The organism is Paraburkholderia sp. SIMBA_054 (assembly GCF_046534875.1).
GTDB lineage: Bacteria > Pseudomonadota > Gammaproteobacteria > Burkholderiales > Burkholderiaceae > Paraburkholderia > Paraburkholderia hospita.
Genome location: NZ_JAWRXV010000044.1, coordinates 1 through 87,103, shown reverse-complemented (window position 1 = coordinate 87,103; position 87,103 = coordinate 1). Strand labels below are relative to the sequence as shown.

69 protein-coding genes and 9 pseudogenes are annotated in these 87,103 nt (G+C 59.6%); 46 read left to right on the top strand and 32 right to left on the bottom strand.

Annotation, left to right across the window (positions count from 1 at the left end; all coding sequences use genetic code 11):
* The coding region (locus SB822_RS38390) for an IS4 family transposase (RefSeq protein WP_410857066.1) at window positions 1-624 on the top strand (624 nt) is incomplete at its 5' end.
* Between the two features lie 22 nt (window positions 625-646).
* Here SB822_RS38390 and SB822_RS38385 read toward each other — a convergent pair.
* The 3 genes and pseudogenes from SB822_RS38385 to SB822_RS38375 form a co-directional block, all read right to left on the bottom strand.
* Window positions 647-1,403 (bottom strand): annotated as a pseudogene (locus SB822_RS38385) (IS30 family transposase); the annotation flags it as partial.
* Entirely contained in the window at window positions 1,366-2,205 is an 840-nt protein-coding gene (locus tag SB822_RS38380; protein ID WP_410857065.1) for a YihY/virulence factor BrkB family protein, read from the bottom strand. The pseudogene SB822_RS38385 and the gene SB822_RS38380, both read right to left, overlap by 38 nt.
* Before the next feature lie 251 nt (window positions 2,206-2,456).
* A complete protein-coding gene (locus tag SB822_RS38375; protein WP_410857064.1) occupies window positions 2,457-2,615 on the bottom strand; it encodes a hypothetical protein in 159 nt (52 codons plus the stop codon).
* A 477-nt stretch (window positions 2,616-3,092) separates the two neighbouring features.
* Between SB822_RS38375 and SB822_RS38370 the strand changes: the two genes are divergently transcribed.
* The 6 genes from SB822_RS38370 (at window position 3,093) to SB822_RS38345 (ending at window position 10,055) form a co-directional block, all read left to right on the top strand.
* Complete coding sequence (locus SB822_RS38370; protein ID WP_410857063.1) at window positions 3,093-3,365, top strand: hypothetical protein; 273 nt, start codon at window positions 3,093-3,095, stop codon at window positions 3,363-3,365.
* Between the two features lie 550 nt (window positions 3,366-3,915).
* A complete protein-coding gene (gene coxB, locus SB822_RS38365) occupies window positions 3,916-4,917 on the top strand; it encodes a cytochrome c oxidase subunit II (RefSeq protein ID WP_410857062.1) in 1,002 nt (333 codons plus the stop codon).
* Window positions 4,914-7,511, top strand: a complete 2,598-nt coding sequence (gene ctaD, locus SB822_RS38360; protein WP_410857061.1) for a cytochrome c oxidase subunit I — start codon at window positions 4,914-4,916, stop codon at window positions 7,509-7,511. The genes coxB and ctaD overlap by 4 nt, the downstream gene beginning before the upstream one ends.
* Complete coding sequence (locus SB822_RS38355) at window positions 7,508-7,753, top strand: hypothetical protein (RefSeq protein WP_410857060.1); 246 nt, start codon at window positions 7,508-7,510, stop codon at window positions 7,751-7,753. Before ctaD ends, SB822_RS38355 begins: the two co-directional genes overlap by 4 nt.
* An 11-nt stretch (window positions 7,754-7,764) precedes the next feature.
* A complete protein-coding gene (locus tag SB822_RS38350) occupies window positions 7,765-8,718 on the top strand; it encodes a cytochrome c oxidase assembly protein (protein ID WP_410857059.1) in 954 nt (317 codons plus the stop codon).
* On the top strand, window positions 8,715-10,055 hold the full coding sequence (locus SB822_RS38345) for a c-type cytochrome (protein ID WP_410857058.1): 1,341 nt from the start codon (window positions 8,715-8,717) through the stop codon (window positions 10,053-10,055). Before SB822_RS38350 ends, SB822_RS38345 begins: the two co-directional genes overlap by 4 nt.
* A 284-nt stretch (window positions 10,056-10,339) precedes the next feature.
* On the opposite strand, the gene SB822_RS38340 is transcribed toward SB822_RS38345, so the two are convergent.
* From SB822_RS38340 to SB822_RS38320, 5 genes and pseudogenes are all read right to left on the bottom strand, one after another.
* On the bottom strand, window positions 10,340-11,215 hold the full coding sequence (locus tag SB822_RS38340; protein ID WP_410857057.1) for a DUF72 domain-containing protein: 876 nt from the start codon (window positions 11,213-11,215) through the stop codon (window positions 10,340-10,342).
* 137 nt (window positions 11,216-11,352) lie between these two features.
* Complete coding sequence (locus tag SB822_RS38335; RefSeq protein WP_410857071.1) at window positions 11,353-11,928, bottom strand: hemerythrin domain-containing protein; 576 nt, start codon at window positions 11,926-11,928, stop codon at window positions 11,353-11,355.
* 115 nt (window positions 11,929-12,043) lie between these two features.
* Window positions 12,044-14,323, bottom strand: a complete 2,280-nt coding sequence (locus tag SB822_RS38330) for an FdhF/YdeP family oxidoreductase (RefSeq protein WP_410857056.1) — start codon at window positions 14,321-14,323, stop codon at window positions 12,044-12,046.
* A gap of 1,024 nt (window positions 14,324-15,347) precedes the next feature.
* Window positions 15,348-15,988 (bottom strand): annotated as a pseudogene (locus SB822_RS38325) (sigma 54-interacting transcriptional regulator); the annotation flags it as partial.
* Window positions 15,989-16,306: 318 nt separating this feature from the next.
* A pseudogene (locus tag SB822_RS38320) lies at window positions 16,307-16,426 on the bottom strand (Hsp20/alpha crystallin family protein); the annotation flags it as partial.
* Between the two features lie 413 nt (window positions 16,427-16,839).
* On the opposite strand from SB822_RS38320, the gene SB822_RS38315 reads away from it, so the two are divergent.
* The 4 genes from SB822_RS38315 (at window position 16,840) to SB822_RS38300 (ending at window position 23,296) form a co-directional block, all read left to right on the top strand.
* Complete coding sequence (locus SB822_RS38315; protein ID WP_410857055.1) at window positions 16,840-18,516, top strand: hypothetical protein; 1,677 nt, start codon at window positions 16,840-16,842, stop codon at window positions 18,514-18,516.
* 284 nt (window positions 18,517-18,800) lie between these two features.
* The gene (locus SB822_RS38310) at window positions 18,801-19,835 is read left to right on the top strand and encodes a response regulator receiver protein (protein ID WP_410857054.1); all 1,035 of its coding nucleotides are present in this window, start codon (window positions 18,801-18,803) and stop codon (window positions 19,833-19,835) included.
* Window positions 19,836-19,946: 111 nt separating this feature from the next.
* Window positions 19,947-21,005, top strand: a complete 1,059-nt coding sequence (locus SB822_RS38305) for a helix-turn-helix domain-containing protein (RefSeq protein ID WP_410857053.1) — start codon at window positions 19,947-19,949, stop codon at window positions 21,003-21,005.
* 740 nt (window positions 21,006-21,745) lie between these two features.
* The gene (locus SB822_RS38300; RefSeq protein WP_410857052.1) at window positions 21,746-23,296 is read left to right on the top strand and encodes a hypothetical protein; all 1,551 of its coding nucleotides are present in this window, start codon (window positions 21,746-21,748) and stop codon (window positions 23,294-23,296) included.
* A 50-nt stretch (window positions 23,297-23,346) separates the two neighbouring features.
* Here the strand turns inward: SB822_RS38300 and SB822_RS38295 are convergent, their stop codons facing one another.
* Both SB822_RS38295 and SB822_RS38290 read right to left on the bottom strand, forming a co-directional pair.
* The gene (locus tag SB822_RS38295) at window positions 23,347-24,207 is read right to left on the bottom strand and encodes an ATP-grasp fold amidoligase family protein (protein WP_410857070.1); all 861 of its coding nucleotides are present in this window, start codon (window positions 24,205-24,207) and stop codon (window positions 23,347-23,349) included.
* 180 nt (window positions 24,208-24,387) lie between these two features.
* Window positions 24,388-25,323: a helix-turn-helix domain-containing protein gene (locus SB822_RS38290; protein WP_410857069.1), complete on the bottom strand. Its 936-nt coding sequence runs from the start codon at window positions 25,321-25,323 to the stop codon at window positions 24,388-24,390.
* A gap of 1,094 nt (window positions 25,324-26,417) precedes the next feature.
* On the opposite strand from SB822_RS38290, the gene SB822_RS38285 reads away from it, so the two are divergent.
* The 6 genes from SB822_RS38285 to SB822_RS38260 all read left to right on the top strand — a co-directional run bounded on the left by SB822_RS38285 (window position 26,418) and on the right by SB822_RS38260 (window position 35,122).
* Window positions 26,418-28,751, top strand: coding sequence for a polysaccharide biosynthesis tyrosine autokinase (locus tag SB822_RS38285; RefSeq protein WP_410857051.1), 2,334 nt, complete (start codon window positions 26,418-26,420; stop codon window positions 28,749-28,751).
* Window positions 28,752-28,809: 58 nt separating this feature from the next.
* Entirely contained in the window at window positions 28,810-29,925 is a 1,116-nt protein-coding gene (locus tag SB822_RS38280) for a glycosyltransferase family 4 protein (RefSeq protein ID WP_410857050.1), read from the top strand.
* A 7-nt stretch (window positions 29,926-29,932) separates the two neighbouring features.
* The gene (locus SB822_RS38275) at window positions 29,933-31,387 is read left to right on the top strand and encodes a hypothetical protein (RefSeq protein WP_410857049.1); all 1,455 of its coding nucleotides are present in this window, start codon (window positions 29,933-29,935) and stop codon (window positions 31,385-31,387) included.
* A 100-nt stretch (window positions 31,388-31,487) separates the two neighbouring features.
* A complete protein-coding gene (locus tag SB822_RS38270; RefSeq protein WP_410857048.1) occupies window positions 31,488-32,498 on the top strand; it encodes a glycosyltransferase family 2 protein in 1,011 nt (336 codons plus the stop codon).
* A 33-nt stretch (window positions 32,499-32,531) separates the two neighbouring features.
* Window positions 32,532-33,848 (top strand): lipopolysaccharide biosynthesis protein, encoded by a 1,317-nt coding sequence (locus SB822_RS38265; protein ID WP_410857047.1) that lies wholly within the window; start codon window positions 32,532-32,534, stop codon window positions 33,846-33,848.
* A gap of 80 nt (window positions 33,849-33,928) precedes the next feature.
* A complete protein-coding gene (locus SB822_RS38260; protein ID WP_410857046.1) occupies window positions 33,929-35,122 on the top strand; it encodes a glycosyltransferase family 4 protein in 1,194 nt (397 codons plus the stop codon).
* 17 nt (window positions 35,123-35,139) lie between these two features.
* Here the strand turns inward: SB822_RS38260 and SB822_RS38255 are convergent, their stop codons facing one another.
* The gene (locus SB822_RS38255; RefSeq protein ID WP_410857045.1) at window positions 35,140-35,766 is read right to left on the bottom strand and encodes a phosphatase PAP2 family protein; all 627 of its coding nucleotides are present in this window, start codon (window positions 35,764-35,766) and stop codon (window positions 35,140-35,142) included.
* A gap of 29 nt (window positions 35,767-35,795) precedes the next feature.
* A complete protein-coding gene (locus tag SB822_RS38250; RefSeq protein WP_410857044.1) occupies window positions 35,796-37,100 on the bottom strand; it encodes an O-antigen ligase family protein in 1,305 nt (434 codons plus the stop codon).
* 705 nt (window positions 37,101-37,805) lie between these two features.
* Here SB822_RS38250 and SB822_RS38245 point away from each other — a divergent pair.
* The 4 genes from SB822_RS38245 to SB822_RS38230 all read left to right on the top strand — a co-directional run bounded on the left by SB822_RS38245 (window position 37,806) and on the right by SB822_RS38230 (window position 42,509).
* Entirely contained in the window at window positions 37,806-39,305 is a 1,500-nt protein-coding gene (locus SB822_RS38245; protein WP_410857068.1) for a mannose-1-phosphate guanylyltransferase/mannose-6-phosphate isomerase, read from the top strand.
* 41 nt (window positions 39,306-39,346) lie between these two features.
* A complete protein-coding gene (locus SB822_RS38240; RefSeq protein WP_410857043.1) occupies window positions 39,347-40,723 on the top strand; it encodes an undecaprenyl-phosphate glucose phosphotransferase in 1,377 nt (458 codons plus the stop codon).
* A 198-nt stretch (window positions 40,724-40,921) separates the two neighbouring features.
* On the top strand, window positions 40,922-41,245 hold the full coding sequence (locus SB822_RS38235; RefSeq protein WP_410857042.1) for a hypothetical protein: 324 nt from the start codon (window positions 40,922-40,924) through the stop codon (window positions 41,243-41,245).
* Window positions 41,246-41,342: 97 nt separating this feature from the next.
* Entirely contained in the window at window positions 41,343-42,509 is a 1,167-nt protein-coding gene (locus SB822_RS38230) for a hypothetical protein (RefSeq protein WP_410857041.1), read from the top strand.
* 513 nt (window positions 42,510-43,022) lie between these two features.
* On the opposite strand, the gene ltrA is transcribed toward SB822_RS38230, so the two are convergent.
* On the bottom strand, window positions 43,023-44,414 hold the full coding sequence (gene ltrA, locus SB822_RS38225) for a group II intron reverse transcriptase/maturase (RefSeq protein ID WP_410857040.1): 1,392 nt from the start codon (window positions 44,412-44,414) through the stop codon (window positions 43,023-43,025).
* 591 nt (window positions 44,415-45,005) lie between these two features.
* A complete protein-coding gene (locus SB822_RS38220; RefSeq protein WP_410857039.1) occupies window positions 45,006-45,698 on the bottom strand; it encodes a phosphatase PAP2 family protein in 693 nt (230 codons plus the stop codon).
* Between the two features lie 583 nt (window positions 45,699-46,281).
* Here SB822_RS38220 and SB822_RS38215 point away from each other — a divergent pair.
* A pseudogene (locus SB822_RS38215) lies at window positions 46,282-46,509 on the top strand (IS110 family transposase); the annotation flags it as partial.
* A gap of 277 nt (window positions 46,510-46,786) precedes the next feature.
* On the top strand, window positions 46,787-46,978 hold the full coding sequence (locus SB822_RS38210) for a hypothetical protein (RefSeq protein ID WP_143055741.1): 192 nt from the start codon (window positions 46,787-46,789) through the stop codon (window positions 46,976-46,978).
* Between the two features lie 6 nt (window positions 46,979-46,984).
* Here SB822_RS38210 and SB822_RS38205 read toward each other — a convergent pair whose 3' ends face one another.
* A complete protein-coding gene (locus SB822_RS38205) occupies window positions 46,985-47,734 on the bottom strand; it encodes an SDR family NAD(P)-dependent oxidoreductase (RefSeq protein ID WP_410857038.1) in 750 nt (249 codons plus the stop codon).
* 55 nt (window positions 47,735-47,789) lie between these two features.
* Between SB822_RS38205 and SB822_RS38200 the strand changes: the two genes are divergently transcribed.
* Together SB822_RS38200 and SB822_RS38195 are read left to right on the top strand one after the other, a co-directional pair.
* Window positions 47,790-47,918 (top strand): winged helix-turn-helix transcriptional regulator, encoded by a 129-nt coding sequence (locus tag SB822_RS38200; protein ID WP_090836305.1) that lies wholly within the window; start codon window positions 47,790-47,792, stop codon window positions 47,916-47,918.
* A complete protein-coding gene (locus tag SB822_RS38195; protein ID WP_090836286.1) occupies window positions 47,893-48,075 on the top strand; it encodes a winged helix-turn-helix transcriptional regulator in 183 nt (60 codons plus the stop codon). The genes SB822_RS38200 and SB822_RS38195 overlap by 26 nt, the downstream gene beginning before the upstream one ends.
* A 130-nt stretch (window positions 48,076-48,205) precedes the next feature.
* On the opposite strand, the gene SB822_RS38190 is transcribed toward SB822_RS38195, so the two are convergent.
* Complete coding sequence (locus SB822_RS38190) at window positions 48,206-49,123, bottom strand: alpha/beta fold hydrolase (RefSeq protein ID WP_410857037.1); 918 nt, start codon at window positions 49,121-49,123, stop codon at window positions 48,206-48,208.
* 134 nt (window positions 49,124-49,257) lie between these two features.
* Window positions 49,258-49,905, bottom strand: coding sequence for an isochorismatase family protein (locus SB822_RS38185; protein ID WP_090836284.1), 648 nt, complete (start codon window positions 49,903-49,905; stop codon window positions 49,258-49,260).
* A 353-nt stretch (window positions 49,906-50,258) separates the two neighbouring features.
* Between SB822_RS38185 and SB822_RS38180 the strand changes: the two are divergent.
* Window positions 50,259-50,696 (top strand): annotated as a pseudogene (locus tag SB822_RS38180) (flagellar motor protein MotB); the annotation flags it as partial.
* 166 nt (window positions 50,697-50,862) lie between these two features.
* Here SB822_RS38180 and SB822_RS38175 read toward each other — a convergent pair.
* From SB822_RS38175 to SB822_RS38155, 5 genes and pseudogenes are all read right to left on the bottom strand, one after another.
* Window positions 50,863-51,063, bottom strand: a complete 201-nt coding sequence (locus tag SB822_RS38175) for a DUF2934 domain-containing protein (protein WP_090836283.1) — start codon at window positions 51,061-51,063, stop codon at window positions 50,863-50,865.
* A gap of 181 nt (window positions 51,064-51,244) precedes the next feature.
* Entirely contained in the window at window positions 51,245-51,517 is a 273-nt protein-coding gene (locus SB822_RS38170; RefSeq protein ID WP_410857067.1) for a cold-shock protein, read from the bottom strand.
* A 288-nt stretch (window positions 51,518-51,805) separates the two neighbouring features.
* On the bottom strand, window positions 51,806-52,141 hold the full coding sequence (locus SB822_RS38165) for a hypothetical protein (RefSeq protein WP_090836282.1): 336 nt from the start codon (window positions 52,139-52,141) through the stop codon (window positions 51,806-51,808).
* Window positions 52,142-52,723: 582 nt separating this feature from the next.
* A pseudogene (locus SB822_RS38160) lies at window positions 52,724-52,983 on the bottom strand (EamA family transporter); the annotation flags it as partial.
* Window positions 52,946-53,173, bottom strand: a complete 228-nt coding sequence (locus SB822_RS38155) for a VIT1/CCC1 transporter family protein (protein WP_410857036.1) — start codon at window positions 53,171-53,173, stop codon at window positions 52,946-52,948. The gene SB822_RS38155 and the pseudogene SB822_RS38160, both read right to left, overlap by 38 nt.
* A 26-nt stretch (window positions 53,174-53,199) precedes the next feature.
* On the opposite strand from SB822_RS38155, the pseudogene SB822_RS38150 reads away from it, so the two are divergent.
* Together SB822_RS38150 and SB822_RS38145 are read left to right on the top strand one after the other, a co-directional pair.
* Window positions 53,200-53,604: pseudogene (locus SB822_RS38150) on the top strand (VIT1/CCC1 transporter family protein); the annotation flags it as partial.
* Between the two features lie 911 nt (window positions 53,605-54,515).
* Window positions 54,516-54,908 carry a GNAT family N-acetyltransferase gene (locus SB822_RS38145; protein WP_410857035.1) on the top strand — a complete coding sequence of 131 codons (393 nt, stop codon included), beginning with the start codon at window positions 54,516-54,518 and terminating at the stop codon, window positions 54,906-54,908.
* 183 nt (window positions 54,909-55,091) lie between these two features.
* Here SB822_RS38145 and SB822_RS38140 read toward each other — a convergent pair.
* The 3 genes and pseudogenes from SB822_RS38140 to SB822_RS38130 all read right to left on the bottom strand — a co-directional run.
* A pseudogene (locus tag SB822_RS38140) lies at window positions 55,092-55,280 on the bottom strand (divalent metal cation transporter); the annotation flags it as partial.
* A gap of 428 nt (window positions 55,281-55,708) precedes the next feature.
* Window positions 55,709-57,124 carry a response regulator receiver protein gene (locus SB822_RS38135; RefSeq protein ID WP_410857034.1) on the bottom strand — a complete coding sequence of 472 codons (1,416 nt, stop codon included), beginning with the start codon at window positions 57,122-57,124 and terminating at the stop codon, window positions 55,709-55,711.
* A gap of 482 nt (window positions 57,125-57,606) precedes the next feature.
* Complete coding sequence (locus SB822_RS38130) at window positions 57,607-58,101, bottom strand: hypothetical protein (RefSeq protein WP_410857033.1); 495 nt, start codon at window positions 58,099-58,101, stop codon at window positions 57,607-57,609.
* Between the two features lie 459 nt (window positions 58,102-58,560).
* On the opposite strand from SB822_RS38130, the gene SB822_RS38125 reads away from it, so the two are divergent.
* Together SB822_RS38125 and SB822_RS38120 are read left to right on the top strand one after the other, a co-directional pair.
* The gene (locus SB822_RS38125; protein ID WP_410857032.1) at window positions 58,561-59,205 is read left to right on the top strand and encodes an IS5 family transposase; all 645 of its coding nucleotides are present in this window, start codon (window positions 58,561-58,563) and stop codon (window positions 59,203-59,205) included.
* 920 nt (window positions 59,206-60,125) lie between these two features.
* Complete coding sequence (locus SB822_RS38120; RefSeq protein ID WP_410857031.1) at window positions 60,126-61,847, top strand: PQQ-binding-like beta-propeller repeat protein; 1,722 nt, start codon at window positions 60,126-60,128, stop codon at window positions 61,845-61,847.
* Between the two features lie 210 nt (window positions 61,848-62,057).
* Here SB822_RS38120 and SB822_RS38115 read toward each other — a convergent pair whose 3' ends face one another.
* Window positions 62,058-62,312 carry a hypothetical protein gene (locus SB822_RS38115; RefSeq protein WP_410857030.1) on the bottom strand — a complete coding sequence of 85 codons (255 nt, stop codon included), beginning with the start codon at window positions 62,310-62,312 and terminating at the stop codon, window positions 62,058-62,060.
* 1,218 nt (window positions 62,313-63,530) lie between these two features.
* On the opposite strand from SB822_RS38115, the gene SB822_RS38110 reads away from it, so the two are divergent.
* Window positions 63,531-63,800 (top strand): type II toxin-antitoxin system ParD family antitoxin, encoded by a 270-nt coding sequence (locus SB822_RS38110; protein ID WP_007741379.1) that lies wholly within the window; start codon window positions 63,531-63,533, stop codon window positions 63,798-63,800.
* Complete coding sequence (locus SB822_RS38105) at window positions 63,797-64,108, top strand: type II toxin-antitoxin system RelE/ParE family toxin (protein ID WP_090836273.1); 312 nt, start codon at window positions 63,797-63,799, stop codon at window positions 64,106-64,108. The genes SB822_RS38110 and SB822_RS38105 overlap by 4 nt, the downstream gene beginning before the upstream one ends.
* Window positions 64,109-64,256: 148 nt before the next feature.
* On the opposite strand, the gene SB822_RS38100 is transcribed toward SB822_RS38105, so the two are convergent.
* Window positions 64,257-64,532: a hypothetical protein gene (locus SB822_RS38100; protein WP_143055740.1), complete on the bottom strand. Its 276-nt coding sequence runs from the start codon at window positions 64,530-64,532 to the stop codon at window positions 64,257-64,259.
* Window positions 64,533-64,909: 377 nt separating this feature from the next.
* A pseudogene (locus tag SB822_RS38095) lies at window positions 64,910-65,515 on the bottom strand (DUF2242 domain-containing protein); the annotation flags it as partial.
* 230 nt (window positions 65,516-65,745) lie between these two features.
* Here SB822_RS38095 and SB822_RS38090 point away from each other — a divergent pair.
* The 3 genes from SB822_RS38090 (at window position 65,746) to SB822_RS38080 (ending at window position 67,084) form a co-directional block, all read left to right on the top strand.
* Entirely contained in the window at window positions 65,746-66,363 is a 618-nt protein-coding gene (locus SB822_RS38090) for an intradiol ring-cleavage dioxygenase (RefSeq protein WP_410857029.1), read from the top strand.
* Window positions 66,364-66,602: 239 nt separating this feature from the next.
* The gene (locus SB822_RS38085) at window positions 66,603-66,941 is read left to right on the top strand and encodes a hypothetical protein (RefSeq protein ID WP_410857028.1); all 339 of its coding nucleotides are present in this window, start codon (window positions 66,603-66,605) and stop codon (window positions 66,939-66,941) included.
* Window positions 66,938-67,084 carry a hypothetical protein gene (locus tag SB822_RS38080; protein ID WP_176133841.1) on the top strand — a complete coding sequence of 49 codons (147 nt, stop codon included), beginning with the start codon at window positions 66,938-66,940 and terminating at the stop codon, window positions 67,082-67,084. The genes SB822_RS38085 and SB822_RS38080 overlap by 4 nt, the downstream gene beginning before the upstream one ends.
* Before the next feature lie 612 nt (window positions 67,085-67,696).
* Here the strand turns inward: SB822_RS38080 and SB822_RS38075 are convergent.
* From SB822_RS38075 to SB822_RS38065, 3 genes are all read right to left on the bottom strand, one after another.
* A complete protein-coding gene (locus SB822_RS38075; protein WP_090836268.1) occupies window positions 67,697-68,077 on the bottom strand; it encodes a type II toxin-antitoxin system VapC family toxin in 381 nt (126 codons plus the stop codon).
* The gene (locus SB822_RS38070) at window positions 68,074-68,280 is read right to left on the bottom strand and encodes a type II toxin-antitoxin system VapB family antitoxin (RefSeq protein WP_090836267.1); all 207 of its coding nucleotides are present in this window, start codon (window positions 68,278-68,280) and stop codon (window positions 68,074-68,076) included. Before SB822_RS38070 ends, SB822_RS38075 begins: the two co-directional genes overlap by 4 nt.
* Window positions 68,281-68,749: 469 nt before the next feature.
* Complete coding sequence (locus SB822_RS38065) at window positions 68,750-69,280, bottom strand: hypothetical protein (RefSeq protein WP_410857027.1); 531 nt, start codon at window positions 69,278-69,280, stop codon at window positions 68,750-68,752.
* Between the two features lie 124 nt (window positions 69,281-69,404).
* Between SB822_RS38065 and SB822_RS38060 the strand changes: the two genes are divergently transcribed.
* The 10 genes from SB822_RS38060 to SB822_RS38015 all read left to right on the top strand — a co-directional run bounded on the left by SB822_RS38060 (window position 69,405) and on the right by SB822_RS38015 (window position 83,897).
* The gene (locus SB822_RS38060) at window positions 69,405-72,410 is read left to right on the top strand and encodes a Tn3 family transposase (protein WP_410857026.1); all 3,006 of its coding nucleotides are present in this window, start codon (window positions 69,405-69,407) and stop codon (window positions 72,408-72,410) included.
* The gene (tnpC, locus tag SB822_RS38055) at window positions 72,397-72,744 is read left to right on the top strand and encodes a Tn3 family transposase post-transcriptional regulator TnpC (protein ID WP_039899892.1); all 348 of its coding nucleotides are present in this window, start codon (window positions 72,397-72,399) and stop codon (window positions 72,742-72,744) included. The genes SB822_RS38060 and tnpC overlap by 14 nt, the downstream gene beginning before the upstream one ends.
* A complete protein-coding gene (locus SB822_RS38050) occupies window positions 72,741-73,946 on the top strand; it encodes a hypothetical protein (RefSeq protein ID WP_410857025.1) in 1,206 nt (401 codons plus the stop codon). Before tnpC ends, SB822_RS38050 begins: the two co-directional genes overlap by 4 nt.
* A gap of 106 nt (window positions 73,947-74,052) precedes the next feature.
* On the top strand, window positions 74,053-75,744 hold the full coding sequence (locus SB822_RS38045) for a phage integrase family protein (protein WP_410857024.1): 1,692 nt from the start codon (window positions 74,053-74,055) through the stop codon (window positions 75,742-75,744).
* 1,088 nt (window positions 75,745-76,832) lie between these two features.
* Window positions 76,833-77,933 carry an AAA family ATPase gene (locus SB822_RS38040; protein WP_410857023.1) on the top strand — a complete coding sequence of 367 codons (1,101 nt, stop codon included), beginning with the start codon at window positions 76,833-76,835 and terminating at the stop codon, window positions 77,931-77,933.
* Window positions 77,926-80,133, top strand: coding sequence for a S8 family peptidase (locus tag SB822_RS38035; protein ID WP_410857022.1), 2,208 nt, complete (start codon window positions 77,926-77,928; stop codon window positions 80,131-80,133). Before SB822_RS38040 ends, SB822_RS38035 begins: the two co-directional genes overlap by 8 nt.
* 437 nt (window positions 80,134-80,570) lie before the next feature.
* Window positions 80,571-82,196, top strand: a complete 1,626-nt coding sequence (locus tag SB822_RS38030) for a Mu transposase C-terminal domain-containing protein (protein ID WP_410857021.1) — start codon at window positions 80,571-80,573, stop codon at window positions 82,194-82,196.
* An 8-nt stretch (window positions 82,197-82,204) separates the two neighbouring features.
* Window positions 82,205-83,074, top strand: a complete 870-nt coding sequence (locus tag SB822_RS38025) for a TniB family NTP-binding protein (RefSeq protein ID WP_410857020.1) — start codon at window positions 82,205-82,207, stop codon at window positions 83,072-83,074.
* Complete coding sequence (locus tag SB822_RS38020) at window positions 83,052-83,579, top strand: TniQ family protein (RefSeq protein WP_410857019.1); 528 nt, start codon at window positions 83,052-83,054, stop codon at window positions 83,577-83,579. Before SB822_RS38025 ends, SB822_RS38020 begins: the two co-directional genes overlap by 23 nt.
* A 129-nt stretch (window positions 83,580-83,708) precedes the next feature.
* Window positions 83,709-83,897 (top strand): hypothetical protein, encoded by a 189-nt coding sequence (locus SB822_RS38015; RefSeq protein ID WP_410857018.1) that lies wholly within the window; start codon window positions 83,709-83,711, stop codon window positions 83,895-83,897.
* 503 nt (window positions 83,898-84,400) lie between these two features.
* On the opposite strand, the gene SB822_RS38010 is transcribed toward SB822_RS38015, so the two are convergent.
* Complete coding sequence (locus tag SB822_RS38010) at window positions 84,401-85,780, bottom strand: IS4 family transposase (protein ID WP_410857017.1); 1,380 nt, start codon at window positions 85,778-85,780, stop codon at window positions 84,401-84,403.
* A gap of 132 nt (window positions 85,781-85,912) precedes the next feature.
* Here SB822_RS38010 and SB822_RS38005 point away from each other — a divergent pair, with 132 nt between their 5' ends.
* The gene (locus SB822_RS38005; protein WP_410857016.1) at window positions 85,913-87,058 is read left to right on the top strand and encodes an alpha-amylase family glycosyl hydrolase; all 1,146 of its coding nucleotides are present in this window, start codon (window positions 85,913-85,915) and stop codon (window positions 87,056-87,058) included.
* Window positions 87,059-87,103: the final 45 nt, after the last annotated feature.

The following is an 87,103-nucleotide window of genomic DNA, read 5'->3' as shown; positions in this document are numbered from 1 at the left end:
GCGGCCCGTCAGGCTCAGCCGGCGCGCACGGTCCGCCAGCAGGTGTGGGCGCAGCGTGTCGCGTTGCCCGATGCGGCAGGCGACGTGGTGAGCGTCACGTGTATCGTCGCCCGGGAACTCGACCCGCCGGCTGGCGTCAAGCCGCTCGAATGGCGGCTGCTGAGTAACCGCCATGCGAACGACCTTGATGCGGCGGCGCAGCTGATTGACTGGTACCGGGCGCGCTGGGAGGTGGAACTGTTCTTTCACGTACTCAAGAACGGCTGTCGGGTCGAGGCGTTGCAGCTCACATCGAAGGCGCGGCTTGAGCGCGCCCTGGCGCTGTACATGGTGGTCGCGTGGCGTATCGCCCGGCTGATGCGACTGGGTCGAACCTGCCCGGACCTTGACGCGCAACTACTGTTCGAGCGCGATGAATGGCGCGCGGCATACATTCTGAACAAAAAGAAACCACCCAGGACGCCACCGCGACTGAATGAGGCCGTGCGTCTGGTCGCCATGCTGGGTGGCTTCCTGGCGCGCAAAGGCGATGGCGAACCCGGAGTCAAGACCATCTGGCAAGGTCTGCAGCGAGTGATGGATTTCGCCGCCGGACTCAGGTACGCACGAGAACTTGACGAATGAGTTGTGTGTAATCAAATGCCTGATGCCGGGTCATTTCCTTACCCTGGTCGTAGGTAAAGCTCTTGCGCAGTGGTGCGGCGATCGAATTCAGTTTGGCAGTGAAGCCCGCCAGTGCCGAGGCGGCGGTGGCGTCTTCCATCTTCGCCAGCAGCACCAGGCGACTGGTGCGCTCAACCAGCACGCCGACGGAAGACTGGTTGCCGGCGCCCTTTATGAAGTCGCCTTCCCAGTGACCTGGCATCACCCGGTCGTCGACCTCAGGCGGGCGCACATGGATGCTCACCATGTCGGGGATCTGGCCGCGCCGGTCAGTGCCCCGCTTGCGTGACATACGCGTGCTGTGGCCGTGGCGCAGACAGGCGATAAGCTGGCGGCGCAGCTCACCGCGTGGCTGCGCATAGATGGCAGTGTAGATGGTCTCGTGCGAGACGTGCTGGGTCGGATCGTTGGGCCACATTCGTTTGAAGGGTACCTGAGATCTGCTGGGGCGACCACTTCCATTCCAGCAGGGTGAGTACGACGCGCCACGACACGCTTTGAGGGTGCAGCTTGGGACATGGGCGCGCAGCCTCGCGTCGGCTCGTGCTGAGCGACTGCGCCGGCGCAGACGCATAGCCCACGGCAGAACACGTGTTTCTGGTCAGCTCGCGGCTCACGGTTGATGCCGGGCGCCCGAGTATTCGGGCCATGGCCCGAACACTCGAACCCTGCTGCTTCATGCTTGCAATGGTTATGCGTTCTTCAGGCTGAAGCTGTTGATACGTTCTTCTTTTTTGCATGTGCGCACCTTACACGAGGAAGGTGTTGCACTTCAGATTTGATAGCGCCAAGATAAAGGCCAAAGAGATGACGGCCTAAGGTGAAAAGTACTGATGCAATCAGCCCGCCGATTAGCGCCAGCCGGAACGTGACATGCACGTCGGGCAGCCATTTGATTAAAGCGCCGAGCCCGACCGTCAATATCGCCAGTCCGAAGAGCGACTGAGCCGCTTCGGCAAATATGGTAAGACCGGTGCTGCCGAACAGTGCATGACCGACCGTCTGGATCGCAGCGTCGAGCACGAGGGAGACGACCAGCAGAAACGCAAGGCCCATCACGAGACTTAAGGAAACAAGGCGCGCGCGCAGCAGTAGCGCGACACCGGCGATCCCTCTGGGCGACCGGGCGTGGAATACGACGTCCAGCGCGGTGTTGAGCGACGAGAACGTCGCAGAGGCGCCGACCGCGAGTAGTCCGATCGACAGGACTGCCGCAAGGCCACCATTGGCGGAAAAGTGCGCATTCTGGACGATAGACTGGATTGCGCTCGCCGCGTCGCCGCCCAGTATGCCCTTGACCTGCGCAAAGAGCCGCCCTTGAGCGGCATCACGCCCGAAGAACCAGCCGACAACGGCAAGCACGATAACGAGCGTCGGCGCGAGGGAAAATGCTGAATAGAAGGCGATGCTCGCACCCATCATTGAGCAGCGGTCGCTGGAAAAGCGTCCCACAATCTGTTTGGCAAATGCACCGAGGTGGCGTATCCAGACAGGCGATTGTCTTGACTCGCGGGTGGGGCCTTTCGAAGCGGTAGATCGCATTGTGTCGCTCCCTGACTCCTGATCGGCGGCAACGACCAATCAGCAACGGCCGTGCCGCCAACGCAAATCTTGCGTGCCCCCGGACCTGACCTGGCGCGGGTTCTCCTTTCACTTTATTGCCTGTTATGTCCACCTCCATTTCGGCCGTTCGACGAGAGTACGTTGGGGCAAATCTGTTGACGCCACCGGCTAGCTCCGCGCTTCCGTTTCCTTTAGATCGGCATGCCGGTGCGAATGCGTCGCCGCGTATTTCAGTTCATAGCGTGCCGCTTGCCCGTTCGGATAGCCGGGAATTGCTCTGCCTCGACGCACGTCATCTCAAAAGTGCCTTTACCGTCGTCGTGGACCACCGAATAGATGCCGGACATCTTGTCAATCTCGCCGGGCCTGAACGCCTTATCAGCTGCCATGCTTGCTCCTTCATTTTCTCGGTTGGCCAATCTGAGGCAGCAATGGCGATTCCCTGCCGACGGGTCAACGGGCAATGCGATCCCTTGCAGTTGCGGAACGTGTGTTGCTCCCCCGAAGGAAAACGCCGAAGGGCAATCCAAAGGCAGGACGCGGAGGGCAGCGCAAGATCGGGCTGGCGGATTTTACAAATGCGTGGGCGCTGCTCCCATCGGGTGTTTGCTCCGGGCTGCGAGGCAGCGTCATACTTTTTTCGGGAGGAACGATGGACGCCAACGGGCTGTCATCTGTTCGCAGGACGCTGCGTTCGGGACTGTTCTCCGGCGCTGTCACAGCCAGCTTCGCGGGCTGGCGAGCCTCGGTAGAATGCGCCACCGCAGTCGCGCCCCTCAATGCCGTTACACACTGCCTGTGGCCTCGGCTGGCTCTGGTAGAAACCCGATTCAGTGTCCGCTGCACGTTGACCGGAGCGGCCATCCATGCCGCGTCTGCGGTGTTCTGGGCGACGCTTTTCGAGGGGCTATGTCATCGCCTGTCGTCGAGACAGGCTTTATTCCGATCCTGTCGCCATCGCGACAGCCGCTGCGGCGACTGCTGCAACCGCCTATGTTGTCGACTACCACGTGCCCGAACGCTTCGAACCCGGCTTTGACGCACATATCTCCAGACGGTCTCTCACCCGCGTCTACGTGGCGCTCGCGGCTGGACTGGCCGTGGGTGCGCTGCTGGGTCAGCCGCGCGAACGCGGCTAGCAGCGCTCACCGCCGCAGCCAGAACACGCGCCGGTGATGCCCGTCCCCGTCATGACGCGCCGGCCGGTCGCTGCGCTGCATGCGTACGCCGCGGCGTTCCATGAAGCGATCGAGGAGGAGTCCCGGTGCGGGCGAGGGCCACCGTAGCCGCCGACGCTTGCCCCCGCCTGAATGAGATCATCCCTGACGGACTTAAGCGCGACCACGTCGGGGCCGATCAACATGACCCGGGCGCCGCGCTTCGCGGCCTCGCGTGCCGTTGTCAGACCGATGACACTCGCTGCTGAGACTGAAAGAACATGTCATCGTCATTACCAGCGCAACGCGTTCCTATGACTATCTTTCTAATGCCGACGTCCGCCGAGCACTCGCGGTCCCTTCGCGCTGGAGCCACGCCCTTGGCACGTAGAGCGGGCCCGGAAAGGCCAGATGGCACACCGTATGCTGGGCAACGGCGTTCCTCCATTCGCTTGTATCCACGCACATGCCCGACGAAATCCATGTCCGCCCAACTGCCTCGCGCGCGATCGCGGCTCGGCATGCAAGCACTATGGCGCTCGTCGGGCTTGCCACATGGAACGCTGCTGCCGAGCCACAGCAGAGCGCGCTCGCGCCCGCTGGCGTTCAGGCTCAGCATATCCAGAGCTTGTGGAATCTGACCTTAGTAGTGTGTGGCGTCGTCTTCGCGGCAGTACTGCTCGCGACGCTCATCGCGCTGATGCGCGAGCAGCGCGGCGATGCCTTGACATCCCCTATACCCGATTCCGAAGCGAGCACTTCCCGGCGCGCACGCAACGCAGTCGTCGCGGCGACGGCTGCATCGGTCGTGCTGCTCGTCGGCCTGGTGACCGCCGACGTGATGACGGATCGCGCGCTCTCAAAGCTGCCTGTCGAGAACGCGGTGCGTATCGAAGTGACGGGACAGCAATGGTGGTGGCAAGCAGTCTATTCGCCGGATGCGGACCAACGCGGTTTCGCGACGGCCAACGAGTTGCACGTGCCCGTCGGTCGGCCGGTCATCGTTGCGCTGAAGGCGGATGATGTGATCCACACGTTCTGGGTGCCGAGTCTGCATGGCAAGAAGGACATGCTGCCGGGTATCGCGACGACGATCGAGTTTCGCGTCGACAAGCCCGGGATATATCGTGGCCAGTGCGCAGAATTTTGCGGCGCGGAGCATGCGCTAATGGCAATGCTCGTCGTGGCGGAGTCACAAGACCAATACATGGCATGGCGCGGCCAGCAGCTTGCATCCGCTTCGGATCCATCCGACGCGCTGGCGCAACGCGGACGGCAAATCTTCGAGCAGTCGAGTTGCGCAGGCTGTCATACGGTGCGTGGCTCTTCCGCGCAAGGCACGCTCGGCCCGGACCTCACGCATCTGATGAGCCGTCAGACAATCGCAGCAGGCACGCTCGCCAACACGCCCGCGGATCTGCTCCAGTGGATTCGCGATCCGCAAGCAGCCAAACCAGGCACCACGATGCCGGCAGTGCCGCTAGCCGCCGACGATCTGCGCGCCGTCGTTGCATGGCTGGGGACATTGCAATGAGTACGGCCGAACCGCGAATCGTGACGGATGTAAACCTCGATCTGAAAGACGGGCCGGACGCGCCGCAGCATATAAAAGACGCGCTCGCGCAAACATGGCGCGACCCGGGCGGCTTTATCGGCATGCTGTCGGCCGTCAATCACAAGACCATCGCGCGCCGCTTCATCGTTACAACCTTCGTCTTCTTTCTGTTGGCAGGCTTGCTCGCGCTCGCCATGCGTACCCAGCTCGCGCGGCCCGACAGTCGGCTGTTCGGACCGGACTTTTATGACCAGCTCTTCACGGTGCACGGTTCGACGATGATGTTCCTGTTCGCCGTGCCCGTGATGCAGGCGGTTGCAGCGTGGCTCGTTCCACTGATGGTCGGCGCGCGCAGCATCGCGTTTCCGCGCGTCAATGCGTACGCCTATTGGGTGTTTCTGTTCGGCGGCCTGACGTTGTACGTCGCGCTCGTCCTTGGCGCCGGGCCGCGCGCGGGCTGGTTCAGCTATGTGCCGCTCGCTGGCCCCGACTATTCGACGGGCAAAAGCACGGACATCTGGGCCCAGATGATCACGTTCACGGAGCTCTCCGGGCTGCTCGAAGCGGTGGTGCTGATTGCGACGATCCTCAAGATGCGCGCACCCGGCATGTCGCTCAACCGCATGCCGCTGTTCGTATGGGCGACGCTCGTGACGCAGTTTATGGTGCTGTTCGCGATGCCCGCCGTGATGTTGGCAAGTACTGCGCTGATCCTCGACCGCCTGGTCGGCACGCAGTTCTACAACCCGGCGCTCGGCGGCGACGTGTTGCTATGGCAGCATCTGTTCTGGTTCTTCGGGCACCCGGAGGTATACCTGATCTTCATCCCGGCGCTCGGCTTCATGTCGGCGATTGTCGCGACGTTCTCGCGCCGTCCGGTGTTCGGCTATCCGGCGATGGTGCTTTCGTTGATCGCTACGGCGTTCCTTGCGTTCGGCCTCTGGGTTCATCACATGTTCGCAACGTCAGTGCCCGCGCTCGGCAAGAGCTTCTTCACGGCGGCGAGCGTGATGATCGCGATTCCGTCCGGCGTGCAGATCTACTGCTGGCTCGCAACGCTGCTGACGGGCCGGCTGAACATGAAAGCGCCGCTTTTCTTCGTGCTGGCGTTTTTCTTCAATCTCGTGCTGGGCGGATTGACGGGCGTCATGCTCGGATCGGTGTCGCTCGACCTGCAGGTGCACGACACGTACTTCGTCGTCGCGCACCTGCATTACGTGTTGATCGGCGGCGCTGTGTTTCCGCTGTTTGGCGCGATCTATTACTGGTTCCCGAAAGTGATGGGCCGGATGCTCGACGAAAAGCTTGGGCGATGGCACTTCTGGCTTTTCTTCGTCGGCTTCAACGTGACGTTCTTTCCGATGCATCTGCTCGGTCTGCATGGGATGCCGCGCCGCGTGTGGACGTATCCGCACGGCATGGGCTGGGACACGATGAACCTCGGCGCGACAATCGGCGCGTTCACGATGGCTGCGGGCATGCTGGTGTTCATCTACAACGTTGTGCACAGCAGCAGGCATGGATCACGGGCGGGCGCCGATCCGTGGGGCGGCGGCTCGCTCGAGTGGAGCGTGCCGAGCCCGCCGCCGCCCCACAACTTCGACGCGCTGCCCGTCGTCCATGCGCAGGAGCCGCTTTGGGAGGCGCCTCGTGAGCCTCGCTGGGTGTCGGGACTGACTGCGACCGCGCGCGAAGTGCTGACGACGACCGCGCTCGAGGCGCAGCCCGACACGCGCCCGCTGTTCCCAACGCCATCCATCTGGCCGTTCATTAGCGCGGTCGCGACGACGGTGTTCTTCATCGGCTCGATCTATACGCCGTCGGCAGTGTGGTGGGGCACTGTGCCCGTCACGATCGCGATGATCATCTGGTTCTGGCCGACGCGGCGCAACAATGCGATTGCGCGCGCACTGGAACGCTGGCCCGACGATGTGCCGCACGACGACGCAAAGAAAATGGCGATGCCGCCCGCGCAACCGTCGACGCTCGACGTGCGTGGCCTGCCGAGCTTCGGCTTCGGGTCACGCAGCCTGATGTGGTGGGCGACCATGGGGCTGATGCTGATCGAAGGCACGGCGTTCGGGCTCGCCATCGCGATGTACTTCTATCTGAGAGCCGTCAACGCGGTATGGCCGTTGCACGCCCCGCAGCCGTCGCTGCTGTGGGGCTCGCTGAATACCGCCGTGCTGATCGCGAGCATGGTGCCCAACGAACTCGCACGGCGAGCTGCGAACAACGGCAACCGGGAAGGCGCGCGCCTCTGGCTCGCAATCTGCCTCGCCTTCGCGCTGATGTTTCTGGTGTTGCGAGGCTTCGAGTTCGCCGCGCTCAACGTGATGTGGTACGCGAACGCGTACGGTTCGATTGTGTGGCTGCTACTTGGCCTTCATACGACCCACCTGATCACCGATACCGTCGATACGGCCGTCCTTGCCGCGCTGCTGTACATCGGGCCATACGAGGGCAAGCGGCTGGTCGACACGAGCGAGAACGCCGTCTACTGGTATTTCGTCGTGCTGAGCTGGCTGCCGATTTATCTGGTGATCTATTTCGCGCCACGGATGTCGCCATGATCCGTACTTCTTTTGCCTCGTGGCTCGGTCTGGTCGTCGCGCCGTTTGTCGTGCTCGGTGCGCAGAGCCTCAACTACGCGTTGGTGCAGGTGGCATGCGCACAGCGCAGCACGCTGGCGCGCGATGCCGCCAGTCAGCGCGCTGCTTTTTTTTCGCTGATGGCGATGCTGGTCGCCGCGCTGTCGGCGCTCATCCAATTGATGATGTGGTTCCCGCAATGGTTGCTCTCGCCATGTCGTTGAACGGATCACGCATGCGAATCGGGCTCGTCGTCGCGCCGACCTGCGTTGCATCGCTCACACCAGCGTTCGCAACTGCGCACGTGCTCGCCGCCGATGGCCCGGCCGTTCCCTCGTTCGGCTGGACGGCAGAGCCCTGGGTGCTTGCACCGATGATGGCAAGCCTCGTCGCGTACGGGATCGGCTATGTGCGTCTGCGCAAGCGCGGCTCGCCGCACGCGTGCAGCGCCCGCATCCGTGCGATGCATATCGTAGCATTTGCCGGCGGCTGGCTCGGACTCGCGCTCGCACTTTTCTCGCCGCTCGATCCGCTGGGCTCGGCACTCTTCTCCGCACATATGGTGCAGCACGAATCGATGATGCTGATTGCTGCACCATTGCTCGTAATGGGCCGGCCGCTCGGCGTATGGATATGGGCGCTGCCGAAGCGTGCGCGATTGCGGCTTGGACGGCTCGTCAGAACACGGGCGTTTTCCCGTTGCTGGCGCGCGCTGACCTTGCCGCTCGTTGCCTGGCTGCTGCACGCGGCGGCGCTATGGGCGTGGCATGCGCCCGCGTTGTTCCAGGCGGCGCTGCTGCATCAATGGGTCCATTCGCTGCAGCACGCGAGTTTTCTGCTGACGGCCTTGCTCTTCTGGTGGACTGTCGTCGGCGACGGCGCGCGGCGTCAGACGGACGGCCACGCGATGCTGTCGCTGTTCACGACGATGGTCCACACGGGCGCACTCGGCGCGCTGATCACACTCGCGCCGGGCCTGTGGTATCCACTGTACGTCGAGCCATGCAGCGCGCTGGGCGTCGATCCGCTGCATGATCAGCAGTTGGGTGGGCTCATCATGTGGGTGCCGGCGGCGACCGCGTATCTGGCAGGCGGACTGGCGATTGCCGCCCGCTGGCTGACGCGTCGTAATGCGCCCGTGCTCGCAACGCGGCATGCGGTGATTGTGCCGCGGGATGGAACGCGATGAAGCTTCGCCGCACGCCGTCGATCCGTTGGCTCATAGCGTGCGCATTGTTGGGCGGCTGCGCGCTCGCGCTTCTGTTCATCCCGTCGACGCGCGATGAAGCCGCCGTTGCCAGTCTTGCGCAAGCGCCGCTGCCGGATAACGCAACGCTCGCGCGCGGTGAATACGTCGCGAAGGCGGGCGATTGCGCAGGCTGTCACACGGCAGTGAAGGGCGGCACACCCTACGCGGGTGGGCTAGGGCTTGCATCACCGTTCGGCACGATCATGTCGAGCAACATCACGCCCGACCGGCAATTCGGCATCGGGCAGTACAGCTACGAGGATTTCGCGCGCGCGTTGCGCGAGGGCGTTGCGCGAGGCGGCAAGCGGTTGTATCCGGCGATGCCGTATGCGTCGTTTGCAAAAGTATCGGACGACGACATGCGGGCGCTCTACGACTACGTCATGCATCGGGTTGCCCCCGTCGCAAAACCGACGCCGCCTTCTGACGTGAGGTTTCCGTTCAATCAGCGCTGGGCGCTGCGCTACTGGCAGCTAGCGTTCGCGCCACGCGGCGTGTACCGTCCGCGTGCGGAACATGACGCGCAATGGAATCGCGGTGCGTATCTGGTGCAGTCGCTCGGCCATTGCGGCGCCTGCCACACGCCGCGCGGTGCGGCATTTCAGGAGCGCGGCTACGACGAATCCTCGAAGAGCTATCTCACGGGCGGCGTCAACGATCACTGGTTCGCGCCGAACCTAACAGGGGATAAGGGATCGGGTCTCGGCCGGATGAGCGCCGACGACATCGCGTCGTTCCTGAAGACGGGGCACGCCGGCGGCGTGATCGCCTATGGCAGCATGGTCGAGCAGATCGAAGACAGCTCTCAATACCTCACCGACGAGGATGCGCAGGCAATCGCGCGCTATCTGAAGTCGCTGCCCGCGCAAAAGCCGTCCGGGACTTACACGCCGAACGCCGATCCGGCACGTGCGTCCGTCAATGGCAACCGGGTGTCCGATGAACTGTCGCTCGGCTTTAACGTGTATCGCAGTTTTTGTGCGAGATGCCATCGCGATGACGGTATGGGCGTTCCCCACGCCTTTCCTTCGCTGGCGGGCAATCCTTCCGTATTGACGGAAGATACGACCTCGCTGATCAGGCTGGTTGTCGAAGGCGGTAATAGTCCGGCGACGCTCACGGGGCCACCGCGGCAGTCAATGCCCGGCTTCGTTGGGACGCTGGCCGATGTGCAGATTGCTCAGGTGCTTACCTATATCCGCAGCGCGTGGGGCAACAATGCGCAGCCGGTTAGCGCTAACGATGTGAGCTCGCTGCGCAGCAAGCTACATAAATGATCGCCAACTGCCTTGTACGCCCGCAAAGGGCACATCCCTGACGGGCAGTGCATGCTCGCCGCCTGAGCGGGTTGCCGGAAGTCCGGTTGTGTTTGCTGCAGGGCTCCCTTTACCGACGCGTCCCTGGCTACATGGATAGGAAAGTAGGCATAGCGCCCCTTGCGCAGGCCGCGAATGAAGCTCACACGAGCCGGCGCAGACGCATTGTTTTCGCGCGATAGGTCGCTCTTGTTGCCCCAGAGTGCGAACGATGCCGGTATCGCAAATGAACCTGGTTGGTCGTCCTAGCCCGCCACGGCAAGCCGCGCCTTCAGGCGTGCGGCATCGGACGGTGCTTCGACCTTGATGTCGTTATCGAAGTACGCCAAGACGTCTCGCGAACGGCGACGCTTCGGACCTTGTGGGCTGAAGTGCACGGCATCGTCGGGTTCACCGCCCTTCGACCATGCGTCTATGCGGGATGCGAGTCTGTCCAATGCACTATCCGGGTACGCACCACTGTAAAGTGTTTTCGTCCCATGCAGACGGAGGTAAACAAGATCGCTGGTGACATCTTCCCCGTATGGCCAGTCAGCCGTGGAATCGGAAATCACGAGTGCAGCATGGTGTTTTCGCAGTAACGCAATAAACTCAGCCACGCCGAAGCTGGGATGGCGTATCTCGATGGCGTGACGAATGCGTCGATTTGACTTCGCGTCGAACCAGGGCGCGCGCACGCGTGCGTCATGCGACTGAGCAAGACGCGCGGCAGCCTCGAAGTCGACAGGTAACAATTCGAGGAAGGCGCAGAACGTTGTGGGAACAAAAACGAAGCTTGGTGGAAACTGCCATAGAAACGCTGCCAGTTTTTCATTCAGCGACAGCACGCCCGACGCGAAAAAATTGGCGAGGGCGGAGCGCGTGCCTTCGCCGCGAAATCGCAGCATATGTGTCGGGTACCGCGGTCCTTTCACACTGAATGCGAAGCCCGGTGGCGTATCCGAATACCATTTTCGATAGCTCTCCGGCGACTGAAGTGAGTAATGCGAGCCATTGATTTCGATGGTATCCACAGCGCGCGACGCAAATTCAAGTTCCCGCGTCTGTGGTAGGTTCTCGGGATAGAAGACACCGCGCCAGGCGCTATAGCGCCACCCGGAAATACCAATCTTCACACTCATCAGGCGTACCCTTCCCGGCCGCCGGGAACAGCCGAGCGTTCCGGAGAGACCATGCAGTAAGGCTTTTCGTCTTCTCGATGCCCATCGGGAGAACTCGCTGTTGTCAGGCTTCTGTCCAGTATGGGGGGCGTCGCAGGTCAGGTCATATTGCGCGCCGGACGTCGACTGCCGCCAAAGAGCCGCACCACGCCAAAGGCGAGGAGGGTCACGAGCACCCCGGTAGCGACAGGAAAGGTACCAGCCGTATTCACCGCGACCTCGACGGAATGTTCGCCGAGCAGTTGCAGGCGCCGGCGCGTCATCTCTGCGCCCAGTGTGCGCAACTCCGGTCCGAGCGCGCGTTCCGCGAGAGGCAGGAGTCTTGTTTCCTCATCAGCAACATGGTGCAGGGTATCGCGCATCAATTCCATGAACAGCGAGTCGTACGCGGCATTATCGGGACCCATGCCGCGCAGCTTTCCGATCACCGCGCGTAGTTCGTCGTGCTCTGACGGGCTTTTCTTCAGGGTTTCGTCAGTCGGTGCGATGCGAGCAAGCGCAGGATAGAAGATTTCTTCTTCGAGCTGCGCGTGTATTTCAAGTGCTCTGCAGACGGAGGTGACGATCGCGCGCTTACGCCACCATGCAGTTTCGCTGCCGTAACGATGAAATGCAGCGACGACGTGGGTGTGATCGAGACGGATCATCGTCGTAATGGCTGGCACGTAGGGCATGATGGGGACCTCTCGTGGTTCGGAGCCGCAATGGACCGGGTGCATAGCGCGCAGCATGCCTCGTTCCCGCAAGGACGTTGGCGATGCGTCGGGCACGCTCACTCGCTCGCGTCAATCAGACGATCCGCACCGGGATTGACTTCGCACCTGGCACCTTGCTTTCCTTCGCGTAATGCCATAACGGCAGCAATACATTGCATTCCGGATAGTAACCGCCGATGCAACCTTCCGGTATCTCGTACGCCTTGATCTCGAGCCCTTCGAGACGCCGGTCGATCCCGTCGTCTGCGATCGTCTGTAGCGTTACCTTCTGTCCTTCATGCAGCTGGCGCTTCTCGATGTCCGCTTTGTTCATCAGGATGACCATGCGCGTATCCTTCACTCCCCGAAAGCGGTCATGGAGGTTATAGATGGTCGTGTTGAACTGGCCATCGCTGCGCAAGGTCATCAGACGAAGCGCTTCGGGCACTTTCTCCGGCATGTCGGGGTCTTCGCCCAACGATTGGGGCGTGAGGAACTCCGCCTTTCCCGATCTTGTCTTCCACTCGCGATGGCGGGCCGGAAGCGGACGGTGAAAGCCGCCCGGTTCCCACATCCGCTCATTGAAGTCGTGAAAGATATCCGGGTACGTTGTCGTAATCTCGCTGCGCACCAGCGAGTAGTCGTCGCGCCATGCGTCCCAGTCGACGGTAGAGCGCGCGCCTAGCGTCGCCTTGGCGATGCCAGCGACGATATATGGCTCCGGGCGTGCCTTTTCGCTCGCGGGTTCCGTGACGCCTCTTGAGCCATGCATGCACCCCGTGCTGTCTTCCATCGAAACGGCCTGATCGCCGAGCGGCGTGCGATGAATTTCGATGCGGCTCAGGCACGGGAGAACGTACGACACTTCGCCGTGAACGAGATGACTGCGATTGAGCTTGGTTGCCACGTTCACAGTCAAACGCAAGCGCGCCCATGCCGGTTCTGTTTGCAGCCGGTCCGGTACCGAGCGTACCAGATTGCCGCCCAGATTGATGACGGCTTTCACGTCGCCTTTTACCATTGCTTCAAATGCTTCGACGGTATTCAGGCCTTTCTTCCGCGGTGGATCGAATGAGAACTGCTTCGCGAGCTGATCAAGCGGCGCGAGTTCCGGCTTCTCGGTGATGCCCACGGTACGTTGACCCTGGACGTTGGAGTGACCGCGCACAGGCGATGGGCCGGCGCCGGGCTTGCCGATGTTTCCGCGCAGTAGCAGCAGGTTGGTGAGTACACGTACGTTCTGCACGCCGAGGCGATGCTGCGTCAACCCCATTCCGTAGTGCGCCATCACCGCGTTGGCCCGTATATATTCGCCGGCCGCCTCGAGCAGCGCAGCGCGCGTCAGCCCACTAACGCGCTCGATCTCGCTCCATTCCGTTCCTCTCGCGTAGTCGGCGAACGCGTCGAAGCCGGTCGTATGTTCGTCGATAAATGCCACATCGATGACACGAGGTGCCCCCTCGGCCTTTGCCTGGTCATCGGCTTCAATGACCGCCTTGCAGATGCCGAGGATCGCGGCGGTGTCACCGCCCGTCTTGACCTGATGGTATTGCGTGCTGATCTGCGTCGCGGCCGGCGTCAACATCTGCACGGGCGACTGCGGATTGGCGAAGGAAACGAGACCAGGCTCACGTAGCGGGTTGAAGGTGATGATGGGGACGCCGCGCTTGCGTGCGTCCTGCAACTGGTGCAGCATCCGGGGACTATTCGTGCCGACATTCTGTCCGAAGAAAAACATCAGGTCGGTCTTCTCGAAGTCGTCGAGCGTGATGGTGCCCACCCCTACGCCGATTGCCTCGGTCAAGCCAACGCTGGTGCTTTCATGGCACATGTTTGAGCTGTCGGGCAGGTTATTGCAACCATACATCCGCGCGAAAAGTTGATACATGTAGGAGGTCTCGAGCGACGCCCGCCCCGACGCGTAAAAGACGACGCTCTCCGGATCTAGCGCGCCCAGTTCCTGCCCGATCTCACGAAACGCCTCCTCCCACCCAACCTCGACATATCTGTCGGTAGCGGGGTTATATTTCATGGGCGCAGTAAGCCTTCCTGCTTCCTCGAGATCGTGGTCATGCCAGTTCAGGAGCGATGTCACTGTGTTGAGTTCGAAGAACTCAGGCGTCATGCGCTTCGCCGTCGTGTCCCATGCGGTCGCCTTCGCACCGCTTTCACAGAATTCGAACGTGTGGGGATCAGCCGGCTTCGCCCATGAACAACTCACGCACATGAATCCGTCCGGTTTGTTCTGTTTCAGCAAAATCGCGCTGTCTTTCAACGAGACCTTTTCCTGCGCCAATATCGTCGTCACAGACTTCAACGATCCCCAACCACCGGACGCGAACGGATAGGAGGGGCTCTTGTTGACCTTGCTCATGACGAAAAACTCCAGATAAATAGCATAACGTGACATATACGGCAGCAACTCCCGTACCTTGCGGAGCCGGCTGGAGGCAGTCGTCTACTACGATCACGATCGGTAATACACGCTGGACAATTGGCCGTGTTCGAAAGTCAGCTTTATCCGCAACCCGGAAGCAGTATGAGTGAACTTGCCATCGTGTTCCCCAGGTCTGCGACGGCTGAGGCTGCCGGGAGCTAGAGCCGGTGGTTCCGCGACTAATGACGCTAATGTCCCGCCGAAGGTTGGTGATCGGTTTTCCTGCGCTGTCCGCGGTCCTGCTTCGCCCTGTTTTGGCATGCCGTATGCAATGGCTTGGTGATAGGCGGTCCGCCAAGTTGCGGCGGTAACCGCAGCTGTCATCGGCGACACAACGTATGCAGCTCTCGGGGGCAGCCTCGTGCGTCAGATGAAAGCTTCCTCGTCGAAACGCCGGAATGGCGCCCTTACATCAAGCACTAGAATGCAAACGTATCGATAGGCACTTCAACGCCTGTGAACACTGGGAGCTTGGAGCATGCAACATGGCACCCCGCGCGTTACGCGCAAAAGCGATCACCCGCAGGCGCCAGGCCGCCGATGCCCGGTCCGCGAACGATCGCTACGATGACAGGACGGCCACGCCGACCGTGGACTCGATAACTCCGAGTACCTGTATCCATGAGAGTTGTTCCTTCCAGAAAACTCGGACTAGCAAGGCAGTCACGCCTCCTGAAAGTGAACTCAATACGGTGACAATCGCGGTGTTGCGGCCTCCCGTGCCTGCCGCAAGGCAGGCGAGGGCAGCGATGCTCGCGATCCCCTGCTCTATGAAGCGCGGCGACCTTAGCAGCACCCGGCTTACGCTTCGCCCGTGTAACAAAGCAACTAGCGCGACAAGAACGCTGTACACATAGTTGATCAACAGCGCTCCCGTGGCGCCGACTTGCGGCACGGAGAATCGCCCCGGCATCCAGAAGTCCGCGCCGTAGCAGACTGCTGCGCCCGCGGCGAACTGCACCCCGATTGCCACCAGGGTTGCGAGTATTAGTTGTCGGTCAGCCTCATCGAGTGACATGCCGAACGGGATCGTGATGGTCGTCTTGGTCGCCGGCGTCGACAGCGAAATTTGCGGCGGCACAACGGCGGTAGTGTCCGACTCCGGTCTCGACATGATGTGCGCGCGTTGCACATAATTCCTGAGCTCCCGCACGTTCCCCGGCCAGGAGTACGACTGCATCATCTCGTTGACGGCGGGCGGGAAGTGCTTTCTTGTGTCAAAGCGTGCGTTCAGTTCGGCAAGAAAGGACTGCGCGAGAAGTGCGACATCGTCGCCGCGCTCGGCCAGCGTCGGCAGGTTGATCGGAAAGACGTTCAGGCGATGATACAGATCAAGGCGAAGTTTGCCTTCCTGCACGGCCCCCTCAGGATCACAGTTGGTGGCGGCGATTAGGCGGATGTCAGTGATCATTTCCTTCGTCGTGCCAACGCGCATAAAGATACCCGTTTCAAGTACGCGTAGCAGCTTTACCTGCAACTCGACTGGCATCTCGTGATCTCGTCGAGAAAGAGTGTGCCGCCGTTGGCACGTTCGAAATAGCCTTTGTGTTCACGGTCAGCGCCCGTGAACGCGCCGCGCTCATGCCCGAACATCTCTGATTCGCAATTACGGCGCTATCTCGCCGAACCTGATCTTGACAGCGATGAAATCGCGTTTGTCGGTCGGAGAAGTATTTACTTCCAGGTTCATCTCTGCACACTCAGCGCAAACGTCCAAGACTTCCACGAGCGAAGTGCAAAGTCGGCGGGTATTAAAGCATGTCCTCCGGCAAAAATCGTTCCTTGTGGACGCCAGCGCCGTGCCGTTGGTCGCCTTGTTCCGCTTGTACATGCCTTCGAAAGTTCGTCAACGACGCAGTCGACCGCGGAACGGCGGATATCTGTTTCCGCAGTCAGACCGTATGCATCGGGCAGTTGGCGTTAGCCTGTACGGACCTCAATGCGTCGTGGCTTCGCCTCGTCTCGACGCGGTATCGTCAGCTTCAGGACGCCATCCTTCAGGGACGCCTCAATTCGCGAGGTATCGAAGAATGAATTCAGTAAAAGGATTATCGGGGAATTAACAAGGAATTTATTCTTTTCCTGCAGTGGATTGAGTTTGCGTGTATTCGCGTAACTCTATGCGAGTTGTAAGGCGTGTCGCGCCATAATCGGTAAAAACGCCGTGAAATCCTGAAGGGTAAATCTTTTCCCGGCACTCCCCTCTATTGAAATAAACCTGTTATTTCGCGAATAAACTGCGCCCGCAAGCCTTTGCTGCCGACAACCATTCACTAGCTGCGCGATGCGGACTTAAGGCGGGAATATTTACCGTCGCCCGGTAGCGATCATCGTCAATTGATAAGGATCGCGAATCGAATGCGAAAGGGCTCAACCTCTTTTGCCAGCCCGCTCGCCGCCATTCCCTATCGAAGTGTTTTTTCGGGCACGGCCCGGCTGTGGATTGAATGGTCATGGTTAAACGTCGTCAATTTCTCGGTTTGGTGACCGCGGTCAGCGGAAGCTACGTGCTGACCGCCTGCGGCGGCGGGGGAGGGGGTGCAGGCGGCGATCAGGGCCACGGATCCAGTGCCGGTGCGACGACCAGCGGCGCGACATCCGGCTCGACCACGATGACAGCCGTGAACGGCGCAAGCTCAGCGACTTCGAATGGCGCGGCATCGGGATCGTCGAGTCAGACGCAGACGGATACGGACTCATCGAACAGCGGCACGCTGGCGTCGGCGAACGGCACGTCCATTCCACCCGCTGCTTCCTTCACCGACAATCAGGCCGCACTCTGGACACTCGTCAACGGCTCGGTCTATCGCAACGGTGTGATGGCCGGCAATACCTATAACGTGACGCTGCTGCTGTGGTATGGCAACGGCGTGTATCACCAGGGCACGGGCGGACAGTTCTATGGATGGAACGGCACGACCTGGCTTGCCTGCAACGACCCGCGCCTTGGCGGCACATCTGCCGACGGCACGACGATTCCGCAAGCGTCATACATCATCGACAAGGTCGGCGCCTTGTGGACGGTTTCGAATGGCAGGGTCCTTCGCAACAACGCATACGTTGGTCTGACCTCCGACGTAGCGCTGCTGCTGTGGTACGGCGGGAAGATCTGGTACCGGTCGACGGGCGGCCAGTTCTACGTGTGCACGGACCTCGATCATTGGTTGCCGTGCAACGATCCTCGCATCGTTGTCGCCGCGCCGCGCGGCTCTTTCCACGGCATCAACGGCCACTACGACTATCGCTACACGGCTGCCCAGATCGTGCAGATCATGATGAACATGGGCTGCTCGACATATCGCGTCGGATGTACGGATGATCCCGTGCAACTCACCGCCGTCACCCTGCTCGCGCAGGCGTTTCAGGCAGCGGGGCTGACGCTGTTCGTGCTCGTCAATATCGGCGTGCGAGATCTGAACGGCGTGCTGTTTGCAAGCGAAACCGTTGCCTACAATCGCGGGCGCTCATGTGGCGCGACGGTCGCGGCGGCGCTCGCGCCGTACGGCGTCGTGATGTATGAGTGCGGAAACGAACTGACACGCGATAACGCAATCATTGTCGACTCGACCAACGCCGGCACCAAGGCGGCGGACTTCAGCAACGCGAACTGGCCCATCATGCGTGGCGCGATGCGCGGGATGATCGATGGCGTGAAGTCGGCTCAGCCGGCTGCGAAATGCGGGATCAACTTCTGTGTGGCCGATATCGGTGCCGCCGACGCACTGTGGGACGGCAAACAACCCGACGGCACGAACGGCTATCCCACCGTGCGATGGGACCTGACGACGTGGCATAACTACGAGGTGTACGGCGACATCTTCAACATCGGCACTGACGGCGCAGGTCCCGGGTTCGATCTCCCGACCTACTGCAATGCGCGCTATGGCGTGCCGTTTCTGCTCACCGAGTGGAACACCGGTCCGGAGAAGAGCCAGGCGTATCGCGCGAATTACATCAGCGCGCGGTATGCAAGCTATTACCAGGCGAGAAAGACAAAGCACATTCAGTCCGCCATGTACTACGTGCTCGATAGCGGTGATGCCACGTATGGCGTGATGATCGACGGCGTCACGCTGAATCTTCCCTACAACGCCTTTGTGAGCTTTGTCGCGAGTCATCCGGACAATTGAGAAAGAGTTGCGGGCAAATGCAACGCCTTCTCATCAAACGAGAAACTTGCCGACGCGACAATTTCAGTTTCGCGAATTTGCACGCTCTACAAGACAAATTTTCAAAACGCTGCTCGCGTAACTTCACAACCTCCGATTCCATGCCATTTACACGAGTGGCATGGATGCTGCTATTTCAATGCGTCATGCATCGATGCGCGTTGCGGAGAGTTGTCGTAAGCAACGCTTCAATCGATGGGTCAAGGACGACACGCCGCACTATAAACATTAGCCGGGAGGCGACGATGTTCGACGCAGCACTACTGCGCAATGACGTCGCACTAACCTTCAGACAGATGAAACCTTCGGCATTGGGCTGTGCCCGCACGAGCATCGGTGTCGTGCCCTGCGCGCTCGTTTACGTGGAGGCCGACAGCACAGGAAGCCCGAATTGCAAAAGCGCCGATCCGTTCTGCTACGTCGAGCAGGCCATCACGCTCAACCGCAGCATGAAAGCAGTCGGCTTGCCGAGATTGACGGTGGCGACGAACGATGCTGACGACGTGTCGCGCTACCTCGAGAAGGTCGACGTCGATGCACGTCCGAATGTGTTGCAACTGGCGCCGTCGAAATTGACGCTTCCGCGGAATACCCGCTTTTATGCTGCGCATTTCAAGCTCGACATGATGGCGCAGTTGGGTGCGATGCTGCACGAAGACGAACTGCTGATGGTGCTCGACACCGACATGCTCGCACTTCGAACCGTGAATGAAGAACTGCTGCAGCGCTGTCGGACGACAGGTGTGGGCGCATTTGACATTTCCGACCAGGAGTTCTCGGCATACGGCGATGGTCGTGTCATCGACGATCTTGAAACGGTGGCGGGTGGGCGCCTTCAAAATCCGCGGTGGTTCGGCGGTGAGGTACTGCTCGCGTCCGCTGGGTTCGTCAAGGAACTGGTGCCGCGCGCGCACGCATGCTTCGAGCGATATCGGCGCGTTATAAACGAGTTGAATCACAATGGGGACGAGGCATTCATTTCCGCTGCGCTCAATCTGCTTTCCGACGAGGGCCATCAGATCATCGATCTCGGCGCGAACCGCGTGGTCGGACGTCACTGGTCAGGCAACACGCACCGTGACCTTCGCTGGTTCAAAGGATGTTCGTTGTTGCATCTGCCCGGATGCAAGAGATTGCTGGAACGTCAGGCGCGTCGTCCCGTCTTCAGCGCAGCGCATGTGTGGCGGAGTCTTGTTGTCAGGCACGAACTCAATCGGACAGTGTGGCCGCTCAGGCGCTGGATGCGCTCGCGGGTGCGGCCGCGGCTCGGGCACAGGTAGAAGGCAGTTGCACGTCGATTTTTCGTTCGCGTTCAAGCGAACGCCATAACAATCGTCTTAGAAGTCATCGCATGCGCAGGCATGCCAATCATAAAGCACGCGGGAGCGACCATGTTCATAGGAAACAACTTGCAATGGATACCACACCAGCAGACTAGCGCAGCTTCAACCACGCAACGTATCGCTTTCGTACTCACTGAATCGTGCGACCTGCTCGGGATCGGCGCCATCGCCGAGGCGCTCGAATGCGCGTGTTCGCTTGCGGCGGGCGAGACTGCGAAAACGTACGAAATGCGATTTGTGTCCGAAGGCGGTGGACATGTCAAATGCGATCGCTCGCTGTTCGTTTCGACAGACGAATTACCGAAGCCGAACGACGAACGATTTGCCCATGTGTTCGTCGCCGGCGGGACGCTCTCGAGAGCGGCCTGCGACACACCTGTTCTGAACGGTTGGCTGCAACGGATGCGGGCCAGCGGTGCGCGCGTCAAGCTCTTCACGACGGGCTTCGAAACATCGAATGGGACCCACGACAATGGCCCGATCAGCGGATACGAACAGGCGCGCCGCCGAAGGGCGCAACTGGGGAGTGCCGTCAAAGCGGCATTCGAAGTGATCCGCGCGGATTTCGACGAATCGATCGCACACGAAGCGCTGCGCCGCACATCGTTCGTCGATTCGAGCGAATGGCTGTCGCCGTCCGTCGACGCGGCCAATACTGCGGGAGATCGAATCCGCGCAGCGGCACGGTGGCTGCAGGACAACTGTCATCGCGCCGTCAGCGTGAACGACGCTGCCGAAGCCTGCGCGATGAGCCAACGTACACTGCTGCGCAACTTTCAGACATACATTGGCGCATCGCCATCCGAGTATTTGCAGCGAGTCAGGCTCGAGCGTGCGTGTCAGTTGCTCGCGGAGACTTCGTTGCCCGCGGACAAAGTAGCGCGGCGCGTTGGGCTGACCAACGGCGACAGCCTTGGCAAGCTGTTTCGCCGGTGTATGGGCAAGTCTCCAATCGAGTACCGTGCGTGGACGCGTGGCAATGCCGATTCAAATGGATCAATGGCGAGACGACGGGCAGCGCCCATCAACAGTTGGCGCTCGCAACGTGTGACGAATGACGCGCTGGGCGCGTGGATAGTGCCAGTTGATTCAAACGGCGGCGCGTAACTTTGGGTTTTGCGCTGCCGCATTTTCTCCGCGTTCCTTCGGACGGCTTTACCGGCGTCATTTCACCCTGAATCGCATTTCGTCGAATACATTCAGGGTCGATACAGAAAAAAAATTCTCATGTGACGGAAATTGCGCAATTCGCGACGCATTTTCGTTCCGGTAATTATGACGTTTCGGCAAAAGCGACGCTACCGCTCGCCTGTTTGTCGATTTCCAATACGGCAATACCCGCAATGCAGAGAACAATAAGGATCACAAAAGTACCTCATAGGGTCATATTGCCCGAAACTCCGGCGCGAAATTCACTCACAGAAAATCGAAAGGGCGAATTTCCTTTCCAGAAAGTTATAGTCGGAAGAATCCTGCTAATTGTCCGATGAAGTTATTTTCGGGTGTAATTTGCCGCATGTCTTGGGTATTATTTACGCCGATCGAAAGGATATGTGCGAACAAATTGCCGGACGTCCTTCACGCCCGAAATGTGAAACGTTTGCGCAGCGCACAAGGACAGTTGGCAGTAGTGGCAACACGTTAGGGAATCGTCGGAGCCTGCCGGGCCTGCCATGGCAGGTGGTTCATTCATCTTCTCCCGGTCTGAAAACCGGGCGACAAAGCGTCATTGTCAGTCAGGATTACTGAGCAATGCGAACTCGCTCGCGCCGCCATCCTCGTCCGGAATCCAGCAGTCAACTCTTTGGACTTTTTTCGAGAACTTTCTCGACAGGGATGCGCTTGCCATGAACAAACGACGTCAATTTCTAGGCCGCCTGACGGCGCTCGGCGGCAGTTATGTCCTCACTGCATGCGGCGGAGGCGCCGGCAATATCACCGATGCTTCAGTTGACGCGGTGGCGAAAGCCACGGCCCGCGCGGCGGCATCGGCTAGCGGCACGACCATTCCGTCGGCGACATCGATCGTCGACAACTCCGGCGCCACATGGACTCTATCGGGTGGTTCCGTCTACCGGAACGGCGTGAAAGCGGGCAACAACTATAACGTCGCGCTCGTACTGTTCTACGGCGGGGTGATCTATCACCAGGGGACGGGCGGCCAGTTCTATTCGTGGAATGGATCGACGTGGATTGCCTGTAACGACCCGCGCCTCGGCGGCACGTCGTCCGATGGCACGGCGATTCCCCCCGCGTCGTACATCATCGACAAGACGGGCGCGATGTGGACCGTCGTGAACGGCGTCATCTACAAGAATGGCAAGACGGTCGGCAACACGTATAACGTGTCGCTGCTGCTGTGGTACGGCGGAAAGATCTGGCACAAGGGAACGGGCGGACAGTTCTATGTCTGCACGGACGTCGGCGGCTGGCTGCCTTGCAATGATCCGCGCATCGCTACAGCGGCCACGGCAGGCATGTTCTATGGCGTCAACGGCCACTACGACTACAGCTACACCCCGGTGCAGCTCGTATCGATCCTGAAAGGCATGGGCTGCACGAGTTACCGCGTCGGTTGCACCGACGACCCGAATCAGTTGAATGCCGTCGGCAAGCTCGCGCAAGCTTTCCAGTCGGCGGGGATTTCGCTGCTCGTGCTGATCAACCAGGGCGTGTACGACTCGAACGGCAACGTCTTCACCAGCGAGTCAGCCGCCTACAATCGCGGGTTGCAGGCTGCGATGGCCGTCGCGAATGCACTCAAGGCATACGGCGTGACCCTTTACGAGTGCGGAAACGAGTTGACGCGGCAGAACGCCACGATCCTGGACTTTACCAACGCAGGCACCAAAGCTGTCGACTTCAACAACACGAACTGGCCCGCCATGCGCGGCGCGATGCGCGGCATGATCGACGGCGTGAAGTCGGTTCAACCGTCGGCAAAGTGCGGCATCAACTTCTGTGTCGCGGACATTGGCGCAGCGGACGCCCTGTGGGACGGCATGCAGCCAGACGGCTCGGGCGGTCATCCGAAAGTGCGCTGGGACATCACGACGTGGCATAACTACGAAGTGTACGGCGACATCTTCAACATCGGTATCGACGGCTCGGGGCCGGGCTTCGATCTGCCGACGTACTGCAAGGCCCGCTATGGGGTGCCGTTCATCATCACCGAATGGAACACGGGGCCCGAGAAGACGCAGGCGTATCGAGCCAGCTATATCACCACTACGCTCGGCAAGTTCTATCAGGCGCGTAAGACGCACAACATCCAGTCGGTCATGTATTACGTGCTCGATAGCGGCAACAACACTTACGGCATTATGACCAACGGTGTTGCGCTCAATCCGCCGTATAGCGCGTTCACGAGTTTCGTGTCGGGCAACGCGGATTCCTGATCCGCAGCGGGCGCCACGCGCTCCACGAATGCGAGCGGGGAAGCGCGGCCTCACAGATCAGCGCTCACCTCCAGCAGTTGTCCCCATTCATAATCGATGTGGTCGGGCGTGAAGGGCAATACGCCAGCCCCGGGTGTGAACGTTAATTCACCGAAATAGACGCGATTATCGGGGGCATAGAGATCGACGCGAACATAGTCGAAATCTTCGGCCATGATCGTCGCGGCTTTCAGCACCGCTTCGAGATTGTCAGGTCGAGGCGGCGGCTCGGCACTGCGTGTGTAGGGGCCGATCATCACATCCATATGCCGCCATTGCGCGTCGAACACGTCGCCATGCGTGTTGTTGCCGAACCGGTCCGTGATCAGAAGAACGTACATGAGTGGACGTCCAGCGTGCCCGCCGAAGCAATGCACCTTGAAATCAGCCGGAACGCGCCCTCGGCGGTCCAGAAGAAGCTGCTCGAAGAAGATACGCGGCTTGATTCTCCTGTAGTGCCGTTCGCGTGCAACCCAATAGAACGACGTCGATAGCCACCGTTCGGACAGCTCCTGCAGCCTTTCGAACGTGGTCTCCGACTTGTTCCGCACGATTTCGACGAACGTGCTGCCGTGATTCGCCTTCATCACGAACGCATCGGGCAGACTGTCGAAGACCGCACGCGTGAACACATCAGGCGCGGCGATCAGCGGAACGAGATGATCTTCGCCGAGCTTTGCGGCAACATATTCCCGAACTTCGAGCTTATCGGTCAAGCGTACGTAGCGCGGGTCCGGACGAAGATTGCGTTGCAGGATCTTCTCGTTGAAAGTCGCGGGACGAGCGAGCCGCGGATATCGCCCGATACATTTCCGGTGCAACAGGCACAGGAATAGCCTATCGGGCAATATCGACTTCGCCTTCTCTTTCATTCTCCGGGTCGCTGACTGCGATGGAATCGGATCTCCCAAAGCATGGTCATGCAGCAGCGGGCGCGCCTCGACTTTTTCGGACGATGCGAGCGTCTCCTTTCTCATGGCAGACGCGGTCATCTCTTCACGGGCCTGCGCATACTCGGTTATTGGCATTTTTTTTGCGCTCCCTGTGCCCTGCTAGAAAACAGGCTTCATTAGCGGATCCGTCGTTGCGGTCGATTCGATGGCATGATCAGCCGTCGCTGCCGTCGGCGTTTGAGTGTGATTGCCGTTGCCGAGATGGCGCAACGCGCGAAAGGTTGTGGGCGACATGCCATAACGCACCTTGAAGATGCGTCCTAGCCGGTTGCCGTCGCCCATGCCGCAACGCCTTGCAATCTTGTCGATCGGAAGCTCGGTGTCCATCAGCATCGAGCAGACGACTTCGAAGCGCGTGCGCAGCAGGTATTCGAGCGGGGTCATGCCGAACTCGACCTTGAAACGGCGCTGAAAGTTGCGCTTGCTCATCGCCGCGGACTCGGCAGCCTGGCTGACGGAAATGGGCTTGCTATAGTTTTCTCTGATCCAGTGCGCGGACTCGCGGATTTTCTCGGACGTCGTCGCGACGCCCGGATCATCGGCGTCGGGCCGCATGCGCTGACGTACTTGCGGCTGCAGCGTATGCGCGATCCGGCGTGCCGTCTCCGCGTTGAGGTCGCGCTCGATCTGCACGAGGGCCATTTCAGTCGCCGTCGCACCGGCGGGTCGCATCTCCGAAAGACCGTCGTCCAGCACGAACACGGGCACGGCGGACTGCGCCGGGCCGCTCGACAGATCAGTTTTCTGCCGCATGCAGGGCGGCGTGCCCGGTCCCTGGCGCGACAGCCAGGAGACGAGTTGCTCGCTCGACTCGGGCATCGGATCGGCGCTGCAAGCAACGAAGAAGGCGTGGAAGTCAGCCAGCTGAAATCGTTCGAGCTTCTGCGTCCAGATCGGAAAGCTGGCGCCGCCCGTGACGAACCCGCCCGTCTCAGACAGCACTGAGAAGCGGTACGGCGGCGGCTCGGTGCCGACTTCCGCTTCGAGCTTGTTGGCAAGGCAAAAGGCGTCGCCAACCGCGCCCGCAGCCGCCATCGAGCAATGCGGCGCGATCAGCAGACCAATATGCTTTTCAAACTTCGATTTCTCGAGCCGTTCATCGGCACACAACGGATGCGATTGATAAATCCAATTCACCGTTAGCTCTCCCAATTAATACACAACAATTCGACCCAAATCAGAATACATTAGAGAAATGAGCCATGCGACACCTGTCCGATTGGCGCGATTGATGTGGCGAAATCGTTCGGATGTGGGAAATTCTTACTTAAATGTGCACTTACGGTTCGAGGTGTTTCTTCTGGTCACGGAAAGATTTTCTGAGAGAAAGTGTCCGATTTTGTTGAGTCAAAGCCGGTTCATTCAGCGGAAAGGCTTGCCATATAAGGGTCGCAGAATGTGAAATGATTTCGTAAGCGAATCGCCGTAACCGCATCCTGTCACTACCGTTGTGTTACGCGATTTTCCGCGTCGGGTATCACTCTGTTACACGAATTTCGGATCGCAACAATTCTTTCTCTCGTCAGCCGTCGATGTAACGTGTTCCACGATATCGGCCATTAGCACCCGAATTTAGGCCGGGTTTGTACTAATTCGAATTCTGTGCGTCTATGCTTCAACGCAACATCAATGGAATGGCGATTTCGCGGATCGAAAGCCAATTCATGTAATCAGTCTGAAGCTATTTCAAACGCTCTTTCCAGGCGAATTGCTCCCGTCGAGAGCGTGCACGACATGCCACTCGCCTCACGCGGTTGTGAGGATCGAAGCTTGTCGTTGGGCACGCCAACAGGTCTTCGCATCAGCGCAGACACGACGGGCTTTTCGCAAATGCCAGTGCCGCCAGTGCCGGAAAAGGGGATACGCATGAGTGAACACACAGGCATCTTGCTCTTCTCATCCTGAATTCCCGATACGGCATCGGGGGTTTCGGTTATCTCACTCCCCGTCATTTGCCGGCGGTTGCCGTCATTGCTAGTCGGCCAGCCGTACCCGTAACTCATCATCGGCCCGAGCACGGCTGATCGAGCTTCTGTCACGCCCCGTCAGGCGGCTTCAGGCCGCCATCGGGCCGTGGAGTCACGTGCTTCGCAGCCTGCTCGACAACCGCATATCAAAGGATAATTCCCGTGGATTATTACCCCTCGAACTCGCTTCCTGTTGCACCAGAGGTTGAGCGCGGGCAGCTCACCGCTCGAGAGATGCTCGACCTGATGCGGGACCACATCTGGGAAATCGTGGCGGCCACCGTCGCGGTGTTTCTGCTCGCCGTCGCTTATCAGCTCATTGCAACGCCCGTGTATTCGGCAGATGTGCTCGTGCGTGTCGATCCGCCCGAGCCCAATGCGCTCGGCCTCGCGCTACAGACTCAGGAGGCACTGCCGCCGCCCGCGCCGTCGCCCAGCACGGAAATGGGTGTCATGCGTAGCCGTACGGTGCTCGACCCCGTGATCGACCGATATCGCTTCGACGTTTCGATCAAGCCGCGGCGCATCCCGATCATCGGCGACATTGCGGACAAGTTCTCGACGCCAGGCGAGCCGAATGGCGCATGGCTCGGTCTGAAGTCGTTTGCATGGGGTGGCGAGGTCGTCAAGGTCGCTTACCTGAACGTTCCGCAGAATCTCGAGGAAGAGAAGCTGAGTCTCATTGCGCTCGGCGAGGGCGCGTATGAACTGCTGGGTCCGTCGGGCGAATTTCTGGTCAAGGGCACGGTCGGCAAGCCAGCCGAAGGCAACGGCATTTCGATGCTGGTCAATCAGCTCGCCGCACGGGCAGGCACGCACTTCGAGGTGACCCGCTGGAACTCGGTGGATGCGACCAAACGCTTCATGGATGTCGTGAAGATCACGGACAAGGTGAAGGACTCCGGCCTCATCCAGATCGAATACGCGGACAAGAGTCCTTCAAAGGCCGCTGAAGTCGCGAACGCGCTGGGGCAGCAGTACCTTGCGGCAGCGATCGCCGGCCGTCAGTTGAACGACACGCAGACACTGAATTTCATCAAGGGCGAGTTGCCGCGCCTGCTTGCCGACCTGCGTAAATCGGAAGAAGCACTCAAGAGCTTCCGTGCGAATTCCAATTCGATGCAGCCGACAACCGAGGCGCAATCCTATCTGCAAGGTGGCCTCGATCTCGACCGGCAGATTGCCAGTCTGGAACTGCAACGCACGCAATTGCTGGAAAAGTACGCGCCTGGAAGCCGCTGGATTCAAAGCGTCGACACGCAGCTCGCGCAATTGAAGAAGACGAAAGCCGAGTTCGACGGGCGCTTCCAGGGCATGCCTGCGTCCGAGCGTGAGAGCGTCGACCTGATTCGTGCGCAGAAGGTTGCTGAGACGGTCTACATGGGCATGGTGCAGAAGGCCGAGCAATTGACGGTGCGTCGTGCGAGCACGACGGGCGGTGCGCACATTCTCGATACAGCGGTGCGGCCGCATCGCCCCGTCAAGCCCAATCCTCTAATCGTCCTGCCGGGGGGCTTCGTGCTCGGTCTCGTGGCGGGCGTATTCATCGTTTTCATGCGCCGCCATGTGCTGGTCGGCGTAACGGATCCGCGCTATGTCGAGCGTCGTCTGAGTGTGCCTGTCGTCGGTGAAGTGCTGTTCAGTCATCAGCAATCGTTGCTCGATCGGGGCCTGCCGGCGGCCGCGCGCAAACCGTTGCCGGGCGCGGGCGGACGCGGCGCGCTGCAGATGCAGCGTGGTGCCGAGGGAAGCGAGGCGGCAACGGGCGAAAAGATCGATCCTTCGTTCGGTACTTCGGGCAACAAGATTCTTGCCGAACGCTTCCCGCATGACGCATCCGTCGAAGCGCTGCGCGAAGTCCGCACCGCAATGGCGCGTGACCTTGCGCATACGCGCAACAACATCGTGATGGTGACGGGGCCGACCACATCGGCGGGCAAGAGCTTCGTCGCGGCGAATCTCGCGACGCTGCACGCGGAGGCAGGAGCGCGGGTCGCATTGATCGACGGCGACATGCGCCGTGGCCATCTCGCCGCATTCTTCAGCCAGAGCAATCGCGGCGGCCTTTCCGAAGTGCTTGCCGAGCGGATGCCGCTGCGCGATGTGTTGCGGCAAGTCGGCATCGAGGGCGTGACTTTCATGTCTTGCGGGGCGCGTCCGGAGAACCCGGCGGCATTGCTTACGCGGCCTCGCTTCAGGGAAGTATTGCAGCGCTTGAGCAATCACTTCGATCTGGTGATCGTCGACACACCGCCGTTCCTCGCCGTGACGGACGCTTCGATCATTGCGAACGAAACGGGCGCATCGCTGCTCGTGCTGCGTTCGGGCATGCAGACCGAGGAGGAGATTGCCGACACGATCAAGAAGATCGAGCGCGCAGGTGGACGTGTCGCAGGCGCTGTCTTCAACGGCATTCCGCTGCGTCGTAGCACGCGCAATTACGGCTACGCGACGAACTATGCGAGCGACTTCGGCGAAGTCGAGACAGCTGCCTGATGGCGGCATGTCACTACGCAATCACTGCAAACGGCACAACTTCGTGAGGCGGAGAACGATGGCATTCGCGATTAATGGAAAGTTCACATCGCAGCCTGTAACGGGCGTGCAACGGGTCGCATATGAACTCACGAGAGCAATGCAAATGCGTGAAGAACCGGGCAACGAACTGGAGATCTTCGTGCCGCACAACGCGATGGAGCCCGGTGCGTCGCTCAAGCGGCAGCGGCGCTTTCCGTGGCTGCGCGGCACGCTATGGGAACAGATCACGCTGCCGCTCGCGGCAAGAGGCCGGACGCTCGTCAATCTGTGCAACACGAATCCGATCCTCAAGCGCAGGCAGGTGGTAATGGTCCACGACATGGCCGTTTATGACGCGCCGAATGGTTTTTCGAAGAAGTTCCTGCTGTGGTATCGGCTGTGCTTCTCGATCCTGCCAAGAATGGAACCATTCGTGCTGACGGTATCCGCGTTTTCGAAGCGACGCATCAGCCATCACCTGAAGATCGACGAGTCGCGCATCGCCGTGATCCAGCCCGGCGCCGATCATCTCGATCGCGTCGTGCCGGATTACGGCGTTATTGATCGGCTGCAGCTCAGGGAAGACACGTACTGCGTGATCGTCGGGAGCCTCGATCCGCGCAAGAATCTGCAGCGCGTGCTGGAAGCGATCTCGGGCTTGAGCCATTTGCGCAATGTGAGATTCGTGATCGTCGGCGGAAAGAACTCGCGCATTTTTGCTAATGAAGACATCGAGGCGATGTCGCGTTCAAAGCAGGTGATTTGGGCGGGATTCGTGTCGGACAGCGAGTTGAAGGCGCTCTATCAACGCGCGGGCTGCCTGGTTTTCCCGTCGCTTTATGAAGGCTTTGGATTGCCGCCGCTCGAGGCCATGTATTGCGGATGCCCAGTCGTCGCTTCGTCGCGCACCTCGATTCCCGAAGCGTGCGGAGACGCGGCGATGTACTGCGATGCGATGTCCGCGCAAGACGTTGCCGAAAAGATCTCGCTGATGATGAGCGACGGCGCGATAAGGCAACGGTACAGGGTGAAAGGCATGGCACATGCGCGGGAATACCGCTGGGATCGCTCGGCAAAGAGGCTGCTCGACGTGTTGTACGGCAAGGAGAGCGAGCCTCTTCCGGAACTCGCAGCACGTGTGTCGGCCGGCTGAGCAACGAATGGGACAGCCTGTGGATCGAATCAGTTACCGGCCATTCAGACGACGTGTACTCGCAACATTCGCGGCGCTCGCGTGCGCGGGCTTGCGACCTATGCATGCGGTCGCAGCGGCCGCGTCCGGTCCGGTCGGCAATCGCACACCTCGCAGGATTGTCGACATGATCGGAACGAATGGCTGGCCAGGCTCGGCTGCCGACATCGAGATGTGGCACAAGATGGGCATCAGCTGGGGGCGCGGGTCGGTTGGGCCCGGACAGCCGGATGCGCCGACGCAACCGATGCGCGTCGACAAGACAGGCAATCGCTATGACAGCGATCTGCCCTCGGTCGTATTGCGTAATAACCAGAATGGAATCCGGTCCTTGTTGTTTCTCGGCTATACGCCGAAGTGGAATGCGAGTGTTCCCGGCGACACGAAATCAGCGCCCGAAGATGTCGATGCATGGGAGCGTTATGTGGACGCGGTGGTTCGCAAGTACTCGGGCTCGCCGTATGGCGTGCGCCATTTCCAGATCTGGAATGAAGCGGCGGGGCGTCTGTCAGGCGGATTGCCGCAAGCCACTTTCTGGCACGGCCCGAACTTCAACAAAAACGAGCACCAGTCCGGACCTTATGACCGCGCGATGCAGGACTATGTCGAACGAATTCATATTCCGGCTGCCCGCATCATTCGACGCTATGGCGCCTATGTCGTCTATGGCGGATGGCCGGATCAGGGCGGTCTCGACAATCTCGACAAGTGGCTCGATTACCGGAGCCCGCGTTTGAACGAGCGAATGGCCGATTGGGTGGACTACCTCGATACGCATTACCTGCCCGTTGCAGATCTCGACCGTCTGTATGAACGATACGTCAAACAGGGGCCGGCGCGCGGGTTGTGGCAAACGGAGATTGGCGACAGATACATGCTCGACGAGCACTACTTGTCTCGCTACTTCTTCGAGTTCGCGGTATGGGCGCTGGCGCGCAATTGGGACGATCCAGACAAGTATCTGTCGATGGTCTATCACTGGGACGGCTATGAGCCATTCCGGCTCACGCATCGCGGCCCGCCCGCGCGCACCTTCAATGTGTCGGGCCAAAGTCTGATCGTACTCAACCAGACGATTCCCGGCGCGCTTGCGTCCCTTCCAGAGCCGCTTCGATTCGGTCCGGAAGTGTCGGGCTCCGGTTTGCTGTCGGACAAGGACATGGTGATCCAGGTGAGCGCGCCATCCGGTTGGCGCACCGTGGAAGCAGCAGGCATTGCACCGCAGTCGGGTGGCACGCAAGTGCTCTTCATCGATGCGTTGACAGGCGCTGCCGCTCCGAAGGAAGACGCCGCACTGAACTGGAATAGCGACGTCATGAACATACGGTTTCGCGTGCCGGACAACGTCAATGGCGCCGGCAGAAAGCTACCCAGACATCTTGCCTATCTCGTCGTGCGGGCGAATCAGGGGAAATCGGCTTGAGAGAGACGAGTTCTTTTTGCATTCGGCAGACCCGTACGCCCAATTTCGCAAGCGGATTCAGTTGCCCGCTCACTGACTCAATTCATCGTATCGAGGCTCTATGAAACAGATCGCCATCGTCATATGCAACTACAACTATGAACGTTTTATCGCCGAGACGATCGATTCTTCGTTGGCGCAGGACCATCCCGGAACGCGAGTGATCGTCATCGACGATGGGTCGACGGACGGTTCGCGAGCCGTGATCGAGCAATACGGTTCGCGTATCTCCACGGTTTTCAAGGAAAACGGTGGACAGGTGTCCGCATACAACCTCGGCGTCGAACTCGCCGGCACCGACTACGTGATCTTCCTCGATTCCGACGATGTGCTGTATCCCCCCGCGGTGTCGGAGGTCATGCGCAAGTTCGAAGAAGAGGATCCGGCGAAAGTGCAGTTTCGTCTCGACGTGATCGACGAGTCGGGCAAGCAGACGGGCGCCTACGTTCCGCACTCGGAGCCGCCCGCCGACTGCGGCCGTTTGCTGAGAGAAGGCTGGCTCTATCCGTCGCCGCCGGCGTCGGGCAATGCGTATAGCGTGAGCGCGCTGAAAGCGGTCTTTCCGGTGCCGGAAGGCGGCATCAATCGCTATGGCGCGGACTTCTATGCGATCTACGGGGCCGCGCTGATCGGTGCCGTCGCGACGATACCGCAATCGCTCGGTGCCTATCGGGTCCATCATTCTGCTACCCCGAGCGTGTCGTTTGCGAACTCGGAGCAGATCAAGAAGGCGCCGAAGGCGTTCAAGGAGCGCTGGGTCACGCTGCGTGAAATCGTGAAGGAGCGGATGAATCTCGAACTTCCGCCTGCATTCCATGATTTCGCGCATGAGAAAGCGTACTTCGGATCGAGTCTCTATCATGCGTCGCTCGGCGCGCGGTGGCGCTGGATGCTGAACGATTCGCGCGCCTATATGCACACGATCGTCGCCAACCCTTTCTGGAGCCTGAAAAAGAAGGCCGGCACGCTCTTTCTGTCGAGTCTCTGTCTGTTGCCGTACTCACCTCTTTCAGACTTCGTGGTCCGATACATCACCAACCCGCTTGCGCGACGCGGCACGGTCGAGCAATAGCCGTGCAGCGTCGCCGATACAGGAGAGGTGGGAATGGATGGTAAGAAGAGCGCTAACGTCATAGCATTCGTCTATGGCGGATATCTGATGAGGTACGTGTACCTCATCATCGTCGTGCCTTTCTATGGGCGCGTGCTTGGCGTCGCCGAATACGGACGTGTTCTCGCGGCGATGTCGCTGATGAACGTCATCTGGATGCTGGCGAGCTACGGCTTCACGTTCGTCGGCATGCGCGAAATATCGAAGGCTCAGAACAACGGCGAATGCAACGCCATTTACTCGTTGCATACGAGCGCGCGCCTTGCATTGTGCGCGCTGGGCGCTTGCATCGGCGTCGTTGCGACCTTTTGTTCGCCGACATTGTCCGAGCGACCGCTGATCGGTTTGCTGGCAACCACGCTGGGCGTGGTGTCGGCATTGAATCTGGGCTGGCTCTATCAAGGGCGTCACCATTTCCGCACGCCGATCATGATCGAGGTATTCGGCTTTGCGGTGAGTCTGGCGCTCGTGCTGTGCCTCGTGAGAGGGCCGGCGGACTCGGTTTGGGTCGTCGGTAGTCTGTTGACGGCGGGCGTGCTGTCTCTGGCCATTTCCTATGGACTGGCGACGTATCAGCTGGGGCGGCCGCATCTTTCGTTTTCCGGCATCGCGTCGCTCGTAAAAGGCTCGACGATGCTGTTCTGCTATTCGTCGGGTTCGGTCGTGCTCACTGCATCGTCGACGTATCTGCTGACGCTGCTCTCCACGCCGGCCCAAGTGGGCTATTTCGGCGCTGCGGAACGCTTTGCGACGATCGGGCTGAGCCTGATGGGGCCCGCCTCGCAAGTGTTCATTCCGACCATCTCGCGCCAGCTTGCACAGGGGGATAAGGCGGGCGCGCACGCGACCACGCGGCGAGGCGCGACGCTGATGCTGGGCTACGGCCTGCTGGTGTTTTGCGGCGCGTTGACGTTGTCCCCCATCGTTCTTCCATTGATTCTCGGGGCGGCGTTTACGCCGAGCGGGCATGTGCTGCAGTGCTTCGCATGGATGTTTCCGTTCGCGGCCTTCAACGAATTCGCTGCGTTCTATGTGTTCGTGCCGCGCAAAAAAGATCGCTTGCTGGCTATGGCAGGCGCCGCTTCCGGCGTCGCGAATCTGCTAGCGGCGCTCTATCTCGCCCCGCGATACGGCGCGGAGGGCATGGCATTCGCTCGCGTGATCGGCGAGCTTTCGCTGTCGGCGATGCTGCTGACCATCATGGTTCGACTGGAATTGATCACCCTCGTGCCGGGCGCCGGGCGTGCGATCGCGATGGCGCGAGTCGCGTGGGGAACACGCGGTCAGGCTGGCGCGGGCAAGGAGGATTGAGTGAGGCCTTGTTTCTGGACGAAGCGGATTGAAAAGACCGGGAAAGTACGGACGGACTCGACAAGCACAAGGAGGTCGCGTTGAAAGTTGCCATTGTTCATGACTGGTTGGTGGTATCGGGTGGTGCTGAGAAGGTATTGCAGAACATTATCGAGTGCTTCCCGAATGCGGACCTGTTTTCGTTGGTCGATTTCATGGAGGACCGCGCATGCATAAAAGGCAAGCCGGTCCGCACATCGTTCATCCAGCGCTTGCCGTTCGCGCGCAAACGCTACCGGGCGTATCTGCCCTTGATGCCGATTGCGATCGAACAGCTCGACCTGTCAGCCTACGACCTCGTCATTTCCAGTTCGCATGCGGTAGCGAAAGGCGTGCTGACAGGGCCGAACCAGCTGCACGTCAGCTATGTGCATTCGCCGATACGCTACGCGTGGGATCTTCAGCATCAGTACCTGAGAGAGTCGCGTCTGACGGCGGGCGTCAAATCGGCGATGGCCCGCGTGCTGCTGCACTACATTCGCGGCTGGGATTCGCGCTCCGCGAATGGCGTCGATCATCTTCTTGCCAATTCAAAGTTCATTGCACGTCGGATCAGGAAGGCCTATCAGCGCGATGCGACGGTTATTTACCCGCCCGTCGATCTCAGCCATATGCCGATTCGAGAGGGCAAGGAGAACTTCTACGTTACGGCGTCCCGCATGGTTCCGTATAAGCGCATCGATCTGATCGTCAAGGCGTTCTCGCAAACGCCGGAGCGCAGACTGGTCGTGATCGGCGATGGGCCGGATATGAAGAAGGTCAAGGCTGCCGCGGGGGATAATGTCACGATTCTCGGTCATCAGCCGTTCGACGTGCTGGTCGATCATCTGCAGCGCGCACGTGCCTTCGTGTTCGCGGCGGAAGAAGATTTCGGCATTTCGGTCGTCGAAGCGCAGGCGTGCGGGACACCTGTCGTCGCATTTGGGCGGGGCGGAGCGTTGGAGTCGGTGCTCGGCTTGCCGCGCGAACCGCCCACGGGGGTGTTCTTCCAGGAGCAGACGGCTGAATCGCTGCTGGAAGCCGTGGACAGGTTCGAAAAGTACTCCCGTCTGTTCGATGCGCGTCAGTGCCGCAAGAACGCGGAACGCTTTTCGTCGGAGCGGTTCAAGACGGCGTTGACGTCATTCATCGAAGACCGGCTGCCGGATAGTCTCATCGATCCTGCGCATGCGTACGCCGTCGAAGATGAAGTGTCATTGACGGACGAAGAGCGCGAGCGGCATCTGCTCGTCTGAACCGCTCGCGGGGGTGCTTAGCCGTGTTCCCCCGGTCGCGCGTGTGAAAGCGCGCATACGAGCGCCGGCGTATTTTCTCTGAGCGCCGCCGAGTTCTCCTTGATGAGATCCTGGAACGGCGCCGTGTGCCCATAGGTCAATGTCGACACGGCTAGCAGGCAAATCGTCGACCCGATAGGCCGTACCCCTCGAAATTCGACGCGAAGCGCCGTCCGCAGGAACGCCGCAGCGGCGGCCGCGCCGACTACCCAACCCACGCAGACTTCGGCGATCGAGTGCGAATGTCCATGCACGCGCGAAGCCCCTGTCAGGGCGCCCAAAAGCAGTCCAGCGGCGATGCCTGCGTTGATGCCCGGATAAGCAGGCAACCGCCACCATCTCAATTGCAGCGCGAGCACGACGACCCACACAGCCGTCGATAGCATCGTATGGCCGCTGATGACGCGAAAGTGCGCCAACGGCAGCGCAACGCCCCATGTGTAATACAGGATCTTGCTCGCGCCGACCAGCAGCATGCCGCAGCTCAGCGCGAGCGCCCAGCGTAACGCGAGCCTCACATCGCTCATTGCAATCCAGATTGCGCACACAATGGCCACGGGCAGCGTGACGGCGGCATCGCCGACGTTGGAAAGGACAGTCCACATATCGGGCTATTCGTTCTGTTTTGTCTGGTTCAGGAGCCCGGGACACTGCGCCCGGTTGCCGTTGGATAAGCTTGTCCGCGGTGTCGATACGGGGGCTGCGCGTTCGGAACACGGGCCCGTCCATATTCACGATTCACCACGCGCACAGGTCGCGACGCGAGCAGCAGCGAAATCACGAGAGAAAGAATCAGAACATTTGACGGCGAGACCAGCCGATGTTCGGTCGCGGCCATGACGAGCAGACACACGGATGAAATCTCGACGAAGCGGAATGCCGCAAAGTTCCGCCCACGCTCGACCAATGCGCTGCGTGCGGCGCCATCCTGGCTCCATTTGACGAGCTTCCAGTAGAAACCCAGCATCAGCGCGAGGCCCACCACGCCAAGCTCAGCAAGAAAGTTCAGATACGAGTTGTGCGCGTGCGAATCACTATGTTCGACGATGATGTCGGAAGGCACGCCCAGCACGCCGAAATACGACACGACGTTGCGTATCTGGTCGTCGAATGAACCGAATCCCATGCCCACGATCGGGCTTTGGCGGAAATAGGCGAGCGCTCTTGGCCAGAGCCATTCATAGCGGATGTCCAGATTCGCGGTCTTGGCGTCCTGGTTCTGGATGCTGAAGGTGTAACCCATGTAGTCGACCGTGGAGCGTGTGTGATACATCGCCATCGCAAGGGACGCCACGACGAGGCACGAGATCAGCGACGCGAGAAGCACGCGTTTGCGTCCGAAGTACAGATACGGGAGCACAGCAAGGGCGCCCAGCAGCGAGCCGCGGCTATACGTCGAGAAGAGCATCAGTCCGTTGAGCGCGATCAGCGCGAGCATGATCTTGCTGCGCCGCTGGAGATAGCAGGCCACGCCAAGGCAGAACAGCATCGCGAGAAAGCCGCCTGCCGCATTGCGGGCAATGAAGAAGCTGCCGAAACTGTCGTCGGGATGCTTGAAAATGCTGAGCAATCCGTTCTGTGCAAGATAGAGCGCGTAAGGCGGAATATTGATGACAATCGCAAACACGAAGAACGCGCGAAGCAGCTTGTTCATGTCCCAGCGATGCGCGTACAGACAACCGGCAAAAATGGGCGCATAGGCAATGAAGAAATTACCGTCGCGTCGATAAAAATCGAATTCGGTCAGAGAGTGAGGGTCGTAGAGCAGTGTCGATACGAGCGCGAATAGCGTCAGTGCCGTCAGCGGCGCAATAAAAGACGGGTAGCTTCTGCCGAAAAATCGCCAGGCGCAGAAGATGATCGGCAAAAATCCCACTGCGCTAAGCGGAATCAGATTGGTAACAGTCAGGAATAGCGCCAATACCGATATGTAAGCCATTTCGACTCTCGTGAAGAATAGAGTTGCACGTCCGCTGGTGGAAGTGGCGCATGTCAATGGTGGATGCGATTCGATCCGACATTGCGCGCGGCGAGCGATCGGGTATGCCGATCACTCGCCAGAATGGAATTGCGACTTGCTATTGATGTGTGGTGTTCCCGGATCCCGAGACTAACGGTTGCAGATGCCGTGCCAAACCGGAATAACTAAAGGGACACTTTCTATACACAACCTAACACGACTACCCCTTAATTTCCAAGCTCGAATCGCTTTTCAAAAAAAGATAAAGCCGCCAGATATTAGCCATTATCCGAAAGGCTCAGCGTGACAGGCCATAACATCAACCGTTCGCGCCAGAGATGCTGTGTCGCTGCGTAACGTGTCTATCATCCATCTCAGGTCGAGTTGAATACGCTGGCTGCGAGTCGTTCAATACGCCGTCGCCGGAACTTCGATCTTTCATTCATCTTGCAAGGTTGCGCGAGCACGACGCGAGACGGGCGCTCTCATATGAGCCGCCTTCCATTCGCGGCCGGTGCGATCTGCGGCCATCACAATCCCGCGTCAACACCCGTTACATTCGCGCGCAAGGTGTGTAGATAAAAAGCCGGTGGTTGGGTCATATCGACGTCGCCCGGACAGTCATGGGCGCTGAGGACCGGACTTCCAGACTTCAATACCAGGGAGATTGAAGTGGACACACGAATCACGCATGCCGAACAACAGAACGTCGCCGTTGCCGAAACGGCAACCGGTTGTCGACGGCTCGTGCAGGTTATTCTCGCAGGCGGATCGGGCACGCGGCTCTGGCCCGTATCGCGTGAGCAATATCCGAAACAGCTGATCGATGTGGTCGGCGATCAATCGCTGCTACAGGCCACGATGAAGCGCATGGACGGCTTCACGAAAACGTGGGACGTTGCAGCGGTACCTGTGATCGTCTGCGGTGCTGAGCATTTCTACGCGACGTCCGAGCAGGCGCGAGAGTGTGGCGTGAAGCCGTGCGTCGTCGTCGAGCCGGCGCGACGCGATACGGCGCCCGCGTTGACGCTGGCCGCGCTGGCTGCCTGTGCGGACGGCGACGACCCTATTCTCGTCGCGATGCCCGCGGACCACGCGATTGCGGACGTGCCCGCATTGCATCGTGCCATCGAACTCGCGGCGCTTCACGCAGAGGCCAGCGAGATCGCTACGCTGGGCGTCCCGCCGACGAGTGCCGACACAGGCTTCGGCTATATCCGTCTCGGCGCGCAATTGCCGGATGGCGCGCATCGTATCGACCGCTTCGTCGAAAAGCCTGCTGCCGAATTGGCCGCGCAATACGTTGCATCGGGCGGCTACTGGTGGAACAGCGGGATGTTCGTGGTGCGCGCTTCTGTATGGCTTGCCGCGCTGAAAGTATTCCAGCCGGACATGCACGCCGCGTGCATGCAGGCCCACGCGAACGCCAAACGGGACGACGGTCATATCGCGCCGGGCGCCGATGCATTCGAGCGCTGTCCGTCCGATTCGATCGACTACGCGGTGATGGAGCAACTCGGCAAGCCCAAGTCGCCCTTCACGGCTGTCGTGGTGCCGCTCGAAGCCGGCTGGTCCGATCTCGGTTCATGGGATGCCGTGTGGCAGGCAATGGACAAGGATGAGTTCGGCAATGTGGCGAACGGCCGTGTGCTGATGGAAGGCGCAACGAGTACTTATGCTCGCTCGCAGGGCGGCAGGCTCGTCGCGTGCGTGGGCACGAGCGATCTCGTCGTCGTCGAAACGGACGATGCCGTGCTCGTCGCGGATCGATCGCATGTGCAGGACGTCAGGGGGCTGGTGTCGCGTATCCGGCAGACGAAGTCGCCGGAAGCCGACAACCATCGAAAAGTGCGGCGCCCATGGGGCTTTTACGACTCCATCGATCACGGCGAGCGCTTTCAGGTCAAGCGCATCGTCGTGAGTCCAGGCGGGCGGCTGTCGTTGCAGATGCATCACCATCGCGCGGAGCACTGGATCGTCGTATGTGGCACCGCGCTCGTCACGCGCGACGACGAGCAGTTCCTGCTGACCGAGAACCAGTCGACCTATATTCCGATCGGCGTGCAGCATCGTCTCGAGAACCCCGGCCATGTGCCGCTGCAGATCATCGAGGTGCAATCCGGCGCGTATCTCGGCGAGGATGACATCGTGCGGTTCGATGACGAGTACGGCCGCTGCAATTGAGCAGCCGTGGTGAACATGTGCTTGCTGAAAGGGGTGTTGTGATGCGTGCATTGACAGGTCTGCTGGCGCGGCTATTCGACGTCGCGTTGATCGTGACGGGTGCGCTCGTGGCGTCGCAAATCCGCTTCGACGACGTTTCGCAGCGGGGGTTCTATCTCGCGTTCGTCGCGTTTGCGGCGGCGTTCTCGCTCGCCATATTTCCCACGCTGGGCGTATATGAATCGTGGCGTGGGCGTTCGAAACGGGTATTGACGGGGCAAGTGGCATTGGGCTGGCTGATCGTGCAGGGATGCGCAATGGCCTTGATGTTCTCGCTGCACCGGATCGATGTTGTGTCGCGCCTGTGGTTCGTTTACTGGACGGCCATTTCAGGTAGCGCGCTCATTGCGAGCCGTCTCGTACTGCATAGTGTGATTGGACGCGCTCGCCACGCCGGAATGGATTTGCAGCCTGTTGCGATTGCTGCGTGTGGAGACCACTACAACGACATCATTCACAAGATGGAGGGTGCACCCGCATCCGGTTTCCGGCCGTGGGCGATCTACAATCTGCGGCCGGATTCCAAACCAGCGTCGCGCGTGCCGACCTTCTCCGAGCACAAGGCATTTGCTCGATACGTGCGCGAGCAGAACATCGGCGAAGTATGGCTAGCGTTGCCATTGACGGAAGAGCGCGCGATCCTGAAGCTCGTCGACGAGTTTCGCAATGACCTGATCAACATACGGTTCATGCCGGATGTGCGCGCGCTTGCGCTATTCGAAGGAAGCGTGACGAGTGTGCTGGATCAGCCGACGATCAATCTCGCCGCGTCGCCGCTCCCGCCGAACGCAATGGTCAAGAAGGATCTGTTCGACCGCCTTTTCGCGCTTTGCGCGTTGCTCGCCATTTCGCCGATTCTTCTCGGCTGCGCGATCGCCGTGAAGCTGAGTTCGCGGGGGCCCGTGTTCTTCAAGCAGCAGCGCAAGGGCGCAGATGGCCGCGTGTTCACGATCTACAAGTTCCGTACGATGCGCCTGCATCAGCAAAAGACGGGTGTGCTCGAGCAGGCGAAACGCGATGATCCGCGTATTACGTGCGTCGGCGCCTTTTTGCGGCGGACGAGTCTCGACGAATTGCCGCAATTCTTCAATGTACTGTGCGGCGATATGTCGGTGGTCGGGCCGCGTCCGCATGCGCTGGAGCATGACGACCAGTATCAGCACGTGGTGTCGGGTTATATCCATCGCTACCGGATCAAGCCAGGCATTACGGGCTGGGCGCAGATCAACGGATTCCGGGGCGAAACCGATCGCATCGAAAAGATGGAAGGACGCGTTGAGCACGATCTGTACTACCTGTGCAACTGGTCTTTCGCTTTGGATCTGCGGATCATCCTCGCGACCATCTTCAAAGGCATTGCTCATCAGAACGCGTATTGAGTGCAGTCGCGTATTGCGCTTTATCGCGGCGGTCGAGGCCCCGTTTTTCCCCCAATGTAAGCAGGAACGGCTCAACGCTTTGTTTGAGCAGGTGCGCCATACATGACTCATGCAATTACGTTCAGGAAGTCTTCGGTTGACACGCAGCGTGCGCGGCCGCAAAACGAAGATCGAGCCTTCGTTCATCAGGAGCGCGTCTTGAGCGAGCAGCTTTGGTGCGTTCATATCGAAGGGCTGGACGACTTCGTTGCGACGATGTCCCGGGAAGCCGCCGAGCGAGAGGCATCGGCGATCAACGCATACCTCGACAGCGCGAAAGAGAACGAGCAGGCTGTGACGCGCACCGTGCACGCGTCGGCAACCGTGTGGCCGTTTACGCCAGCGGGCCACGCGCGCTCCTTGGAAACGGACTGGCACGATCTGCAGCGCATGCCGCATCGCCTTGCGCAAGCGCATCGTCGTGAAGGTCCGTTGTCGGCGCTGTTGCAGCGGCTCAAGGCGTTCGTTAGCGGCGCGCGGTAGGGCGGCCAGTACAAGCGCGACGCGCGCTCGCGCAGTTGCGCAATCACGAGATGCCGTGCAACGGCACGTTAGTTACATTACATAGGCGGAGATCGACATGTCGTACGGCATCTTTTCACGGATCGTCACGGTTGGCGCCATTCTGATGTTGGCGAGTTGCGGCGGCGGAGGCGGCGGTGGATCGGGCACCTCGCCGGGCGCGCCAAGCGCGAACACAAGCCAGCCGACGCTGGCGACCGCGACCGCGCTCGTCGACGGCAGCAAGGTCGGCGACGACTATTGGCCCGCTGGTTCGACACAGACGGGCGGCACGGGCCAGCCTGTCAGCGGCCTGAATTGCGGCGCGCGCGGCAATGTCTACACCTACTCGCATCTGTCGATCTATCTGAACGGCAGGCCGCTCGCGCTACCCCCGAACATCGGCACGGTCGCGCCGACGATGGCCGCGCAAACGGGTTGCACGTATCCGCTGCACACAGATGACGAAACGGGTAAGATCCGCATGGACGTGAGCTCGAATGCATCGTACACGCTCGGCCAGTTCTTTGCGATCTGGGGCCAGCCGCTCACGGCGACGAATGTCGCGGGACTGACGTCGACTCCTATCACCATCTACGTGAACAACAGCGGTCAGCTCACCAAATATACGGGCGATCCCGCCAGTCTCGTGCTGCCCGCGCACGGCGAAGTGTCGATAGAAATCGGCTCGCCGCTCGGACAGATCCCCACGTTCAACTGGACCGATCCGCCGTCTTTCGATCCCAACCAGACGGTGCTGGCATACGGTGGCACCGTCGGCTCCGCGCACTGGCAGAATGGCAATACGTCGACAGGCGGCACAGGCGCCGATGTCGATGGCCTGGTCTGCGCGTCGGGCATGAGCGAGCTGTACCACGTGCACGCGCATCTGGCGATCGTCAGCGACGGTCAGTCGCTCGCGTTGCCCGCGAACGTCGGCATTCTCTCGCAGTGCAACTATGAGATGCACACGCACGATTCGACGGGAATCATCCACATCGAAACGCCGAACTTGAAGACTTTCACGCTCGGCCAGTTCTTCGATATCTGGGGGCAAACGTTATCGAGCACGAACGTTGCGGGGGTAGCGGGAACGGTAGTCGCATACATCAATGACAACGGCGACGTGCGGCGCTACGAAGGGGATTTGCGCAGTATCGGGTTGATCTCGCATCGGGATATCACGCTGCAGATCGGCAAGCCGGTGAATACACTGGCGACGTACTCATGGTACGAGCCGCAATAGAGCATCGATTTCAACCGTGGCCGCGACAGACTTGTAGTAGTATGCCTATTTTTTCGGCGACCTAAAGTCTGGGTAGGGCCGATAAATTCCGCACGAAGGTTAGCATCGCGCGACCATTAGACAGTGGAAAAACAGCCGACTGTACCGACGGCCATTCGAATCAGGATGCAAAATTCGAATGGCCGGTTTGCCCCAATCAACGGTCAGCCGTTACACAAACGTGACCGGCCGCTGTGGCCGAGAGCACCAGTTCGATGAACGTTCTACAGAGCCGACATTGAATTTCGCCACGTCAGCTTTCGGGCGAATAGTTTGAACGCGAACTTACGGTAGAGTCGAGTTGTGGCGCGGTAGCATTAGGTTCGGTTTGTCTGTTGCCGCCCCTTTCGTCTGGCGGTGCCCGAATATCCTTGCCTTAACCCCGTTTCCACAACCCGCTCATCGAACCGGACATGCAGATCTCCCGCATCCGGCTCTCGGACAAGACATCACGCCTTCGTACACGGCAAGTCATTACCAAGGCCCTTGTAGACGAACGAGACCAAAGTGCCCGTAGAGGTGCGAGGGTGGATAGCTCCCGCCCCTGCGACGTCTTACCTTGTGCTTGGTACGTAACCACCGACGCAACCGCGCGCTGGTGTAGCTATCGAGCGCCCGATATGCGCGACGGACGGTGCCTACCTTGAAGTAGTTCGCCCAGCCGCGTAGCGTGCGGTTCAATTTGCCAATCAGCTCCGTGGTGTCCATCCACGTCATCGAAGCGGCGGTCAACGCATGAACCTTCTCAACCATGCGCCGGATACTCTTCTTCGACGGGCGCATGCCCATGCGGGCCTGGCCAGTCGTCGCAGAGTACAACCGCCCAAACGTGTAACCCAGGAAGTCGAATTCACCTTCCGGAACCTCGCAGATTCGGGTCTTCTCCTCGTTAACCGTCAGCTTCAGCTTGCTCATGATCTCGCGTAGTCGCGACAACGCTTCTTCAGCTTTGCCTCGCCTGCACAGGATCACCAGATCGTCCGCGTAGGTCACGATTCGACTGCCAAGACTTCGCTCAAGTCCGAGCTTCTTCCATGCCAACACAAACCGGCGCATATAAATATTCGCGAGTAGCGGTGAGATGGGTGAACCTTGCGGAATGCCACGCCTGCTATCTCGGGCCTCCGTCGTACGCTTCTTCCGGCCTCGGTTATCGGTTTCTTCTACGGAGCATTCCAGCCACATCCTGATCAGATGCAGTACACGCCGATCAACGATGCGTCGCGCCAGCGACAACATCAAATCGGCGTGCGGAATACTTCCAAAGTAGTCCGCGAGATCGGCGTCAACGACGTCCGTCTGCCCTCGATGCAACCGTTCCTCCACCTCGATCACTGCCTGCTGGGCATTGCGGCCCGGGCGGTAAGCGTACTGCTCCGGTGGAAGGTCCGCTTCGAAGATCGGTTCGAGCACCAGCATCGCTGCTGTCATGCACACCCGATCACGCAAGGTCGAGATGCCCAGAGGCCTCAGCTTGCCATTGGCCTTCGGGATAAACACTCTTCTGATAGGGTCCGGCCGGTAAGTCTCCTGCCTGAGCGCAAGCGCCAGTTCGCCGAGCCACTTCGACACCCCATACGCCTCGACCTCCGCGAAGTCCTGCCGATCGACACCCGGTGCGCCCCTGTTCGAGCGACACTGAGCGTACGCATGCGCCAGCACATCCTCGCGATAGATCTTGTCGTACAGAGCGTAGAAACGGTACCCGGCTTCTGCCTTCGCTTTCGCGTGTAACGCCATCTGCAGCTTCTGAACACGAATCGGAGTTGATAGGTTGCCCAATCTCCACGTCCTCACTACGTATTGCGTCAGTCTTGAACTGAGGCCCCTTCCCTCCACCAGCATTACACCGGCTTCAACAGTCATACGGGCCTCTCCGCCACCCCAAGGCGCCCGGCCTGTCCCTCGCGGGCGTCCGGTTGGTCATCCCTGACCACGCCAGGGGGTTTCCCGTGTTGCGTGCGCTTTCCTTGTGTACATGCTGTCGCCACTACCCCGGCGCAGCGACTGGGCGTCCTGCCTGCTCATACACCCAGCCGTATCAGCCTTCCCCGACATGGCAATCGGGTCGGCCTGCGCATCGACGTTTTCGAGGCTTGCTCGGCGTTCACTCGCGTTACGGCCTGCACACTCGCGCTGTCACCGTATTTCGTGACATGCTTCACCGAAGGCTTCAACCGCTTCGTTACCTCCACGATTGCTCCGGTTGCTTCCGGCTGGAGCGGTTGCCGGGTGGGGCTTTCACCCACAGGAAAAGCGCCGCCTTTGCACGGCGCACGCCATGAAGCGCCGTTCATCTAGAACGTCACATGGACATTTGTGCAACTGCTCCGCTTTTGAGCGGCCGTTTCGATTACAGCGACAAGTGTCGCATCGACGAACCTGGCTTCGATAAAATCACTCGCTCGGGCGGCGCCACCATCGACACGCTTCCAGCTCCGCACCGCAACGCGTGGTTCATAGATTTTTGATCACACCACTCGCCAGCTTGCGGAGTTCGTCGAACTGCGTAACGAGTTCGATGCACAGAATAAAGGCCAGCATCGCTGAAGGCCCCGGGCGGAGTTCGATCCATCGCAGCGCCCGAGTCGCGTAGCGCACGCGGATCGCGTCTCGCGTCATGACATAGGTAATTCCGATTCCCACAGCGGCGCCCATCAGCAAATCGGTTGGGTAGTGAAAGCCAAGATAGGCGCGCGGAACGCAAATGAACAGCACGGTATAGAGAATCGCCAGCACACCGATGCCACGCCACACGAGGAAGATGCCGCTGGCGACCGACATCCATAGCATCGCGTGATCGCTTGGGAAGGAACTCCAACTCGTCAGCAGTGCGTCCTTGATATTGCTACCTGCAAAGTGCAGATGCAGATCGGCGCTATAGACGGGGCGCACTCTGAACGGCAACCAATGGGTCAGCAGTCTTCCGACGAAGAGCGCCACGAGGCCACTGAGAAGCGTCGCGAGAACCATTTCTCGCCGCCATTCGCGGCGCTCGTCCTGCTGAAACCACATCCACCACAGCACGGGAATGAGTACGAGGCCTTTGAAGGTGTAAAGGTCAGCGATGGCTTCTATGGTTCGGATCGCGAATTGACCAAAGTGTATGTTGGAAAGATATGTTTCGATAGACGAATCGAAGCTATTCATTATTTAGTAAGAAACTCGAGCTAGTCGCACCGGGGTTAGCATAGCCCACTGAATGGGCCGCATTTTCGGTGCTTTACTTTTCCTGACAACTTTTACTGACCAATTTCATCACCAACTTTCACTGACGGCTTACTGCGCGAGTATCCTCGTCGGTCGGCCACGTTCATCGGAAAATCTCGTTTAGTTATGGCGACACCTTCTCGATACTCGTCGATCAGCGCGTCGATAGTCGTAGTGGAAATGCGATCCACTGTCCTTGGGTGACCCTCGAGCTTCGGCCGAGAATCCGCCGACGGTCTCGTCCCTCGAATGTCCGCTGCATTCCGAGACGCGCCGCACAGTTTGCTGGATGATGACTATCTGCGCCGGGTCGAGAGTACTCATCCGCAGATAGCGAAACCTGACATTCGCGATCGCGGAGGTTCGAATGGCGAAAGAGCAACCCAAAGCCGCCCTACCAACGGCGACACGTGAATGTCAGCTGAGGCCGATCAGCGGGCATACCGGGCAGCGCGGGTTAGGGCAGGTAAGGGGAGTCGGATGGATCCGTTTGACATAACACCCGTCGACAACGACAGATCGCAACCGGCGCGTGCGCGCGTTACTGATTGAAACGGCATGGACGTGGATGCGGTATCAGCCCGGCAGCCTGCTCACCCGCTGGTTCAACGAGCGCACGAAGGGCACTGGCGCCAACCGACGCGCTCGACGTATTGCGATTGTCGCGGTGGCACGCCGCCTGGTCATCGTGCTGTGGCGCTACCTCAAGGACGGTGTGATTCCCGAAGGTGCTGAACTCAAGATGCGATAAGGACACCTATCCATCAGGCAGCGCAGCAACGGATCAAATGAAACAGGTACTTGCCGGGTTGCTCGACAGCAACCGAACGATATAGATGGGGCGTACTCCTGGTGAACCTTCCAGCGTAACGCGCATAGGATGCGGCCGGCTGTCCGCCGGCGAATAGAAGGCGGTGAGAGGTGAACGTCTCACGTGCGCAACGCGCTTCAGATACGTGCGAGATAGTTTCGTCCCCCAATGCGCCTGCATGACGAGAACCTAAGAAGGCAGAAAATGTACCGATCCCATGAAAAGCCCGGAAACCAAAAAAGCCTTGACTATTTCTCCTCATAGAAGGCAACTGCTGGTCGTACAGCAGGTCACGGCTTCAAACTCCGATATTCAGGTTGTTGAATGTGACAAGGCAGAGAAGAGCTTTGCCATCCACTACATTGCCGATTTACGTCCGGCGGACGGCGACACGCGTCGCACTTGTTAAAGCTTATTAGACCTGCGCCAAACCGCCGTCGACAAACACTTCACTGCCGGTCATAAAGCTACTCTCGTCCGACGCCAAGAACAGCGCCACGGCAGCCGTTTCATCCGGATCAGCTATACGCCCGAGCGGCGTCTGCACTTTAAGCACGCCGAGCATCGCATCGAGCTGAGCGCCCGAGACAAGACTCTCCATCAGGCCCGGCGTCGCCGTTGCACCGGGAGACAGTACGTTCACGCGGATTCCGGAGTCTTTCAGATCGAGCGCCCAGCTGCGCGCGAAATTGCGGATTGCCGCTTTCGTTGCGCTATATACGCTGAACGCCGGCGTCCCCTTCGAACCTGTCGTCGACCCGGTAAGGATGATCGAGCCGCCTGCGTTCATGAGCGGCAACGCCTTCTGGACCGTGAACAGCGTCCCTTTCACGTTGACGTTGAATGTAAGATCGAATTGCGCCTCCGTGATCGCTCCGAGCGGCGCAAGCGAGCCTAGTCCAGCGTTCGCGAACAGCACATCGAGATGCCCCTTCTCCGCCTGCACTGCCGCGAAAATCCGGTCGAGATCATCGAGCTTTGACACGTCGCCCTGAAGCGCCCGCACGTCGTGCCCGACGGCCGCCGCAGCCTTGTCCAGCTCGGTCTGACGTCGCCCCGTGATGAACACGAACGCCCCCTCATCGACGAAGCGCTTCGCGCTCGCGAGGCCGATGCCGCTATTGCCCCCGGTCACCAGCGCGACCTTTCCCGTCAGCCTACCCATATGCGTGCTCCTTGCAAAAATCATAAATTGCGTCCGGGCATCGTAGACCTTAGCCCTGATCCTGATTCACCTCGCACACGACGCACGACGTTATGGACACCTAAAGCGGGCGAGCGGAGCAGTTAGCCAAAAGCTGCTAATCCGGCAATTGGAAGGAATTGGAGACAGATGGCCTCGTCAATAGTGTCGACTACAAGGAGATTCCGCGGCGAGTCGAATGCTCGCTAACAGCATTCGGCCTGACCCTGGCAGGCGCGCCCGCCCCGTTATGCGAGTGCGGCTCGGCACATGCCATGGAGGTCGGCGAGTTGATCGCAGACCGCAAGGCATCCATTAGGTGAAATCCGCGCAAGTGTGGGCATGGCGCAAGCGTTCAAGGACCACACCCAGCGAACCGACACGCACAGTAAATGTCAATGCCAGCGAAACTCGTCGTCAGCATAGGAATGACCAACAGATCCAATCACGGTCCTAATCGGCCTTTTGAGCAAGGAAGTCGCGTATTAGCGGCACCATCTCGTCCGCCTTGTCTTCCAGCGCGAAATGGCCCGTGTCGAGCAGATGGGTCTCAACGTCCGGCAAATCCTCTTTGTACGGATACGCGCCGTCCGCAGGAAAGATGACGTCATTTTTGCCCCACACGATCAGCATCGACGGCTTAAACTCCCGGAAATACGCCTGCACCTTCGGGTAAAGAGGCAGGTTGGTTCGATAGTCATAGAACAGGTCGAGCTGGATGTCGTTGTTGCCGGGGCGATCGAGCAGCGCCTGGTCATGGACCCAGTTGTCCGGGGAAACACGCGTGCGGTCGGACACGCCGTCGGTATACTGAAAAATGGTCGTCTCGAGCGTGAGCAGCGGCAGCAATGCTTTCCGGCTAGCGTCCGAGCCGTCGGCCCAATAGGCCTTGATCGGATCCCAAAATCCTTTGAGGCCCTCGTCGTAGGCATTTCCGTTCTGAACGATAAAACCTGCCACGCGGTCCGGATGCTTGAGAGCAAGCCGCCAGCCCACGGGCGCGCCATAGTCCATGACATACATCGTGTACCGACGCGTGCCGAGCTGGTCGAGCAGGCCGTCCACTAGTTCGGCATAGCGATCAAACGTGTAGGCAAATTCGGCACGATCCGGCATGTCGCTCTGACCATAGCCGGGGTAGTCCGGCGCAACGACGTGATAGCGGTCGGCGAGTGCAGGAATCAGGTTCCTGAACATGTGTGAAGAGGTTGGAAAACCATGCAATAGCAGGACAACGGGAGCGTCCAGCGGACCGGCCTGACGGTAGAAGATCTTCAATCCATCCACAAGCGCCGTTCGATGATGCGTGACGGGAACGGCAGGATTGGTGCGGTTGGCAGCAGACGAAGTACTCGAAGCTGAGCTGGCCATTGCGATGCTCCTTGGGTCGGATGGCCGATTCGCGATCACTTTTGCCCGAGGATATCGAGCCGCGGCTCAGCACTGTGTATAAGCTGCACAGACAGGCATGTGAAGCGAGGAAGTTCGGACGCCAACACAGAGATTCAAGTCATCGCTGCGATGACGTTGTCAGTGGATACGACGGCGTGGGCGAGAAACGCGTAGTTGATCATCGCGGCTTTATAGCCATCACCCCAAACGGGATGACGAGGCCCTGCGGTTGCATCGGCTACGACCGACACCTCGAAGCCCTGCTCGAGCAAGTCCCGCAAATGAGCCTCCACGCACATGTTGGCGAGCATGCCGCCGAGCACCACTTTGCTCATGTGACGTTTGCGCAATTGCAGGACAAGGTCATTAGTTTGCGGACCGAAGACCTTGTGGGGACTCACGACGATGGTTTGGCCGTCATCAATGTAAGGTTTGAACTCCGCCAGCCAATCTGCGCCCGAGCCCTCAAATCCCTGGAGGTTCAGAGCGCCTTCTCGCGCGAACGTACCGGTTGCGAACTCGTCCGCTTCCAGCGGACCGTTGAACTTCCATGCGCGATCGGTCGGAAAGAAGTAATGTGGAGATATGAATACATTGACCTTCGCGGCTTTTGCGGCCTTGAAGATCCTCAACATGTTTTCGACGGTTCTGTTTTCCGTGACGCTAGCGCCCACCGCACCCCAGTTCTTGCCCGTCGGGCTCAGCACGTCGTTCTGCGGGTCGATGAAGACCACGGCCGTATCGGTTGGATCACAGTTCATGCCGAGTCCTATAGTAGAGAGACGGATGGCCGCCGAGCCTCCGCTTACATTAAGTGTTAGGAAGGTTAGGTTAGCAGCCACCGTTTAGCAATGCGGAATGTTGACGCTTTTTGCTGATCACGGCGGCAGGCCCATTTGAAAATGCGCTGGTATCCCAGGGTGTGAAGCCTGGCCGCCGACGACGCAACACAGATTATCCGCACACGACGGTCCGTTGTCCGGGTGAAGCTGACGTTCGAACGTCGGTGTGAACGCGTGGTTCAACGTCCGTAGATGGCGGCAAAGACACGCGTCAGTCACGACAGGGTGGCGATGAAAAACGGCGGCGAGGCTGATCTGATCGCCGGAGGCGGGAGGCTGCCAGGAAGAACCTGTTGTCGCAGCTCGAGCCATTGAAAGACAAGAAACAGATAACGGTCAAAAGCGGCCCACAGGATATCGAAATCGGGATCGATGCGCGCGTGCTTTTCAATTCAGGTGACGCACGCCTGCTCCCGCAATCGTATGATGTGCTCGATGAGATAGCTACGGCACTGCGAAAACAGACGGACAACAGGATCCTGGTCGAAGGGCATACGGATAGCGTGCCCATTTCGAACGCCCGATACGCGTCGAACTGGGAGCTGTCTTCGGCAAGGGCGGGGGCCGTGGTGCGGTTTATTGTCGACAGACGTATTGGGCCGCGTCGGCTTGCTGCGGTCGGCCGCGCAGACAACTTTCCGCTTGTAACGGGCGACGCCGCTGTTTCACGCTCGATGAATCGCCGCGTGACCATATTGGTGCAGTACTGATGTCCAGGGGACGGTCTGTGTCACGCGCGCCCATTTGCGTGCCAGTCCCAGTGTCATCGACGACCGGGCTGCACCGCGACAACGGAAGGAGGCGTCGCGTGCACTGCGCCGCCGAACGGTTCGTTTGCAGGAGTTATGGTTCCCTGGGCGCTCGACGGCGCGGCTCCTACTCCGCGTCCGGTTTTCGTGACCTGGTCAGCCGGCTTGTTGAATCAGTTCCGCTCCCGTCGGCCGCCGATTCTTCTTCGTCTATCTGGGCCCGGGCCTGCTGCCAGTACTCGTCGGCGCATCCCTCGAGACTGCCGTCTTTTTCCCAGAGCTCGTAGGCACGCACACGAATCTTCTCTGCCCGCGAAACCGTGTCCATTGCAGTTTCTCAAGTAGGTTGTTATTCACGAACAGCCACACATGATGCCGCCTGGCCTACCGTTTCGACGGCGGAACAGGCAAGGGCGGACGCGCGAGCAGGAAGGCCCAGCCCTCCTCAGCTTAGAACTGGCTTCGTGTTTGATGCCGGATTTCGACGCCGAGTGCCGGGCGTCACTTTTTTAACAAAGCGCTCCCGCACGACTCCGCCTTGAAAGCAGGCGGCAAATATCAACCCGGTCCAGGGAAAAGTCTGCATCTTCGAATCGCACGATGTCCGGTCCGTCTGGCGTCGTACTGGTAAATGCCAATCGTTTTGATGCGTGCTTGCCCTTTGGACCCATCTCCACGTCAAAACTGACCTTCTGATTCTCCTGCAAGATCTTGAAGCCTGCTGCGCTGATTCCGGAGAAGTGGGCAAACAGGTCGTCCCGCCGTCGTCCGGCGTGATGAATCGAAACCCCTTCGAGTCGTTAAACCACTTCACCGTTCCAGTCGCCATCACCCGCTCGTATAAATTTGCAGAGCGCGTTTAATCCGGCGCGCGTAAGCCGTAAATCTATTGCAACAGTTGCGTCGAGTGCCCTGGCTCAATCGCAGTGTCCGCCCGCTACGGGGGAGCCGGAATGCGCCGTCAGCAGCAAGACTCACGGCTCGTGACGTCCACGCCTTCGCAGCCCGGCGCCAGCGCGTGACGGCGGCGGACCGTCTCGGGACGAACTGTGGGGGCATGGCTGCGCGGTTCACTCGTCGCACAGGTCGCTACACGGTCCGGCATATCGAACATCCAGAGCGGTGCCGTCCCTGAAAACGAGTCGCTTCACGTTTCCAAAATCCATAACGCTCTGAACGGCATCGCGCTTTACGAAGACGCCTGGCCGCTCGTCAGGCAGAACCAGTTGCATCAGCGCGCCGAATTTTTGCATGGCATCGAAAAAGCTGGACTCGCGCGACGGCTCAGCCGCCCCTAACCAGTAGACGATGGCGGCCTTGGGGTTCTGGGCATCACGCGCGAGAAACCTGAGCCTTTCTTCGGTATGGATGTAGGACGACGCTTCGATATGTGGCACATCGCGCATTCGATTCTCCGTTGTTTGTCCGTCCGAATCACGGCGCTGACGCGTGATGCAGACTTCAGGCATTCAGGTCGACCAGATGCGTCCCCAGCGGGTCGCATACCTCAACGCCTGATCGTCGTCAAAGAAGTAGTCCAGAGCGGCGAACGTCTCCCGCGCACGGCCGGGCTTCTCGATAACGAGGTCGGCGGCATGCAGACCACTGTGTGTTGGGCATGCCCTTGCGATAAGTTGGTAACCTCGATGTAACGTCCGCACGGCCGCCGTCATTGCGTTATCTCCATCACGTTTCTTCGTCCACGCCGAAGTGTTTGTGGCGCGTCACTGCAACCGCACGAATTCGCTGCAGTCGGTTGCCCGCACGACAGCCCATGTATTGGGATTTCATGTCGAATGAGCATTCTGCGTTAAACGCGCGACCGCTAAAACCAGTGTTAACTCTACGTATTTTGGCGTCACATGCGCGTTGCAGCGGCGCGGTCCCCGTCAGTCGGCAAGACCGGGGAAGGAAGCTGCCGACGGCGTCGCGCGCTCTGCTACATGCGTGTCAATGCCTCCGCTCCGTTCTGGGGCAAGCACGACATTATGGTGTTCGTCGTGCCGGTGCCCGTGCCGATGGTTATGGTCAAGGACCTGGTAAGTGTGCGGGTGTTCATGCCGCTCACTGATGTGCAGCCAGATTCCGAGAGCCATAACTGCAGCCGTCAAAAAAGCAGCGAAGGCATCTCAGGCCAGCCGATGAGCGATAACGCCACCCCAAATACCGGCGCGACCGAGAAAATAGGCGCCGGTTCGGCTGTGCCGTGGTTACGTAGCGCGACGACAAACGCTGTAGCCGAATCGCCAGACCAATGGTGCGGCTGGAATTCGACGGGCGGCGCCTAAAAAGCCAGCAAACCGGCTCAGTGCAGACTGCTCAGCCTGTTCCTGGACCAAGGCTGACTTCTCAGTGTCCGCCTGCGAGGAAACCGATACGTAGTCGCCCGTCGCCATCGACATGGCTCCGGCAGCCAGACCGGCGACGGCCGTGAGCACAATGCTTCCGTGAGCGGTGTGCGCTGCGAGAGCTAACAGCAATCTATGTCCGGCGGGGCTTGGATTTGCTGCTCGCCAGGCAGGTTGCCGAAAAGCTGATGGCGTACGACGCGCTGGGTGCTCACGCGCGCGATGAGCTTGGCATTTCGGACGTCACTACGGCCCGACCGCTGCAAGCGGCACTGGCTTCTGCCTGCAGCTTTGCGGTCGGTGCCGCGTTGCCGGTCATCGTTGTCGCCCTCGCGCCCGAGTCGGTGCTACTGCCGGCCATCGTCGTTTCCACTCTGGTTTCGCTAGCTGCTCTGGGCGGGTTGGCCGCGAAAGCTGGCGGGGCGAAAGTCAGCTACGGCATCATCCGCGTTGTCTTCTGGAGCGCTTTGGCAATGGCCGTGTCCTCGGGCGTTGGCGCCTTGTTTGGGGCGGCAGCCTGAGGGGCCTGGACGCCGTCCGAAGAAGTACCTCCGGGCTAGCGCGACCGAAAGCCCGCATCTACCGACGCTGAACTCAGGTTCCTGATTCACTTTTTGCCTGTTGCGCGAGGAAGATCCCGGCTGACGGACTGACGCTGCTCCATGTTCGTTACTTTCATCCGATATTCGTTGCCTGGCGTCGGTACATTGGTTCGCTCCGATAGGTACCCGATCATAAGTAACGGCAACTTCGGCGTGTTTTGGCTCCTCGGTTGCCGAGAGCTTTTACTTCCGTTCGGCTGTACTTGCGAATCGTCTTCCGATCCATCCCAGTCGGGCAGCAATGGCCGAGACATTCATTCGTGGGCCCGACCGGGCTATCGTCGGCGATGAAGCGATGAAGCGATGAGGCTCGCGGCTACGCCGCACATCTCGCCCTTCACCTTGGACAGGCTAAAATTAACGTATCTTGACCCTCTGACTCGCCACCATGACGGTTTTCGCGACGGATTTGACGGGTGTTCCAGCGGTCATCATCAGTGGCTCCCCCGGAGAAGCGGACCGCTTTATTGTCGCGGCGCTTTGGACCGGCGAGGAACCAACTCCGACCATAAACGCCGTTACGAAATGGGCGAGTGTGTTGCGTGAGCGTGGGGTCGAGTTTGCGTCTCACGCGTCGGCGTGTCACTACTGGTTGTCTGAGCAAATGGCGATCAAAGCTGGAAGGCCGCCGCTTCGCCCATATCCCAAATAACAGTCACCCGAGAACGGTTGCCCAGCGATGCAACCGGCAGGAAGCGTTGATCGAGCCTACCATGGCGTCCACGCAGTTGTACTCAGTCGCAGCGGGCAGACGATGGCGGTCACGACCGTAGCGCGGATCAGGCTTTGTCCCGCCGCACTGGAGGGACGAGCCGACAGTTTCGCGTAACTTGCAACCATTCACCGGCGGTCTGGCAGCTCCCCGTCAGCTGCTGGAGGACATTGCGCATTCCGGAACAAAGGACATACCGTTGCACGATGCGACGATCGAGTACGAAAACGACATACCCATCGGCGCACTGGTCATCGAGAAAACGACGGGAGAGTGGCGACTGTGGTCGGTACGTGTCGAGCCCGGTTTCCACAGGATGGGGCTGGCATGCGATCTGGTGGCCGCCGTACAAGACGAGGCGCGACGGGCGAATGTAGTTGTATCTGCGATCGTCGGACGGAGGAGCCCCGCGGTGCAACTTTTGCGAAAACATGGTTTCGATGTCGCTGCTGAGACCGACGCGGAGGCCTTGCTTAAATGGCGCCGTCCGTTGGCCCTTCGCGTGTCGTGAGCTATGACGTCAGGCAATCGGTGAAACGCTGGCGAGAGACCGGGTGCTGACACGGCGTGCGCAGCCGCTGACCGGCACCGCGTTGACGGAGTCAAATGCCGTTGATCGGAGCGCAACATTCCTTCGCTCTGTCGAGCACCACATCGATAACATCGACAATCGGCCATGCGTCGGTTCCATGGCCAGCGGATAGGTGACGAAGAGCGTCCAGAGGAGGCCGAAGCCGAACTGCGCGCACGCCCGCGAGTATGTGCCGATGCCCGCCGGGTCGTCGTCAGCGGCGCCGGTGACGAGGCCCGGTCCGAGCCGCCTCAGCCATGTGCCGGCGGCGACCGGGGCACTCGCGGGTCGAGGTTTCATCGGTCTGGACATCAGGTTTCCCTTCCCACCGCTGGCGCCTTGTCGTTCGGTTTTTTGCGACGAAGCGCATGGCGCATGCCCGGACCGCGCCCCGATTTTGGCGGCCGACGAAACGTTCACGGATACCGCCGTCCGCGACGCAGTCAATGTGCCGAAAAATGATACGTCAGGGTCACTGCTGGCGAACGCCGCTGGCCCAGTGGCCGGGGTACGAAACAGATCGTCCTCCCGGAGCTTTGAAGGAGCAAACCGACCAGCGCGAACATCGTGGATAGACGCCGTCTCGGGGAAGCGTGCCAACGCGCAGGAGCTTGCTGCATTTCGTACGGACCGGCTCCTACTGCCGAACAACGCCGCCTTCCCTGGCGCCTGTAGCGATGGTAACTTGCGCGTTCTCACCACAGAAAGGACGATACCGGCACGTATGGAGAACGCTCGCGCTAACCACGACCGAGCACATCCGCTACCGCTCGTACGATCACGGCAGGATCGGTCGAGCGCGGAAACCACCGGTCCCATTCCGCCCAGTCCAGCCGCGCGTCGTCAATGGAGAAGGCAATCGTGACGGGACGATGGGTGCAGTTCCGCACGCCGAGCACGTCGTCTGGCAGGTCACCAGCATTGATGACCCGAAGTGGGCTCGAAGCAACCATGACCCGTGGATTGAGCCGCACGGCTTCGAGCCGGGCTTGCTGTGTCGTGATGGTGGGCATGACCTGCATGCCAAGCGACGTCAGCCTGGAAACCAGTATTGACAAACGCCTGGCATCCGGATCGAAAACAAGGACGTCGACCCTGGGGGCGGGGTTCGTTGCCGCACGGGCGGGTGTAGGGTGACGCGGCCGCACCGTGGAGCGGATCCAGCGTCTGAGCGGCCAGATGGGCCGATTCAGCTCGTGCAACAGCACCAGTCTGCGCCAGATGTGCGCCGCGCTGAACGTCCGACGGCGGGCCTGACGCTCGAGCAGCCGTTTGCATCCGGGCAGATGCAGCAGCGAACATCCTTTGAACCAGCGCAGATCGCGATGCGTGTTGCCGGACCAGTGACGTCCGACAAGTCGATGCGCACCGAGATCGATGATCTGATGTCCGTCATCGGCAAGCAGATTGAGCGCTGCGGAAATAAACACTTCATCACCGTGGTGATTCAGTTCGCCCATCGCCTGCCTGTACCGATCAAAGCACGCGTGCGCGCGAGGTACCAGCTCGCTGATGAATCCCGCGGTTGCCAGGAGCGCTTCGCCGCCGAACCATCTGGGGTTCCGCAGGCGGGTACCGGCAGTCGTTTCAAGATCGGCGATAACGCGCGCATCGCCGTAGGCCGAAAACTCCTGATCGGAGATGTCGAAGGCGCCCACGCCGGTCGTCAAACAGCGCCGCAGCAGTTCTTCATCCAGTGTTCGAATGGCAAGCATGTCGGTATCGAGCACCAGCAGCAGATCGCCTTCCTTTAGCGTCGCGCCTAACTGCTCCATCATGTCCAGCTTGAAGTGGGCGCTATAGAACCGCGTGATCCTTGGCAGTGCCAGTGTCGACGCTGCCAGCTGAAAGACGTGAGGACGCGAATCAGAATCAACTTCGGCGAGGTGCCGTTCAATCTGGTCGGTGACATTGGTTGCCACGGTCAGTCCAGGCAGACCAACCGCCTTGAGGCTTCGATGAAGCGTGATCGCCTGCTCGAGATAGCAGAACGGATCGGCGTTTGTGCAGTTTGGGCTACCCGTACCATCCAGCTCCACGTAGACGAGCGCACACGGCACCACCCAGACCTTACATCGCGTAGAGCCAGATGAAGATGGTGCCATCTGCCTGAACATCCGGGCGAAGTCACTGCACAGGAGTGCTACATCAAACATTCGTCGCGTCCGGTCTGACAGTCGCATATGAGTGCGCGGGTACTGACACAGCACTAGCCGCAGTCCATCGTGCAGGAGCAAGCAGCATCGGTGCCATCGGCAATAGCGTCCCTGATCGAAGGTTCAGTGAATGAGCCGGCGGCATTTTGAAAATTTGTCCGGCGTGGGATGCAAGTTTTCCCCTTGCGTGCCGCGAAATGCCGCGCATCGTCCTCGATCAGTTGCCGACCATCAGCTCGCGCGTGAACCGGAGCGCCGCATGCGAGGTTTCCGCGACCCCATGACAACGCCGTGATGCGTGGTTGGAGAGGACGTCGTTTGACATGGGCATCGCTTCCCCTGTGTAGGGCCTTGACCGAGGAGTTGTTCAGCAAATCATTCTATTGAAAGACATGGGCCACATGTTCGCCGGTCGAAACGCCCGTTGAATGGAACAATGTGGCCGCACCGAAACACCGCCCGCTTGCGGACAGAACGGCTGGCTATTGCTTCGTGGGAGAGTTCGGTCTGCGAATGGGCAAGGCCGGCGTCCAGACGGGAACTTCCAGAAAGGGAGGCCGTTGATGGCTCGCATGAAGATAGACCCGCCGACGTTCCGTCAACGCAATCCGTAATCGCTGCGCCGACCGTGGCCGGGTGAAGGCATCTCCACCAACGATAGTTTCATACTCGTCAGCATGGAAGACCCGATACCGCCTCAGGAACTCCGGTCCCGGCAGGCCCTGGGAATTTGCCATGAGGGAACCATAGTCGGCGTCGGCCGGGTCAGCCAGCTCGTGAACAATGCGATCAAGTAACTCGAACCGCTTACGAAGCGTAGCTGCGCCTCCAAAGAAACCATGAAAATCGCGATACGACACGACCTGCTGCTCGCGCGCGGCGAGAATCAATGCCTCTCGAATTCTGACGATGGCCGACCCGTACAGGGTAAGCGCCCCCGCATTATGCTCGACACCCCGCCGCTTAACCATAGGCATACCACTGTTCCTCCACGCGGTTCATCGCAGGTCGCGCGCGCGACCTGAAAACACGTTCCGCGGCGTCGGCCCGTGACGTGCGCGAGCGACCCATGATGAGGCTTGCTGTCGCGAATTCGCTGTGCGTTCACGCACAGTCGGCCAATGCCCACAAGATTGCGCTGCAGAATCCGGGCGCCCGCCCAGCTCGGAAAAGGGGTTTCGCTACTGTATTGTTTCTCGTGGTTCTCCAGAACGGCGAGCAGCTTTTCCAGCGTCACACGTTGGTCATGTGGCAAGTCAGGCGTTGCCTGGATTTCGTAAAGACGACGTCTCCAATAGGTCTGAGCAAGTATCGAGTGCATCCCGCCCGCTGATAATGCTCTCTCCAGACTGGCAGTTTCTGCATCTGCGTTCTGGAAGCGCGGCGGTTCGAGGCGTTTAAGCCGCTTAAGGCAAAGCTGAATAAGTCCACCGTTCATGACGGTCACGCCTTATAGCGTGAGCATGCAACGGCGAAAGCGAAAAATGATGAAGCAACTGACACTGGCGATGGCTGTCGATCAATGCGCGGGATTCGGGACGCAGCGCAAACCGACGCGACGCGAAGCGTTTCTCGATGAGATGGACGCGATCGAGGCGCGTGACCCCGAAAATCATCAGACGCGCAAAGGCAAGCAGTGGCATTTCGGCATGAAGCTCCATATCGGCGTGGACAGTCAGAGCGGGCTGGCTCATCGCGCAGTCGTGACGGCGGCGAACGTGCATGACAAGCATCCGCTGCCACAGTTGCTGCACGGTGAGGAGCAACGCGTGTACGGTGACAGCGCATACGCGAGCCAGAAAGCGCTGATCCATGGCAAGGCACCGAAGGCGCGCGACTTCACCAACAAGCGCACGCGCCGCAAGGGCATCGTCGACGAGGTGGCGCGCCGCAAGAACCGCAACAAGTCGCAGATCCGTGCCCGGGTCGAGCATGTGTTCGCGGTCGTGAAGCGGTTGTGGGGCTTCACGAAGGTTCGCTATCGCGGTCTGGCGAAGAACGCCAATCGCGCCTTCGTTGCACTCGCGCTGGCCAATCTGTACATGTGGCGAGCTCGCGCGACGGCACAGGTGCGCCCGTAAAGGGCCAAAGACGGGCAAATAGCCTGCGCAGAGCTCCCTTGAGGCGTAACGTGAGACGGAATGCCCGCTTTTACGGATGTCATTCGCGATCTCGAAAGTTTACACATGCCTTGGTCGCAACCTGTCGTGTTTACGCGGCTTGATCAGTGCAGCCTTAAGCCTGAACGTTGCTGGCTCACGTGGGAGTCAGTATGGAGCGGGCGCTAATACTGCGAGGCCGCACCGAGAATCTTCAGGTTGCGTTAGGCACCGTTTCTGCACGACGGGGCGATCCGCCTCGACTGCTGACTTCTTGCGCTATCGCCACTGGGCTGAAGTTATTCCATCGCATCGCATTTGGTTATCCGGGGTGCGTCGCTGCCATTTCAATTTGCCGCCGCCGGCGGTTCGTCGAGCGCGCTGGACGCGATCCTGGATGCCGCTCGACAACCTGAAGGTGGGCAGTTGCCCGGTGAGCCATCGAAGCATCATGCACATCGAGCTTAGATTTCATGTCGCGACGGACGGGACGGCTTCCCTTTTGGCCATATCGCGAAATGGGAGACAAGGATAGTTCGATGCGATCGTGCACGCAGCACCAGGCGTTCCCCCTCGACGGCCAGGAAGTTGCTATTGTCTGTCATATCGCGCATTAATTCCGACAATGCAGATGGCCAGTATCACAAAGTGATAACGACTGAATTGGCTGCGAGCAAAGGCATGGGTGCTGCATTAGCCGTGCCGGAAGGTTGTGCTCGAACCAATCGACAACGCGGTCGCACGCGCTTTGAAAACGGTATAGAGGAGGGGCGGCGATGACGCCTCGCCGGGTGCGTCGCCGGTTTACCGCGATCGCGGGATAGGTGGCGATTGGCACAGTGCCGGCGGATAATCGTCGGATCGCCCGGATGACGGGACGCGCCTGATTGTGGGAGCAGCACATGAAAGCCCGAGGTCGCAAAAGCCTGATTTGTGCAGCGCTCATTACCGCGCTGTATGTAGGTTGCAGCGGGGGAGGCGGTGGAGACAGCAACAGTCCCAGCACCGCCGGCGGGTCCGGGTCGGGATCGGGAGCCGGACCCGGGTCGGGATCGGGCTCCGGATCCCCCCCAGGCAGCCCGGGCTCGGGCGGCGCAACGATGGCGCAGTCAGTGGACGTCGCCACGTATCACAACGACATCGCGCGCACGGGGCAGCAACTCGTCGAGAAGACGCTGACGCCGGCGAACGTGAATACCTTGAGCTTCGGCAAGATCGGGTTTTACGGTGCCGATGGCAAGGTCGATGCCGAGCCGCTGTATCTGTCGAGCGTGTCGATCGCTGGCGGCACGCATAACGTGCTGTACGTCGCAACCGAAAATGACAGCGTCTATGCATTCGACGCAGACACCGGCGTGCAGTTATGGAAAGTGTCCACGCTGCGTAGCGGCGAAACGCCGAGCGATACGCTCGGGTGCTTCCAGATCTCACCGCAGATCGGCATCACATCGACGCCGGTAATCGACCGCACACGCGGGCCGCATGGTGTTATCTATGTAGTCGCGATGTCGAAGGATGGATCGGGCAACTACTTTCAGCGCATTCATGCGCTCGATATGACAACCGGCGCCGAGCTGTTCGGCGGCCCCACGACGATCAACGCATCGTACCCGGGCAACGGCCCCAACAGCTCGGGCGGCACACTCGTCTTCAATCCGAAGCAGTACGCGGAACGCCAGTCGTTGCTGCTGCTCAACGGAAACGTGTACACCGCGTGGACTTCGCATTGCGATGTCGCGCCGTATAACGGCTGGGTGATCGCCTATAGCGCGGATACGCTTGCGCAGACGGGCGTACTGAACGTGACGCCCAACGGCACGGGCGGCGCGATCTGGATGAGTGGAGCGGGAATGGCCTCCGACGGCCAGTCGGTCTATTTCCTCGATGCGAACGGCACGTTCGACACGACGCTCGATGCGAGCGGCAGTCCCGTGAATGGCGACTATGGCAATGCGTTCATCAAGCTGGGCACGTCCAACGGCCTCAACGTCACCGACTACTTCGTGATGGCGAACACCGCAACGGAATCGCAGGCCGACGAAGACCTTGGCTCCGGTGGCGCACTTGTGCTGCCCGATCTGACGGATGCGAGCGGCGCGGTCCATCACCTGGCGCTCGGCGCGGGCAAGGACGCGATCATCTACGTGGTCAATCGCGATTCGATGGGCAAGTTCAATTCGAGCGTGAACAATCTGTTCCAGCAGGTCAATGGGCAACTGGTCGGACCCGAGTTCGGCATGCCCGCTTATTTCAATGGTTCGGTTTACTTCGGCTCGATCGGCGACAGCATCAAGGCGTTTGGGGTGAGCGGCGCGGGGCTTACCACGGCGCCGACGAGCAAGACACCGACGAGCTACGGCACGCCAGGCGCGACACCCAGTATTTCGGCGAACGGCAGCGCGAACGGGGTCGTGTGGGCGGTCGAGAACGGCGATATCGCGGTGCTGCATGCATACAACGCGGCGAATCTGGCGACGGAGCTATACAACAGCAATCAGGCTGCAAATGCGCGCGACCAGTTCGGCCAGGGTAACAAGTTCATCACGCCGATGATCGCGAACGGCAAGGTGTATGTCGGGACGACGAATGGGGTTGCGGTGTTTGGATTGCTTGGCGGGAGTTAGAGGCTGGATGGCTGTGCTTGGGAAGCCGGTGATGACGCATCTGGATGGCGCATGTCGGCCATCATTGCACGATGGCTGGTCTGATCTGTCCGCGGGCCTTTGCTTCAGGCGCCGGCAACCACGGGCGCCGAACACCGCTGTGCGACATCGACAGGACCGCATTCATCGTTCCGGCCACCGGTCACAACGCGCCTTCTCCTGACGGCCTTTTTACTCCGTCACACCTGCCAACTGCTCGATATCGTCCCCGATGCGACCACGCGCTTCTGCTGCCGCGTCGTCGGCATTGCTCGATGCGAGCGGAAAAATGAGGCCATTTCCTTTAAACGCGCCTTCGTAATGCACCCAGGCACTGTATTCGAATATCCCCGAATCGAGTCTGGCAACATTTATGGTCACATCGTAGGACCGCTTGAGACCCTGCGAGCGCGTGTAGACAAACCGATACACCTCGGACTTCATCATCAACCTCCCGGCTCATTGGTCCGGTCCTGACACGAATGGATTTTTTGCGGCTTGCGTCATGGCATCGTCAGTTCGACGCCCCCTCGCAATACAGCCATCGTTCGGTCTTCGATCATCCGGCAGAGGAAGCTTGCTGATGAGCCAAGCCCGCTCACCACCGGTCGATAGCCCACTCGGCATCCGCAAAAAAACAACGATCACTTCGCGTAATCTTCGTCGGCGTGCCCGGAGCTTGCGCCCGCCTTTCCCCTTGGCGAAGGACGCGACAACATGCAGTCAATGAATGTGTGCGCGCGTTTTTCCCCGTACCTGAATGCCTCCTGCGCGGTAAGAAACTCAAACTGCTCTGGAACGCTCGCAACCTTCCGATCCGGATCACCAGGGGAAGATACGGTCCAAGAGACCCGATAGCGCCGATGTGTGCCACCGAGCGCTTGCGATCTGGCTGGAGTAACGTGGACGTCAATGCTGCAACCGCGATACGGCGCATAAGATTGACTGGACATGGCTCTCCTCCCGGGGAATGTCAAACGGGATGACGAGCCGAAAGGTCGGCTCGCCGCTGCGTCCGACACCAAGTTTCTAACGTTAGCGGTTGATCTTGCACCCGGCGTCTTGTTTGGCCGGCGATGGACACCGATCTGTACGGCCATTCCTGGACAGATGCCGTCCCTACCAGCGCAGCAATCGACATACCGAATCGCGCCGTTCCGGTCGCGCACCATGGTCCGGCCTTCGCGCGGGCTCCCCGCCAAGAGGAACTCGGGGAATTCGCGGTTGTGGCCATTCGACCGATTACGTGCGAACTGCGTCGCGGCGGTTCGACGGGTCCCTTTTTTCTCACCGTTGGTGACTAAGATCCAAAAACATCAACCACGGAGGAAAGTGCGCGCGTTGGTATTCCGGGCCTATGGATCCGGCGCGCGGCAAAAAAATACCCGCCACGGAGGGCGGGTGGAATCCATATCAGGAGGAGACATGGAGGAGACAGAGCTAGTATAAACCCTTAGTCAGGCCGAGCGCAATGGCCGGTTCAGCATGGCTTGGGCACCGGCCTGGCCGCGGGGACGGTGACTGTGCCGGAAGGGCGGGTCTCTGATCGCAGTTAGCGGAAGGCTTGACTTTGACAGAGGTGAAGCGTCCCCAATTTAGGTTCGATGTTGTCTTGCGAAGGTCGATGCCTGCGAGTAGGATTAAATCCTATTGCAGGGAGGCGCTATGCGAACGACGCAACAGATGAGCATCACGTTACCCAACGAGATGGCTGAATTCGTACGGGACAAGGTCGCTCGCGGCGACTACGCCTCAGACAGTGAGGTGTTGCGCGACGCGCTTCGCGTTCTTCGTGAGCGGGACCGCGCGGTCGAAGCCTGGCTGCGTGAACAGGTCGTCCCGGCCGCGAAGGCACTTCGCGAAAATCCTGAGCGAGCGCTATCGGCGGACGAAGTCCGTGCGGAACTGAAGAAGTCCCGCGCGGGCCGCGGATGAATTGGCGCGTCCAGTTTGCTCCCGAGGCGCTAGCCCAACTGCAAGCACTTGAACACCGCATCGCCGAGGCCGGCGCACCGCTTGCCGCCGAAAGATACGTCGATTCTATCGTGGACTTCTGCATGAAGCTTCAGACGTTCGCAGCACGCGGTGTTGCGCGCGATGACCTTTTACCAGGGCTGAGAATCACGCACTTTCGCAAGCGCACGATCATCGCGTACCTGCTGGATCGCGAAGCCGTTTCCATCGTCGGTATCTTCTACGGCGGCCAGGACTACGAGGGCGTGCTGGGATCCGACGATGAGTGAATGGTGATGGCCGCGAGAAACGCGCGGCACATCTCTCGATGTGCCGGACAGTTTAATTATCACCTTTTATGTATGTAGTTGATTTACAATAAAAATCACCGTGTCGGCACAGGCGGCCTTGCGGAAGGACCGGCAAACGCTCGAATGGCTACGCAGGCACGTTGGCGATGCCGCGATTGCCAGTGCCGTCGCGCAATATGCCGGATCGGGCAAGCCTTATCTCCGATGAGGTCTGTCGGCGGATTTCCGAGGCGCGGCTTGATATTGAGATTGAGGCAGACGAGCCACCAATCTTGCTGTGCTGGCCGAGCTTCAGGCGAAGATCACCTTTTGGCAGCGCCTGTTTGCGCAGTTTTTCGATTTCAACGAAGAGCAGGTTCAGGCCGGTGCGTGAGGCGGGCGTGATGCCGCCCGCTCGTCGCACTCCGGTCCCGATGATTTCGGGCCTGAGATTGCCGGCATCGACGCGGCGTTCGATTCCGGCGCGGTCGCGACACGACGCAGGTGCTGCATTGCCCGATCAGACGGCATGATGACGGCGAGCGAAAAAAGAGGCCAGGCGTTCCCCCTGCCTGGCCATTGCGATTGCGGCTATCGGACATAGGTTGCCGACGGCTGCTTCAATAACCGGCGCGTCCAGGTATGGCAACATCGCAGGCCACGCTGATCGTATCTTCCTCGCTGGATACAAGGGGGGAATGCGGGCGGACGAAACACGGTTCGAGCGTACGATACCGGCGACGCTTACCTGGCGTTTGTCGCCTTCTCCGAAGCACTGCCTGTCTGGGCTGCCCCGATTGGCGGCACGGCGTCGTTCATCGACGGCAGCGCCTCCTTCGGTGCCGCTGCGGCGTCAACGGCGGCGGGCTGGTCGGAGTCGGCCTTCAGGTAAAGCTCGACTAGCGCGAAGAAACGCTGATAGAAAACGCCGGCAGGAATCGTCTCGCTTGCAACCTTCACCATCGAGTCATCGCTCGAGCCGATCGGCAGCGACAGCGATCCGAACACACTGAGGCCGACGCTCGCCGACGTGTTGCTCTTCTTCAGGGCATAGCGATCCTGCACCGCGTTCACATACGCCGTACTGCTGTTGTTTTTTGGGTCGTTGGTTGTGCAGACTACGTGGATTTCGATCACCGCGTGTGAGTCGCTGGTGGGCTGGAAATTTTTCGAGCCATCGACTGAATCGGGCCTGGTCGAGCTGGCGATATATCCCTGACTGAGCAACGCACGGCGGGCGGCTTCGCAAGCGGGTTCCGCCTTCGCGACGAACTTGTGCATATAAGGACTGTCGCCCGAGTCGAACTGTTCTTGCTGGTAAAGCGGCTTCGGCGTCGAGCAGGCAGACAGAGTGCTCGCAAGCGCGAGCACGAAAGCCGCGGAGGAAAAGCGGAACTGGGTATGCATGGCTGAATAGGGTGGGTGGATCGGCTCGTGCGGTGAAGGGGTCTGATGCCAGAAGGTCAGGGTGCCCAATTCTGTTGCACGGCATGAGAGGGGCACATCATGCGGCCGATCTGGATGTGAATGGGGCGCGCCCATTATAATTTTCTTTCCCTACAACTACCTTCGACGTTGTCGTGAGCGCAGGTCCGTCACGCGTACGGCGGCTGTGGCGAGCGGATACGAGGGGACGCATGATGCGGATCACACGATCGGGAAAAGGTCGCCGTGCCTTCCTGTGCCAGTCGGGCGCACTGGCGTCTTCAGTTCTGCTGGCGGCGTGGCGTGATTCCGGGCACGCGCGGTCCGACGAGCTAGCGCCGACGCCCGCATGCGTGGACCATTCGGAACAGACGCGGGAGCAAACGGAAGGGCCATTCTTTTTGCCGAGTTCGCCACAGCGTGCGTCGCTGCTCGAACCGGGAATCCGAGGCGCCAGAATCGTGCTGACAGGCCGCGTGTTGTCCGCGCAATGCACCCGGGTAGCGAACGCGCTGCTTGATTTCTGGCAGGCGGACGACGGCGGCGCGTATGATGTCGCGGGCTTCCGGCTGCGCGGCCACCAGTTCACGGATGGCGACGGACGCTACCGCCTCGAGACCATCGTCCCAGGCCTGTATCCGGGCCGCACGCGTCACTTCCACGTGAAGGTGCAGGCGCCGCATGGGCAGATCCTGACGACACAACTCTATTTTCCCGGCGAGCCGCGCAATGCGCGCGATTTCCTGTTCGATCGCAGGTTGCTGATGGCGATCGACGACCGCGGCGACCGCAAGACTGCGCGCTTCGATTTCGTCGTGAAGCTGGCGTAGCGGCGATTATCCAATACAACCAAGGCCAAGGCCCATGAGAAAAGTCTTGTGGATTCCGAAGTTGTGGGATGGCAATGCAAACGCGAGAACGAATCCGCGAGGTCGCACAGCGCAGATCGTAGTGTCGTCGCTCTCGGCTGAAGGCAACGCTCTTTGCCTCGCGCACCGGAACTGAAGCGCCGGTTAGCATTCTCACTACAGAAAGCCTCAAGTGACTAACGGCGACCAGCGAGAAGCAAATGAGATACATGATCCGACGATGGCTAAGCGTTCTGACGATAGCGTTTACTGCCATCTGCTTCAACACTGCGAACGCGACCACCGTAATGGGCGTCCGATCGTGCGGCCAGTGGACAGCCAGAAATGCTTCCGCTCTCGACAGGGCGGCCGCCGAGGCCTGGCTGCTTGGATATCTGGGGGGACTCGCCACGGGAAGCCGGGTTGATGTTCTGCGCGACACCGACTATGATTCGCTGATGGCGTGGATGGACAACTACTGCAAGGCCCATCCAATCGAGCGCGTTACCAGTGGGGCCGCGCAACTCTACCTTGAATTGCAGGGTCGGGTGCCTAAATGACGGAAAACCTTCCGCGCTTCCGTTTTCTCGTTCCGCAACTCCAGCGCCTGCCGTGCCACGCAATGGCGACAGCCGGCGGTGCCGCGGGCGCCGACAAGCAGGCAGCGACGAATCCCATGCGGCTGACGGATCACGGCTGGTAGCAAAAGAGTCAATGCCAATCCGCCGACGAGCCCGTTGGGTTCACATCCGTACAGCGATAACCAGCGAAACGGCGCGCGATAGTAAGCGTCGCGGCACAACCGTCTTGATCTGTGCAATCGGAGACGCCAAAGTGGTTCCCACCATTTCGAGTTATTTCGAGTAGCGGGAACCATTTTGGGATCAGAAGGGAAGCCAGCGTCGGGAACACGTAAAGGCAGCCCGAACCATAGCCCAGAGTTTCGACGTCGCCTGGCCGCGGCTGCATGTGAACCAGGCGTCTCTGTTTCGAACCTCGCCCGGGAACTGCGTTATATTTCGGATGCCGAATAAATCGATTGGAATTCGTGCAGACCGGATTGATCTGGCCCAAACATGGTTGGCTCCTTGGCTGCCGGTCTAAATCGCAGGAATTGAACGCTAGGGAGTGGCCACTACAGCAGGCTTTGCTGCAATGGCTCGCGATGTTCCCAGACCTTCACGATCGACTCCGTGACCAACTTCCCGGAGTCGACGCCTTGCACTTTGCGCCGATCAACAAGCAGGACGTCGCCCTTACCGAGCGATAGCGCCGATCCGGAAAGTACCGATTACGTCTCTCGCGGATCACGTGCCTAGTGGATGTCATGCATATACGCGATGTCGAGTTCACCAGCGAGCAGGGCGAGTCGTTTGTCCAGGGTCCAAAGTGACGCACCGGGAGTCATCAAAGTTGACGCAAGCAGCGTAAGGTCGCTGCTACCACAGCCTCGACCGTAAAACTGCCTTGCCTCGATCAACTGCATCACCTCGGTCCATGTCGCATGCTTCGCATGTTGGAGCAGTCCGATGTCGTGGAGTGTCTGCACCCGGGGCGCAGGCGGCGTGCCGCAGGCGAGTTCAACAAGCACGACTGGATGTGTGAGCGCCTGGTCGCTGGTGACCAGTTGAACAAGTCTCGTATTAGCGCGACGGAAATGATCAACCCATACAGATGTATCGATGAGGACGCTCATTGAGTCGATGGTTCCGAGCGGCGCCGCGGGATGTCGGGCATACCGGGCTCGGTGCCACCCAAGGCCGCCAGACGCTTTCCGGCCTGAACTCGAACGAACGTCTGCATCGCCACCCGAAACAGATCAGCCTTATCCATGTCAGGGTCGGCAAGCTCAAGAGCGCGCTCGTAAAGGTTGTCGTCAATCGTAACAGTGGTTCGCATTTCGACTCCCGCTTGATGCAGTATCGCATCAATTATAGCATCAGATAACGATGCTTCCGGCGTAATGGTCGGCGGCCCAGCCAGAAGCCGCGTGTCTGTCGCTGGCGGTGACACCACAAAGGTTCGCGCGCCATGGCGATGAACCGACGGCAGGGTTCATCCGGCCACGTGCGCGAATTTTACTGACCGGACTGGATTGAAATATTCCAGACGGTGTCTTGGAAAATCAGCTGCATCGACGCAGAGGGCCTGAATCTGGGATCTGACCAAGATCCGGTCAAATTGCTATCACAAGCCTGAAAGTTATGAAGTGACGGATTTCTATGCTCTGGCGGAATAAGGGACTTGGGCCATGAATGCGTCCCTGAACTATCGCGTCCGCTTGCGTCGTCGGCAGCAGACAGGTCAACGCGGTTAGCCAGCGCGGGAGGATCGCGTCTTTAGCCGACTGGTCTGAATGCGCGGGCTCTTAGGCGGACATCGTTCGTAGCAAACCGCGCACGACATCCTCCGGGGTGTCGTGCCGGGGACCGTCGGACGCCGCCGCTACGACCCGAAGCACGTCACCTTTGAGTTTCGCCTCCCACGAGACGATACGGCGGCGGTCATGGGGAAAGCGGGCCAGTTTTTCGCCAATCAGGCGCTCGATGCCCTGTATGATTTCGCGCCGTATTTCGGGTGGAACACTTTTGTCGAATCCGATCTGATCACGTAGCGCTTCACCACGCTCACTCTCGGGCAGCAGGCTTGTATTCCACGCCGCAACAATCGCCGTCAGTGCGCTCTGATATTCCTCCAGTGTTGGATGATCGGATACCTCATCCTGAAGCATTTGCGCGAGGGGCCAGGAGATTTTCTGTTCCGGCGGCAGGTCATTACGATCGAGAACGATAGCGTCAGCGATCCCTGACTGAACCGCTCCCCGCCGCAATGCCTCCAGGTCGTGCATGCCCAGCTTGCGAGCACGCGACGATTTTTTCTTCTGACCGGCTTTGCCCATTTCTCTGCCCCCTTCGCTGCGTTCTGAATCCGCAAATTATAGCGGCCAGCGGGTTGCACAGATCGGCACAGGTGCGAGGGTTTTGCCGCTACACTGGCCAGCCCTTCGAGATCCGGAATCCGGCATGGCGACCATCGAACGTACAGCGTATCCGAGGTTTCCCAAGGGTTTTTCATCTGCGGAACTGCAGGCGTTCTATACGCCAGACGTTGAAGAGCTTGGATGGGTGCGCCGCAACGCGCGTGGCGAGTCTTCGAGACTGGGGCTGCTGGTTCTGCTGAAGGTCTTTCAGCAGATGCACCACTTTCCCTTCGTTGACGCCATTCCCGCCGTTGTCATCGAACACATTCGGGCGAGCGCAAGCATCGGTGCCGAGGCCGCACTCGACTACCACAGGGCAAGGTCGCCCGCCTTGTTTCGTCACTACGCGGCAGTCCGGGAATTTCTCGGTATCCAGTCCTATTACGGCACCGATGCCAATGAAATTGCAGTGCGCGCGGCACACGAGGCAGCCGAGACAATGGAGCAGCCGGTGGACATTATCAATGCAACCATCGACAGCCTGATCCAGCAGCAGGTCGAACTGCCCGCATTCTCGACGCTCGACGCCATTGTGGAGCAGGTCCACACCCGGGTTCAAACGGCGCTGTTCCGACGCGTCTCGCGGCGCCTTTCTGATGAGGACAAGGTCCAACTGGACCGGCTGATCAAGCGCGAATTCAACCAGCGCCAGAGCGCGTACAACACCATCAAGCGATACGCCTTACGTCCGTCGCGAAAGCATATCTCCCTGCTCGTCGACCATCTTGCCTGGCTCGATGGTTTTGGCGACTTCAACCATGCCCTGGAAGGGGTTCCCGCGACAAAGCTGCGCTCCCTGTCGACACAGGCGATGAGTCTGGATGCGGCGAATCTGAAGGAAACCCTGCCGGAGCGGCGATATACACTCATTGTCGCGTTGCTGCATCAAATGCGCGTGCGAGCCCGCGACGATCTGGCCGAGATGTTCATCCGGCGCATGGGCGCAATCCACAAGCGGGCCAGGGAAGAGCTCGACCAGATCCAGGCACGGCAGCGCGAAAAGATGGAAAGCCTGGTCGATACGCTTGACGGCGTCGTCAATATTCTCGATGACTATCCCGATGACACCGAACTTGGCGCGCGCGTTCGCGAGTATCTGGCGCCGTCGGGCGACCTCGAGCCATTGCGCGAAAGCTGTGCCGAGGTCCGGGCCTACAGTGGCAGAAACTACCTTCCACTGCTGTGGCGGCATTTCAAGGCACATCGATCAGTACTGCTACGTCTGGCACATGCACTGGCATGGAGCTCGACCACCCAGTCCGAGTCCTTGCTGCAGGCAATGGAAGTCGTTTTCAGGAACGAATCGCTTCATCGTGAATGGATCAACATCGAGGTCGACCTCAGCTTTGCTTCCGAGCGCTGGCGCAAGCTGGTTTTTCGTTCGCCCGGGAAGGGGGCGACGACAAACCGGCGTTATCTGGAACTGTGCGTCCTGTCGAGCATGACGAGGGAACTGCGCAGCGGAGACCTGTGCGTAGCCGGCTCGGATGCTTTTGCCGACTATCGAGATTTCTTGATGCCTTGGTCCGAATGTGCGAAGCGTCTGCCAGCATACAGCGAGAGGCTTGGCATCGCCGACAGCAGTGCCGGCTTTGTCACCCAGTTGCGCGAGTGGCTATCCGATGCTGCACGCCAGCTGGATGAGCGCTTTCCCGAGAAGTCCGACCATGTGACGATCAACAAGGCTGGCGAGTTTGTTGTCCGTCGCACCACGGCGACCGTCATCCCGGAAAGCGCGGTGGCCCTGCAAAAGGCGATCGTCAAGCGCATGCCCGTGCGTAATCTGCTGGACGTACTTGCCAATATCGAGCACTGGACGCATTTCACGCGACACTTTGGTCCCTTAAGCGGCAACGATCCCAAAATCCGCGACGCCGAACAGCGGTACCTGCTTACCATCTTCGCAATGGGGTGCAATCTGGGCCCCACCCAGGCCGCACGTCACATGGGTGACAGGATCACGCCGCACATGATGTCGTTCGTCAACCGCCGGCACCTGAGTCTCGAACGCCTTGAGAGCGCACAACGCGAGCTGATCGAACTCTATCTGCGGCTTGATCTGCCGAAGCACTGGGGCGACGGCAAGACGGTGGCAGCCGATGGCACCCAATACGACTTCTACGACAACAACCTGCTGGCTGGCTATCACTTCCGCTACCGGAAAATGGGCGCGGTTGCCTACCGCCACGTCGCCGACAACTACATCGCGGTGTTCCGGCATTTCATCCCGCCGGGCATCTGGGAAGCCATCTATGTTATCGAAGGACTGCTCAAGGCTGGCTTGAGCGTTGAGGCCGATACGGTGCACGCCGACACCCAGGGGCAGTCGGCTGCCGTATTCGCGTTCACCTACCTGCTGGGCATCAAGCTGATGCCGCGGATTCGCAACTGGCAGGACCTCAAGCTATACCGGGTGGATGCAGCGACCCAGTACAAGCATATCGACGGTCTTTTCACGGAAACGGTTGACTGGGATCTTATCGGGCGCCACTGGCAGGACCTGATGCAGCTCGCGCTGTCGATCCAGTCCGGTACGATTTCATCGCCCCTGCTGCTGCGCCGGTTCGGCGCGGCCAGTCCGAGGAATCGCCTGTCCCTGGCAGCCGAGGAGCTTGGCAAGGTGGTTCGCACGGTATTCCTGCTCGAGTGGCTCGGCAGCAACGAACTGCGGCAGGAGATCACCGCCACGACCAACAAGGTCGAGTCCTATAATGGCTTTGCCAAGTGGTTTTCGTTCGGCGGAGATGTGTTGCCAGTCAATGACCCGGACGAGCAGCAGAAACGCCTGCGTTACAACGACCTGATGGCTTCCGCGGCAATCCTGCAGAACACGGTGGACATGATGCAGGCGTTGCGGTCGATGGTGAATGAGGGCATCGAGGTCAACGCCGATGACATCGGATTCCTCAGTCCCTACCTCACCAGCAACCTGAAACGTTTTGGCAGATACGAACTGGATTTCGGGCACGTGGAGGGCTGGATACATGACCACCTGTTCGCCGGCCCGGTCCGTTCCCTGCGGAGACCCCGACCCCATGCCCGCCCTTGATACTCCCTACGGCATCGTCGATGCCGACGCGCTGGAATCATTGCAGCAGCGATACGATACGACCGTCATCCAGCAGGCCGTGGATCTTTTCGACACCATCCGCGCCCGCTGCGAGCCCGATGGTTTGCGTGACGACCTTCTGCGCCTGCACGCCATGGCGCATACCGTCATCAATGGCGCGAGCCTGTCGTGCGCGACGGATGACCTGACGCTGGTCGAACAGGCTGATTGCACGGTCGAGGAACTCGAGGACTGGATCATGGTGCTCGAAAAAATGATTCTCGCCTTGCGCCCCCTGCAGGATCTGCGATCTGAAACGGACGAACCCCTGTGAAGCCAGCCTCATACAAGTGGCAGTTCGCCCAGCGTTTTCGACGCAACGCTTTCGGCTGGCGCTCTGACGTACCGATCCAGCGCATCAAGGAAGCGCTCACGGAGATCCGGCAGGTAGCGCGCAGCGATGCCGTTCTCGGCGCAGAAGGCGCCGTGAAATTCCTCGAGAAGATTTCGCCCGCGCTGGAGCATGTCGACGGGTCGTCCGGTGCCATCGGCTCCGCTGTGAACCGGGCGATCGACGCACTGGTACCCATCATCGCTGGCGCACAGGTCGATACAGTCACGCGCCAGGGCTGGCTCGAGCGGCTATGGGAAGCCATTCAGGATCAGGGCGTCCCCTATATCGAGGGTCTGTCGGAGGAATGGGACACACTCTGCGTGACGACCGAAATCGCCAGCGAGTGGGCCGACAGGTTTGTTGATCTGGTCGGGCACGTCTGGTCCGAGGGGCCCGGGGGATATTTTGCGGGGACACCGATCTGTCTGGCCTCGCTCTATGCAGCCGGGCGACATGCGCAGCTGATCGCACTGGTGGAGCGCGCTCCGTTCAAGATGTGGCACTACCGACGCTGGGGCGTCAAGGCACTGCTTGCGATGGGCAGAAAGGCTGAAGCGCTGGCCTACGCGGAAGACACGCGCGGTCTCAACAGCCCGGACGGGCAGATTGCGAAAGCTTGCGAAGCGATCCTGCTGTCATCGGGTCTTGCTGATGAGGCATACCGGCGCTATGCACGCGAAGCGAACCAGGGCACCACCTACCTGGCAACTTTCCGTGCCATCGCGAAGAAGTACCCACACATCGCGCAAGAAACCATCCTGATCGATCTGGTTGCTGCGTCGCCGGGCGAGCCAGGGAAGTGGTTCGCGGCGGCCAAGGACGCAGGTCTGTTCAACCAGGCCATCAAGCTGGCCAATGCCAGCCCGACCGATCCCCGGACGTTGACGCGCGCGGCCAGGGACTTTGCGCAGAAGCAGCCGGAATTCGCCATGGCCGCCGGACTCGCAGCGTTACGCTGGATTTCGCTGGGCTACGGCTACGAGATCACAGGTGTCGATGTGCTCGACGCAGGCCGCGCCACGCTTCAGGCGGCAACGCACGCGGGCGTCGATCCCGAGTCCGTCAGGAAGCAGATTCGCTCTCTGGCTTCCGGAACCTCTGTGCACTCTGACTTCATGAGTCGGGTCCTGCAGGCAATCTAGCCCGGAAAAATCATCGTGAAAAATTCCGATGCGACGTCTTTTCAGATTGATACAGAGATAAGCTTTATTATCTCTGTACGGTCGTTTTTGAACTAAACTCGATGTCATGAAAACGCGTCACCCGAACACGTCCGCCGCCGACATGTCGAACGATTTCCCCGGTGTCGACGCGCTTGCAGCGCTGCGCGCCTGGTACGAAGGCGCATCCTCGCGTGACGCGGCCAGCCGGTACCTGCGGGACCGGCTCGTTCAGGGGCAGTCTGCACGCGGCGTCATCGGCCAGATCCGCCGGCGACTCGCACTTTACGCCCGCTGCCGGCAGCGGGAGGATCTGGCTGCGCTGTTCGAATGCCCGGCCCACAGGCGCAGACATCATTCCCGCGCCACCACGCAGGCTGTCGGAACGTTGCGTACGCTACCTTTACCGACCCCGCAGATCGGGGACGACATCACGCGCTGGTTGCCGGAGCGCGCTGTCCGTGTCCTGCACGCGGCGGGTATCCGGACCCTGGCTGATCTCACGGTACGGATTCCTCGTCGCCGGCAGTGGTGGAGTGCCATACCGGCGCTCGGCCCGGCCAGTGCGAAACGGATCGAGGCCTTCTTTGCCGCGCATCCAGCACTCACGGAGCGGGCCCGCGCACTGATCGTCGCCGACCTGCCGTCAGTCGTGACGCCGTGGGAGGAGTTACGGCTCCCGCATGAGGTCGATGGATCCGCTGGCGCCTTCCGCGCGCCGCTGCCGACCTGTACCCTGGGTGTCGACAACGATTACGACGCCGTCCAGGCCTGGCTAGCGTTGCACGAGTCCCCAGCTACGCAGCGCGCCTACCGTAAGGAAGCCGAACGGCTGATCCTGTGGGCCATCGTTGCACGAGGGACTGCGTTGTCTTCCCTGACCACCCGGGATGCCACCGAATATCGGGCGTTTCTGCGCAGGCCGACACCACGTGAGCGCTGGGTCGGACCACCGCGGCCGCGCACGTCACCCGACTGGCGCCCGTTCGTCGATAATCTTTCGGCCCGCTCAATTGCCCATGCACTTGCCGTGCTCAGCGCCATGTTCCGCTGGCTGGTGGAGCAACGCTACGTAGTAGCCAATCCCTTTGCCGGCATCAAGGTACGCGGGAGCAAGCGCGCCACGGCAGTGGAAACCAAACACGCCTTCACCGAAGGAGAATGGCTGCTCACGCGCACCATCGCCAACGGGCTCGAGTGGTCGTACGGCTGGCAGGCTGCCGCTGCTCAGCGAGTTCGTTTCATGCTGGATTTCGGTTACGCGACGGGACTGCGGATCAGCGAACTGGCCAATGCGACCCTGCGAAACATCGAGGTCGACGCCGTCGGCGATCACTGGCTTCATGTCACCGGCAAAGGCGGCAAGCCCGCCAGGGTGACACTGACACCGCTCGCTCGCACCGCGCTGGACCGGTACCTGCAGGAGCGGAGCCTGGCGGTGAGCCGGGCGCGCTGGAATCCCGGCACGCCGCTGATCGGTAGCCTGGACGACGGCGATGCCGGCATCAAGCCGCTGCGGTTGTGGGAAGTCATGCGGAGGTTTTTCCGGCAGGCGGCGCAGATTATTGAAAACGACCATCCGGCGCTGGCTGAGAAACTCCGTCAGGCTACGCCGCACTGGATGAGGCACACGCATGCCACTCACGCGATCGCCAGGGGTGTCGAACTCAGCGCCGTCCGGGACAACCTTCGTCATGCATCGATTTCGACCACATCGATTTACTTGCATGCGGACGATGTAAAGCGGGCGCGGCAGTTTGGGCAGGCATTTACTGACTGACTCCCTTATTCCGAAATCAACGCAAATCACGCTGCCTTATAACCTACGGGCTTATGATAGCAATTCGGCCGAATCGTGGTCAGGGGCCAGGGTACGAAAGTGCAGTTACCAAAACTGCAAGGGCCTCCAAGAATCGTTCACGCCTTGCCATGTATCCGGCGTTTATGGCCAGCGCAGACAACGTGACCTTAATCGGCAAGGGCGAATTCAGCTGGATCTAGCGTAAGTGTCGATGCATGGTGGCAGCCGGGCAGGGGGCCAACGCTGCATGAGCAGTGACAAGCGGGGAGCGGAGGCCGTCGCAGCGGCAAGGTGACGCGCAGGTAACGGTGGGGCTGACAATCGACCCGTTTATCACGAAGGCGATCATGAAAGTAACAAAATGAATTGCAATGCGGTCGCCCCCTTAAGCCACGCGAGATAGCGCACACCACCTCACATGCGGCGCGCGTGAACTGGAACATGACGAGAACCGACCGAGGATCTGTTGACCTTAGCGTCCTTGATTCACCGGAGGCTCGACGCGGCTGTGATGCCGGCGAGGCTATAGGGGAGGCAAACGGACCAGCGGCTTCCGCTCGGCGCTGTGCGGGTTGATCAGCTCTGGTTGTGGTTGGCATTGAGGTCGTTTCGTAAGGATCCGAAGGCCAATGACTGATGACGCGAACCTGATGGAACTGCCGCCGACGCCGGAGGCCAAAGCACAGACGACTGGCAGTGGCCGCATCTTTGCCGATTTTGATGAGACACCCGCCAATCCGCTCACCCTTACCCTATTTCCATGTCGGATGATGGGAGGCTTGGCAACGGCCGCGCTGGAGAGGAAGAATGACCTCGGTGCTCGGCAGCATCGGCGGGGCTCGACTTCCTCGCCGATACGCCATCCCAAAAACAGCAACGGCCGAAAGTGGCGGATTCGGGTATGTGTTCCGCCAAAAGCGAGACACTCACGAACTTAAGCCTGCGCGTCACGCCGCGTGTAAACCGCCCACAGTCTACTCATCAGAATTATCGTGGAAACTGTAGTGGAAAATTGATCACTTTTCATTTACCATTTGCTACGAAACCCAAATGGTACGGTGCTTTGAATGGTAGAAATAACGATTGAGGACTTGTGTGGGCTGGTTCAGCAGGGGGTAAAAGGGAACGCGTCGAGTGTGGCGCTCTTAACCCGTCGGCTGGCCAGCAAGCTAAAAAAAACGGACGAGGCAGCCGCAGCAAGAATTGCTGCACTTCTTACACCTGAATCAATGGTTCGGGATATGTCGTTGACGCCGGCACCAGTGGACATGGACAGCAGAAATGCTCTCTTGCGAGAGACGACCCGCATAATTCTGGAGGTCGAGCCTGAGTGGCCGGAACCGATCCTGAAATTTCTTTCAGGGGTCGTGCGGGAACGGGCGGCTGCAAGTCGTCTTCTAGAGGCAGGCCTGGAACCGATCCGGGCGTGTCTGTTCAAGGGCCCGCCCGGTGTGGGCAAAACGTTGGCTGCTTGTTGGCTCGCCCGTGAACTGCAATTGCCGCTCTTGACACTCGATCTTGCGACGGTCATGAGCAGCCTATTGGGAAAGACTGGCACAAACATTAGGGCGGTGATCGATTATGCGAAGAGCTTTCCTTGTGTTTTGCTACTCGACGAGTTTGACGCTATAGCGAAAAAGCGAGATGACGATCGCGACGTGGGCGAGCTAAAACGGCTAGTCACGGCGCTGTTGCAGGCGATTGATGAATGGCCTTCCACGTCTCTGCTCGTCGCAGCGACAAATCATCCAGACATGCTAGATCCTGCTGTCTGGCGTCGGTTCGACGCGAGCATCGACTTTGACATGCCCGCGGCCGCTGTAATTACAAGACTGCTATCCAAAGATGGGGTGACCGCCGGTCTCGCAGAAGGAATTGCGAAAATGCTTGTGGGACAGTCCTATGCAGTAGTTCAACAGATGCTCATAAGGGCAAAGAAAGCTTCTGTGCTCGATGAAAGGGATCTTGATCAGACGATTCTCGAGATCGCTCTCGATTCTGCAACGAACGAAGATGCGTTGGCGCCTACGATGCGCAATATGAGAATCATCCAGCTGTGGTTACGTGGCGCGTCGCAACGGAAGATTGCGGAAGAGCTCGATATCACTCATCCGACAGTTGGAAGGGTGATTAAAGACTTTAAAAGCGGGGATATAAAAAATGGCTGAGAGAAACCTATTGCTTAGCGGTGGCGAGAAGCTAGCCACTGCGAGTGAGATCAAGCGCGGATCGGGTCCAAAAAAGCGCCCTTATCAAATCGCTGATACCCGTGCGATGATCGGCGACTCTATCGCGACAGTCGAGGCAGCCATTCGCGCGTTGCCCGAGGGAAGCAAGCCGAGAGGAGAGGGCGTTTTCCTACTGACTCTGCATCCAGCGTTCCTTGCAAGGAGCTACTACCCTGTTAACCTCCTTCGAGCGGCAGGACTGCGTGACGTTGGAAGTAGGGAGTCGACCGTTATCCCAAGGAAGGTGACGACCCCCAAAGACGAGGGAAAGCAACAAGCGACAGCAACGCTCTATGTCGCCGGTAATGCTGCGGACGTTAATACGCTATCGGCACTTCTGCAGTCAGAGCGTACGTCGGCATTAGTTCAGCAGGAACTGACGGAAATTGAATCAATCTCTTGGATTGCTGGAGAAGATAAGTTCAAGGGCCAACTTCCTGCTGACCTCGATGAACACTCTTTCGAAGTTGCCCTTCATGCGGGATCGAAGGAGGAGGATATCGTTGCCGCGTTCGCCTCGTTCGCGAAAAAGCTAAACGCGCGAGCGGAACTAGGCAGGCGTATCCAAGTTGGCGGATTGACATTCGTGCCAGTGCGCGCTTCGGCGGCAACTATGCGGCGATTGACGGAGTTTTCGTTTTTGCGGATTGCAAGGCCGATGCCGACAATCCGGACAGCGATCCCAAACGTCGTTCGGCAGTCGCACCCCGAAATCATTTGTGAGTTGCCACGAGACGGGGCCATGCACACAAGTGACCGTGTCGCCATTTTCGATGGCGGCTTAGGGACTGACGATCTGAAACCGTGGGCCAACGAGATTGTGTACGACGCTACGAAGAGTACTCACGGCCAACTGCTGATGCACGGAAGTGAAGTGACATCCACGTTTTTGTTCGGAAGGCCCACGAATAAAGACGTGCGCCTAGGCCGCCCCTATCTGCCTGTGGATCATTATCGTGTTTTGAGCCCTGCATCAGGCCACGATCCGGATCTTTTTGACGTACTTCTTCGAATTAAAGCGGCTCTCGATACGGGTGACTACAAGTTTGCCAATTTGAGTCTCGGCCCGCATATGCCGATCGACGATGGTGAGGTGCACGCGTGGACTGCTACTCTCGATCAGCTTTGCTCCCGGCACGGAATATTCGTAACGGTGGCGGTCGGGAATGATGGAGAGGCTGAAGACGCGAATAGAATTCAGCCACCGGGCGATATGGTCAACGCGTTGGCCGTTGGAGCAGCTGATTCTGCGGGCGCCAAGTGGAAACGGGCCAAATACAGCTGCGTTGGACCTGGCCGAAGCCCGAGATATGTCAAACCAGATGGTGTTGCGTTTGGCGGCAGTGAGGCCGAGCCGTTCACTGTTTTCAACCCGTTGCTCGGAAGTGTCGTGGGAGTTCAAGGTACGAGTTATGCCGCACCGCTTGCTCTAAGAACCGCGGCAGGAATCGATGCGAGCACCACGCTTGACCTGTCTTCAATTGCAATAAAAGCGTTGATGATCCATCACGCGGAACGCGGAAAAGGACACAAAAGGGATGAAATCGGCTGGGGTCGCTTTAGAGAGTCGACGGTGGAGATTTTGGAGTGTGCTCCAGGGACGGTCACGGTTATATTCCAAGCTACGTTAGCCAAAGGGGAGTACCGCCGCTGTCCCATTCCTTTTCCAGATGCCGCGTTGCCGGGAGTCGTCGAAATCAAGGCCACGTTCTGCTTGCACGCGGATACCGATCCAGAGCATGCAATAAATTACACTCGATCTGGCATGGGAGTCGTCTTTCGACCACGTTTTGGGTTGGATGAATCTGAGACAACCGAGTTTTTTGGGATGGCATCGCAATATCGGAAAACCGAGCGGCAGCAACGTGACGGAGCCCATAAATGGGAAACAGCTCTGCATAGAACGCGTGAATTTCGTGAGCCAAACAGTCTAGTGGGTCCGGTCTTCGACGTTGAATATCATGCCCGTGAAGCGGGGCGAAGCATCAAGAAAATTCAATCGGCCCCTGATGTTCACTTCGCCCTCGTTGTTACCATCAAGGCTGAGGGTGTTCCAAACATATACAACCTAGTGCGGCAAAAGTACAAAGTTCTAGTTCCCGTGGAATTGCGCGCGGATATCGACCTTGACGCAAACTAATCGATGTAATACGCAACGAAGTTGCACCGCCATTCATTTCGTCGGAAGGTGCGCGCGCACCAAGCGACGTAGCTAAGCATGCGGGAATCGAAGACGAGATCTTGCCGACCTGCCGCTCGCCCCAATCCTATCAGCGTCCACATGTTCGGACTCCGATTGAGCAGCGATTGCACAAATCGCGCGAAGATTGGCCAGCCGGCCCACAGCACGACGGGTGTTGAAGTCCTTAAAAACTGCTAATCATGTCCGTAGGTTACGCTAATGTAATACAGGGTCTTACACCCGCGAAATAAGGCATTGCCGCCGTTTTCGGCGCCTTTCTCCACGTTGCGTTTTAGCAACGCTCGCACGCTCGGATGTCCGTTTATTTTGCTAACGCGCTCCGCTTGTCCTTTAATTCTGCTAACGCGTCTGAGGAGACCCGATAAGGAGCGGTAATGACGGTTTCGGAGGAAGCGGTTAGCCGTGCGGCAAAAGTAGCAGATGTCCTCCGGCCGTTGGGGCGAGGGCCGCTGCCGAAAAAGCGCGCGGTGTTGGCCGCTAACCTGCTGGGCGTCCATTGGACCACGGTATATCGGCTTCGGCGGAAGTTTCTGGCAAACCCTGTAACGAGCGCCGTCATTCCGAAACAACGAGGCCCATCCGGGGGCAACCATCGATTGGGAGGCGCTGTCGAGGCAGTGATCGACGAAGTAGTGCACGTCTGGTTGCCCACTCAACGACATTTGGCGCATCCTGCAACTGATCTCGTGCTGGAGGTTCGACGCAGATGTGAGCTTGCCGGACTGCATCCACCAGGCCGAACTACCATAGGCCGGCGGTGGGCTCAGCATCGCGAGGCGGACGCCTTGCAGCGCGCGGCCCTTCCCAATGCGCTGGCAGCGCCAGGTTCGCTTGTCGCAAACTATCCTCTGGAAATCGTTCAGGTCGACCATACCCAGGCGGATGTGGTTCTGGTTAGCGAATACGACAGGCAGGTGATTGGCCGCCCGTGGCTGACTATTGCTCTGGACGTTGCAACCAGGTGCGTGTTGAGTTTTTACGTCGGCATGGAGCGTCCGGGAGCGGCTACCGTTGGTTTGCTGCTGACCAGAGCGGCACTGCCAAAAAGCCCTTGGCTCGCGAAGATCGGCGCGGACGCAGAGTGGCTGATGCGTGGGATTCCGAGCGTTCTACATCTTGATAATGCTGCCGAATTCAAGAGCAGGGCGCTTCGCAGTGGATGTCGGGAATACGGTATCCACCTGATGTATCGCCCAGTCGGGCGCCCTCATTTTGGCGGTCATATTGAACGCCTGAACCGCACCCTGATGGAGCGTGTCCGTGGCTTACCGGGGGCGACTGGATCATCTCCTAAAGGACGCAAGGCGCGACAGTCTGAAAAGACGGCCTCATTGACGCTAAGAGAATTCGAGCAATGGCTCGCGATCGAGATCGCCAGGCACTACCACCACGTTCCGCATCGCGGGCTGCTCGGAGCGACGCCGGCCGACACGTGGCGGATGCTTGCCCGTAGCCTTGATTCGAGGCAGCTTCCTGCGTCCAGCGACGCTGAGCTCAGGTTCCTGATTCGCTTTTTGCCTGTAGCGCAAAGGAAAATCCAGGCTGATGGACTGACGCTTTTTCATGTTCGTTACTGGCATCCAATTTTCGTTGCGTGGCGCCAGACCCGGCAGGCGGTCACCGTTCGATATCATCCCGAGGATCTCTCGCGTGTTTTTGTGACAACAGGGAGCGGCAACTACCTCGAAGTCCGTTACGCGGACATGCGGCGGCCGGCAATTTCCCTTTTCGAACACCGGGCAGCGTTGCATGCCATCAGGTCGGAGGGACAGCACACTGTCTCTGAGACGCTGATCTTCAGGACAATAGAAGAGCAACGGCGGGTAATTTCTAAAGCCAAACAGACAACAGCCCGTGCACGTCGACGGTCACGCAAAAAGATCGTCCCATTGGAAGAGTTGCGCGACAGCATTGTCCCGTACGGGCGTAATGTGACGGAGGAGGCAGAGGTGGTCGACTACGCCACGCCGGTTCAGGCGTTCGATGTCGAGCAATGGTGAGGTGACACGTGAAGGATGGGGCACTTGCGCATTTGCTACCGGCCGCCAGACAGCAGGTCGAGTTGGGGAACGACGAACGAATTCTCGGACTTCTTCGAGACCGCTGGATCGACTATCCCCGCGCGACGCAAGCCCTGCAGCAACTTGAGCGCCTGTTTGAGACGCCTCGCCGCGACCGTATGCCGTGCCTGCTCCTGCACGGTGATTCAAATATTGGCAAGACGAAAATAACGGCCAAATTTCGGCGCGCCCATCCGAACGAGTTTGACGAGAGAAGCGGGGTCGAACGTTGTCCGGTCATCGCGATGCAGATGCCACCGACCCCTGACCAGCATCGATTCTATTCGGGCTTACTATTCGAACTAGGTGCCCCGCACAATGCCGCTTCCGGCTTGGCAGCCCTTGAACGGTTAGCTCGCGAGATTCTCAAGCGGATGTCGCCGCGCATGCTGGTCGTTGATGAGGTGCATCACCTGCTTGCCGGCTCCTATCGCGAACAGCGCGCGTCGCTGAATCTCCTGAAATTTCTGGCTAACGACCTTCAGATCAGCATGGTTCTGGTCGGCACCCGTGACGCGGTGCTGGCGCTTCAAACGGATACCCAGATGATTAGTCGTTACGCGCCGTTCGAAATTCCACGATGGCGGGAGAGCGATGGTCTGCGGCGGCTTCTCGCGGCCTTCGAACGCGTGCTGCCACTGCGCAAACCATCGGATCTCACACGACGCGAGATTGTTCAGTTTGTTATGAGCGCGAGCGGCGGACTGACCGGCGAAATATCCACGTTGCTGAACAATGCGGCCGAGCTATCGATTCGCAATGGCGACGAATTTATCGGTATTACGCATCTTGAACATGTCTGCCGAGTCGCGCAGTAACATCGTCCCATGGCCGGTTGCCCCAAGGCCCTTCTACGAGGAGGCCTTCGGTGGCTGGTTAGGCCGTGTCGCGGCGCGATATCAGGTGAGCGTTGTGATGCTGTGGCAGATGAGCGCAAGCGAGCCGCTGCCTTCGCTTGGAACTGCCGGATGGATTCTTTTCCCTCCGATTTCTCAGCTAGCGCTTCAACGATTCGCAACGCTCGCACGCCTTGATGAAGACAGATTGAGACACATCCAGACGCCAACGACCTGGCTCTTCAACTGGCGTTGCTTACCGTACTGCTTCAGATGCCTTGTGCTGAACGACGCGGACGTTTCAGTGCCTCGCTGGAAACGTGAGTGGCTCGATCCGACAGCCGAATTCTGTAGCGTACATCACACGCTTTTTGAAACAGTCCCCGCCTCTGTATTTCGGCTGTCGGGTCACTTTGCTGCCGCGCTGCACGCGATCAGCCGTTATCGCGAGAAACGAATGTTCGAGGGCCACCGACGGCTGCGTTAGCAGAATTAACGGACACGACTAGCATGTCAACGGACGCCATTAGCACAAATTTCGAACTTCAACACCGGACGGCGGCTTCTTTCATCTCGGCTCGGAAGTGTTCTGCACCGCGATAAAGAGCCGCCCGTTGTGTGGAACCTTGCTGCGTGGGGTCTGAAAGAGGGCGGGGAAGTCATCGGCCTTGTCGGCGCGTTCGGCCCCGACCATGCCGCCGAGGGGAAGGCTCCGCACCTTGTTTCGGTTCCTAAGGTGCCCGCTGCGTATCTGCATCGCAGGCAGTTGACGGACATCGAACTGCAACAGGCAGCGAAACGGTAATCAATGGGAGAAAGCAATGAGCTTGTGGCGTCACGACCCAAAGGAACGCAAACTCGTCGCTTCGAGCGAACCCTGGCAATTCGGGCTTGCGATAACGGCGCTTGTCATCATCGCCATTTACAAGGTTTTCCACGTGTAGAGAACGCGATGACTCATACGTCCACGAAACGAGTCAAGTACTGTGGGGCGTGCGGATTTTGGGCAGAGAAGTGGATGTAGGCCCGTTGGGTTGAGAACCTTGGATTTGACATCGACGGCCCCGAACCGGAAACGTCGTCTGTGAACGCGTAAGCGCAAAGCCCGTCACCATCCGGTGACGGGCTTTTTTTGAGCCATTAATCCATGGCACCCAGATCGTGGGTTAGAGGTTGTTCAGCTCCGACTCCGATTTCTGCAAGGCAGCTTCGTATCGCGCCCGATTCTCTTCTAACCGCTCTTTCTGGTCGTGAAGATAGCTGTCTCGGTCCCAACCCTGGGGTTCTCCCACATCTTTAAGCGGTACGTCATTCGTTTTGCCTAAAAATCCGGTACATCTGAGTGATCTCATGCAGTGCGAGAAACCCGCGCCAGATGACGGTCGGCCCGGGTGGGCGATCGTGCTTGCGGTTCAGATAGCCACCGAGCCTGGCGATCCACAATACGACCTGGGCTAGCGTTGGCGGCTTGTCAGGCAGTTTGGTAGTGCCGTGCACGCGGCAGTACAACGCACGCCATTCGACGGGCTGCAGCAGCACTTCACACGGCAAGTCGCCATCGAGCCGGGCAAGCAGCGTCGCATACAGAATGCGCCAGCTGATCACTGCAAACAACGCGGTGGCACGGACGAACCGATCGAGGTTGCCGAATTGCCGTGCTTCGACACGGCATCCGCTCTTGAGAACGCGATGCCACGATTCAATGGTCCACCGGCGCGCGTACCACGCGAGGCGTTCAAGCGCTCCTTCGTGCGTGTGCGTGGGCACCGAACTCAGCAGCAGCCATTCGAGCGGTTCGATGCCTTCGTCGGCGTCAGTCTCCAGCGCGTGAATCGCGAACACTTCGACCTCCGGCAGCTTCTCGCTGCGGCGCGCGCGCGGCGGGCGCAGCCGCACCGGGATGCAACGCACCGTCAGCCGAGCGGTGCGCGCCAGCCTCTTCGCGGTAGCCGGCACCTGCAGCTCGGTCTCGCCCAGCACCGGCGCCGCCATAATGGTCTCCCACAGATATTTCTCAGGATGGGCGACGCGCCGGTTCCAGGACGCGCGAACCAGCCAATCGACGCCGGCGGGTCGCTCGGCCACAAACACGTCATAGACGTCGCCTTCACGATCGCTCACGCCGACGATGCGCGTGTTCGGGCAGTGCGCCTTGAGTGCGGCAAGATGCTCGCTACCTTCGAGCCATTTGACGCTCTCCTTCTCCTGGATTGGCCGCTGCTTGCGCTGCTGCCTCTTGCCATACTCCTGTGGCGGACGCACCCAGGTCTTCATGCCCAGCACGCCAAGCGGCAAGCCCTCGGGCGTCACCGCCAGCAGGCTATGCATCATGAAGCCGCGCAGATTGTTGCCGGTGCCATAGCCCAGGCCCTCGGTGGCAGGAAGATGCGCCAGATTAAATTCGGTGGTGTCCTGTGCGGCCAGCACGACGGGCACCTGCTGCATGCGGCCAAGCGTCTGGCCGATATGCGGGCCCAGCACGCCGTCGGTATCGACTTGCGGATTGTCGAAGAAGCGATAGGCAGCCTTGAGCTCCGGTCCGTTGAGCGACTGCGGAAACGAGCACTGCGGACTCTGCGACAGCCGGCGCGCGAGCGCGACGAGTCGCTGAGTCAGGCGCGCGTCGCCCAAGTCCGCCGCGCCAAACTCATCGCTCGCCCAATCGTCAAGGTCGTCGGTGCCAGACAATGCTATACATCACAGGCAATGAAGTTGCGCGAAGTTAACATTGTCTGCCGCCGTTTACAAGCACCTCGTGCGCCGCTACCAAAATGCTGCGTCCATTTGTGGGTAAATCTCAGACCTAGAGCCGAGGCAAACATGCCAACCAAGCTTAGCGATGCCACGGTTGCGGACAAGCTCAAAAGCGCGAAACAAGGCATTCCCGCGAACGGCTTGACAGCGTCGCCAGAGGACTGGCGTGACTGCTGGATTTATTTTCTGATGGTTGACCGCTTCAATAACTCGAAGGCGTCGCCGGCCTTGCCGTACGACCTCGACACTCAGACATTCCAGGGAGGAACGCTCGCCGGGATGAAGGCACAGCTCGGATACCTCAAGGGACTGGGGGTGGGGGCAGTCTGGTGTACACCGGTCCTCAGGAACGGACGACTGCTCCAGGGAGCGCCCAACGAGGGGAGCTATCACGGTTACGGCATTGAAAATTTTCTGGAAATCGACCCGCGATTCGGCTCAGGCGTGCAGGATATTGAGACGGAGCTCAGAGCCTTCGTTGCAGCGGCACACGAGCTTGGCATCTATGTCATCTTCGACATCGTGCTCAACCATACTGGTGATGTGTTCGCCTACCCGGGCAATCAGTCGACGGCACCTTACCAGGACCATCCCTACGACATTCAGTGGAGAGACGCCGAGGGCAACGCGCGTGAAGACTGGACAGATGCCTTTCAAATCACCGACCCGACAGACGGCGCAGTGCTGCCGACCGAACTGAGACAGAACGAATTCTTTCGTCGGGAGGGCGGAGGCGGCCCTGTTGAGACGGTGGGCGACTTCGGCTCATCGAAGCAGATGATGAGCGCGAACTATGAGCTTGGCAATTTTCTCATCCAGGCGTACCAGTACCTGATTGCAGCATTTGATATCGACGGATTTCGCATCGATACGCTCAAGTTTCTCGACCCGAGTTTCGCCTTGCGCTTCGGCAATGCCATTCGTGAGTTCGCGTTGAGTGTCGGCAAGAAGAACTTTTTCACGTTTGGAGAGGTGTGGGGCGGCGAGGACCAGATAGCCCGTTTCATCGGCCGCAACGTGCTCGCGTCCTCAACTGATATGGTTGGAGTTGATGCGGCGCTCGACTATCCGCTGTTCTACGCGTTGACGGCGACGATGAAGGGCTCTAGCGCACCCTCGAATCTCGCGGCGATGTATCAAAACCGCAAGAATGTCGAGAACGGCGTCATTAGCTCACACGGCCCCCGGCGTCACACTAGTTGTCGCCTCTGAATTTTCATCATTTGAAGAGAACTCAGAGGTGCAGGTTGAAGACGA

What these genes read in the sequence shown, in the direction of transcription:
- SB822_RS38085 (WP_410857028.1), top strand. Translation starts at nt 66,603, where the DNA reads ATGAGATACATGATCCGACGATGGCTAAGCGTTCTGACGATAGCGTTT.
- SB822_RS38220 (WP_410857039.1), bottom strand. Translation starts at nt 45,698, where the DNA reads ATGAATAGCTTCGATTCGTCTATCGAAACATATCTTTCCAACATACAC.
- SB822_RS38165 (WP_090836282.1), bottom strand. Translation starts at nt 52,141, where the DNA reads ATGCGCGATGTGCCACATATCGAAGCGTCGTCCTACATCCATACCGAA.
- SB822_RS38305 (WP_410857053.1), top strand. Translation starts at nt 19,947, where the DNA reads ATGTTCATAGGAAACAACTTGCAATGGATACCACACCAGCAGACTAGC.
- tnpC (WP_039899892.1), top strand. Translation starts at nt 72,397, where the DNA reads ATGCCCGCCCTTGATACTCCCTACGGCATCGTCGATGCCGACGCGCTG.
- SB822_RS38240 (WP_410857043.1), top strand. Translation starts at nt 39,347, where the DNA reads ATGCGTGCATTGACAGGTCTGCTGGCGCGGCTATTCGACGTCGCGTTG.
- SB822_RS38350 (WP_410857059.1), top strand. Translation starts at nt 7,765, where the DNA reads ATGCGAATCGGGCTCGTCGTCGCGCCGACCTGCGTTGCATCGCTCACA.
- SB822_RS38035 (WP_410857022.1), top strand. Translation starts at nt 77,926, where the DNA reads ATGGCTGAGAGAAACCTATTGCTTAGCGGTGGCGAGAAGCTAGCCACT.
- SB822_RS38075 (WP_090836268.1), bottom strand. Translation starts at nt 68,077, where the DNA reads ATGAGCGTCCTCATCGATACATCTGTATGGGTTGATCATTTCCGTCGC.
- SB822_RS38135 (WP_410857034.1), bottom strand. Translation starts at nt 57,124, where the DNA reads ATGTTTGATGTAGCACTCCTGTGCAGTGACTTCGCCCGGATGTTCAGG.
- SB822_RS38255 (WP_410857045.1), bottom strand. Translation starts at nt 35,766, where the DNA reads ATGTGGACTGTCCTTTCCAACGTCGGCGATGCCGCCGTCACGCTGCCC.
- SB822_RS38270 (WP_410857048.1), top strand. Translation starts at nt 31,488, where the DNA reads ATGAAACAGATCGCCATCGTCATATGCAACTACAACTATGAACGTTTT.
- SB822_RS38380 (WP_410857065.1), bottom strand. Translation starts at nt 2,205, where the DNA reads ATGCGATCTACCGCTTCGAAAGGCCCCACCCGCGAGTCAAGACAATCG.
- SB822_RS38275 (WP_410857049.1), top strand. Translation starts at nt 29,933, where the DNA reads ATGGGACAGCCTGTGGATCGAATCAGTTACCGGCCATTCAGACGACGT.
- SB822_RS38295 (WP_410857070.1), bottom strand. Translation starts at nt 24,207, where the DNA reads ATGAAAGAGAAGGCGAAGTCGATATTGCCCGATAGGCTATTCCTGTGC.
- SB822_RS38265 (WP_410857047.1), top strand. Translation starts at nt 32,532, where the DNA reads ATGGATGGTAAGAAGAGCGCTAACGTCATAGCATTCGTCTATGGCGGA.
- SB822_RS38335 (WP_410857071.1), bottom strand. Translation starts at nt 11,928, where the DNA reads ATGCCCTACGTGCCAGCCATTACGACGATGATCCGTCTCGATCACACC.
- SB822_RS38290 (WP_410857069.1), bottom strand. Translation starts at nt 25,323, where the DNA reads ATGGCGGCTGCGGGCGCGGTTGGCGACGCCTTTTGCCTTGCCAACAAG.
- SB822_RS38345 (WP_410857058.1), top strand. Translation starts at nt 8,715, where the DNA reads ATGAAGCTTCGCCGCACGCCGTCGATCCGTTGGCTCATAGCGTGCGCA.
- SB822_RS38040 (WP_410857023.1), top strand. Translation starts at nt 76,833, where the DNA reads ATGGTAGAAATAACGATTGAGGACTTGTGTGGGCTGGTTCAGCAGGGG.
- SB822_RS38370 (WP_410857063.1), top strand. Translation starts at nt 3,093, where the DNA reads ATGCCGCGTCTGCGGTGTTCTGGGCGACGCTTTTCGAGGGGCTATGTC.
- SB822_RS38120 (WP_410857031.1), top strand. Translation starts at nt 60,126, where the DNA reads ATGAAAGCCCGAGGTCGCAAAAGCCTGATTTGTGCAGCGCTCATTACC.
- SB822_RS38330 (WP_410857056.1), bottom strand. Translation starts at nt 14,323, where the DNA reads ATGAGCAAGGTCAACAAGAGCCCCTCCTATCCGTTCGCGTCCGGTGGT.
- ctaD (WP_410857061.1), top strand. Translation starts at nt 4,914, where the DNA reads ATGAGTACGGCCGAACCGCGAATCGTGACGGATGTAAACCTCGATCTG.
- SB822_RS38060 (WP_410857026.1), top strand. Translation starts at nt 69,405, where the DNA reads ATGGCGACCATCGAACGTACAGCGTATCCGAGGTTTCCCAAGGGTTTT.
- SB822_RS38230 (WP_410857041.1), top strand. Translation starts at nt 41,343, where the DNA reads ATGTCGTACGGCATCTTTTCACGGATCGTCACGGTTGGCGCCATTCTG.
- SB822_RS38250 (WP_410857044.1), bottom strand. Translation starts at nt 37,100, where the DNA reads ATGGCTTACATATCGGTATTGGCGCTATTCCTGACTGTTACCAATCTG.
- SB822_RS38070 (WP_090836267.1), bottom strand. Translation starts at nt 68,280, where the DNA reads ATGCGAACCACTGTTACGATTGACGACAACCTTTACGAGCGCGCTCTT.
- SB822_RS38030 (WP_410857021.1), top strand. Translation starts at nt 80,571, where the DNA reads ATGACGGTTTCGGAGGAAGCGGTTAGCCGTGCGGCAAAAGTAGCAGAT.
- SB822_RS38190 (WP_410857037.1), bottom strand. Translation starts at nt 49,123, where the DNA reads ATGGCCAGCTCAGCTTCGAGTACTTCGTCTGCTGCCAACCGCACCAAT.
- SB822_RS38185 (WP_090836284.1), bottom strand. Translation starts at nt 49,905, where the DNA reads ATGAACTGTGATCCAACCGATACGGCCGTGGTCTTCATCGACCCGCAG.
- SB822_RS38115 (WP_410857030.1), bottom strand. Translation starts at nt 62,312, where the DNA reads ATGATGAAGTCCGAGGTGTATCGGTTTGTCTACACGCGCTCGCAGGGT.
- SB822_RS38110 (WP_007741379.1), top strand. Translation starts at nt 63,531, where the DNA reads ATGCGAACGACGCAACAGATGAGCATCACGTTACCCAACGAGATGGCT.
- ltrA (WP_410857040.1), bottom strand. Translation starts at nt 44,414, where the DNA reads ATGACTGTTGAAGCCGGTGTAATGCTGGTGGAGGGAAGGGGCCTCAGT.
- SB822_RS38315 (WP_410857055.1), top strand. Translation starts at nt 16,840, where the DNA reads ATGGTTAAACGTCGTCAATTTCTCGGTTTGGTGACCGCGGTCAGCGGA.
- SB822_RS38080 (WP_176133841.1), top strand. Translation starts at nt 66,938, where the DNA reads ATGACGGAAAACCTTCCGCGCTTCCGTTTTCTCGTTCCGCAACTCCAG.
- SB822_RS38205 (WP_410857038.1), bottom strand. Translation starts at nt 47,734, where the DNA reads ATGGGTAGGCTGACGGGAAAGGTCGCGCTGGTGACCGGGGGCAATAGC.
- SB822_RS38130 (WP_410857033.1), bottom strand. Translation starts at nt 58,101, where the DNA reads ATGCCTATGGTTAAGCGGCGGGGTGTCGAGCATAATGCGGGGGCGCTT.
- SB822_RS38355 (WP_410857060.1), top strand. Translation starts at nt 7,508, where the DNA reads ATGATCCGTACTTCTTTTGCCTCGTGGCTCGGTCTGGTCGTCGCGCCG.
- SB822_RS38210 (WP_143055741.1), top strand. Translation starts at nt 46,787, where the DNA reads ATGAAAAGCCCGGAAACCAAAAAAGCCTTGACTATTTCTCCTCATAGA.
- SB822_RS38065 (WP_410857027.1), bottom strand. Translation starts at nt 69,280, where the DNA reads ATGGGCAAAGCCGGTCAGAAGAAAAAATCGTCGCGTGCTCGCAAGCTG.
- SB822_RS38280 (WP_410857050.1), top strand. Translation starts at nt 28,810, where the DNA reads ATGGCATTCGCGATTAATGGAAAGTTCACATCGCAGCCTGTAACGGGC.
- coxB (WP_410857062.1), top strand. Translation starts at nt 3,916, where the DNA reads ATGGCGCTCGTCGGGCTTGCCACATGGAACGCTGCTGCCGAGCCACAG.
- SB822_RS38340 (WP_410857057.1), bottom strand. Translation starts at nt 11,215, where the DNA reads ATGAGTGTGAAGATTGGTATTTCCGGGTGGCGCTATAGCGCCTGGCGC.
- SB822_RS38310 (WP_410857054.1), top strand. Translation starts at nt 18,801, where the DNA reads ATGTTCGACGCAGCACTACTGCGCAATGACGTCGCACTAACCTTCAGA.
- SB822_RS38175 (WP_090836283.1), bottom strand. Translation starts at nt 51,063, where the DNA reads ATGGACACGGTTTCGCGGGCAGAGAAGATTCGTGTGCGTGCCTACGAG.
- SB822_RS38300 (WP_410857052.1), top strand. Translation starts at nt 21,746, where the DNA reads ATGAACAAACGACGTCAATTTCTAGGCCGCCTGACGGCGCTCGGCGGC.
- SB822_RS38020 (WP_410857019.1), top strand. Translation starts at nt 83,052, where the DNA reads ATGTCTGCCGAGTCGCGCAGTAACATCGTCCCATGGCCGGTTGCCCCA.
- SB822_RS38005 (WP_410857016.1), top strand. Translation starts at nt 85,913, where the DNA reads ATGCCAACCAAGCTTAGCGATGCCACGGTTGCGGACAAGCTCAAAAGC.
- SB822_RS38090 (WP_410857029.1), top strand. Translation starts at nt 65,746, where the DNA reads ATGATGCGGATCACACGATCGGGAAAAGGTCGCCGTGCCTTCCTGTGC.
- SB822_RS38375 (WP_410857064.1), bottom strand. Translation starts at nt 2,615, where the DNA reads ATGGCAGCTGATAAGGCGTTCAGGCCCGGCGAGATTGACAAGATGTCC.
- SB822_RS38105 (WP_090836273.1), top strand. Translation starts at nt 63,797, where the DNA reads ATGAATTGGCGCGTCCAGTTTGCTCCCGAGGCGCTAGCCCAACTGCAA.
- SB822_RS38125 (WP_410857032.1), top strand. Translation starts at nt 58,561, where the DNA reads ATGACGGTCACGCCTTATAGCGTGAGCATGCAACGGCGAAAGCGAAAA.
- SB822_RS38045 (WP_410857024.1), top strand. Translation starts at nt 74,053, where the DNA reads ATGAAAACGCGTCACCCGAACACGTCCGCCGCCGACATGTCGAACGAT.